The sequence below is a fragment of the Pseudonocardia sp. ICBG1293 genome (assembly GCF_020131355.1).
Lineage (GTDB): Bacteria > Actinomycetota > Actinomycetes > Mycobacteriales > Pseudonocardiaceae > Pseudonocardia.
In genome coordinates this window covers 111,234-224,926 of the sequence record NZ_JAHLEL010000009.1, presented here as the reverse complement: position 1 = coordinate 224,926, position 113,693 = coordinate 111,234, and the positions used below count along the sequence as shown (strand labels likewise).

Sequence of the window (113,693 nt, the reverse complement as noted above, 5' to 3'; positions counted from 1 at the left end):
ATGTGCTGCAGATGGGTGCGGACGGTGCCGGCGTCCCCGCGGGCGACCGGCCCGGTCAGCGCACGGTCACCGTGGCGCAGCGCGTTGTCCAGCGCGGCCGACAGCAGCGGCGCGATCAGCCGCTCCGCCGGCCGGATGCCTGCGGCCTCCAGCAGCTGCACGCAGTCCCCGACCAGGGTGGTCAGGTGGTTGGCGCCGTGGACGAGCGCGGCGTGGTAGAGCGGGCGGACCGCCTCCGGGACGCGGACGGGCTCGGCCGACATCTCCAGCACGAGTGCCTCGGCGACGCTCCAGCCGACGGCGTCGCGCGGGTCGCCGTGCTCCGGGTCGCCGGGGGCGGTGACCCCGATGCAGCAGGCGGTGAGCCGGTCGACGTCCTCGGGACGGCCGGTCACGGTCATCGCCGGGTGCAGCGCCAGCGGGAGCACCCCCTGCGCGGTCGCCGGGTCCAGCACCGCGACGCCGTGCGACCCCGCCGTGTGGACCGCGATCTGGCCGGGCCGGAAGCACCCGGCGGCGGCGAGACCGCGCACCAGGCCGGGCAGCACGTCGTCGGGGACGGCGAGCAGGACCAGGTCGGCGCGCGAGCAGACCTCGTCCGGCGGGAGCAGGGGGACGCCGGGGAGCAGGGTCTCCGCCCGGCGCACCGAGGCCTGCGACACCCCGGAGGCGGCGACGACGTGGTGGCCCGCACGGGCGAGCGCGGCGCCCAGCACCGCGCCGACCCGGCCGGCCGAGACCACCCCGACCGCGAGCCGCGCGGGGCGACCGGCGTCGACGGAAGAGTCCATGTCCAGAATCCGTTTCCTCCCGCTCCGGTCCTGGTGGGGTACCGGTCGGGCAATCCGCGGTCGGCGCGACCTCCGGTTGCCGCGCGCCGGACGCGAGGGTAGACGGGCTCCGGTGGCGGGGCGCGCTCCTGAGACCGGCCTCACCCCCGTCCTGGCGACGGCGGGACACCCCGCGGTGCGGGCCGCGCGCCGGAGCCGTCCCCGCCGGAGCCGTCCCCGCCGTGGCCGGTCGGTGGACCCGGCACGCCGGGACCGTGCGCACCCGATGGGCGCCGGGCGGCACCCGCCATCCCGAGGCCGCCGAGGCCGCCGGGGCCGCCGGGGCCGCCGGGGCCGCCGGGGCCATGATCACCGGTCGGTGGGGTGCTCCGGGTCGTCGTCCGGCCGGAGCATCGGGCGGGTGGGACCGGGGTCGGCGGGGTCGTCGCGGTGGCGGCCGCGGGTCTCCGCGGCGGGAGGCTCCGGACGGCGGACGGGCCGGGTGAGGTGCTCGTCACGTCCCCCCGGGGCCGGGGTGGCGGGGCCGGACACCGGGGAGTCGAACGGCAGATGCCGTAGCGACGGCGAGCCCGCCCCGCGGGTGCCGGAGACCGGGCCGGGCCCGACACCGGCATCGGGACCGGGACGTCGGGGCGGGTCCTGCGGACGTCCGGGCACGCCCGGACCACCGGAGAGGGCCTCCGCGTCGGCCGGACCCGGGCCTCCCGGACCGCGTGGCCCGACGGGCCGGGCGCCGCTGTCGGGCGCGGCGGGGGCGTGCGGGGCCGGGGCGTGCGGAGCGGGAGCCTGCGGAGCGGGGGTCCGCGGCGCGCCCGACCACCGGGCGGCCCGCGGCCCCTCGGGGCGACCCCAGGGCGCCGCGGTCATGAGCGTGTCCGGGCCGGGCGGGAGCGGCGGTACGGCCGGCCCCGCGGAGGCGGCCGAGCCACCGCCGTCGGGGAAGGTCGGGATGCGGAACTGGCCGGAGAAGCTGCCGTCCGGCGCCGCCGGGGGCGGCGGCTCCCAGTCCGACGGCCGCTTGCGCGCCCAGGCCGCGACCAGCGCCTCCGGCACCCCGACGGCGACGGCGCGGGCCCGCAGCAGCGCCGCCAGCTTCTCGTCGTGCAGCGCGTGGGCGCTCTCCCGCACCGCGCCGCGCGCGATCCGGTTCCGCATGAAGGCCAGCTCGGTCACCGCCGACTGGTACTCGGCGACGGCCTTCGCCGCGGCCGGGCCGGAGCGGCGCCGCACCAGCGTGCGCCAGCCCCTCCGCCGGGACAGCCGGGCCAGCAGGGTCACCTCGCTCGGCGCGATCCAGCCCGCGGCGGCGAACCCGGGCAGCTGCGCGGCGACGATCCGTGCCTCGCGGCGGCGGGCGAACACCACCAGCAGGATCAGCCCGACGAAGATCGGGACCATCACGAACAGGTAGATCTGGAAGAAGCCACCCGGCGTCGCGGCCAGCACCGACGCACCGTTCCACAACGCGTGCAGCACCACCGCGGCGACGTAGCCCGCGGTCATCGCCAGCACCCGCACCCCGATGCTGCGGCTGGTCACCGCGATGCCGACGGCGATACCGATCATGCAGGTGAACAGCGGGTGCGCGAACGGCGAGGCGACGCCACGGACGAACAGCGTCGCGAGCACCCCGGCCGACTCCGGCTCGGACACCGCCCGGCCCAGGTAGAGGATGTTCTCGCTGAAGGCGAACCCGGCGGCGACGATGCCCGCGTAGACGACGCCGTCGACGATCCCGTCGAACTCACGGCGCCGGAACAGCAGCAGCCCGACCAGGAACAGCCCCTTGGTGAGCTCCTCGACGACCGGGGCGACCACCACCGGGCCGAACAGGTCGCCCGCGCCGCGCCCCGCGGCCGCGTCGAGCACCGCCGAGGCGCTGGTGTTGATCAGGAGGGCGACCAGCGCGGCGAACCCGGCGCCCCACAGGAACGCGCCCATCAGCATGCGGGGCGGCTCGGGCTCCCAACGGTCCACCCACAGGAAGGCCGCCACCACCGGCACGACGGGCAGCAGCGCCGCCAGGGTGCCGACGACGACCCCCGGCGTCCCGATCGCCCGTTGCAGCACCCCGATCGTGATCACCGCGAGCAGGGCCAGCACGACCAGGCCCACGACCGGCAGCAGCACGCCCCGCCGCTTCGCGGACGGCGCCGGCACCGGGGCGTACGGGCGGCCGAGCGTCGGGGACGTCATGACGGTCCAGCGTAGAGAACCACCCCCGCCCGCGCGGGGGACGCGCCTCAGCCGGTGCGGATCCCACCGTCGGTGTCGTCCGGATCGTCGGGGGCCCGGCAGCAGTACTCCAGCCAGAACCCGGCACCGACCAGCAGCAACGCACTGACCACACCGATCCCGGCGACGACGCTGTCGCGGAACGCGGCCACCACGACCGGGGACAGCGGCAGGGTGTGCATCAGCACCCCCACCCACAGCCCGGTGACCACCGCGCCCCCGATCGCGGACGCCTTGGCGACCAGAACCGCCCGGGCCGCGACGAGCGGTGGCACCGGGGCGGCGCCGTTGCGGCGCTCGATCCGGCGGCGCAGCACCACCCCGCCCGCCACCTCGGCGACGGCGAGCACCACGACGACCACCGCGGCCGCGACCGGCAGCGTCGGCAGCATCCCGTAGGTCAGCTGGACCCCGATGTTCCCCAGCAGTGCTGCCACCACGGCGATCGCGGCGACGTCGCGGACCCGGGTCGGGCGCACCGTCGGGCGCGGGTCACCACCGGGGCCGCGACCGGCGTCCCGTCCGCCCGGCCCGCTCGCGGTCACGCCGGGGCCCGCAGCACGACGTCGTCGCGGCGGTGCACGCCCGCGGTCCCGTCCGGGCCGAGCCGGTCCAGCAGGTCGGCGACCGGGCCGTGCCCGTGCAGCACGGCGCCGGGCTCGGCGAGCAGCCACGGCAGCAGCACGGTGGCCCGCTCGGGGGTGCCCGGGTGCGGCAGGAGCAGCTCCGGGTCGTCGGAGACGACCGGGGCGCCGTCGTCGGTCACCTGCACGACGTCGACGTCGAGGGTGCGCGGTCCCCACCGCTGCTCGCGGACCCGCCCCGAGGCGTCCTCGAGGGCCCGTCCGCGGCGCAGCCAGCCCCGGGCGTCCAGCGCCGGGTCGTCGGCGACGAGCACCGCGTTCAGGAAGTCCGGTTGGTCGACGACGCCCCACGGCGCCGTCTCGAACACCGGCGACACCGCCACGACCGCCGTCCCCAGGTCGGCGACGACCGTGCGCAGGTGCGCGGCCCGGTCGCCCAGGTTGGAACCGAGGGACAGGACCGCGCGGGTCACGCCCGGCTCCGGGTCAGGACGACCGCGACGTCGTCGAAGGTCAGCGGGATCGGCGCCGACGGCTTGTGCAACGTCACCTCGACCGCGGCGATCCGCGCGTCGAAGTCCAGCACGGCCTGCGCGATCTCCCCGGCGACGGCCTCGATGAGGTCGCGGGCCGGGCCGCCGACGACGCCCGCGGCCAGCTCGGCGAGCTCGCCGTAGTGCAGGGTGTCGGCCAGGTCGTCCGAGGCGGCGGCGGGGGCGAGGTCGGCGTGCACCACCAGGTCGACGACGAACTCCTGGCCGTCGCGGCGCTCGTGGTCGAAGACGCCGTGGTTCCCGCGGACCCGCAGTCCGCGCAGCACGATCCGGTCGCTCACCGGCCGGTCTCCCGTGGGGTACGGGCGCGCGAGGCGCCGAGCCGGCAGGCGGCGGCGACCGCGATGGCGTCCATCGTGGCCTCGACGTCGTGCACCCGCACGCCCCAGGCGCCCGCGTTGGCGGCGAGCGCGCTGACCGCCGCGGTCGCGATGTCCCGGCCCGACGGTGGACGCGGCTGTCCCTCGGCCGAGGCCAGCAGCTCCCCGAGGAACCGCTTGCGCGACGCCCCCACCAGCACCGGGAACCCCAGGTCGACGAACACGTCGAGGCGGCGCAGCAGCGCCCAGTTGTGCGAGGCGTTCTTGGCGAACCCGAGGCCGGGGTCGAGCACGATCCGGCCGGGGTCCACCCCGGCCATCACGGCGTGGTCGACCCGGGCGACGAGCTCGGACCGGACCTCGCCGATCACGTCCTCGTACCCCGCGAGCTGCTGCATGCCCGCGCTGTGCCCACGCCAGTGCATGATCACCCACGGCGTCCGGGACTCGGCCACGACCGCGGCCATCCGCGGGTCGGCCAGGCCGCCGGAGACGTCGTTGACCATCGCCGCGCCGGCCTCGACGCAGGCCTGTGCGACCGCGGACCGGGTCGTGTCGACGCTGACCCGCACCCCTTCGGCGACCAGCTCACGCACCACCGGCAGGACACGGTCCCGCTCGGTGTCCGCATCGATCCGCTCCGCGCCGGGCCGGGTCGACTCGCCGCCGACGTCGACGAGGTCGGCACCGGCATCGCGCATGGCGACGCCGTGCGCGACCGCGTGCGAGCGGTCGACGTAGCGGCCGCCGTCGGAGAACGAGTCGGGGGTGACGTTCAGGATCCCCATGACCGCGCAGCGGCCGAGCTCGGGCAGCGCCCCGCCGGGGGCGACCACGTCAGCGCCCCCTGATCAGCGACAGCGCCTCCGCGCGGGAGGTCGCCGAGCTCTTGAACAGGCCGCGCACCGCCGAGGTCGTGGTGCGCGAGCCGGGCTTGCGGATCCCGCGCATGGCCATGCACAGGTGCTCGGCCTCCAGCACGACGATCACCGCGCGCGGGTTCAGCTTGCGCACCAGCGCGTCGGCGATCTGTGCGGTCAGCCGCTCCTGCACCTGCGGGCGCTTGGCGTACAGGTCGACCACCCGGGCCAGCTTGGACAGGCCGGTGACCTGGCCGTCGACGGCCGGGATGTAGCCGACGTGGGCCACCCCGTGGAACGGCACGAGGTGGTGCTCGCAGGTGGAGAACATCGGGATGTCCTTGACGAGCACCAGCTCGCCGTGACCCTCGTCGAAGGTCTTCTCCAGCACCGTGTCCGGGTCCACGAACAGCCCGGCGAAGATCTCGCCGTAGGCGCGCGCGACCCGGGCCGGTGTCTCCTTGAGGCCCTCGCGGTCCGGGTCCTCCCCGACCGCGATCAACAGCTCCCGGACCGCACGCTCCGCCCGGTCCAGGTCGATCCCACCGGGGACGGCCCGGGGAGCCCCGTCCGCCACCGCGGCGGACTCCACCGGTGCGGAGGGCCCGTCCGTCGTCGACGTGCTCAGTGTCCTGCCTCCGGGTCGTGTCCGCGCCGCTGCTCGCCGGCGCCGGGGTCCTCCGCACCGCCCGGCGTGCCGCCGCCGTGTGCACCGTTGCCGTTGCCCGGCGCCGGGCCGGACGAGGGCCCGCCCTGGTGCCGTGGCTGCGCCCAGTTCGGCGGCGGCCAGCTCTGCCCCTGGGGGGTCGTCGCGGGCCGCCAGTCCGGCGGTGCGCCGTAGTTCGGGGCGACGGCGGGCGGTGGGGGCCGGCCCGGGCCGCCGTAGGACCCGGCCTGGCCGTAGCCGTGCGCCGGGGCGCCGTACCCGTTGCCCGGGGCACCGTTGCCGGGAGCGCCGTGGCCGGGGGCACCGTTTCCGGGGGCGCCGTTGCCGGGCGCACCGTTTCCGGGGGCACCGTGCCCGTTCCCGCCGTTGCCCGAGCCGTTCCCGCCGCCGTGACCACCGTTGCCCGAGCCGTAGCCGCCGTCGTCCGGCGCGTCGGGCCGGCTCGGGACCGGGCCGCCCGCCGGGAACGGGGAGGCACCCGGCGTGCCGGGAGCGTCGCCGTAGCCGTTGGCCGAGCCGACCTCGACCGGGGTGCGCTCGTCCTGCTCGGGCGGCAGGACCTCGCCGCGCTCGTGCGCCAGCTCGCGCCGGGTCTTGATCGGCGGCTTCTCCGACGGCGTCCGCACACCGAAGTCGTCGAACGCGGTGATCCGCGGCCGCTTCTCCACCGACCCGAAGATCCGCTCGAGGTCCTTGCGGTTGAGGGTCTCCTTGTCCAGGAGCTCCAGCACGAGGTCGTCGAGGACGTCGCGGTAGGTGTTCAGGATCTCCCACGCCTCGGTGTGCGCGGCCTCGATGAGCTTGCGCACCTCCTCGTCGATCTCGTGGGCGATCTCCAGCGAGTAGTCGGCCTGGTTGCCCATCGAGCGGCCGAGGAACGGATCGCCCTGCTCGCGGCCGTAGCGGACGGCGCCGAGCTTGGCGCTCATGCCGTACTCCGTGACCATCGCGCGGGCGATCTTGGTCGCCTGGTCGATGTCGGAGGACGCCCCGGTGGTGGGCTCGTGGAACACGAGCTCCTCGGCCGAGCGCCCACCCATCGCGAACACCAGCCGCGCGATCATCTCGGCGCGGGTCATGAGGCCCTTGTCGTCCTCGGGGACGACGAGCGCGTGCCCGCCGGTGCGCCCGCGCGGCAGGATCGTGAGCTTGTAGACCGGCTCCAGGTCCGGCATCGCCCACGCGGCCAGCGCGTGCCCGCCCTCGTGGTAGGCGGTGATCTTCTTCTCGCGCTCGGAGACGATCTTCGACTTGCGCTTCGGGCCGCCGACGACGCGGTCCACCGACTCCTCCAGCGCGGCACCGTTGATCAGCGTCCCGTGCTCTCGGGCGGTCAGCAGTGCGGCCTCGTTGATCACGTTGGCCAGGTCGGCGCCGGACATCCCCACCGTGCGCTTGGCCAGCGACTCGAGGTCGACGTCGTCGGCGAAGGGCTTGCCCTTGGAGTGCACCGACAGGATCGCGCGGCGACCCGCCAGGTCGGGGGCACCGACCGGGATCTGCCGGTCGAACCGGCCCGGGCGCAGCAGCGCCGGGTCCAGGATGTCCGGCCGGTTCGTCGCGGCGATCAGGATGATGCCGCCGCGGGCGTCGAAGCCGTCCATCTCCACGAGCAGCTGGTTCAGGGTCTGCTCGCGCTCGTCGTGCCCGCCGCCGAGGCCGGCGCCGCGCTGGCGGCCGACCGCGTCGATCTCGTCGACGAAGATGATGCAGGGCGCGTTCTGCTTGGCCTGCTCGAACAGGTCGCGCACCCGGGAGGCGCCGACACCGACGAACATCTCGACGAAGTCCGAACCGGAGATCGTGTAGAACGGCACGCCCGCCTCACCGGCCACCGCGCGGGCCAGCAGCGTCTTGCCGGTGCCGGGCGGGCCGTAGAGCAGGACGCCCTTCGGGATCTTCGCGCCCAGGGCCTGGTAGCGGCCCGGGTTCTGCAGGAAGTCCTTGATCTCGTAGAGCTCCTCGACCGCCTCGTCGGCGCCCGCCACGTCCGCGAACGTGTTCTTCGGCATGTCCTTGTTCAGCTGCTTGGCCTTGGACTTGCCGAAGCTCATGACCCGGTTCCCGCCGCCCTGGGCGTTGTTCAGGAACCAGAACAGCAGGATCAGGACCAGCGCCAGCGGGATCATCGTGATCAGCAGCGTGGAGAGGAACGAGTCCTGGCGGACCACGGTGTCGTACTCGGCGATCCCGGGGACCTGGCGGACCTGGTCGAAGATCTGGCCGGAGATCTGCGCCGGGTACTGGGCGAGGATCTGGGTGGTCTCGGTGCCGTCGACCTCGATCGGGCGGTCGAGCGTGAGCCGGAGCTGCTGCTCACGGTCCTCGACGAGGGCGTCCTTGACGTTCCCCGACTGGACCTGGGAGAGCGCGACCGACGTCGCGACCTCGCTGTACCCGCGGGTGTCGTCGAAGAGCTGGCTGAACCCCAGATAGATCAGGAGTGCGACGAGGATCCAGATCAGCGGGTTGCGGAGCAGGCGCTTGCGGTCCATGCAACGTCGGCCTGGGTGGCCTTCACCTTCCCGGGAGTGGTTCTCGGCAGCGGCGGCGGACGGTGTACCGCCCCGCCGGAGGGCCCTGACCCGCCAGGATAGCCCCACGGTGGGTGGAGTGCTCCGGACGGACCTGGCCGGACCGCCCGGTGAGCGGGCGGCCGCTCGGTGAACGAACCGACGACCTGCCCGGTTCCCCCACAGGGGTGTCCCGGCGCACACGGCGACGCCGTGGTGTGGGACAACTGTGCAGCACGCTCGGTACCCGGACGGCGGCGGAGGGCAGCGGCGCCTGCTCCGTCCGGTCCAGCGGCGATGGTCTGCGGGTCGGGAGGGACGATCGGATGGCACGGGACACGGTGGCCGGACCCCGGCGGACGGTGTCGGTGCTCGCCACCGGTCTCGCCGCCGCGGCGGCACTGGCGGTGTTCACCATGCCGGCGGGGACGGCCGTCGCGGTGCCCGCGATCGCGCCGCCCGCGGTGTCCGCGCCGACCCCGCCGGTCGCGCCCGCCCCGCCGGCCACCACCGCACGGGCCGAGGCGGGCGACCCGGCGCCGTTCCCGGCCGTCGTGGCGGGTCCCGCGTCGATCGGACCGGGCACCGTGACCGAGACCACCGGGGCAGGCCTGTGCACGGCCGGGTTCGTGTTCACCGCGGGCGAGCGCACCTTCCTCGGCCAGGCCGCGCACTGCGGCGGCACCGGCGACGAGACAGAGACCGACGGCTGCACCTCCGACGCGGTGCCGCTGGGCACGCCGGTGCTCGTGCACGGCCGCGACGGCACGGTCACCGGGACCCTGGCCTGGAGCTCGTGGAACACCATGCAGGCCCGGGGGGAGCGCGACCCCGACGCCTGCGCCTACAACGACCTCGCACTCGTCGAACTCCCCACCGGCGCCCGCCCCTCGGTGGGGTCCGCGGTGCCGTTCTTCGGCGGTCCCGCCGGGGTCCGCACCGTGCCGCTGCCCGCGGGCACGCCGGTCTACGGCCTGACCAACCCGCCGGGTGCCGACGGCGGGCGGGCGGTCGGGGTGCGGTCCGGCGCGGCCGCCGCCGAGGTCGGCGGCGGCTGGGGCCACGCGGTCTTCGCCGTGCAGGACGGGGTGGCCGGGGAGTCGGGCAGCCCGCTGCTCGACGCCCAGGGCCGCGCGATCGGGGTGCTGTCCAGCCTCACCACCACCGACGACCTGCCCAGCGTCGAGTACACCGACCTGGGCAGGGCGCTGGACTACGCCACGCGCACCGACGGCCCCGCCGGCCTGGCGCTCGCGGGTGGACCCGCGTTCACCGCGGCCCCGCCCGGGGTGGACCCGCGGGCGCTGGCGACCCCGGCCGGGCCCGGTCTCGGCTGAGCCGCCGCGGCCGGGCCGGTCCTCAGGCGTAGACCGACGGGTCGAGCGTGCCGATGTAGGGCAGGTCGCGGTAGCGCTCGGCGTAGTCGAGGCCGTAGCCGACGACGAACTCGTTCGGGATGTCGAATCCGACGTAGCGGACCGGCACGTCCACCTTCACCGCGTCCGGCTTGCGCAGCAGCGTCACGACCTCCAGCGACGCCGGCGAGCGGGTCTGCAGGTTGCCCAGCAGCCAGTTCAGCGTCAGCCCGGAGTCGATGATGTCCTCGACGATCAGCACGTGCCGCCCCGCGATGTCGCGGTCGAGGTCCTTGAGGATCCGCACGACCCCCGACGACGAGGTCGACGAGCCGTAGGAGCTGACCGCCATGAACTCCAGCTGGGCCGGGATGGGCAGCGCGCGGGCGAAGTCGGTCATGAACATGACGGCGCCCTTGAGGACGCCGATCAGCACGAGGTCGGACTCGCGGCCGTCGCGCACGAGATCGGCGTAGTCCCCGGCGATCTGCTGCGCCAGCTCCGCGGTCTTCTCGCGCACCTGCTCCTCGGTGACCAGCACCGAGGAGATGTCCCCGTCGTACACCCGACCCCCTCGCACGGACCGTGTGACGGCCCGGTCGACGCCTTCACCGGGCCCGCGGTCACGCCCGGTCACGCGGCCGGCTGCGGCGGCGCAGCACGAGCCTGCCACGGGCGCGGGTCAGCTCCAAGCCGCCGCCCAGCGCGGGTCCGCCCTGCCCCCGCCAGGCCCCGACGAGATCGTCGGCGGCGCGCAGCTGCGCGTCGGTGAGCGCGCGCACGCCCGCCCCGGTGAGCCATTCCCGCAGGACCCGGCGTCGTACGGCGGGCTCGGCACCGGCCAGTACCGCCACGTCGAGCGCGCAGTCGACACCCCCACCGGCCCCCGCGACGGGGTCGGTGGGGTCCACCGGGACGGCACCCCGTGGTGGTCCGCTGTCACCGGGATCACCCGGCGCCGGCGTCCCCGCCGGCGCCGCCCGCTCACCGTCCGTGGCCACCCGGGCCGGGACCAGCAACCGGGCGGCAGCGGCGGAGAGGGCGGCGTCGTCGTCGTGGAGCTGGTCGGCGGTGCGGGCCAGCGCGGCCGCGACCCCACCGCCCAGGACCTCCTCCAGCAGCGGCAGCACCTCGTGGCGCAGCCGGGACCGGGCGAAGCGGGGGTCGCCGTTGTGCGGGTCGGCCCAGACCTCGACGCCCGCGGCGGCGCACACCGCGACGGTGTCGGCCCGGCGCACCCCCAGCAGCGGGCGCGACCACGGCTCGGACCACTCCCGCATCCCGGACAACGATCGGGCCCCGGAGCCCCGGCCGAGTCCCAGCAGGACGGTCTCGGCCTGGTCGTCGAGGGTGTGTCCGAGCAGCACCGGCGACGACGGCGACGGCCGCGCCGCCCGCAGCGCCGCGTACCGGGCGGCCCGGGCCGCGCCCTCCGGCCCGCCCGTGGCACCGACGACGACCGGGTGCACCTCCGCGGCCACCCCGAGTCCCCGCAGCCACGCGGCGAGCTCGGCCGACCGCTCCGCGGACCCGTCCTGCAGCCCGTGGTCGACGACGGCCGCGTGCACCGGCCCCTCGACCGCCTCCCGGACGGCGAGTAGCAGCGCGGTGGAGTCGGCGCCGCCCGAGCAGCCGACCAGCGGCGGAGCGGCCGCCGCGTCACCGGGCAGTCGCTGCAGCGCGGCCCGCACCGCACGCCGGACCCGGCCCGCCGCGGCCCCGGACGGATCCGGTCCGGTCAGCCGACGCGGCGCAGCCACGCGGCGGGGTCGTCCAGCTCGGCGCGGGTCGGCAGGGTCTGCGGCGACTCCCAGGCCCGGTTGATCCCGGCCATCCCGGCCTCGCGCTCGACCGCCCGGCAGAACGCGGCGCCGACGGCGTACTGGCGCATCTTCGCCTCGACCCCGAGCAGCGCGCGCAGGATCCGGTCGATCAGCCCGCCGCCGCGGCGGCGCTCGGTGAACCGGCGCCGGATGAGCGCGACGTCGGGGACCACGTCCGGCCCGACGGCGTCCATGACGTGGTCCGCGTGGCCCTCCAGCAGCGTGGACAGGGCCAGCAGCCGGTCGAGCACGGCCCGCTGCTCGGGGCCCTGCAGCAGCTCGACCAGGGCGAGCACGTCGGCCTTGCGGTCGTCCTCGCCGCGCAGCGCGCGGATCGCGTCGGGCAGCCGGGCGAGCCGCGCGGTGTCCGGCTCCTGCAGGGACAGCAGCTCGGTGACCAGCCCGGCGAAGTGGTCGCGCAGCCAGGGCACCGCGGTGAACTGGAGCCGGTGGGTGGCCTCGTGCAGGCAGACCCAGAGGCCGAACTGGTCGCCGTCGACGTCGAGCGAGCGCGAGGCGGCGTAGACGTTCGGGGCGACGACGATGAGCCGGCCCGCCCCGCCGGGGCCACCGAACGGGTCGTACTGGCCCAGTACCCGGGCGCCCATGTAGGCGAGCAGCGCGCCGAGCTGGACCCCGGAGCCGGCGGCGGTGACCGCACGCAGCGGCCACGGCGAGTCGGGCAGCCGGGCGCCGGAGGTCAGCGCCTCCATCCCCCCGACGGCGGCCCGCGCCCAGGCGGGCCGGTCCAGCACGTCGGCTGGAAGCAGCGGCAGGTCGGCCCCGAGCCCGGTGACCTCGCGGACGTGTCCCTCGGCGCGGGCGGAGTCGGTGCGCAGGCGGTCCACCAGCGCGCCCGCCACCGCCGGGGTGGTCCGGGGGCCCGCGGGCATCAGCGAGGCCGCCGTCGACGCGGCCAGGGACCAGTTCACCGGCAACCCGGCGCCGGGACGGGCGGGTCCGGCGCCGGTGACCGGGCCGGTCGTGTCGGTCTCCATGCGTCCCACGCTACCCGCGGGGGCGGGGGCGCGAGACCGGGTCAGCCGCGGCAGCCGCAGCGCGACAGGGTCGCCGCGATGCGGTCCAGCGCGGGCCGGGCGTCGGCGGGCGAGGTGCCGTTGGACAGCAGCGCGAAGACGAGCAGCCTGCCGTCGACGTCGGTGACGACACCGGCGAGGCTGGAGGCGCCGGACAGGGTGCCGGTCTTGGCGCGGACCACGCCGCGACCGGCCACCGACCGCGGGTCGCCGAACCGGTCGGCGAGCGTGCCACCGCCGCCCGCGACCGGCAGCCCGGTGAGGATCGGGCGCAGGAACTGCACGTCGGTGGGGCTGTCGGACTGGGCCGCGGCCGAGGACAGCACCGCGCCGAGCAGCCGGGCCGGGATCAGGTTGTCCCGGGACAGGCCGCTGCCGTCGGCGAGCTGGAGCCCGGACACGTCGTAGCCGGCCTGCACCAGGGCCTCCGTGACGGCCCTGGACGCGCCGTCGAACGAGGCCTCGCCGTCCTTGGACACCGCGACCTGGCGGGCCATCGCCTCGGCGGTGACGTTGTCCGAGGCGGTCAGCATGTACTCGACGAGGCTCGCGATCGGCGGGGAGGACACGCTGCCCAGCACGGGCGCGTTGGCCGCGGCGACGCCCTCGCGGACGTCGGAGGCGTCGAGCGCGCGGGCCAGCGCCCGGCCCGCCGCCGCGGCCGGGTCGGTGCTGCGCGGGCCGTCCTGCTGCTGCGGGTCGGTACGGCCGCCGTCGAGCATCAGCGCCGACATCGGCGCGACGTAGCCGTCGGCGACGTCGGTGGGGCCCCAGCCCGGGGACTCGGCCGGGCCCGTCCACAGGCTGGTGTCGGTGTAGACGGTCGTGATCGGGCGGCCGACCGCCTTGCGGACCTGGTCGGCGAGGTCGGCGATGCGGGCCGGCTCCGGGTAGAGCCCGTCCTGGCCGTCCGGGAGCGCGGTGAGCGACGGGTCGCCCGCCCCGACGAGGACGACCGAGTCCGGGGTCGGGCCCGGCACGACCCGGGTCGCGAGCCGGTCGGTCGGGTTCAGCGACAGCAGTGCGGCCGCCGCCGTGAGCAGCTTCGTCGTGGACCCGGGGACCATCGCGCGGTCGCCGTCGCGCTCCCAGATCGGCCGCACCCCGCGCGGCGCGGCCGAGTCCATGACCACCCCGGTGACCTCTCCGAGCTCGGGTGCGTCGAGCTGCGAGGACAGGGCCTCGGTGATGCCGGCGGCGCTGGGCACCGGCGCGGTCGGGGTGAGCGGACGCAGGGCGGGCATCGGGACCGGCGGGTACGGGGTGGCGGTGCTGCCGAGCCCGAACGAGCTGCGGGCGTCCGGCCCGGCCAGTGCGACGGCGCCGAACAGCGAGGCCAGTGCCATCACCGCGACCGCGACCACGGCGAACCGCCGGTAGCTGCGCTCCGGCCGGCGATGCCTGCGTCCCACGGACCCTCCCGTACCTGCTCGTCCGGCGGACGGCCTGCCCGCACGGCGGTGCGACGCGGGACACATCGGCCCGCTCCGCGCTCACCGGCGTGCACCCGTGCCCACCCGGTCCCTCACACTAGGGGGCAGCACCGGCACCGCCGGAGCGGGCGGGGCCGGCGGCCCCGCCCGCGATCCGGTGGAGCCGTGACACCAGACCGCTGACCCTCTTCAAGGAGCAACGAACCGTGGACTTCGACGTCACCATCGAAATCCCCAAGGGCGGCCGGAACAAGTACGAGGTCGATCACGAGACCGGACGTATCCGGCTCGACCGCACCCTGTTCACCGCCACCCAGTACCCCGCCGACTACGGGTTCATCGACGACACCCTGGGCGAGGACGGGGACCCGCTGGACGCCCTGGTCCTGGTGCAGGAGCCGACCTTCCCGGGGTGCGTCATCCGCTCCCGCGCGATCGGCATGTTCCGGATGAAGGACGAGAAGGGCGGCGACGACAAGGTCCTCTGCGTCCCGTCGGACGACCCCCGCCAGGAGCACCTGCGCGACATCCACCACCTGGCCGAGTTCGACCGGGCGGAGATCCAGCACTTCTTCGAGATCTACAAGACCCTCGAGCCGGGCAAGAGTGTCGAGGGCGCGTCCTGGGTCGGCCGGGCCGACGCCGAGCGCGAGATCAAGGCGTCCTACGACCGCGCGAAGGCCGCCGGGCACTAGACGACGGGCGGTCGCGCGGGTCCGCGCGACCGCTCCCCCGTCCCGGCCGGCCGGGACGGCCCGGTCAGGACGGCCCGGTCAGGACAGCCCGGTGACCGACCGGACCGCCATCTCCCGGGCGAGGTACGGGTCGTCCGCCCTGCGCGAGGTCAGCGTCCCCAGCACGCCGGCGAGGAAGGCCAGCGGCACCGACACGATCGCCGGGTTGGTGAGCGGGAACCACGCCAGGTCAACCCCCGGGAACAGCGACGACGGAGTGCCGCTGACCGTCGTCGAGAACACGATGAGCAGCACCGAGCCGGCCAGACCGGTGTAGATGCTCCACAGCGCGCCGCGGGTCGCGAAGCGGGGCCAGAACAACGCGAACACGATCGTCGGCAGGTTCGCCGACGCGGCGCCAGCGACACCAGGAACGCGACGTTGAGATCCCGGGCGACGACCCCGCCCACGATGGCCGCCGCACCGATGACGACCGCCGTGCGCCGGGCGACCCTGATCTCGTCGGCGGGCTCGGCCCGGCCACGGCGCAGGATCGAGGCGTACACGTCGTGCGCGAAGGACGCCGACGCGGTCAGCGTCAGGCCCGCGACCACCGCGAGGATCGTCGCGAACGCGACCGCCGCGACGAACCCCAGCACCGCGGTGCCGCCGATCTCGTAGGCCAGCAGCGGCGCGGCCGAGTTCGCCCCGCCCGGCGCGGCGAGGATCCGGTCCCGGCCGACGACGACGGCCGCGCCGAACCCGACCACGAGGATGCACAGGTAGAAGACCACCATCAGCCAGGAGCACCAGGTGACCGAGCGGCGCGCCTGGACCGCGTCCGGGACGGTGAAGAAGCGCATGAGCACGTGCGGGAGGCTGGAGATGCCGAGCACGAGCGCCAGCCCCAGGGACAGGAAGTCGATCCGCTGGGCGAGCCCGCCGCCGTACCAGCCCCCGGGCTCCAGCAGCGCACCGCCGAGCGGGCTCACCTCCGCGGCCTCCCCGAACAGCTCGGACAGGTTCAGCCCGAACCGTCCGAGCACGAACGCGGCCAGTGCGGCGACGCAGGTCAGCAGCAGCACCGCCTTGACGATCTGCACCCAGGTCGTGCCACGCATCCCGCCGAGCAGCACGTAGGCCAGCATCACGACACCGACGAGCACGATCATCGCCGACTGGCCGGCCACCGAGTGGATGTCCAGCAACAGCGCGATCAGGCTGCCCGCACCCGCCATCTGGGCGACCATGTACACGAGCGAGATGATCAGTGTCGAGGTCGCCGCCGCGGCCCGGACGGGGCTCTGCCGCAGCCGGTAGGCCATGACGTCGCCCATCGTGAACCGGCCGGTGTTGCGCAGCCCCTCCCCGACGACCAGCAGCGCGACGAGCCAGGCGACGACCCAGCTGACCGAGTAGACGAAGCCGTCGTAGCCGTAGATCGCGATGGCCCCGGAGATCCCGAGGAACGAGGCGGCGGACAGGAAGTCGCCGGACATCGCCACACCGTTCTGGGCGCCGCCGAAGCCGCCGCCCGCGGCGTAGTAGTCGTCCGGGGTGTCGGCGCGGTGGCTGACCCGGTAGACCAGCCCCAGGGTGGCCAGGACGAACACCCCGAACACGGCCATGTTCAGGATCGGGTCGCCGATCTGTTCGGGGCCGGTCACCGGCCCCGTAGCGGGCGCGCAGCTCGGCCACGGCCGGGTCCAGCCGGCGGGCGGCGAAGCGCCGGTAGGCGGCCACGATCAGCAGGGTGGTCGCGAACTGCGCCAGCCCGAGCACGAAACCGAGGTTGACCGAGCCGGCGACCGGCGTCGCCATCAGGCCGGGGGCGAACGCGGACAGCCCGACGAACAGCCCGTACCAGACCAGGAACAGCGCCGAGGCGACGGCGACGAACCGATTGCGCCGGGCGCGCAGCGCCTGGAAGCGCGGGTCGGCGTACACGGCGTCGGCCAACCGGACCGGCGGCGCGGGGGTCGCCGGCACCGGGCCGCCGGCGAGGGGGCGGGTCATCTCCTCGGTCCACCTGCCGGGCGGTGGGGTGGAGGCGTTCCACCCTCCCCGCACCCCGGGGGTCGGTACGTCCATCGGGCACCTGCTTCGTGCCGGCGGGGCGTGGCGCGGCCACCGGTCCTCGTCCGTCGAGCTGGGAAGGTGCACCGAGGGATCCGATGGCGGGTGTCGTCGCACCGATCGTCCGACCACCGAGTGGAGCACGCGACGGCGACGCTAGCAAGGTCATTTCGGGTCGGAACAGTAGGAAGCGATCGATTCACCGCCGAATGCGACCACCGGTCGGCTCCGTGCGACGGAACGCACTGAGCCGACCGGAGCACGCGGTCAGACGCGTTCGAACACCGCGGCGAGGCCCTGCCCGCCGCCGATGCACATCGTCTCCAGCCCGTAGCGGGCGTCGCGACGCACCATCTCCCGGGTGAGCGTGGCCAGGATCCGGCCGCCGGTCGCCCCGACCGGATGCCCCATCGAGATCCCCGAGCCGTGCACGTTGGTGCGCTCGAAGTCGGCGTCGGTGAACTTCCACTCCCGCGTACACGCCAGCACCTGCGCCGCGAACGCCTCGTTCAGCTCGATCAGGTCGATGTCGGCCAGGGTCAGCCCGGCCACGTCCAGGGCCTTGGCCGTCGCCGGGACCGGCCCGATGCCCATCGTCTTGGGCGGGACCCCACCCAGACCCCAGGACACGACCCGCACCAGCGGGCGCAGCCCCAGCTCGGCGGCCTTCTCCGGGCTGGTCACCACACAGATCGCGGCACCGTCGTTCTGCCCCGACGCGTTCCCCGCGGTCACCGTGGCGTCCGGGTCGTCCCTGCCCAGGATCGGGCGCAACGTCGCCAGCTTCTCCACCGTCGAGTCGGGGCGGACGTGCTCGTCGCGCTCCACGACGGTGTCGCCCTTGCGACCCGGAACGGTCACCGGGACGATCTCCTCGGCGAACACCCCCGACTCCTGCGCCGCCGCGGCCCGGTGGTGCGAGCGGACCGAGTACTCGTCCTGCTCGGCGCGCGGGATCGCGTACTCCCGACGCAGGTTCTCCGCGGTCTCCAGCATCCCGCCCGGCACCGGGAAGTTCTTCCCGCCCGCGGTGACGCGGCCACGGGCCAGCGAGTCGTTCAGCATCACCCCGGGGCCGCCCTTGACACCCCACCGCATCCCGGTCGAGTAGAACGACGCCCCGGACATCGACTCCGCACCACCGGCCAGCACCACCTCCGCCGCACCCGTCCGCACCTGCATCGCGGCGTAGAGCACCGCCTGCAGACCCGAACCACAACGACGGTCGATCTGGATGCCACCCGCCGTCACCGGCAGGCCCGCATCCAGCGCCGCGACCCGGCCGATCGCCGGGGCGTCCATCGTCGGATAGCAGTGCCCCAGCACCACGTCCTCGACCACCGCGCCGTCGAGCCCGGTGCGCTCCATCAGCGCACCGATCACCGTCGCGGCCAGGGTGTGGGCCGGGACCTCACGCAACGACCCCCCGAACCCACCGACCGGGGTCCGCAGCGGCTCACAGATCACCGCATCACGCATGGGTTCTCCCCTCCTAGACGAACTGCCGGGTCAGCCACTCGGCGACCAGGGCGGGCTTCTCCGAGCCCTCGATCTCGACGGTCACCCCGAGCGTGAGCTGGACGCCGCCGGAGACGTCGCTGACGTCGGTCAGCTCGACCCGGGCGCGGATCCGGCTGCCCACCGGCAGCGGGCTGGTGAACCGGACCTTGTTCAGGCCGTAGTTCACCCCCATCTTCACCCCGTCCACCTTGTAGACCGACTGCACCAGCGTGGGCAGCAGCGACAGCGACAGGAAGCCGTGGGCGATCGTGGTGCCGAACGGCCCGGTCGCGGCCCGCTCGGCGTCGACGTGGATCCACTGGTGGTCGTCGGTGGCGTCGGCGAAGCCGTCGATCCGCTCCTGCGTGACGGTCAGCCAGGGCGAGGTACCGATCTCGGTCCCCTTGGCCGCCCGCAGCTCGTCCACTCCGTCGAAGACGTGCATCTGTCACTCCGCTCGTGATGTGTGGGTGATCCGTTCCGCTCTCTTACCGCACCACGGGCCGCGCGGGCGCGCGAGGTCGGCGAACACACACGCCCCGCACCACGGGACCGGCGCGGTTTGGTTATGGTCACCCCCGTCAGGAGCCGCCTTGAGCAGATGGGCACAGCTTCGACGTGGAAGGCCTACGCCCCATGACCCCGACCGCCCGCGACCACCGATGACCGCCACCGCCACCCCGCGCCCCGTCCCGGACGGCCTCGTCCACCGGGCCGTGCCGTACCGGGATCCGGACCACCAGGCCGCCGCACTCACCGCACCGGTGACCGGCGCACTGGAGGCGGGCCGCCGTGCGCTGGTGGTCGTCGAACCCCGGTGTGCCGCCGTGCTGCGTCGTGCCCTCGGCCGTGACGCCGGGGTGGAGTTCCGCACGCCGGACCGGATGCACTCGGCCCCGCCGTTCACGGTCGCGGGGCGCTGGAGCCGCGCGGTCCGCGAGGCGCTGACCGACGGCGCGTCCGGGGTCTGCACGGTCGGCCAGCCGGTCGACCTGCCCGGGGTGGACGCGGCCTACTGGACCCGCCTGGACCTCGCGCTCTCGCACGCCCTGCGCGGTCTGCCGGTCGAGCTGCTGTGCTGTTTCCCCGACGCCGAGGACGACCGCGCGCACGCCGGGGCCCTGCACGACGAGTTCCTCGTCGACGGCGCACCGGTCCCGACCGGCGGCCGGCGCGACGACCACGAGCTGCTGGCCGAGAACCCGCAGCGACCACCGGCGGAGCTGGGTCCCGCGATCGTGACGCTGCCGGTGACCCTGGACGACCTCGGATCGATGCGGCGCGTGGTCGAGCGGCAGGCCGAGCTGTCCGGGCTGGGACCCAGCCGGGTCTCCGACCTGGTCCTGGCGGTCAACGAGCTGGTCAGCAACGGCGTCGAGCACGGGTCGGGCCACCCGGTCCTGCGGATGTGGCGCACCGAGTCCGGGCTGGTCTCGGAGATGCGCGACGCCGCGACGTTCCGGCTCGCGTTCCCCGGGCTTGCCGCGCCCCCGGTCGCCGGGAACCGCGGCCGGGGGATGTGGCTGGCCTCGGAGCTGTCCGACGTGCTGCAGGTGTGGACCGCGGAGGACGACCCGGGCCAGGTGACGGGCACGGTCGTGCGCGTCACCATGTCGCCCCCGTGAATCCCGGTACGGTCCCGGGGTGACCCGGCACGACCGCGCCGACCCGGTGACCCGCTTCCTGCGGATGGTGACCGGGCCCGAACCGCAGCTCGACGAGGGCGCCCTGGCGATCGCCGCGGGGGCCGCGCCGGACCCGGAGGTCGCCGCCGTCGCCGCCGCCCGGGCCCGCGTCACGCTCGACGAGCTCGCCGAGGGCGTCACCGGGTTCGAGTCGCTGCTGCACCGGCTGTTCACCGAGGCCGGGTTCCGGGGCAACTCCACCGACTACGCCGACCCGCGGAACTCGTTCCTGCCCGACGTCCTCGAACGCCGCACCGGCATCCCGATCACGCTGTCGGTCGTGGCCATCGAGGTCGGCCGCCGGGCCGGGGTGGCGCTGGAGGGCGTCGGCATGCCCGGGCACTTCCTGGTGCGGGTGCCCGGCACCCAGCGCCTCGTCGACCCCTTCGACGGCGGGAGGCGGCTCGATCCGGCCGGCTGCGAGCGGCTCTTCCGCGCCACGACGGGTGCCGGCCCGGAGGTGCCCTTCGACTCGGGCATGCTGCCGCGCACCTCGACCCGCCGGATCCTGGCCCGGATGCTGGAGAACCTCCGGACGTCCTACGGCCGCTCCCGGGACCACGACGGGCTGGAGTGGGTACTGCGGATGCGGCTGGGGCTGCGCCATCAGGGTCCGGAGCTCATCCGCGAGCTCGGCGAGGTGCTCGCCGCGCAGGCCCGCTGGGACGAGGCGGCCCGGCTGATGGAGTCCTGGGTGGACGGTCCGGGCCGCGGGTCGCGCTCGGGCCCGGAGCTGCTGGACGAGGTGCGCACCGAGGCGATGAAGCACCGGGCGCACCTGAACTAGGCGCCCACCCGCACCGGTCAGGTGTGCGGCGCCCGGGTGGGTGCGCCGGAGTCCTCCCCGAAGCGCCACGGCTGCCCGGTGGACTCCAGGACCGCCATCCACAGGTCGCCGTGCGGGTCGACCTGGTTGCGCCGGCTCACCGCCAGGCTCATCGGGATGTGCACGAACCGGCGTCGCACCCGTCCGACCACCATCGCGGTGCGGCCGGACATCGCGGCGTGCACCGCGGCCTGGGACAGCCGGACGGTGTAGACGCTGTCGTAGGGGTTGGCCGGGACGCTGCGGATGATGTAGCTCGGGTCGACGTAGCGGACGGTGGTCTCCATGCCGGCCTCGGCGAAGGAGTCGGCGATGCGCTCCTTGAGCCACGGGCCGACGTCGGACAGCTTGGCGTTGCCGGAGGCGTCGGTGCGCCCGACCGGCGGGAGCATATCCTGTCCGGCGCCCTCCGCGACGACGACCACCGCGTGCCCGCGCTGGGACACCCGCCGCCGCAGGTGGTGCAGCAGGCCGGTCTCGCCGTCGAGCTCGAAGGGGACCTCGGGGATCAGGACGGCGTCGGCGTCGGAGCGCACGAGCGAGGCGTAGCAGGCGATGAAGCCGGAGTGCCGGCCCATCAGCTTGACCAGCCCGACCCCGCCGGGGGTGGACTTGACCTCCACCGTGACCGACCGGATGGCCTCGCTGGCCTGGGAGAACGCCGTCTGGAAGCCGAAGGACTGGTCGATGAACGGGATGTCGTTGTCGATCGTCTTCGGGATGCCGACGACGGCGATGCGCAGCCCCCGCTCCGCCACCACCCGCGCGATCTCCATCGCCCCGCGCATGGTGCCGTCGCCACCGATCACGAACAGCACGTTGAGGTGCATCTGCTCGAGGCAGTCGACGATCTCCTCCGGGTCCTGCGGGCCGCGCGAGGTGCCGAGGAAGGTGCCGCCGTCGACGGGGATGTCGCGGACCGACTCCGGGGAGAGCTCGACGACGTCGTGGCCGTAGGAGGAGACGAAGCCGCGGTAGCCGTTGCGGAAGCCGACGACCCGGCGCACGCCGTAGTGGTAGGTCAGGGTGCGGACCAGGCCGGAGATGACGTCGTTGAGGCCCGGGCACAGTCCGCCGCAGGTGACGATCCCGGCGCGGGTCTTCGACGGGTCGAAGTAGATCTGCCGGCGCGGCCCGCACGGCTCCAGGCCCGGCAGCTCCTCCGGCTCGACGCCGCGGGCCCGGATCCCGGCGGCGGTGTCGTCGAGCAGGACCCGGTCTCCGGAGTCGACGTAGTGCTCGGTGGTGCGGCGGGCGTCGAGCAGCGGGGCCAGCGGGGAGGTGATGCGGGCCGGACCGAGCGTGGCGATGGCCAGGTCCCCGGGGGTGATGCTGCTGTACTCCGAGGTGGTCACGCGCACGCTCCGTCTTGATCGATCCGCCCGGGGGCCGGGCGATCATCGTGACGCACACCGGGCGAATCGTCGATCCGACCCCCGCGGGCGGCGACACCGGACCACCCGGGGGTGCGCGGGGTCCCGCCGGTCGGACCACCACCCCCGGTGCGTGACCGTGGACACGTTCTCCGTCCCGCGTCGTTGCACCGCGCATCCTCGGACGTCACCGAGGTCGCCCACGCTGTCGCACACGCACCTTGAACGAACTGCACACCCGGAGTGAACACCACCGGTCGCGTAGGGCAAGATTCCTCCATGCGGAGCAACGACCCCCGTCACATCTGGTCCACCGGATTCGCCCGCACGATCGCCGAGGAGCTGCGCCACGGCGTCGCGACCGGTGCGGTGACCTGGAGCGAGGCCGACGAGCTGCTCAACCGCCTGCGAACGGTCATCGACCAGGCGCTGGACGTGCATCCGCAGCCGCTGTGACCGTGGCCTCCCCGGACACCGCCCGGTAGGCCCGGCCCACCCACACCAGGGGCCCGCCGCGGCGGCGCAGTCCGAGCAGCTCGACGACCTCGGCCGCGACCAGCAGCGAGGCACCCACCCCGGTGACCGACAGCACCCGGCAGCGCAGCGCGGTGCCGACGTCGACCAGCCAGGGCTCCCCGGTCGGCAGGCTCACCCAGCGGACCCCGCGGCCGAAGCGCTCCGCGCCCGGGACCGCGAACGCCGCTGCGAGACCGGTGTCGGTGTCGTCGAGCAGGTGCACGACGACCGTCCCACCCCCGTTACCTTCTTGATCAAGCCCGCTGAGGGCTTGCAGGCCGCCGGCCGCGGTATGACTGACTGCCCCTGTCGCCCGATGATCTGGGGGGTGTTGTCGCCGTGGCCGGAGGGCGCCAACGACCGCTGATAGAGACCTGACCCGTGTGGTCTGCTCGTAACGTGGCTGCCGGCGCGGGTGCTCGTGGTCGGCCTGCCGCGACGAGAAGGGAGCGGCGGTTGCCCGATCCTGACCAGCACCCGACCGGGTTCGCGGTGTTCTGCGGCCTGGACGTGGGCAAGTCCGAACACCACGCCTGCGCGGTCGACACCAACGGGAAGCGGGTGCACGACAAGGCCCTGCCCAACGACGAATCGGCGCTGCGCACCGTGCTGTCCGGGCTGGCCGAGCACGGCGCGGTGCTGATGGTCATCGACCAGCCCGCCTCGATCGGAGCGCTGGCCATCGCCGTCGCTCGTGATCTGGGGATCACGGTGGCCTACCTGCCCGGGCTGGCGATGCGCCGCATCGCCGACCTGCATCCCGGGCAGGCCAAGACCGACGCCCGCGACGCCCACGTGATCGCCGAGGCCGCCCGGACGATGCCGCACACCCTGCGCCGGGTCGGCACCGACGACGAGACCCTCGCCGAACTCACTGTGCTCGCCGGTTACGACGATGACCTGGCTGGGCAGAGCACCCGGCTGACGAACCGGCTGCGCGACGCCCTGCTGCATGTTCATCCCGCCCTGGAACGCCTGCTCGGGCCACGCCTGGACCGCGGTGGCGTGCTCGACCTGCTCGCGGCCGCGCCCACCCCGCAAGCCCTGCGAGAGCTCGGCGCTGACGGGATCGCCGAGACGATGCGGGCCCGGTCGCCTCGACTGGCCCGCACCCTTCCCGCCCAGATCCTGACCTCGCTCGACGCCCAGAGCCTGACCGTTCCCGGCACGGCCGCGTTCGCCCGTGTCATCACCGGCGTCGCCGGGCAGCTGCGCCAGGTCCACGCCGAACGCGACCAGCTCGCCGACGAGCTCGAAGCCCGCCTGGAGGCCCACCCTCTTGGACCGGTCCTGACCTCGATGCCCGGACTCGGGGTCAGGACCGCCATCAAGATCCTCACCATCGTCGGCGACGGCTCCGGGTTCCCCACCGCCGGGCACCTCGCCGCTTACGCCGGCCTCGCCCCAGTCACCCGCCGCTCCGGCACCTCGATCAAAGGCGAAACCCGATCCCAGCGCGGCAACCACGCCCTGAAATCCGCGCTGTTCCTGTCCGCATTCGCCGCCCTGGCCGACCCCGCCAGCCGCGCCTACTACGACCGCAAACGAGCCGCCGGCAAACGACACAACGCCGCCCTGATCTGCCTCGCCCGACGCCGCACCGACGTCATCTACGCCATGCTCCGCGACCGCCGCCCCTACAACCCGCCCACGGTCAACAACCCCGATCCAGAACTCGCCGCCGCTTGACGAACCCATAGAGACACCCCCCCCCGAGCGCCCGGGCCAGCCGCGAGTCGCGGGCCGTCGAGAACGACACCGCAGGCGGGTCCAGCCCGACCGAGGCGACCGACGACGCCGTCATCCCGACCGGGCCGTCGGGCCCGGTCGCGGTCAGCACCGCCACCCCGGCCGGGTGCCCGCGGAACGCCGTCCGCAGGCCCCCGGCCGGATCGACGACCGTCACGCCCGCGCCGCGGCGAACCGCTCGGCGGCGGCGGCCCAGTCGACGACGTTCCACCAGGCCTTGACGTAGTCCGGCTTCACGTTCCTGTACTGCAGGTAGAAGGCGTGCTCCCACATGTCGAGCAGGACGATCGGGGTCTGGCCCGCGGGGAGCTGGGACTGCTGGTCGTAGAGCTGGTGGACCAGGAGCCGGTCCCCGAGGGCGTCGTGGCCCAGGATGGCCCAGCCGGAGCCCTGGATGGTGGTGGCGGCGGCGGTGATGTGGGCCTGGAACGCGTCGAAGGAGCCGAAGTCCTTCTCGATGGCGGTGGCGAGGTCGCCGGTGGGCTCGTCGCCGCCGTCGGGGGAGAGGTTGTTCCAGAAGGCGGAGTGGTTGACGTGGCCGCCGAGGTTGAACGCGAGGGTCTTCTCGAGTCCGACGATGGCGCCGAAGTCGTTCTTGTCCCGGGCCTCGGCGAGCTTGTCCAGGGTGGTGTTGAGGCCCTGGACGTAGGTGTTGTGGTGCTTGCTGTGGTGCAGCTCCATGATTTCGGGCGCGATGTGCGGCGCGAGCGCGGAGTAGTCGTAGGGCAGGTCCGGGAGCGTGTAGTCGGCCATGCACGCAGCCTGGGAGCTGAACCGGACTTCAGGTCAAGTGTGACGGCGGCCGCACGGCCGACCTCAGTGGTCGTCGCGCCCGGTGAGCGCGTGCTCCAGCTCGTCGGCGAGGTGGACGACCTGGCGGAACGGGAACTCGAAGCCGTCCAGGGCGGCCGGGCCGAGCGGGATCGAGTGCCGGAACACCACGACGCCCTCCTCCGCGGCCAGCCCGCCGACCACCGACGGCCCGGCCAGCTCCAGGGCACGGCCGAGGTCGACCTCGCCGAGCCGGGCGACCGGGGACTCGATCTGCACCCACTCCTGGTCCGGGTCCGCGACGGCGGCCGCCGCGTCGGTGACCTCGACGCCGGGCTGGCCCGCGCCCTCCCGCACCCGCTTCACGACGACGAGCTGGTCCCGGTCCTCGGTCGTCGGCAGCCGGAACCGCAGTTCGTCCGCGCCCTGCCGGACGATCTCGTACCGGACCACGACGTAGGCCTTCAGGTCCTCCCAGGTCGCCACGCCCGTCTCCCCCTCGATCGTCCGACGGAGCCCACCGGACCCCCGTCGCGACCCTAGCGTGATCCGGACCCCGCGCGGCCGGGCCTCGCCTCCCGGAGGAGCGCGTCTCCGATGGCCCCCACCTCCCGGTAGGCCCCCCGAGCTATATCTCGATGAGCGGAGCCGCCACGCCGCCGGATCGTCCGTGCTCGGATCACCTGCGCCGAGATGCAGCTGAGCGGGCGCCGGAGATCCACAATTCCCGCTGAGCTGCATCTCGGCACAGCGGGACGCCGGGCGGGGCGGGGCGGCGCCCTACCCCGCCAGGCCGGTGGTGATCAGCTGGTCCACCGGGGCGCGGTCGTCGGTCAGGACCGGCGCCCCCGCGGTGAACGCGGCGGTGCGGGCCGGGTCGAGGACCGTGCCGGCCGGTTCGGAGCGGGCGACGGCGGCGCCGAGGGCGGCCGGGTCGAGCGGCCGGTCCGAGGCGACGACCACCACGTTCCCGCCGCCGCCGGGGGCGAACTCGTCGGGGAGGGCGAGCAGCATCGTCGTCGGGAACCGGGACCCGACGGTCGCGGTGGCGGCCTTCACCAGGTCGAGCGGGTACCGGTCGATCACGTTGAGCACGTAGACCCCGCCCGGGCGCAGCACCCGCGCCACCTGGTCGAGGAACTCGGTGGTGGACAGGTGCCAGGGCACCGAGCGGGCCCCGAAGGCGTCGCCGACGACGAGGTCGGCGGAGTCGTCGGGCAGCGCGGCCAGGTTCACCCGGGCGTCGCCGGTCCGGACGGTGGTGCCGGGGATCGCACCCGCGTCGAGCGACCGCACCCCGAGGTCGATCACGCCGGGGTCCAGCTCCAGCACGGTCGAGGTGCTACCGGGGCGGGTCGCGGCGAGCCAGCGCGGCATGGTCAGCGCGCCGCCGCCGACGTGCACCGCGTCGAGTGGCCGCCGCTGCGGGAACGCGGTGTCGATCGCGGCGGCGAACCGCTTGGTGTAGGCGAACTCCAGGTGTGCGGGGGCGCCGAGGCGGACGTAGGAGTGGCGCAGGTCGTCGAGCACCAGGTAGCGACCGGCCGGGTCCGCGGGGTCGGTCCGGACGGCGGCGCAGTAGTAGGTGGTGTCGGCGTCGCAGCGCCCCGGCAGCGCGACGAGCGCGACGGCCAGCAGGAGCGCCGCGGCGCCGCCCTTCGCGATGTCCGAGCGCCGCCGGCGGGGTGCGAGGACCAGCCCGAGCACGAGGCAGGCGGCGGCGGTGACCAGCAGGATCGCACTCACCGGCAGCAGCGCGACCAGCACGAACCCGGTGAGGAAGGTCCCGGCGAGCGACCCGAGGGTGCCCGCGGCGGACAGCCCGCCGACGACCTCGCCGGAGCGGTCCAGCCCGGTCAGCCGGGCCTTGGTCACGGCCGGGGTGACCGCGGCCAGCGCCGTCACCGAGACCAGGGTGGACGCGGCGACGAGCACCACGGCGGCGTACGGCCCGGCGCCGAGCAGCGGACCCAGCAGCCGGACCACCGGCCGCACGGCCAGGGTGCCCAGGCCGCCGACGACCATCATCAGCGCGGCGACGGCGACCGGGTCGCGCTCGTCGGCCCACCGCCCACCGAGCGAGGCCCCCGCCGCGATCCCGGCGAGGGCCACCCCGATCACCGCGGTGGTCGACTCCAGGGTCAGTCCGACGTAGGGCGCGACGAGCCGGGTCGCGAGGGTCTCGACGACGAGGATCGCCGCCCCCGAGACGACGACGGCGGTCCGGGCCATGGCGAGGCGCACCCCGCCATGGTGCCGGTCGGGGTCAGCTCCGCTTCAGCCGGAGCACGAGCTTGCCCGTGTTCTCACCGCGGAACAGCTTTCCGAACACCTCCGGGAAGTCGTCGACGGTGCCGTCGACGACGTCCTCGCGGCTGTGCAGGCGGCCCTCGGCGAGCCAGCCGGCGAGCTCCGTGCCGGCCTCGCCCCAGCGGGGGAGGTAGTCCCCGACCAGGAAGCCCTCCATCCGGGCCCGGCTGACCAGCAGGTTCATGTAGTTCTTCGGGCCGGTCATGCCGCCCTCGGCGTTGTACTGGCTGATCGCGCCGCAGAGGACGACGCGGGCGCGCATCGCGAGCCTGCCGAGCACGGCGTCGAGGATCTCCCCGCCGACGTTGTCGAAGTAGACGTCCACGCCGTCGGGGGCGAGTTCCTTCAGCCGCTGCGACACGTTCTCCGAGCGGTAGTCGATCGCGGCGTCGAACCCGAGCTCGTCGGTGATCCACGCGCACTTCTCCGGACCGCCCGCGATGCCGACGACCCGGGCACCCTTGATCTTGGCGAGCTGACCGACGACGGAGCCGACCGCGCCGGCCGCACCGGAGACGACGACCGTCTCCCCCTCCGTGAGGGCACCGACGTCGAACAGCCCGAAGTAGGCGGTCATGCCGGTCATGCCGAGCAGCGCGAGGTAGCGCTCCGGCGGCACGTCCGCGGTCGGGGAGACCTTCTGGAGGCCGCGGCCGTCGCTCTCGACGTACTCCTGGACGCCGAGCACGCCGGTGACGGTGTCGCCGACGGCGAAGTCCGGGTTCTTCGAGGCGACGACCTCACCGAGGCCGAGCGCGCGCATCACCTCGCCGATCCCGACCGGGGGCGCGTACGAACGGCCCTCGTTCATCCAGCCGCGCATCGCCGGGTCCAGCGAGACGTGGCTGACCCGGACGACGATGCGGCCCTCGCCGGGCTCGGGCACCGGCTCGGTAGTGTGCTCCCACACCTCCGGGCCGGGGGTGCCCTGCGGGCGCGCGGCGAGCCGTACCTGGTGGTTGACCTCGTTGCTCATGACACCGGTCTACCCCGGTCACGCGCGCGGCACCGCATCACGGTCGTCACGCGCGTGACGGGAATGTCGTTCGGTGACCGAACGATCGTCCTCACAGGCCCAGGTGCCGCGCGATCAGCATCTTCTGCACCTCGGAGGTGCCCTCGCCGACCTCGAGGATCTTCGCGTCGCGGTAGAACCGCCCGACCGGGTACTCGTTCATGAAGCCGTAGCCGCCGAAGATCTGGGTGGCGTCGCGCGCGTTGTCCATCGCGGCGTTCGACGAGACGAGCTTGGCGATCGCCGCCTCCTTCTTGAACGGCTCCCCCGCGACGAGCAGCCGCGCGGCGTGCTGCCAGGCCAGCCGGGCGGTGTGCGCGCGGGCCTCCATCTCGGCGATCTTGAACTGGATCGCCTGGTAGGAGCCGATGGTGTTCCCGAACGCCTCACGCTCACCGGCGTAGCGCACGGACTCGTCGACGCAGCCCTGGGCCAGCCCGGTCGCCAGCGCCGCGATCGCGACCCGGCCCTCGTCGAGGATGGACAGGAACTGGGCGTAGCCGCGACCGCGCTCGCCGAGCAGGTTCGCCTCGGGGACGCGGACGTCGTCGAAGAACAGCTCGCGGGTGTCGGAGCAGTTCCAGCCGACCTTGGAGTACTTCTCGCTCACCGTGAACCCGGGCGTGCCCGCCGGGACGAGGATCGCCGAGATCTCCTTGCGGCCGTCCGGCTTCTCACCGGTGACGGCGGTGACGGTGACCACCGAGGTGATGTCGGTGCCGGAGTTGGTGATGAAGCACTTCGACCCGTTGATCACCCAGTCGCCGCCGTCGAGCCGGGCGGTGGTGCGGGTGGCGCCGGCGTCGGAGCCGCCACCGGGTTCGGTGAGCCCGAACGCGCCCAGCGCGCGGCCCGCGGCGAGGTCGGGCAGCCAGCGCGACTTCTGCTCGTCGGTGCCGAACCGCAGGATCGGCATGGCACCGAGCCCGACGCCGGCCTCGACGGTGATCGCGACCGAGGAGTCGACCCGGGCCAGCTCCTCCAGGGCCAGGCAGAGGGCGTGGTAGTCGCCGCCCTGCCCGCCGTACTCCTCCGGGACGGGCAGGCCGAACAGGCCCATCCCGCCCATCTTCGCGGTGATCGCGTAGGGGAACTCCTCGCGGATGTACAGGTCCCCGATGACCGGGGCGACCTCGGTGCGCGCGAACTCCTCGACCGCGGCACGCAGCGCCTCGTACTCCTCGGCGGTGGTGGTGTCCTGGGCGACGGTCATGGCTGCTCCTCCGATACGGGCTCGACCACGAGCAGCACCGCGTCCTTGGCGACGGTGGCTCCGGCCCGGGCCCTCAGCTCGCGCACCGTCCCGTCGACGGGGGCGGTGAGCACGTGTTCCATCTTCATGGCCTCGACGACGACCAGCTTCTGACCCGCGGCGACGGCGTCCCCGTCGGCGACCTCCACGACGGTCACCGTTCCCGGCATCGGCGAGACGACCGGTCCGCCCGCACCGCCGGCGGCCGCGGCGGCCTCCGTCGGTGCCTGCTCGCGCACGCCCCAGGCGTGCCCGTCACGGCCGATCCAGACGACCCCGTCGGCGCCCTCGGCGACGGCGCACCGGCGGGTGCGCCCGTCCTGGGTGTGCTCCACGACCCCCGGTGCGACGGCGGCGGTGCGGCACCGGGCGGCGGCCGCTGCGGGTGCCGCCGACGCCGGCACGGCGGTGTCCTCCGCGTCCGCCGCTCCAGCGGCGGCGGGCAGCGCGAGGTCGAACCCTGCCGCCCGGCCGCGGGCGCGCACCTCGACGACGCCCTCGGCGCCTCCGGTGACCAGGCGGGTCACCGTCCAGGCGGGCTCCCCGACCCGCCAGCCACCGGGGATGTCGAAGGGGTCCACCACGGGCCCGGCCGGCTCCCGGCGCAGCAGCCCGAGACCGGCGACGGCACCGAGGACGTCGGCGGGCACCGTGTCGTCGACCAGTGCGGCGCCGCGGCGGGCGATCAGCCCGGTGTCGAGGCGCCCGGCGCGGACGTCGTCGTCGGCGAGCAGGGCCCGCAGGAACCCGATGTTGGAGTCGAGCCCGAGCAGCACCGTGTCGCGCAGCGCGGCGTCGAGCCGGCGCAGCGCCTCGTCACGGGTGGCGCCGTGGGCGATGACCTTGGCCAGCATCGGGTCGTAGTCCGACCCGACCACGGTGCCGGTCTCGATCCCGGCGTCGACCCGCACGCCGGGCGGCGGGGTCCAGTCCAGCACCGGTCCGCCGGACGGGAGGAAGGTGAGCGCGTCACCGGAGACGGCGGCGGCCTCGGCGTACACCCGGGCCTCCACCGCGTGCCCGGTGAGCGCCACGTCGTCCTGGGTGATCGGCAGCGGCTCCCCCGCGGCGACGCGCAGCTGCAGCTCGACCAGGTCCAGGCCGGTGACCTCCTCGGTGACCGGGTGCTCGACCTGCAGCCGGGTGTTCATCTCCAGGAAGAAGAACTCGTCGGGACGGTCCGAGCTCACGATGAACTCGACGGTGCCGGCGCCGGTGTAGCCGACGCTGCGGGCGGCCTCGCAGGCGGCGCGGCCCATCTCGGTGCGCTGCGCGGGGGTGAGCAGAGCCGAGGGTGCCTCCTCGATGATCTTCTGGTGGCGGCGCTGCAGCGAGCACTCGCGCTCGCCGAGGTGCACGACGGTGCCGTGCGCGTCGGCCATCACCTGGATCTCGATGTGCCGCGGCGTGGTGACCAGCCGCTCGGCGAGCAGGGTGTCGTCGCCGAAGGAACCGCGGGCTTCGCGGCGCGCACCGGCGATCGCGTCGGCCAGCTGCTCCGGGGAGTGGACCTCGCGCATGCCCTTGCCGCCGCCGCCGGCCGACGGCTTGAGCAGCACCGGGTACCCGATGTCGGCGACGACGGCGGCCAGGTCGTCGTCGGTGAGGCCGGAGCCGTCGGACCCGGGCACGACCGGGACCCCGGCCTTCGCGACGGTCTGCTTGGCGCGGATCTTGTCGCCCATCGCCTCGATCGCCGACGACGGCGGCCCCACGAAGGCGATCCCCGCCTGTTCGCAGGCGGCGGCGAACGCGGTGTTCTCGGACAGGAAGCCGTAGCCGGGGTGGATCGCCTGCGCACCGGTCGCCCGGGCGGCGGCGATCACGTTCTCCACCGACAGGTAGGACTCGCCCGCGGCGGCCGGGCCGATCCGGACGGCCTCGTCGGCGGCGCGGACGTGCGGGGCCGCGGCGTCGGCGTCGGAGTACACGGCGACCGACCGGACGCCCAGCGAGCGCAGGGTGCGGATGACGCGGACCGCGATCTCGCCGCGGTTCGCGACCAGGACGGTGTCGAACAGTGCCGATCCCATGGGGGGCCTCACATCCGGAAGACGCCGAAGGCCGGGTCGGCCAGGGGCGCGTGGGCGGCGACGGACAGGGACAGCCCGAGCACGGTGCGGGTGTCGGCGGGGTCGATGACGCCGTCGTCCCACAGCCGGGCGGTGGAGTAGTAGGGGTGGCCCTGGGTCTCGTACTGGGCGCGGATCGCGTCCGGGTCGGCGTTGCCGACCGTGCCGAGCACGGTGGCGGCCTGCTCGCCGCCCATCACCGAGATGCGGGCGTTCGGCCACATGAACAGGAACCGGGGCGAGTACGCCCGCCCGCACATGGCGTAGTTCCCGGCGCCGAACGAGCCGCCGATGACGACGGTCAGCTTCGGCACCCGGGTGGAGGCCACCGCGGTGACCATCTTCGCGCCGTTGCGGGCGATGCCACCGGCCTCGTACTCGCGGCCGACCATGAACCCGGAGATGTTCTGCAGGAACACCAGCGGGATGCCGCGCTGGTCGCAGAGCTCGACGAAGTGCGCGCCCTTGGTCGCGGACTCGGAGAACAGGATCCCGTTGTTGGCGACGATCCCGACCGGGTGGCCGTGGATCCGGGCGAACCCGGTGACCAGGGTGGTGCCGTACTCGGACTTGAACTCGGCGAACCGGGAGCCGTCGACGACCCGGGCGACGACCTCGCGGACGTCGTAGGGGGTGCGGGTGTCGGTCGGCACCGCGCCGTAGAGCCCGGCGGGGTCGACGGCGGGCTCCTCGGTGGGGTGCACGTCCCACGGGCGGGGGGCGCGCGGGCCGAGCGTCGCGACGATCGCGCGGACCCGGGCGAGGGCGTCGGCGTCGTCGGCGGCGAGGTGGTCGGTGACGCCGGAGACCTTCGCGTGCAGGTCCCCGCCGCCCAGCTCCTCGGCGGTGACGACCTCGCCGGTCGCGGCCTTCACCAGCGGCGGGCCGCCCAGGAAGATCGTGCCCTGGTTGCGGACGATCACGGCCTCGTCGCTCATCGCCGGCACGTACGCCCCGCCCGCGGTGCACGAGCCGAGGACGGCGGCGATCTGCGGGATGCCCCGGCCGGACATCTGCGCCTGGTTGTAGAAGATCCGGCCGAAGTGCTCGCGGTCGGGGAACACGTCGTCCTGGGCGGGCAGGAACGCCCCGCCGGAGTCGACCAGGTACACGCAGGGCAGCCGGTTGTGCAGCGCCACCTCCTGCGCGCGCAGGTGCTTCTTGACCGTCATCGGGTAGTAGGTGCCGCCCTTGACCGTCGCGTCGTTCGCGACGACGACGACCTCGCGCCCGGCGACCCGGCCGACACCGGTGATCATCCCGGCGCCGGGGGCCTGGTCGTCGTACATCCCGTGGGCGGCCATCGGGGACAGCTCCAGGAACGGCGACGACGGGTCCACCAGTGCGTCCACCCGGTCCCGGGGCAGCAGCTTGCCCCGCTCGACGTGCCGGGCCCGCGACCTCTCCGGCCCGCCGAGGCGCGTGCGGCCGAGCTGCGCGTGCAGGTCGGCGACCAGTGCGCGGTGCGCGGCGTCGTTCTCCACGGCGCGCGGGTCGGCCGGGTCCACCGCCGTGCCGAGCCCCGGGGCCGGCGCGGGTGGGGCCTGCGGTGCCGTCATCGGGACCTCCGGGGGGTCAGGGTGTTAATGAGCATTAACAGGTTAGCGGTTGTTAACACGCGTCGTCCAGAGCGGGCGACGGCGACCACTACCCTGGGAGGCGTGCGCCTGCTGCTGGTCGAGGACGAGAAGCCGCTCGCCGAGCTGGTCCGCCGGGGCCTGACCGGGGAGGGGCACGAGGTCGAGGTCGCGCACGACGGCCCCACCGGGCTGCAGCTCGCGCTGTCCGGGCGGCACGACGTCGTCATCCTCGACATCATGCTGCCGGGACTGTCCGGCTACCGGATCCTGCAGCACCTGCGCGACCGCGGGGTCTGGACGCCGGTGCTCATGCTGACCGCCAAGGACGGCGAGTACGACGAGGCCGACGCCTTCGACCTCGGCGCCGACGACTACCTGACCAAGCCGTTCTCCTTCGTCGTGCTGCAGGCACGGCTGCGGGCGCTGCTGCGCCGGGCCGGGGAGGCCGCGCCCACCGTGTTGCGGGTCGGGGACCTCACGCTGGACCCGGGCACGCACCGGGTGCACCGCGGCGAGACCGAGATCCCGCTGACCCCGCGGGAGTTCGGCGTGCTCGAACACCTGATGCAGAACACCGGGCAGGTCGTGACCAAGACCGACATCCTGCGCTCGGTGTGGGACGCGCACTACGACGGCGAGGTCAACGTCGTCGAGGTCTACGTCGGCTACCTGCGCCGCAAGATCGACGCGCCGTTCGGCACCCACAGCATCGAGACGCTGCGCGGCGTGGGCTACCGGATGTCCGAGCCCGCGGCCGCGCCACCCCGCTGACCGGCGGGGGCCCGCTCAGCGACGACGGTCGAACGGGCGCCGCGGCGACGGCGTGCGGACCGGCTCACGCCCGGTCCCGGCGGGCTCGCGGCCGGTGTCCCGGGCACCACGGGCGGCCTCCCGCGGGGCGACGGCGGTGCCGGCGCGGCCCGGCTGCGTACGCGGCGCGACCACCGGCAGCGGCCGGGTGGCGTTCTCGTCGAACGGGCTGCCGACGGTGTTCGGCCGGATCGGCAGCGGCCCGGTCGGCGGGTCGGGACGAGCCGGGGCGGGCGGTGCGGACACATCGTCCTCCGGGGCGGGTGGGGTCGGCCCCGGTGCGCTGTCCGCGGTCCGACCATCCGTGCCCGAGCCGTGGGTGACGGCCGGGTCACCGGGCGTGCGCATCATGCCATCCGGGCCGGAGGCACCGCGCGACGACGCGCCCGCCGGCGCGGGGCGGGCCGGGACCGGGCGGGCCGGTTCCTCCGGAACCGCCCCGGCACCCATGACCGGGCGCCCCGCGCCGGTGCGCGCCTCGTCGCGCGCCGTCCCGTTCTGGGCCGTCCCGTTCTGGGCCGTCCCGTTCTGCGCCGCCCCGTTCTGCGCCGCCCCGTTCCGTGCCGCGCCGTTGCCGCCGCCGTTGCGCACCGCGCCGTTCTGCGTCACGGCGTACTCCGGCACCTCCGGGGCGGCCTCGTCGTCCACGCCCTGACCCAGCCAGGCGTCCGGGCCGACGTCACCGGGCTCCGCGTCCCGCGCCCACCGCGGCCGCGCGGCGACCCGGGGAAGGGGACCGGACGGGCGGTCGTCGTACAGCTCCGGCGCCGGCTCCTCGGTCGTCCCGGCGTCGGCCGGGGCGGCCTCGACCGGCTCGGAGGTCTCCTCCTCGGACAGCGGCGCCGTCGTCGCGGGAACGGTGACCCGGAACCGCGCCCCGCCCAGCTCCGGCGACGAGGTCGCCTCCACCGTGCCACCGTGCGCCGCGACCAGCTCGGCCACGATCGCGAGACCGAGCCCGGAGCCGCCGTCGCCGCGGGAGCGGGCCTCGTCGAGCCGCACGAAGCGCTCGAAGACGCGCGCGCGGTCGGCCTCCGGGACCCCGTTGCCGTCGTCGTCGACCTCGATCACCGCGACGCCGTCCTCCACCCGGACCGACACCGCGACCGTCGACGACGCGTGCCGCTTGGCGTTGTCGACCAGGTTGCGCAGCACCCGGACCAGCTGACCACGGTCGCCGACCACCCGGACGGGCTCGCTGTTGACGCGGACCACGACGGCGGCGTCGGCGGACGGGCGCTCCCGCTCGGCGTCGGCGATCTCGTCGAGGTCGACCTCCTCGCGGCGCGGCGCGATACCGCGCTCGTCGGCGCGGGCGAGGAACAGCAGGTTCTCGACCAGCCCGGTCAGCCGGGAGGCCTCCCCGCGCAGCACGTCGACCGTCGCCCGGTCCGCGGACGCCTCCGGCATGCCGGAGCCGAGCAGCTCCAGGCCGGTGGAGACCGTCGCGAGCGGGCTGCGCAGCTCGTGGCTGGCGTCGGCGACGAAGCGGCGCTGGGTGGTCTGGGACGACTCGATGCGCCCGAGCATCTGGTTCATGGTGCGGGCGAGGCGGCCGACCTCGTCCCGGGCGACGGGCTCGTCGACGCGCTGGGAGAGGTCCTTGTCGCCCATCCCGGCGACCCGGGACCGCATGTCCTCCACCGGGCGCAGCGCGCGGCCGGCGAACAGGTAGGTGAAGCCCCCCGCGACCAGCACCAGCAGCGGCACACCGCCCGCGACGAGCCAGGTGACCAGGTCCACGGCCCGGTGCATCTGGTCGGTCGACTGGGCCGAGTAGATCGTGATCGGCCGGTCGAAGGCGCGCACACCGAGACCGACGACCATCATGTTCTCGGTCTCCAGCGGACCGGGCCGGGACTCGGGATCGGGGCCACCCGCGTCGTGGTAGGTGACCGGCACGTCCATCTGGGACCGCGTCTCGTGCGGCGCGAGGACCCAGCCCACCAGCTGGGGGCGGCCGTCCAGCGGCTCGGAGGACGCGAACACCTCGATGTTGCGGCCGTCGCCGTGCGACCCGACGCGGTCGTCCGGGGCCCCGGTCCGGTCGCTCCAGGCCGTGACGACCTGGACCATGTCGGTCCGCCGGGCGGTGGTGACCACCGCGTTCTCCTTGGCGGGATCACCGGGGCGGCGCTCGGCGAAGTTGGCCTGGATCCGCTCGGCGACCTGCTGGGCGTTGGCCAGCAGCGCCTCCTCGGTGTTGCGCTTGAGCTGGTTCTCCAGGATCAGGACCAGCGACACACCGGCGACGACGAGCACCATCGCGACCGCCGTCGCCGCCGCGAGGGCGGAGGCGGCGCGCACGCCGAGACGCTCGCGCATCCGGCGCAGGGTCCTCATCACGCCCACGAGGGTATCGCCGCGGACCTGTGCGGATCCTGAGACGGACCGCACGGGCCTGTTAACAGTCGTTAACCGACGGCGCTACGATCGCCGGATGGTCGCAGCAGGCCCCTCCCCCGCGGACGGCGCGGGCACGCCGTCCGGGGCCCCGTCGCGGCGCGAGCAGATCCTCACCGAGGCGGCACGGCTGTTCGCCCGGCACGGCTTCCACGGGGTGAGCATCGCCGACCTGGGAGCCGCGGTCGGCGTCAGCGGTCCCGCGCTGTACCGGCACTTCCCCGGCAAGGAGGCCCTGCTGGCGGAGCTGCTCATCGACATCTCCGAGCGCCTGCTCGACGGCGGCCGCCGACGGGTGCACCACGACGACCCCGGTGTCGCGCTCGCCGACCTCGTCGACTTCCACGTCGCGTTCGCGACCCGCGAGCCGGAGCTGATCGTCGTGCAGGACCGCGACCTGGCGAACCTGCCCGAGGAGCCGCGCCGCACCGTCCGCCGACTGCAGCGCACCTACGTCGAGCTCTGGGTGGACACGCTGCGCCGGGCACACCCCGACGTCGCCCCGGCCGAGGCCCGCACCGTCGCCCACGGGGTGTTCGGACTGCTCAACTCCACGCCGTACGCACCACGGGCCGAGCAGCCGTCGCCGCGCGGGGCCGACGCCCGTACCGCGGTGCTGCGCCGGATGGCGCTGGCCGCGCTGGCCGCCGCCCCGGCCTGACCCCGCCCGGTCAGACGCCGACGCGCTCCCGCCCGGGGGCCGGGACACCCGGCACGGCGACACCGCGGGCCCGCCGGTCCTCGCGGCGCGCGACGACGAGCAGCCGCAGCCCGTTCAGGCACACCAGCACCGTGGACAGCTCGTGCCCGGCGACGCCGACCACCAGCGGCAGCGTCCCGAGCAGGTCCCACCCGACCAGGACGACGATCACCGTGGCGGCGAAGGCGAGGTTCGCCCTGGCGATCCGCCGCGCACGGCGGGCCAGCACGACCAGCGGAGCCAGCGAGCCGAGCGGGTCGCGGGTGAGCACGCCGTCGGCGGCCTCCAGGGACAGCGCCCCCGCACCCTCGGAGACGACGAGGCCGACGTCGGCCGAGGCGAGCAGCGGCGCGTCGTTGATGCCGTCGCCCGCGGCGAGGACCCGGCGCCCCCTGGCCTGCTCGGCACGGACGACCTCGACCTTGCCGTCGGGCAGCAGGCCGGCCCGCACCCGGGTCAGGCCGAGCCGGTCGGCCAGCACCCGGGCCGGACGCTCGGCGTCACCGGTGAGGACCTGCGGCTCGTCACCGACCTCGCGACGCAGGCCGGCCAGCGCGTCCGCGGCACCCGGCCGCGGCTCGTCGGACAGCCCGACGACCCCGGCCGGCTCGCCGTCGACCAGCACGACGACGGCGGTGCGGCCCGCCTCCTGCAGCGCGGCGACCCCGGCGACCTCGCGGTCGCCGGCGAGCTCCGGACGCCCGACGGCGACCTCCCGCCCGCCGACGACCGCTCGCACACCCTCGCCCGGGACGGCGGTGAACCCCTCGGCCTGCGGCAGGTGCAGGCCGCGCTCCAGCGCGTGCGCGCGGACCGCCCGGCCCAGCACGTGCTCGCTGCCCGCCTCGGCCGCGCCGGCCAGCGCGAGCAGCTCGTCGGCCGAGCGGGCCCCGAACGGGGTCACCGACACGACCTGCGGACGGCCGGAGGTCAGCGTGCCGGTCTTGTCCAGGACCACGGCGTCGACCTCGGCGAGCGCCTCCAGCACGGTGACGTCCTTGACCAGCGTCCCGCGCCGGCCGGACACCGCGACCGCGGCCAGCAGCGGCGGCATCGTCGCCAGCACGATCGCGCACGGCGACGCCACGATCATGAAGACGATCGCGCGCAGCAGCGTCTCCTGGAACGGTGCGCCGAGCAGCAGCGGCACGGCGAGCAGCAGCACGGTGCCCGCGACGACCAGCACCGAGTAGCGCTGCTCGACGCGCTCGATGAACAGCTGGCGGCCCGCCTTGGTCTCGGCGGCCCGCTCGACCTGCGCGGCGACCCCCGCGACGACGGTGTCCGCGGCGTCGCGCGAGACCCGGACCCGCAGCACCCCGGTGCCGTTGACGGTGCCCGCGAGCACCGTGTCACCCGGGCCGGTCCGGGCCGGGACCGGCTCCCCGGTCAACGCGGAGGTGTCGACCTCCGAGACCCCGTCGAGCACGGTGCCGTCGCCGGGGACCCGCTCGCCCGGCCGCACCAGGACCGCCTGCCCCGCGACGAGCCCGGCCGCGGGGACGACGCGCTCGGTGCCGTCGTCGTCGACGACGGTGGCGGTCTCCGGGGCGAGGTCCAGCAGCGCGTCGATGCTGGCCCGGGTGCGGGCGGTCATGACCGACTCCAGCGCCCCGGAGGTCGCGAAGATGACGATGAGCAGGCCGCCGTCGAACCACTGCCCGATCGCGGCCGCCGCGGCCGCCGCGACGATCATCAGCAGGTCCACGTCGAGCCGCTTCTCCCCGAGCGCGCGCAGCCCCTCCAGCGCGGGCTCCCAGCCTCCGAGGACGTAGCAGGCCAGGTACAGGCCGACGACGACCGCGGACGGCGCGCCGAGCAGGTCGGCGCCCAGCGCGGCCAGGAACGCCAGCAGGGAGGCCCCGGCCCAGCGGACCTCGGGGAGGGTCAGAGCGGATCGCATGCGTGAGACCGTACCTGCGCATGCACGAAGATACGCAGGCAGGCATCCAGATGCCAAGACGGTGGACCATCCGCGCAGTCACGCAGGTATCCTCGGCGGCGTGCACGAGTCCATCCACGGCTTCGCGATGCCGCCCGAGGACGAGGTCCGCCGGGTGGCGGACGCGATGCGCATGCTCTCCGACCCGACCCGGGTCAAGATCCTCTGGGCGTTGATGCAGGGCGAGTCGTCGGTGGCCTGCCTCGCCGACCTGGTCGGCTCCGCCCCGACCGCGGTGAGTCAGCACCTGTCGAAGCTGCGGCTCTCGGGCCTGGTGGAGAACCGGCGCGAGGGGACCTACGTGTACTACACGGTGGAGGACCCGACCGTCCGCGCCGTGCTGGAGCGGCTGCTCGGGCAGGGCACGGTCGTCGACGGGTAGGCCCGAGCCGGGTCGGGTACGGACATCGGGAGGACACAACCGATCGTCACGGAGGAGCCCACCATGCCCCAGCTCAGCATCGGAACCGAGAACGGCAGCCCGGTCGAGCTGCACTACACCGACCAGGGCTCCGGCGCCCCCGTCGTACTGATCCACGGCTGGCCGCTGTCGGGGAGGTCCTGGGAGAAGCAGGTCCCCGCGCTGGTCGACGCCGGCCACCGGGTCGTCACCTACGACCGGCGTGGCTTCGGCCAGTCCTCCCAGCCCTGGGAGGGCTACGACTACGACACCTTCGCCGACGACCTGCACGCCCTGCTCGTGCACCTCGACCTGCGCGAGGCCACCCTCGTCGGGTTCTCGATGGGCGGTGGCGAGGTCGTCCGCTACATCGCGAAGCACGGCACCGACCGGGTCGCCCGCGCCGTGCTGGCCGCGGCCGTCCCGCCGTACCTGTACAAGTCCGACGACAACCCCGACGGCGGCCTCGACGACGCCACCATCGAGCAGTTCCAGGGCGGCGTCACCGGTGACCGGATCGCCTTCCTCGACGAGTTCACGACGAACTTCTTCGCAGCGGGCGACCGCACCGACCTGATCAGCGAGCCGAACCGCGCCTACCACCGCGCGATCGCCGAGTTCGCGTCGCCCAAGGGCACCCTGGACTGCATCACCGCGTTCGGGCGCACCGACTTCCGCGGCGACGTGCAGAAGGTCTCCGACGCCGGCATCCCGACCCTGGTCGTCCACGGTGACGCCGACGCGATCGTCCCCTTCGAGGTGTCCGGCAAGCGCTCGCACGAGTCGATCGAGGGCGCGCAGCTCGTGCTGATCGAGGGCGGTCCGCACGGCCTCAACGCCACCCACCCCGACGAGTTCAACGCCGCGCTGCTCGACTTCCTGAAGGCCTGAGCGCCCGCCCCGGGTTCCGCCCTGGGCGGAACCCGGGGACCACGGCCCCCGCCGGGCCCTACCGTGCCCCCATGAGCGAACCCCTCTGGCGGCACGCACTCGGCCGTGAGCTCCGTCGACGACGGCACGACCGCGGCGAGACGCTGCATGCGACGGCCGGGCGCGCCGGGGTGTCACCGCAGTACCTCTCGGAGGTGGAGCGGGGGCGCAAGGAACCCTCCAGCGAGATGATCGCCGCCGTCGCCGGGGCGCTCGGGACCGACCTCGCCGGGCTGGCCCGCGGCGTCGCCGACGGTCTCGCGGCGGTGCCGCGGGCGGACGGGCCGCAGTGCGCGTACGCCCTGGCCGCCTGACCCGGCACGTTCAGCGACGCTCGCGGACACGTGGCGGCTGCGGCTCGAGCACGGTGTCGAGCAGGCCGTAGTCCCGGGCCGCGGACGCGGTGAACACGCGGTCGTGGTCGGTGTCGGCACGCAGCCGTTCCACGGTCTGCCCGGTGTGCCGGGCCAGGATCTCCTCGATGTCGGCGCGGATCCGGACCAGCTCGTCGGCCTGCAGGATCAGATCCGGGATGGACCCGCGGCCCTGCGCCGCCGGCTGATGCAGCACGACCCGGGCGTGCGGCAGCGCGCCGCGACGGCCCTCGGTCCCGGCGGCGAGCAGCACCGCGCCCACCGAGACTGCCTGCCCGACACACGTCGTCGCGACCGGGCAGCGGACGTGGCGCAGCGTGTCGTAGATGCCGAGCATCGCGCTGGGGTCGCCACCGCCGCAGTTGACGTAGAGCTGCACCTCACGGTCCGGGTCGTCGGCCTCCAGGAACAGCAGCTGGGCGATCAGGGCGTTCGCGACGCCCGCGTCGATCTCCGTGCCCAGGTAGACGACCCGCTCGGTGAGCAGGTGGGAGTACACGTCGAGCACCCGCTCACCGCTCGGGGTGCGGGCGATGACGTTCGGGATCGTGTAGGTGCTCACCGCCGTCACCGCCCCACGCCGAAGCCGGTCGGGACGGCGCCGCGGCGGGGCACGACCTGGTCGAAGGAGGTCACGACGGCGTCGACGAACCCGTAGTCGAGCGCCTCGGCGGCGGAGTACCAGCGGTCGTGCAGCGAGTCGGTGAAGATCCGCTCCGCCGGCTGCCCGGTGTCCTCGGCGATCAGGCCGAGCACGGTGTCGCGGGTGTGGCGCAGGTCGTCGGCCTGCAGCTCGATGTCGACGGCCGTCCCGCCGATCCCCGACGAGCCCTGGTGCATGAGCACCCGCGAGTGCGGCAGCGCACGCCGCTTGCCCGGGGTGCCCGCCGACAGCAGGAACTGCCCGGCGCTGTAGGCGATGCCGAGGACCAGCGTGGACACGTCGCAGGGGACCAGCCGGAACAGGTCGCGCAGCGCCAGCATGGCCGGCACCGACCCGCCGGGCGAGTGGATCCAGAACGCGATGTCGGCGTCCGGGTCGCGGGCGGCCAGCGCCACGACCTGGGTGGCGAGCAGGATGCCGTTGTCGTCGTCGAGGGGGCCGTCGAGCATCACGACGCGCTGGTCGTAGAGGTCGCGGCGGGCGCGGTCGTCGAAGCGCGGGGGGGCGCGGTGAGTCGCTCATGACCCCACCGTGGCCGGGGGACGGCCCGGTCCGCGCCCGGTTCTGCCCTGGGCAGCTCCGCCCAGGGCGAACGCGCCGGTCAGCCGGGGTGACCGCCGTTGTCGCGGTGCCGGTCGGCGAACACGTCGTAGCCGGCACCCCGGTCGCCCTGGACCAGGCGTCGCAGCGCCTCCTGCGCCGCGACGCGCGGGTCGACGGCCGCCTCGCCGGTGACCGGCTGCGGGCCGGTCGAGGACACGTCGAGGTAGGGCCGGGGCCGCGACGGCGGCGGGGCCGGTGCCGGCCGCGGCGGCGGGGCGTGCGCGTCGGGCGGGGGCGCGACCGGGTCGTCGATCCCGCCGCCGTTCCCGGCCGGGCGGGGGCGCGGTGCGACGTCGTCGGGACCGCGGTGCCGGGCCGCGGCCGACGGTTCCGGGGACGGCCGCGGCGGTGCACCGTCCCGCCCGGTCGCGGCGACGACGATCCGGTCCCCCGCCGGGTTCCGCCCGGCGTCGACCGGGTCCGTGTCTCCCGGCTCCTCGGGCAGGTGGGCCAGGGCCGCGCGCAGGTCGGCCAGCGGCAGCGGCCGGGTCGTCGTGACCGCGAACGCGACCCGCCCGGCCAGCGCGATGCCCGGCCAGCCCTGTGAGGCCAGCGCCAGGCGCTCCCCGACCCGGTCGCAGAGCCCGGCCAGGTGCCGGTCCGAGGCGCCCGGCACCACCAGCGCGAACTCCCGCTCGGACAGCCGCAGCGCCGCGTCCACCGGGCCCAGTGGCTGGGTCATCGCCGCCGCGACCTGGTGGGCGGCGAACCAGGCGGCGCGGTCGTCGTCGTGCACGACGGAGCCGTCGAGGCCGGGGAGGTCGAACAGTGCGAGGCCGAGGGGCAGCGCCTCCGGCCCGGCCGGACCGGCGAAGCGGTCCAGGGCCTCGGCGGTGGGCAGGCCGCTCGCCGGGTCGACCACGGCGGCGGCGCGGGCGGCCGCGGCGCGCTGGGCGTCGGCCAGCTGGGAGCGCAGTTCGCGGGTCCCGGCCCGGGCCGACAGCAGCCGGTCGATCATGTGGTTCAGCGACGTCGTCGCCCAGGCCTCGCCGGTGGTGCCCGCCGAGGCGGCCGGGTCGCCGCCGGTCGGCATCGAGGACCCGAGCAGCTCGTCGACCGTGCGCCGCACCGAGGCGGGCAGCCGGTCGCCCAGCGCGAACCGCAGCCGCGCGAGCTCGGTGCCGGCCTGGGCCCGCGCGTAGCCCCAGCGGCCGAGGAACACCCGTCCGGCCTCACCCTGCTCCCGCGGGTCACGGGTGTACTGGTCGGTCGCGACCAGGAACGCCCCGGCACCGGGCCCGAGCGCGACGACGCTCCACTCCCCCGCCAGCGGCTCGTCGGGATCCAGCACCACGAGGTGGACGCCGTCCGGTACGTCGTGCACGCCGCCGTCGGCGAACGCGACGACGACGTGCATCCCGGCCCGGGCCATCCGTGCGTAGACCTCGCGCTCGCGGTCGAAGAAGCGCAGCTGCTGGAACAGCGCGACCACGACCGTGGGGTCCTCCCGCGGGCCGGACATCACCGCGCGCTCGAGGGAGTGGGACAGGTGCACGAGCAGCCGCTTCGACGCCGGCTCCGGACGGGCACCGGAGGCGCGTTCCCAGGCCTCGCGCCGCCCTTCGGAGAGCCCGTCGACGTAGGCCTGCTCCGAGGCCACCCGGACGGCGTGGGCGAGCGGTCCCTCGGACATGGGTGACCTCCGGTCGTCGGACGGCGCGCGGTTCGCGACACGGGATCACGCCGTGTGTCGACCCAACAACCGCGGGTCGCCGGGGGGCAACCGGTGGCCGGGTACGTCCGGTGGGACCGCAGGTCACTGCGACCAGCGGTGTGACGACCACCGGTCCGCCCGTCGCACAGCCGAGCGGGAGGGCGGACGCGACGAACGGCGATCAGCCGTCGAGGGCGGCGACGGCCCGGCGGGCCGCGATCGGGTCGGCCGCGGCGCAGGCCGCCCGCGCCCGCTCCCGGCACTGCTCGACGGTCAGCCCGGCCAGGGTCGCCCCGACCGCGGCGAGCGCCCCCGACCCCATCGACAGGCTCGCGACCCCCAGGCCCACCAGCACCGCGGCCAGCCCCGGGTCGGCCGCGGCCTCGCCGCACACCCCGACCGGGGTGCCGGTGCGCGCCGACGCCTCGCCGAGGATCCCGATCAGCCGCAGCAGCGCGGGCTGCCACGGGTCGTTGAGCGCGGCCACCGGCCCGGACTGGCGGTCCGCGGCGAACAGGTACTGGGCCAGGTCGTTGGTGCCGACCGAGACGAAGTCGACCTCGGCCATGATCTCGTCCGCGGTGAGCACCGCCGCCGGGATCTCGATCATCACGCCGGCCTGGGAGATGCCGTGCGCCCGGCAGCGCTGCACGAACCAGCGCGCCTCCTCCGCGGTGGCGACCATCGGGGCCATCACCTTCAGCTCGACCCCGGTCTCCTTCGCCGCGGCGGCGAGCGCGGCGAGCTGACGGTCCAGTACGCCGTCGCCGTTGCCGGGGACGCGGGCGATGCGCAGGCCCCGCACGCCGAGCGCCGGGTTGGGCTCCCCGTCGAGGGACAGGAACGGCAGCGGCTTGTCGGCACCGGCGTCGAGGGTCCGGGCGGTGACCGGCCTGCCGGCGAACGCGGACAGCACCGCGGTGTAGACCTCGCGCTGCGCGGCCTCGGCGGGCTCCTCGGCCGCGGAGAGGAACGCGAGCTCGGTGCGGAACAGGCCGACGCCCTCGGCGCGGGCGTCCGCGGCCTTCGCCGCACCCGGACCGTCGCCGACGTTGGCCAGCACCGGCACGACCCGGCCGTCCGCGGTACGGCCCACGCCGTCCCACTCGGCGGTGACCGCGGCGGCCGCGGCGAAGGCGGTCGCCTCGTCCAGGGTGGCGACCTCACGGACCTCACCGGTGGCGCCGTCGACGGTGAGGGCGGCGCCCTCGGCCAGGGTGGTCGCACCCGCGCAGCCGACCACCGCGGGGATCCCGAGGGAGCGGGCCAGGATCGCGGTGTGGCTGGTCGGGCCGCCCTGCTCGGTGACCAGCGCGAGCGCGACGCCCGGCTTGAGCCCGGCGGTGTCGGCCGGGGCCAGGTCGGTCGCGACGAGGACCGCCGGAGCGTCCAGGTCGGCGACGCCCGGGGCGGGCAGGCCCAGGAGCTCGGCGACGATCCGGTCCCGCACGTCGTGGATGTCGCGGGCGCGCTCGGCCATGTAGCCGCCCATCGACGACAGCATCTCGGCGAAGGAGTTCGCGGCCTCCCACACCGCGCGCGCGGCGGGCCGCCCCTGGCCGGCGACGAGGGCCTGCGCGCTCTCCAGCAGCGCCGGGTCCCCGACCATCGTGGCGGTCGCCTCGAGCACCTCCCGCGCGTCGCCGGTGACGGTCGCGGCGCGCGCGGTCAGCCGCTGCGACACCAGCTCGACGGCCGGGCCGATCCGCGCAGCCTCGGCGACGGGGTCGGCCGGGGCGGGCCCGGCTGCCGGCTCGGCCGGCGGCTCGGCGACCCGGACGACGCGGCCGCCGGCGCGGCCGGGACTGGCGGGGATTCCGGTGAGGGCGGTCGTGCTCGGCATGAGTGGCTCCCGGGGGTTACTCCGACGTGACCCGTTGACAAACACAGTAAAACCCACATACTCAGACACAAGCAAGCATCGAAGCGGGAGCGAACAAAGATGTACGCAGCGGAGCGTCAGCAGTGGCTGCTCGACCGGACCCGGGACCGGGGCCGGGTCGACGTGGCCGCCGTCGCCGAGGAGCTCGATGTCACCCCCGAGACGATCCGCCGCGACCTCGGAGCCCTGGAGCGCCAGGGGCTCGTCCGCCGGGTGCACGGCGGGGCCATCCCGTCGGACCTGCTCAACTTCGAGCCCGGGGTCGGTCAGCGCGACAGCCAGTCCGGCGCGGAGAAGGAGCGGATCGCCAAGGCCGCCCTGACCGAGCTGGGCACCGCCGCGACCGTCCTGCTCGACGCCGGGACCACGACCTCCCGGCTCGCGAGCGCGCTGCCCCGCGAGCGCGACGTCACGGTCGTCACCAACTCCCTGCCGATCGCGTCCGCGCTGGCCGGGCGCCCGAACGTGGACCTGCGACTGCTCGGCGGACGGGTCCGCGGGACGACACTGGCCACCGTCGACGACTGGGGCACCGAGGTGCTGGCCGGTCTCACCATCGACGTCGCCTTCATCGGGACGAACGGGTTCTCCGTGGCCCGCGGTCTCACCACGCCCGACACGGGCGAGGGCGCGACCAAGCGGGCGATGCTGCGCGCCGCCCGGCGCAGCGTCGTCCTCGCCGACGCCGGCAAGTTCGGCTCCGACCAGTTCGTCCGCTTCGGCACGCTGGCCGAGGTCGACACGCTGATCACCGACACCGGCCTCGACCCGGCGGACGCCGCCGCGGTGGAGGCCGCAGGCCCGAAGGTGGTACGCGCATGACCCCCCGTTCCGTCCCCGCCCCGCGGATGTTCGTGACGGTCACCCCGAACCCGAGCCTGGACCGGACCGTCGCGCTGCCGCACCTGGTGCGCGGCGAGGTCCACCGGGCGCAGTCGGTCCGGATCGACCCCGGCGGCAAGGGCGTCAACGTCGCGCGCGCCCTGGCCTCGGCCGGGCACCGCACGGTGGCGCTGATGCCGTCGGGCGCCACGCCCGGCGAGCGGCTGGCCGCCCTGCTGGAGCCCACCGACGTCACGACCGTCGCGGTGCCGATCACCGAGGCCACCCGGGTCAACATCACCCTGGTCGAGCCGGACGGCGTCACCACCAAGATCAACGAGCCGGGGCCGCGCCTGTCCGCCGACGAGGTCGAGGCCCTGATGGACCGGGCCTGTGCGCTCGGCGCCGGCGCGACCTGGCTGGTGGGCTGCGGATCGCTGCCCCGGGCGTCGGCGACGACTTCTACGCCGAGCTGGTCCGGCGCTGCCGCCGGCCCGGCCTGCGGATCGCCGTCGACACCTCGGACGCGCCGCTGCACCACGCCGTCGCGGCGGCCCCCGACCTCGTGAAGCCCAACCACGCCGAGCTGGCCGAGCTCGTCGGGCGCCCCCTGGGCAGCCTCGGCGACGTGCTGCTGGCCGCCCGCGAGCTGCGTGCCCGCGGGATCGGCGCGGTCCTGGTCAGCCTGGGCGCCGGTGGCGCCCTGCTGGTCGACCGGTCCGGCGAGCACCACGCCCGGACCCCTCCGATCACCGTGCTCAGCACGGTGGGCGCCGGCGACTCCACCCTGGCCGGGTTCCTGGCCGCGGGCGGGGAGGGACCCGACGCCCTGCGCCACGCCGTGGCCTACGGCGCCGCCGCCTGCCGTCTGCCCGGCTCCGCCACGCCGGGTCCGGCCGACATCCGAACCGACGACGTCGAACTGGCACCCACGCCGGACGTCACCCTCGCCCTCACCGGAGATGCCGCATGACTGCCTTGATCACCGCTGATCTGGTCGACCTCGACGTGCCGTCGGCCGACCGGAGGACCGCCGTCACCGCCCTCGCCGAGCGCCTGGTGAAGGCCGGCCGGGTCACCGACCTGGACCGGTTCCTCGCCGACATCGAGGCCCGCGAGGCCCAGATGCCGACCGGCCTGGAGGGCGGCATCGGCATCCCGCACTGCCGGTCCGCGGCCGTCACCGAGCCGACGCTGGCCTTCGGCCGCTCGTCCTCGGGTGTCGACTTCGGCGCCGAGGACGGCCCCGCCGACCTCATCTTCCCGATCGCCGCCCCCGAGGGCGGCGACACCGACCACATGACGGTGCTCGCCGCGCTGGCCCGTCGCCTGGTCCGTGCCTCGTTCAAGAACGAGCTCCGCAACGCCACCGACCCGGCCGCCGTCGCGACCTTCATCCAGCAGGAGGTGGGAGCGTGAAGCTCCTCGCCGTCACCGCGTGCCCCACGGGCATCGCGCACACCTACATGGCCGCCGAGGCCCTCGAGGTCGCCGCCGAGGAGGCGGGCCACGAGATCGTCGTCGAGACCCAGGGCTCGGCCGGCTCCACGCCGTTCACCCCGGCCCAGCTCGACGAGGCCGAGGCGATCATCCTCGCCGCCGACGTCGAGGTGCGGGACAGGGAGCGCTTCCCGCACCTGCCGACCGTCACCTCCCCGGTCAAGAAAGCCATCGGCGGCGCGCCGGGCCTGATCGAGCAGGCCATCGCGAAGGCCACCGCGCAGCCGAAGGGCACGGCTGCCGCCGCGGTCCCGGCCCAGCGCGACGGCGCGCCGATGGACACCAAGAACTTCGGCTCCGGATTCGGATCGCGCCTGCGCGGCTGGCTGATGACCGGCGTCTCCTACGTCATCCCGTTCGTCGCCGCGGGCGGACTGCTGATCGCGCTCGGCTTCGCACTGGGCGGCTACCAGATCACCGAGGCGCCCGACGTCGTCTCCTTCGGTGACGACGGCGTCGCCTCGGTCGCGTTCGACCCGGGCGCGCTGCAGTCCTGGGCGGCGCTGTTCTTCCAGGTCGGCGGGCTCGCGTTCGGCTTCCTGGTCCCGGTCCTGGCCGGCTTCATCGCCTACGCGATGGCCGACCGCCCGGCCCTGGTGCCCGGCTTCGTCGGCGGCATGATCGCCGTCCAGACCCACGCCGGGTTCCTCGGCGGCCTCGTCGCCGGTCTGCTCGCCGGCGCGGTGATCATGGCCCTGAAGCTGTGGCAGCCGCCGAAGGCACTCGCCGGGATCATGCCGGTGCTGGTGCTGCCGCTGATCGGCACCGCGGTCGTCGGCGCGATCATGTTCCTGGTCGTCGGCACGCCGCTCGCGGCGGCCACGACCGGCCTGACCAACTGGCTCAACGGTCTGTCCGGCACCAACGCGATCCTGCTCGGCGCACTGCTCGGCCTGATGATGGCCTTCGACATGGGCGGCCCGGTCAACAAGGCCGCCTACGCCTTCGCCGTCGCCGGGCTGTCCACCGGTTCGGAGACCGCGCTGATGATCATGGCCGCAGTGATGGCCGCCGGCATGACGCCGCCGCTGGCGTTGGCACTGGCCACCGCCGTCCGCAAGAACCTGTTCACGAAGGCCGAGCAGGAGAACGGCCGGGCCGCCTGGTTGCTGGGTGCCTCCTTCATCACCGAGGGTGCGATCCCGTTCGCCGCGGGCGACCCGCTGCGGGTCATCCCGTCGCTGATGGCCGGCTCCGCGGTCGCCGGCTCGCTGTCGATGGCCTTCGGCGCGACCCTGCGGGCCCCGCACGGCGGCATCTTCGTGGTCCCGCTGATCGGCAACCCGTTCGCCTACCTGCTCGCGATCATCGCCGGCACCGTGGTCTCCGCGGTCCTGGTCGTCGGACTGAAGTCGGCGCGGCGCACGCCCGCCGCGACCCCCGCCACCACCACCGCCCCGGCCGCAGCGCCGGTCGCCGGCTGACCCCCACCCCGGAAGAGGAGCACCGTCATGGCCGAGCGCCGTGTGAAGGTCGGATCGTCGGTCGGGCTGCACGCCCGCCCCGCCAACCTGTTCGTCACCGCCGCCAAGGAGCAGGGGGTGAAGGTGCGGATCGGGACCGCCGACGGTGAGCGCGGCCCGGTCGACGCCGCCTCGATCCTGTCGGTGATGGGGCTGGGTGTGCGCTCCGGCGAGGAGGTCGTGCTGACCGCCTCCGACGACGCGCAGGGCGAGGCCGCCGTCGCGGCCCTGGCCGAACTGCTCGCGCAGGATCTCGACGCGAGCTGACCCCGCGTCACCCGGAACGCCCCGGACGCCCCGCCGCGCCTGCCGCGCGGCGGGGCGTCCGGCTGTCCGCGCCCCGCTCCTGCTGCCGCCGGGCTGCACGTTCCCGCCCTCCCCGGGGCAGGAACGTGCGATTCAGTCCCGGAGGACGGTAACCCCGCGCGGAGGGAGGGTCCCGGCCCGGCCGGCGAGCACCTCCGACACGCCCAGCGGCCCCAGGTCGACGGCGGTGTCGCCGCGGTTGACCAGGAACCGGAACCCCTCCCTGCGGACGAGCTCCACCCGTCCCCGCAGCTCGCCGGGCAACTCGGACCCGATCCCGGCGGCGGCCAGCAGGCGTCGCAGCAAGGGGGCGCGGTCGGCGAGCCGGGTCGGGACGTAGGTCGCCGACCCGCCCCCGACCGGACGACGGGTCACCGCGGGCAGCCCGGCCAGGTCACCCGCGGCCGGGTCGGTGCCACCGCCGGTCCAGCGGGCCAGCACCTGCACCGCCGGGTCCACCACCTGCACGGCCTCGCTCCAGAGGTCACCGGTCGAGCCGTCGTCGAGCTCGACGGTGGCGCCCGGGTCGAGCGGCGCGAACTCCTCGACCCGGATCCCCAGGAGCTCGCGCAGCGCACCCGGGTAGCCGCCGAGCAGGGCGTGCGCGTCGTCGTCGACGGTGCCGGAGAAGTAGGTGGTCACCAGGTGCCCGCCGGCCCCGACGAACGCGGTGAGCGCGGCCGCGCGGGCCGGCCCGACGACGTGCAGCACCGGCGCGACGACCAGCTCGTAACCGGACAGGTCGCGGTCGGCGGGCACGACGTCGGCGCGCACCCCGGCGTCGAGGAACGTCCGGTACCAGCCCAGCGCCTCGGCCTTGTAGCGCAGCTCGGTGGTGGGGGTGGAGGGCTGCTCGGCGGCCCACCACGACGGCCAGTCCCACAGCACCGCCGCACGCGCCGGGACCCGCCGCGACCCGGCCACCGGGGCCAGGTCGCGCAGGGTCGCGCCGAGCGCGGTGACGTCGCGGAACACCGCCGAGTCCGGGCCGGCGTGCGGGACCATCGCCGAGTGGAACTTCTCGGTGCCCGCCGCGGACTGGCGCCACTGGAAGAAGCAGAGCGCGTCGGCACCGTGCGCGAGGTGGGTGAGCGCGTCGCGGGCGAGCTCACCGGGGCGCTTCGCCCGGTTGACCGGCTGCCAGTTCACCGCCGAGGTCGAGTGCTCCATCAGCCACCACGGGTGCCCGCCCGCCAGGTTGCCGGTGAGGTTCGCCGAGAACGACAGCTCGTCGCGCGCGTCGGGGCCCGGGACGACGTAGTGGTCGTTGGCGACGACGTCGACCTCGCCCGCCCACGTCGCGTAGTCCATCCCGCTGGTCTCGCCCATCACCATGAAGTTCGTGGTCACCGGGACGTCCGGGGTGAGCGCACGCAGCAGGTCGCGTTCGGCGCGCAGGTGGTCGAGCAGCGCGTCGGAGCAGAAGCGGGCGAAGTCGAGCTGCTGGGACGGGTTGGGATGGGTGCCGGGACCGGTGCGGCGCGGGGTGCCGATCTCCTCCCAGTCGCCGTAGTGCTGGGACCAGAACGCGGTTCCCCAGGCCCGGTTCAGCGCGTCGAGGTCGCCGTGGCGGGCGCGCAGCCAGGCCCGGAACGCGACGGCGGCGTCCTCGGAGTGGTCGTGGACGTCGTGGCACCCCAGCTCGTTGGACACGTGCCAGGCGGCGAGCGCGGGGTGGTCGCCGAACCGGCGGGCCAGGCGCGCGACCAGGTCGAGGGCGTACCGACGGAACACCGGCGAGGTGGGCCGGTGGTGCTGGCGGCCGCCGGGGGCCAGGATCCGCCCGTCCGCGTCGACGGCGAGGATCTCCGGGTGCAGGCGGTGCATCCACAGCGGCGGTGACGCGGTGCCCGTGGCCAGGTCGACGGCGATGCCGCCCTCGTGCAGCAGGTCCAGCACGTCGCCGAGCCAGTCGAGGTCCCAGCGGTCCGGCGCGGGCTGCAGCAGCGCCCAGGAGAAGACCCCGACCGTCGCGACGGTCACGCCGGCCTCGCGCATGAGCGCGACGTCGCGCACCCGGACCGCGTGCGGCCACTGCTCGGGGTTGTAGTCGGCCCCGTACTCGATCCGGGGGCGGGAGACGCCGGGGGTGGGACGCAGCCAGCGGGTCATGGGGTCATTCTGGCGTCCCGCCGTGTGCGATGTCGTGCGGATGTGTCCGACTTCGTTCGGGTCGGTTTCCCCGGGGTTACGGGCGACGCCAGCGATGGCCCCGCCCCGCGACGGCGGGGGACGATGCCGGGGCCCCACCCCCGTTCCCGACGATGCGAGCGGCCCGTCCCGACCCGCGTCGCCACGCGGAGAACCGGAGAGCCTGCGTGACCCCCTCGGAGACCACCGCACTCGCCCCCGACTCGCTGACCGCGCACTCGGGTGTGGTCAGCGAGACCGAGCAGAAGGCTCTGCGGGCCGACATCCGGCGGCTGTCGACGATGCTCGGGCGCACGCTGTCCGACGAGTCCGGACCCGAGGTGCTGGAGCTGGTGGAGAAGGTGCGCCGGGCGGCGCGCGACTCGGCGCGCGGGGAAGCGGGCCCGGACGTCGTCGCGGCGCTGCTCGACGGCATCGACACCGGTACCGCGGTGCTGCTGGCCCGCGCGTTCTCCCAGTACTTCCAGCTGGCCAACGTCGCCGAGCAGCTGCACCGCTCGCGGGAGCTGCGGGCGCTGCGCCCGGCCGACGCCCGGCCGCTGCGCACGGTGCTGCGCCGGCTGGCGACCGAGGCCGACCCGGACGAGGTCGCCGACGTGCTGGCCCGCGCCGAGCTGCGCCCGGTGTTCACCGCGCACCCGACCGAGTCCACCCGTCAGTCGGTGCTGGGGATCCTGCGTCGCGTCGTCGACGCCCTGGACCGGGAGGCCCCCGACGACGAGCTCGCCGCGCTGGTCGACCTGCTGTGGCAGACCGACGACATCCGTCCCGGCAAGCCGATGGTGATCGACGAGGCCCGCAACGTCGCCTGGTTCGCCGCGCGACTCGGCGAGCGCACCGTCCCCGACCTGCTCGGCGAGTTCGCCCGCGAGGCCGCCGAGGCCGGCCTGACGATCCCCGACGACGCCCGTCCGCTGGTGCTGGGCTCCTGGGTCGGCGGCGACCGCGACGGCAACCCCAACGTCACCCCGGCGGTCACCCGCGAGGTGCTGCAGCTCAACGCCGACCGGGCGATCCGGATCCAGTCCGAGCTGGTCGAGAAGCTGATCTTCGAGCTGTCGGTGTCGACCCGGGTGATGGGGGTGTCGGAGGAGCTGCGCGGCTCGCTGGCCCGCGACCGGCGCGCCCTGCCCGCGGTGCACGACCGCTACATCCGGCTCAACGCGCACGAGCCCTACCGGCTGAAGCTGTCCTACGTCGCGGCCCGGCTGGAGAACACCCGGCGGCGGATCGCGACCGGGGCGGCGCACGAGCCGGGCGTCGACTATCTCGGGGCCGCCGGGTTCCTGGAGGACCTGCTCGTGGTCGACCGGTCGCTGCGCGGGCACCACGGCGCGCGGATCGCGGCGGGCACCCTGGCCCGGGCGGTCCGCTCGGCCCGCGCGCTCGGGCTGCACCTGGTGGAGCTGGACGTGCGCGAGCACTCCCAGAAGCACCACGACGCGCTCGGGGCGGTCTTCGACGCCCTCGGCGAGCTGGACCGCCCCTACGCCGAGCTCAGCCGCGAGGAGCGCCGGGAGCTGCTCTCGGGCGAGCTGCGGTCGCGGCGGCCGCTGTTCCGCCGCCACTACGGCGTGCCCGAGGCGGCCGCGCCGGTGCTGGACCTGTTCGACACGGTGCACGAGCTGCAGCACGAGTTCGGCGAGGAGGTCGTGCGCACCTACATCGTGTCGATGGCCCGCGACGTCGACGACCTGCTCGCCGTGGCGGTGCTCGCCCGCGAGGCGTACATGGTGGAGATCGGCGACGAGCCGCGCTCCTCGATCGACCTGGTCCCGCTGTTCGAGACGGTGGAGGAGCTGTCGCGCGCGGGCGAGCTGCTGGAGGGCCTGCTCGCCGACCCCGGCTATCGGCAGCAGGTCCGCAACCGCGGCGACCTGCAGGAGATCATGCTCGGCTACTCCGACTCCAACAAGGGAGCCGGGATCACCGCGTCGCAGTGGCAGATCCACCGGGCCCAGCGCCAGCTGCGCGACGTGGCCGCCGAGCACGGGGTACGGCTGCGGCTGTTCCACGGCCGCGGCGGGTCGGTCGGGCGCGGTGGCGGACCGGCGGGTGAGGCCATCGCGTCGGCGCCGTTCGGGTCGGTCGACGCGACCATGAAGCTCACCGAGCAGGGCGAGGTCATCTCCGACAAGTACTCGCTGCCCAGCCTGGCCCACGACAACCTGGAGATCCTGCTGGCCTCGATGCTGGACGCGTCGTTGCTGCACCAGGCGTCGCGCTGGCCCGCGGACACGCTGAAGCGGTGGGACGAGGTCATGGACTGCGTGTCCGAGGCGGCCACCGCGACCTACCGGACGCTCGTCGAGGACCCGGGACTGCCGCTGTTCTTCACCGCGGCGACGCCGGTCGAGGAGCTGGGCAGGCTCAACGTGGGGTCGCGGCCGTCGAAGCGGCCCGGGCAGGGCGAGCCGACGCTGGACGACCTGCGCGCGATCCCGTGGGTGTTCGGCTGGACGCAGACCCGCATGGTCGTGCCCGGCTGGTACGGCCTGGGCTCGGGCCTGCGCGCCGCCCGGGAGGCCGGTTACGGCGAGGAGCTCGCCGAGATGCGGGAGTGGGCGTTCTTCCGCAACCTGCTGGGCAACGTCGAGATGACGCTGGCCAAGACCGACCTGCGGATCGCGTCGAACTACGTCGCGACGCTCGTCGACCCCGAGCAGCAGGGCCTGTTCGCCCAGGTCCGGACCGAGCACGAGCTGACCCGCCGTGAGCTGCTCGCGGTGACCGGGGAGGAGCGGCTGCTCGCCCGGCACCCGGTGCTGCGCGGGACGCTGTCGGTGCGCGACGCCTACCTGGAGCCGCTGCACCACCTGCAGGTCGAGCTGCTCGCGCAGCGCCGGGCCGCCGGCGAGGAGCCGGACCCGGACCTGGAGCGGGCCCTGTTGCTGACGATCAACGGGATCGCGGCGGGGATGAAGAACACCGGCTGAGCACGCCGGTCGCGGCGGGGCGCCACCCGGACCGGTACGTTCCGGACATGGAGCACGATCGGAACACACCCGGCCCGGAGGGCCCCGCGACCCGCCGGGTGGTCGCCTGGGTGCTGATCATCGCGCTGGCCGGGCTCCCGCTGAGCTACCTGGCCGGGACCGCGGGGTCGCAGGTCGTCCTCGCGCTGGTGGTGGTGGTGGCGCTGCTGGTCGGCGGGGTGGCGTTCTGGCTGCACCGCCGCACCCGCTGACCGTCCGTCGTCCGCCCCGCCGGCCCGCGGCCCGGCCCCGGCTGCTGGACTGGTCCGGTGCAGTACCGCCACGCCCCCGCCGCGAACCATGCGGCCCTCGACGCGGTGCTGGCCTCGGCACCGGGCCGTCCGACCCTGCCGGTCCGGCTGACCGTCGAGCTCGCCGGGCGCGCCCGTGAGCACCTGCCCGGCGACGGCCCGGTCACCGTGTGGGACCCGTGCTGCGGAGCGGGGGCGACCCTGGCCGTGCTCGGGCTGCTGGTCCCGGGCATCACCCGACTGATCGGCACCGACGCCGATCCGGATCCGCTCGACCTGGCGCGGCGCAACCTGGCGCTGCTCGGCCCGGGCGGCCTCGCGGCCCGCGCCGAGGAGCTCGACGCGCTCGCCGAGCGGTACGACAAGCCCGGCTACGCCGACGCCGCGGCCGCCGCCCGCACCCTGGTCCCGGCGGGCACGCCGACCTGGTCGGTCGCCGTCGCCGACGCCCGGGACACCGTCGCCGTCCGCACCGCACTCGCCGCCCCGCCCGACGCCGTCCCCTGGCCGGACACCGTCCCGGGAGCGGGCAGCGCCCCGGGACCGGACGGGGCCTCGGGGCCGAGCACGGTCTCGGGGCCGGACGGGGCCGGCGGACCGGACCTCGTCCTGGCCGATCTGCCGCACGGGCGCCGGACGACCTGGGCGGGCCTCTCCCCGGGCGCCGACGCCCCGGACCCGACCCACCCGTGCGCCGCGTACGCCGGGCATCCCGAGGTCGGGTTCCTGCGTGCGGTCGCGTCCGTCCTGCGCCCGGACGCCGTGGTCGTCGCCGTCGGGCGGGGCCGCACGGTACCGCTGCCGCCCGGGGTACGACCGCGGGAGCGGGTCCGCGCGGGGCACCGGGCCGCCGTGCTCGTGCGGGCGGAGGACCTGCGGAGCGCCTGATGCGGGTCCCCGGGCCGGCCAGGCGGACCGGGACGCCGGCCCGGCCGAGGAGCGGGATCGGGTGGGCGGGATGCCGGAGGGCCGATGCCGGAGGGCAGGACAGTCCCTCCGGCGAACTCGCTCACCCGGTAAGCGAGTTCGCCGGTCTCCCTGCCCGTGCACCGGGCGGTGGCGCCGACCGGGCGGGCGCCCGCCGGCCGCCCCCGGGGTGGCCCCCGACCGAACCCGCTTACCGGGTAAGCGATTCCGGTGACCTCCCCACCCGGCCGGGCAGCGGCGGCAGCACGGACCGGCGGCGGGCACGGGCCGGTCACACTGGACCGGACCTCCGCCGCCGACCTCGAGGACCACGCCGTGCGCACGATCGATCTGAACGCCGACCTCGGCGAGTCCTGGGGGCGCTGGACCCTCGGCGACGACGAGGCGATGCTCGGCCTCGTCACCTCGGCCAACGTCGCCTGCGGGTTCCACGCCGGGGACCCCTCGACGCTGCGGGCGGCCACCACCGGGGCGGCCGCGGCGGGGGTCGTCGTCGGCGCCCAGGTGTCCTACCCGGACCTGCGCGGCTTCGGGCGCCGCTTCCTCGACATCGAGCCGGCCGCGCTGACCGACGACGTGCTCTACCAGATCGGCGGGCTGGAGGCGCTGTGCCGGGTGGCGGGCACCCGGGTCCGCTACGTCAAGCCGCACGGCGCCCTCTACAACGCCACCCGCACGCACACCGCGCAGGCCCGCGCCGTCGTCGACGCGGTGCGGGCCTACGACCCGTCGCTGCCGGTGCTCGGCCTGCCCGGGTCGGCGCTGCTCGCCGAGGCCGACGCGGCCGGGCTGCGTGCCGTCGGCGAATTCTTCGTCGACCGCGGCTACACCCCCGAGGGTAGCCTCGTGCCGCGGGGCGAGCCGGACGCGCTGCTCGACGACGCCGGCACCGCCGCGCAACGCCTCGTCCGGATGGTCACCGACGGCGTCGTGACCGCGGTGGACGGCACGGAGGTGGACGTCCGGGCGGAGTCGGCCTGCCTGCACGGCGACTCCCCCGGCGCGGTCGGCACGGCCCGCCGGGTCCGCGACGCGCTCGACCGGGCCGGGATCGCCGTCGCACCGTTCGTGTGAGCGATGATCGGGGCATGACGAACGACCCGCACGCCTGGCTCGAGGACGTCACCGGCACCGAGGCGCTGGAGTGGGTGGCGCAGCGCAACGCCCGCACCGGGACGCGGCTGGCCGGCAGCCCGCTGTTCGCGGAGCTGGAGGCCGGTGTCCGCGAGGTGCTCGACTCCCGGGACAGGATCCCGTTCGTCACCGCCCGCGGCGGGCACTACTACAACTTCTGGACCGACGAGGAGCACCCGCGCGGCCTGTGGCGGCGCACCACCCCGGAGTCCTACCGCAGCGCCGACACCGAGTGGGAGGTGCTGCTCGACGTCGACGCGCTCAACGCCGCCGAGGGCGAGAACTGGGTGTGGCACGGGGCCCGCTTCCTGCGCCCGGACCTCGACCGCGCCCTGGTCGACCTGTCCCGTGGCGGCGCCGACGCCGACGTCACCCGCGAGTTCGACATCCCCACCCGCAGCTTCGTCGAGGGCGGGTTCTCCCGGCCCGAGGCCAAGGGCGGGATGAGCTGGATCGACCGCGACACCGTCTACCTGTCCACCGACCTCGGCCCGGGAACCATGACGACCTCGGGCTACCCGCGTACGGTGCGCCGGCTGCGCCGCGGCGAGGCCCTGGAGGCCGCCGAGCTCGTCTTCGCCGGGGAGGAGACCGACCTCAGTGTCTCGGCCTTCCGCGACCACACCCCCGGTTTCGAGCGGGACTTCCTGCGCCGGGCGCTGGCCTTCTACGCCGACGAGCTCCACCTGATCGGCCCGGACGGGAGCCTCACCAGGATCGACGTCCCGGACTCCGCGATGACCGACGTGCACCGCGAGTGGTGCACCGTCGAGCTGCGCGAGGACTGGGGGGCGTTCACCGCGGGCTCGCTGCTCGCCGCCCGCCTCGACGACGTCCTGGCCGGCACCCCGGGCTGGGAGGTGCTGTTCGAGCCCACCGACTCCTCCTCGCTGGCCGGGTACGCCTGGACCCGCCACCACCTCGTGCTCGACGTGCTGGAGGACGTCGTCGACCGGCTGGTCGTGCTCACCCCCGGCGCGCAGGGCTGGGAGCGGGCGCCGTTCGTCGGGGCGCCGGAGTTCGGCAGCGTCACCGTGGCCGCGGTCGACGCCGACGAGAGCGACGACGTCTGGCTGATCGTCACCGACTACCTGACCCCCTCGACGCTGTCGATCGCCACGGTCGGCGAGGCGCCCCGCCCGCTGCGCCGCGCGCCCGCCTTCTTCGACGCGTCCGGCCACGTCATCGAGCAGCACTTCGTGACCAGCGACGACGGCACCCGCGTCCCGTACTTCCTGGTCCGGCGGGCCGACCTGCCCTTCGACGGCTCCGCCCCCACCCTGCTCTACGGCTACGGCGGCTTCGAGATCCCGATGACGCCCGGCTACTCCGGCGGCATCGGCCGGTCCTGGCTGGAGCGCGGCGGCGTGTACGCCGTCGCGAACCTGCGCGGCGGCGGCGAGTACGGCCCCCGCTGGCACCGGGCGGCACTGCGCGAGAAGCGCCCGCGCGCCTACGAGGACATGGCCGCCGTCGCCCGGGACCTGATCGACCGCGGTGTCACCTCGCGCGCGCACCTCGCGGTGCAGGGCGGCAGCAACGGCGGGCTGATGGCCGGGAACATGCTGGTCCGCAACCCGGAGCTGTTCGGCGCGGTCGTCATCCAGGTGCCGCTGCTGGACATGAAGCGCTACAGCCACCTGCTCGCCGGCGCCTCCTGGATGGCCGAGTACGGCGACCCGGACACCGACGACTGGGAGTTCATCCGGACGTTCTCGCCGTACCACCTGATCGACCCGGACGCCGACTACCCACCGACGATCCTGCTGACCTCCACCCGCGACGACCGGGTGCACCCCGGCCACGCCCGCAAGTTCACCGCCGCGCTGGAGGCCGCCGGCCACGACGTCACCTACTACGAGAACATCGAGGGCGGGCACGGCGGCGCCGCGGACAACGCGCAGGCCGCCCACATGGCCGCCCTGGCCTACGGATTCCTGTGGGAGAAGCTGGCATGAGCGACGTGGTGATCCGGGTGCGGGGCGAGCACGAGCGGCAGGTCCCCGCCGAGCGCGGTACCGCGCAGGTCGTGGTGGAGGCGCAGGGCCCCGAGGCGGGCCCGGTGCGGGCGGAGGTCGAGGCCGGGACCGCGGCGCTCGTCGCCGACGTGCGTGCCCTGCACGACCCCGACGCCGGCCCGGGCCGGCGCCACGTCGTCGACCAGGCCCGCAGCTGGGTCGAACAGCCGTCGTTCGAGGGCCGGCCGCAGCCCCCGGTGCACCACGCCTCGGTGTCGGTGTCGGTGGAGTTCGACGACGTCGCCCGGCTCGGTGCCTGGCTGACCGGGGTGGGCCGGTTCGCCGGCGCGCAGGTCCGGGGGATCACCTGGGACCTGGCCCGCGAGCACCGCCGCGAGGTCGAACGCTCGGCCCGCCAGGACGCGCTGCGCCAGGCCGTCGAACGGGCCCAGGACTACGCCGACGCCCTCGACCTCGGTCCCGTCGCGCCGCGCTCGGTCGCCGACTCCGGTCTGCTCGGGCACCGTGCGGTGCCGATGAGCGCCCGCGCGATGGCCGCGCCGGGCGGGTTCTCCGAGGCCGACGGCGGTCTCGGGGCGCTGCTCGCCCCGGACGACATCACCGTCCGGGCCGAGGTCGAGGCCGAGTTCGTCGTGCGCCGGGAGAGCTGAGCCGCGCTCAGCCCTCCCGGGCGGCGATGTCGCCGTGCTCGGTGCGCAGCTCGCGCTTGAGGATCTTGCCGCTGGGGTTCTTCGGCAGCGCGTCGGCGAACACCACGTACTTGGGCCGCTTGTAGCCGGCGAGCTTCTCGCGGGCGTGCGCGTCGACCTGCTCGCGGGTCAGTGCCACGCCCTGCTTCGGCACCACCACCGCGGTGACGGCCTCGATCCAGTGCGGGTGGTCGACCCCGAACACGGCGACCTCGGCGACACCCTCGAGCAGGTAGAGCGCCTCCTCCACCTCGCGGGAGGCGACGTTCTCCCCGCCGGTCTTGATCATGTCCTTCTTGCGGTCGACGACCGAGAGGTAGCCATCGGCCGTCATCACGCCCAGGTCCCCGGAGTGGAACCAGCCGCCGGCGAAGGCCTCGGCGGTCTTCTCCTCGTTCTCGTAGTACCCCAGCGTCACGTGCGGGCTGCGGTGCACGATCTCGCCGACCTCCCCGGGCGGGACCTCGTTCCCGGCGTCGTCGACGACCCGGGTCTCGACGTTCAGCGACGCCCGCCCGGCCGACCCGGCGTGGCTGAGCTGCTCGTCGGGGCCGAGCAGGGTCGCCAACGGGGAGGTCTCGGTCTGACCGTAGAAGTTCCACAGCCGCACCTCGGGCAGCCGCCGGGACAGCTCGTGCAGCACCTCGACGGGCATGGCGGCGGCACCGCAGTAGCCCTTGCGCAGGCTCGACAGGTCCCGGGTGTCGAAGTCCGGGTGGCGCAGCGGGGAGATCCACACCGTCGGCGGGCAGAAGAGCTTGGTGACCCTCTCCCGCTCGATGGTCTCCAGCAGCCGGGCCGGGTCCGGTGAGGGCAGGATGATGCTGGTCGCCCCGAGGTAGACGTCGACGGACAGGAAGCAGTCCAGCTGCGCGCAGTGGTAGAGCGGCAACGAGTGCAGCTCGACGTCGTCGTGCTCCATCCCGCCGTCGACGACGCACGAGACGTACTGGCTGATCAGTGACCGGCTCGGCAGCAGCACGCCCTTGGGCCGGGACTCGGTACCCGAGGTGTACATCAGACGCAGCGGGTCGTCGTCGGCGACGTGCACGTCGGGCTCACCGGGGTCGCCCTCGCCGTCGATCCAGGCGTCCAGGTCGGCCCAGTCACCGGACGGTGCCTGCCCCGACAGCCCGATCCGGGCGCGCACCGTCGCCGGCCGCGCGGTCTGGACGAGCGCCTTCTCCCCGGTCGTGACCAGCGCGTCCTCGACGACGAAGGCCCTCGCCCCGGAGTGGTCGAGGATGAACGCGATCTCCTCGGCGTTCAGCATGAAGTTGATCGGCACGAGCACGACCCCGAGCCGCGCGGTGGCGTAGACGAGCACCGCGAACTGGTGGCAGTTGTGCGACAGCAGGGCGAGCCGGTCGCCCGCGGTCAGGCCCTGGCCGGCGAGCGCGGCGGCGCAGCGGCTCACCGCCGCGTCGAACTCGGCGAAGCTCCAGCGGACCCGGTCGTCGACGATCGCGGTCCTGTCCGGGTACCGGACGGCCGTCCGGTGCAGCAGGTCCCCGAGCGTGTGCCGGCGCACCCGCCGGATCGACGCCGCGGTCTGCTCGCTGAACTCGGTAGCGCCGTTGCCCATGGGCGCATCCTGCCCGAGGACACCCCCGTCGTCACCTACGACCGTTCTCCCCGGATCCGACGACGTCCGCGGGGTCCGTGGGCTCGGTGGCGTCCGTGGCGTCCGTGGCGTCCCGGTCGTGCCCGGCCGGGACGTGGATCCCGGTCGGCTCGTCCCGTCCGCGCAGCGTCACCGACTCCGACGCCCGCCACCGCGCGGCCTCGCTCCCGGCGGCGTCGACGGCCCGGGCGGCCGCGACGACCCGCCCCGGCACCGTCTTCGCCAGCTCGGTGAGCCGGGCGGCCTCGTTCACCGGGTCCCCGATGACGGTGTACTCGAAGCGGCGCGGGTCGCCGATGTTGCCGGCCACCGCGTCGCCGGCGGATACCCCGATGCCGGCCTCGACCTCCGGCATCTCCGCCGCGAGGCGGGCACCCAGGCAGCGGGCGGCGCTCAGCGCGGCGCCGGGGGCGTCGTCGAGGTCGAGCGGGGCACCGAAGACGGCGAGCGCGGCGTCGCCCTCGAACTTGTTGATCCACCCACCGGCCTGCTCGACGCACTCGACGACCACGCCGAAGAAGCGGTTCAGCACCGCCACGACCTCCTCGGGCGGGCGGCGGGCGGCCATCGCCGTCGAGCCGACGAGGTCGACGAACAGCACCGCGACCGGGCGCACCTCACCACCGAGCCGGATGCCGTCGCCGCGGGCGGATGCGGCCTCGGCGACGTCGCGCCCGACGTGGCGGCCGAACAGGTCACGGATCCGCTCCCGCTCGCGCAGCCCCTCGACCATGCTGTTCGTCCCGGCCTGGAGCTGGCCGAGCTCGGTGTTGTCGTAGACGGGCAGGCTCACGTCGAGATCACCGTCCTGCACCCGGGCCAGCGCACGGCGCACGGCCAGCACGGGGTCGGCGATCGCGCGGGCGGCCCCGAGCGTCGTGATCAGCCCGACCCCGATCGCCGTGCCCCCCAGCGCGAGCATGGTGACCGCGAGCTGGGTGGCCGAGGAGTCGCCGTACACCAGCGCGACGAGCCCGGCCAGCATGATCCCCGAGATCGGGACCGCGGTGCCGAGCGCCCAGAACCCCACCGAGCGCAGCATCACCCCGGTGACCAGGCGACGCCGCTTCGGCGGTCGCCCGGACAGCACCCGGGCCGCGGCCCGGCGCAGCATCCGCTCGACGAGCAGGTAGGACAGCGACGAGGTCGTCACGCCACCGATCAGCACCGTGGCGGTGACCGAGAAGCTCAGCCGTCCGGAGTAGCGCAGGTTCAGGAAGCAGAACAGGACCGCCGCCACCGCCCACAGCAGCGCGACCATCGACGAGATGCGGGCCGGTGCCCGCAGCACCAGCCGTCGCTCGTCCGCCTGCGGGTCCCGCGAGGAGCGGCGCACGGTCAGCTTCCGGCGCCCGAACCAGATCCCGACCGGGACCGCGACGAGCAGGTAGATCCCGAACACGACGAGGTTGACCAGCCGGATCTCGACCGCGTCGAGCAGCCGGTCGCGGGGCAGCACGAAGGCCGCGATGACCAGCACCACGCCCCCGCCGATGACGTTCGCCGAGGCGACGACCAGGGCCAGCAGGGCCCGCACCGGCAGGCCCACGACCTGGCGGCCCGGCCGCGTCGCCGGTCGCTGCGCATCCATGGGCCGGAGTCTAGGCCGATCGAGTGAGCCGGGCCGCCGGAGATCGGGACCTGCCCGCCGGACCCCGCCCGCACCGGTACGGGCGGGTGGAGGTCGATCTCCACCCGGGCTCGGTCCCGGGGTGGATCCGGAGGGGGGTGTCACCGCGGGACCGTCGTCGGGTCCGACCCACCGCACCGGAGGAGCCACCGATGACCACGACCACCACCCCGACGGACGGCCCGCCGGCCGCCGCCACGGGCCGCGGTGCCGTGCTGCGGCAGACCGTGGGATCGCTGCTGGTGGACGCGGCGCTGCCGTACCTGGTCTACGTCGTGCTGACCGGGCAGGGCATGTCCGACGTCGCCGCCCTGGCCTGGTCGGCGCTGCCGCCCGCACTGAGCGTGGCGCTGCAGGCGGCGCGCCACCGCAGGCTGAACCCGGTGGGCGCGATCGTGCTGGTCACGATCGCGGCCGGGCTGGCCACCTCGCTGCTCAGCGGCGACGCCCGGTTCGCCGTGGCCCGCGACGCGATCCAGAGCATCGCGTTCGCGCTGCTGCTCACCGGGCCGCTGGTGGTCGGGCGCCGGCCGCTGGTGTTCGGGGTGTGCCGGTTCTTCGGCAGCGCACAGCGCCCCGATCTACCGGAGATCATGGAGCGTCAGTGGGCGGCCAACCCGGTGTTCCGGCGGACGATGCGCCGCGCGACGGGCATCGCAGCGCTGGTGATGGTGCTGGAGGCGGCACTGCGGATCACGCTGGCCTACAGCCTGGCGCCGGTGGTGGCGCTGCCGATCCTGTCGGTGCAGTCCATCGTGGTGTGGACGGCGATGTCGGCGCTGCTGGTGGTGAGCGTCAGGCGGGCGGCCCGGGCGGGTCGCTGACCTCGAGCAGGTCACGCAGCCGCTCCAGGTCCGCGAGGACGGCGGCGACGTCCGCCGCGTGGTCGGCGTCCGGCGCCCCGGGGGTGCGCCGGACGCCGAACACGACCTCGGCGCCGTCCGGGTGCTCCACGACCCGCACCGGGTTGTGGAAGCGCCGTCCGTCGGCGGTCAGCACCTCGTGGTCGAGGACGCCCCAGGCCTCGTCCGCGGCGAACCGGATCTCGATCTCGCCGAGCGGGCCGCCGGGCACGATCCAGCGGCCGTCGCGCTCCTCGATCCGGGCCCCGACGCCGGCCGCCCACCGGGGCAGGTTCCGTGGGTCGCGGGCGAACGCGTGGACCCGCTCCGGGGCGGCGCCGACGACCACCGACACCCAGCTCGACGCGGCGCTCACGCCCGCAGCCCCGCCAGCCGTCCGGCTGCCTGCTCCAGCACGTCGTCGCGCTTGCAGAAGGCGAACCGCACGTAGGGCCGGTACACCGCCGCGGCCTCCGGCGACGGGCAGAACACCGACACCGGGACGGCCGCGACCCCGCAGAGCCCCGGGAGCTTCGCGGCGAGGTCGACGCCGTCGTCGTGGCCGAGCGGGCGCGGGTCCGCGGTCACGAAGTAGGTGCCGCGCGGGGTGAGCACGTCGAACCCGGCCGCCCGCAGCCCCTCGCTCAACAGGTCGCGCTTGCGGGTGAGGTCCGCGGCGAGGCCGGCGTAGAAGTCGTCGCCGAGGCCGAGGGCGTGCGCGACGGCCGGCTGGAACGGCGCCCCGCCGTGGAAGGTGAGGAACTGCTTGACCGCGCGCGGGGCGGCGACCAGCTCCGGCAGGCCGTGCACCCAGCCGACCTTCCACCCGGTGACCGAGAAGGTCTTCCCGGCCGAGGAGATCGTGAGGGTGCGGTCGGCGAGGCCGGGCAGCGACGCCATCGGGACGTGCTCGGCGCCGTCGAACACCATGTGCTCGTAGACCTCGTCGGTGACGACGACGGCATCGTGGGCGACGGCGAGCTCCCCGACCCGGACGAGCTGGTCGCGGGTGAGCACCGCGCCGGTCGGGTTGTGCGGGGTGTTGACCAGCACCACCCGGGTGCGGTCGGAGAACGCGGCGGCCAGCGCGTCGTCGTCGACGCCGAAGTCGGGCGGGAGCAGCGGCACGGTGCGCAGGGTCGCTCCGGCGAGCGCGACGGCGGCGGCGTAGGAGTCGTAGGCGGGCTCGAACGCGACGACCTCGTCACCGGGCCCGCACAGACCCAGCAGGGTGGCGGCGATCGCCTCGGTGGCCCCCGTGGTGACGACCACGTCGGCCGGGTCGACCGCGAGGCCGTGGAAGCGCTGCTGGTGGGCGGCGACGGCCTCGCGCAGGGCGGGCACGCCCGGGCCGGGCGGGTACTGGTTGAGGCCGCGCCCGGTGATGTTGGCGGCGGCGTCGGCGAGCAGGGAGGCCGGTCCGTCGGTGTCCGGGAACCCCTGCCCGAGGTTGATCGCACCGGTCTCGACCGCGAGGCGGGAGATCTCGGTGAAGATCGTCGAGGTGAACGGGCGCATGCGCTCGACCAGCATGGCCCGACACTATCCGGGTGTGCGGGTGGCGCAGCTCCTGATCGAGGGTCTGCGCGGCCCGTGCCGGTCCTCGTGCGGTGGTGGGTTCCACCCCGCCGGGACGAGCTCCTGCCGGTCGGTCAGTCGAGTCCGCGGACGATGTGCGACTCGTCGTCGTGCTGGTCGTCGATCTCGATCGAGGTGTCGTCGTTCATCGGGTGGCCTCCTCACGGCGCTCGGGTGACGAATGATGGACACAGGAGAAGACGTCCGTCATCGGGACGATGTTGCTGAACCGGCCTGTGGACCGATCCAGAATCACCCGACCGGGTGAGCGCACCTGCCCACCCGGTCGGGTCGTCCTCGTCCATGCCTCCGGTCTACCCGCTGATGCGGCCGACCAGGTGCAGCTTTTGCGCGTCCTTGGCGCTGCGCAGCGCCAGTCCCCACGCCCCGTCGACGGCCTGCTCGGTCACGAGCTCGGCCCGCGCCGGGAGGAGCACGGGCTTGCGGAACACCACGTCGTAGGTGCAGGCGTCGGGGACCCGGCCCTCCAGGGCGGCGGCGGCGTGCGCGGCGGTCCACATGCCGTGCGCGATGGCACGCTGGAAGCCCATCGCCTTCGCGGTGAGCGGGTGCAGGTGGATCGGGTTCACGTCGCCGGAGACGGCGGCGTAGCGACGCCCGATGTCACCCGGGACCCGCCACACCGCGCTCGCCGGACCGGTCGGGACGGGCGGCTCGGCGATGTCGGTCGAGCCGTCACCGCCCGCGGCGACCTCGGGGGTCTTCGCCCCGCGGGCCAGGTAGGTGCTGCGCCCGGACCAGACGGTGTCCCCACCGGCCGAGACCTCGCCGATCAGGTCGACCTGCGCGCCCTTGGGATGGCGGGTGAACCGCTCGGCCCACACCCGCACGTCGAGCGTCTCGGTCGGGGCGATCGCCCGGTGCACGGTGATCCGGTTGGCGACGTGCACCAGCCCGGACAGCGGCAGCGGGAACGACCGGCCTGCCATCAGCACGACCTGCAGCCCGAAGGTGAGCATGTGCGGGTAGGTCACCGGCAGCGCGTTGCCGACCCGGAGCCCGCAGACGCGGGCGTAGTCGGCGAGGTGCCCCGGATCGACCTGCACACCACGGCGGACCAGCTCGGTCGCGGGCAGCGACCGGCCGGTGCCGCCGGGCAGCACGGCCCGGGCGGCCGCCGAGGCGTAGTACGACCCCAGCGACGGCGGCCCGGACAGCTCGGTGACCGTCCGCTGTTCGGCGACGGTCATCAGGCCCCCAGCATCGACTGGCCGCAGACCCGCACGACCTGCCCGTTGAGCCCGCCGGACTCGGCGCGGCCGAACCAGCCGATGGCCTCGGCGACGTCCACCGGCAGCCCGCCCTGCTTGAGCGAGTTGATCCGGCGGCCGCCCTCGCGGGTGGCGAGCGGCATCGTCGCGGTCATGTCGGTCTCGATGAAGCCGGGCGCGACGGCGTTGATCGTCGCGCCGCGCTCGGCGAACCGCGGGGCGAGCGCCCGGACCATCCCGATCACGCCGGCCTTGGACGCGGCGTAGTTGGTCTGGCCGCGGTTGCCCGCGATGCCCGACTGCGACGACACGCAGACCACGCGGCCCGCCTCGTGCAGCGGGGAGCCCGTCGCCAGCAGCGCCTCGTTGATCGTCAGCTGGGCGCCCAGGTTGACCCCGAGCACCGAGTTCCAGCGGTCCTCGGTCATGTTCGCGAGCAGCTTGTCGCGGGTGATGCCTGCGTTGTGCACCACGATGTCCACGCCGTCGTGCCGGTCGGCCAGGTGCGAGAGCAGCCGGTCCGCCGCGTCGGACGCGGTGATGTCCAGCTGCAGCGCGGTGCCGCCGGCGCGGTTCGCGGTGCGGGCCAGGCCCTCACCGGCCGCCGGGATGTCCACGGCGACGATGCTCGCCCCGTCGCGGGCGAGGGTGTCGGCGATGGCCGCACCGATGCCCCGGGCCGCCCCGGTGACCACCGCGACGCGCCCGGCCAGCGGCTGCTCCTCGGCGCGCGGGTCGTCGATGTCGGCCGGGTCGTGCGGGGTCCCGACCGGGGCGGCCACGTGCGCGACCTGCCCGTCGACGTAGGCCGAGCGGGCCGAGAGGAAGAACCGGACCGAGGAGTCGATCGCGGCCGGGGTGACGTCGGCCGCGACGACGAGCACGTTCGCCGTCGCACCGGAGCGCAGCTCCTTGCCGATCGAGCGGACCAGGCCGTCGAGGGACTGGGCGACCGCGGCCGCCTCCGCGCCGGACGCCTCGCCCGGCTCGGCACCGATCAGCAGCACCCGGCCCGACGGGCCGAGCTTCCTCACCGCCGGGGTGAGGATCTGCTGGGCGGCGGCGAGGTCGGCGAGCGTCGTGGCCCCGGACAGGTCGAGGACGACGCCGTGCAGCTTGTCCTCGCCGGGCGCGGTGGGCGCGGGCACACCGTGGCTCTCGACGAACGCGGTGACGGCCTTGGCGAAGCGCGGCTCACCGGCCGACGCGACGAGCACCGGGCCGGCCAGCAGCGGGTCCCCGGGGCGGTGCCGGCGCAGCGTCGGCACCGTGGGCAGCCCCAGCTGCTTGGCGATGGACGTGTGGGACAGGGTCGCGAGCAGGTCGCTCATGCCTTCGCCTCCAGGATCGCGACGACGCCCTGGCCGCCCGCGGCGCAGATCGAGATCAGGCCGCGCTGGTCGGCCTTCTCCGTGTCCGCCTTCTCCCACAGGAGCGTGGCGAGGGTGGCGACGATCCGCCCGCCGGTCGCAGCGAACGGGTGCCCCGCGGCGAGCGAGGAGCCCGCGACGTTGAGCTTGTCGTCGTCGATCGCGCCCAGCGGCGCGTCGAGACCCAGGCGCTCCTTGCAGAAGCGCGGGTCCTCCCAGGCTTTGCGCTGCACGAGGACGACCGAGGCGAAGGCCTCGTGGATCTCGTACAGGTCGAAGTCCTGCAGGGACAGCCCGTTGCGCTCCAGCAGCCGCGGCACGGCGAACACCGGGGCGGTGAGCAGACCGTCCGGGCCGTGCACGTAGTCGACGCCCGCGGTCTCGGCGTCCACGACGTGCGCCAGCACCGGCAACTTGTGCTCGGCGGCCCACTCGTCGGAGCCGAGCAGGACCAGGGCGGCGCCGTCGGTCAGCGGGGTCGAGTTGCCCGCGGTCATCGTGGCGTCGGGTCCCTTGCCGAAGACCGGCTTGAGCTTCGCGAGCTTCTCCACCGACGAGTCGGCGCGCAGGTTGTTGTCCCGGGTCAGCTTCAGGTACGGCGTGACCAGGTCGTCGAAGAAGCCGCGGTCGTAGGCGGCGGCCAGGTTGTGGTGGCTGCGCGCGGTGAGCTCGTCCTGCTCGGTGCGGCCGATGCCCCACTCCAGCGCGGTACGGGCGGCGTGCTCGCCCATCGACAGCCCGGTGCGCGGCTCGGAGTTCTCCGGGATGTCCGGCACGATCTGCCCCGGACGCAGCTGCCCCACCAGCTTGAGCCGGTCCACCGCGGTCTTCGCGGCGTTGAGCCGGACCAGCACGCGGCGCAGGTCGTCGTTCAGCGCGATCGGGGCGTCCGACGCGGTGTCCACACCCCCGGCGACGCCGGACTCGATCTGGCCGAGCGCGATCTTGTTGGCGACCGCGATGGTCGCCTCCAGGCCCGTGCCGCAGGCCTGCTGCACGTCGTAGGCCGCGGTGGCCGGGTTCAGCCGGGAGCCGAGGACCGCCTCGCGGGTCAGGTTGAAGTCACGGGAGTGCTTGAGCACGGCGCCGGCCACGACCTCACCCAGGCGCTCGCCGGCCAGCCCGAAGCGGGCCACCAGACCGTCGAGCGTCGTGGTGAGCATGTCGAGGTTCGAGGCGCCGGCGTAGGCACCGTTGGCCCGCGCGAACGGGATGCGGTTGCCGCCGATGACGGCGGCGCGCCGGGTGCTGGCTGGCATGGGGGTCGTCCCTCCTGGGTTCGGGTCCCGCCCCACCCGATCGGGGTGACCACGCTGCACGCGGGTCCCGGTGGGCGGAGCATCAGCTCGTGGTTCGTCGTTACCACGGGGTAGCCGGTACTCAAGGTACACGGTACTATGGGTTTCGTGAAGGCCGGACGGGACAAGCGCGACAGCCGATGGGACGCCCACCGCGAGCAGCGGCGGGCCGCACTCGTGGGCTCCGCGATCGGTGCCATCCGCCGGCACGGGGCCGGCATCGGCATGGACGAGATCGCCGCGTCCGCCGCCACCAGCAAGACCGTGGTCTACCGGCACTTCGGCGACCGGACGGGCCTCTACACCGCGATCTGCGAGTCGGTGGCCGGGGTCCTGCTCGCCGAGGTCCGCCGGGCCACCGCCGCGGCCCTGGCCGACTCCGGTCGCGGGCCGCGCGCCGCCGTCGCCGCCGGCATCGACGCCTACCTGAGGCTCATCGAGATCGACCCGGAGCTGTACCGGTTCGTGGTGCAGCGCCCGCTCCTCACCCAGGGCACCGCGCGCCGCACGCCCGCCACCGACGGCGGACACGACCCGGTCAACGACCTCGTGACCGTGATCGGGGACGAGGTGGCCGCGGTCATCGCCGGCAACCTCGGCGAGCCGGCCCACGGGGACGCCGACCCGCGGGCCGCGGCCCGCATCTGGGGCCACGCGATCGTCGGCCTCGTCCGGGGCGCGGCCGACGACTGGCTCGCCCGGCCCGACGGCACCACCCGCGAGCGGCTCGCCACCCATCTCACCGACCTGGCCTGGTCCGGACTGTCCGGCCTGGCATCGCACGTGCAGCAGGAGGTTCAGTCATGACCCGCAGCACCCTTCCGAGCCCCGACGCCGTCTCCGCCGAGGCGCTCCGCACCGTCGTCGACGGGCGCTGGGCCCGGGCCCGGCAGGAGACCCGCGAGCAGCTGGCGGCCAACGCCGAGATGCGCGCGGACCCCGACCTGACCTCGGAGCAGCACCGCGAGTGGATCACCGACTCGCTGAAGTTCCTGACGTCCTCGGGCCGTCCGCACACCGGGTTCGACCCGTCGGTCGGCGGGCAGGGCGACGTCGGCGGCGTCGTCGCCGCGTTCGCGATGCTCGCCTACGGCGACCTGTCGCTGCTGGTCAAGGCCGGTGTGCAGTGGGGCCTGTTCGGCGGTGCCGTGCAGGTGCTCGGTACCGAGCGCCACCACGAGCGGTACCTCCGCGCGATCATCGACGGCGAGCTGCTCGGCTGCTTCGCCATGACCGAGACCGGGCACGGCTCCGACGTCCAGCACCTGCACACCACCGCGACCTACGACCGCGAGGCGGGCGAGTTCGTCGTCCACACGCCCTACCCGCAGGCCCGCAAGGAGTACATCGGCAACGCCGCGCGGGACGGCCGGATGGCGGTCGTGTTCGCCCAGCTGATCACCGGGGACGAGCGGCCCGGCGTGCACGCCTTCCTCGTGCCGCTGCGCGACAACGACGGCAAGGCCCTGCCCGGCGTACGGATCGGCGACGACGGGCGCAAGGCCGGGCTCAACGGCGTCGACAACGGCCGGCTGTCGTTCGACCACGTCCGCATCCCCCGGGAGAACCTGCTCAACCGCTTCGCCGACGTCGCCCCGGACGGGACGTACTCGTCGTCGATCGAGAACGAGACGGCGCGCTTCTTCTCCATGCTCGGCACCCTGGTCCGCGGCCGGATCTCGGTGGCGGGCGGCGCCGGCGCGGCGACCGAGAAGGCCCTCGCCCTGGCCGTGCGCTTCGGCGAGCGCCGCCGCCAGTTCGCCAACCCCGCGAACGGCGAGGAGATCGCCGTCCTCGACTACCTGGCCCACCAGCAGAAGCTGCTCCCGGCACTGGCGACCACGTTCGCCCTGCACTTCACCCAGGACGACCTGGTGCAGCGGATGCACGACATCCAGGCCCCGGGCGCCGGGCCGGTCGGTGCGCGCGCACAGCGCACGCTGGAGCAGTCCGCCGCCGGGATCAAGGCCGTGGCGACCTGGCACGCCACGCACACCATCCAGACCTGCCGGGAGGCCTGCGGCGGCGCCGGCTACCTGGAGGAGAACCTGCTGCCCGCGCTCAAGGCCGACACCGACGTGTTCACCACCTTCGAGGGTGACAACACGGTGCTGCTGCAGCTGCTGGCCAAGGAGCTGTTGTCGGACTACGGCCGCACGATCAAGAAGGGCAACCCGCTCGAGATCGCGCCGCTGCTCGGCCGCCAGCTCGCCGGGGTGCTCGCCGAGCGGACCGGCGCCGCGTCGCTCGCCCGGCGGATCCCGTTCCGCGGGATCGACCTGACCGACCGGGCCCGCCGTCGCGAGCTGCTCGCCGTCCGTCGGGAGGACACCCTCGCCGCCGCGATCCGCCACCTCGCGCCGGCGATGCGCCGCGGCAACGACGAGTTCGCCGTCTTCAACTCCGCCCAGGACCTGCTGCTCACCGCGGCGAGGGCACACGTGGACACGCTGGTGGAGGCGTCGTTCGCGGACAAGCTCGTGACCGTGGGCGACCCGGCCGTGCGCGCACTGCTCGAGCGGGTCTACGACCTGCACGTGCTCAGCGTGATCGACCGCGAGCGGGCCTGGTACCTGGAGACCGGTCGGCTCACCGCCGCCGAGTCACGCTCGATCCGGCCGCTGGTCAACGCGCTGTGCGCCGAGCTGCGGCCCTACGCCCGCACCCTGGTCGACGGCTTCGGCGTCCCGGAGGAGTGGCTGGCCTGCCCGATGCTCGACGACGAGGCGTGGGCCCCGGCCCCCGGCCGTCCGGCCGAGCCGCTGACCGAGCAGGTCGAGGCGGGCTGACCCGCACCTCCACCCGGACGACGGACGGCCGGCCCCGGTGCCCGGGGCCGGCCGTCCGTCGTCGGGGATCAGGCTGCGACGCCCAGGGCGTCGAGCACCGCGCCGAGGGTCGACGACAGGTCGGCGACGGTGCTGTCGACGACCTCGGCGATCGGGGTGATCTCGGCCGCGCTGGCGGTGCCGGTGAGGCCCAGCATCAGCAGCGGGGCGGCGACGGCAGCAGCGGCCAGACCGGCGATACGACGCTTGTCCATGGTGGTTCCTTCCTTCGGGGGACCTGTGTGCGTCCTGAGGGTGGAAGGTCGATGCGTCGCTTTTCCAGGTCCCGCCGGTACCTGTAACCGAGCGCTTACATCGAAGCGTTTGCCGTCATCTGTCGGACATCCTTCCGGAGACCGGGATCACCCCGAAATCTGGACATCAAATATCCTGGATATGTAATATCCGGATCATGCGGATGGGACAGGGCGTCGAGTGGGCGCTGCACTGCTGCCTGAACCTGGACTGGGTCGGCGGCGCGGTACCCGGCGCCCGGCTCGCCGGGTTCTACGACCTGCCGGCCGCATACCTGAACAAGCAGCTGCAGACACTGGTCCGCGCCGGGATCTGCGAGTCCGTCCCGGGCCCGCGCGGCGGGTTCCGGCTCGCCCGGCCCGCGGACCAGGTGTCGCTGCTCGACGTCGTCGTCGCCGTCGAGGGCCCGGAGGAGGCGTTCCGCTGCACCTCGCTGCTCGGGGCCGCACCCGGCGGCGACCCCTCGCTCGACTACTCCGGCCACTGCGCGATCGCGCTGTCGATGCGTTCGGCCGAGCTCGCCTGGCGGCGCGAGCTGGCCGGCCGGTCGCTCGCCGACGTCGCCGCGGACGTCGTCCGCACCGCCCCGGACGCGCCGCAGCGCGTCCGGGCCGCACTCGCCCCGTGACCGCACCACCCACGCACGCCACCCCACGCACGCCACCCCACGCACGCCACCCCACGCACGACGCCCACGCACGACGCCCACGCACGACGCCCACGCACGACGCCCACGCACGACACCGACCCGAAGGGACCGTCATGGAACCGCGCATCGCCCGGCCCTACCGCCACGTCCAGGACAGCTACCGCGCCCTGACCGCGCTGGAGGCCTCCACCCGCGACGACTCCGTCCTCCCGCACGCCGTCCAGGAGCTGGTGCGCCTGCGGGCGTCGCAGATCAACGGCTGTGGCTTCTGCGTGGACATGCACTCGCACGACGCGCTGGACTCCGGCGAGTCCGCCGAGCGCCTGTTCTCCGTCGCCGCGTGGCGGGAGGCGCCGTGGTTCACCCCCCCCAGGAGCGGGCCGCACTGGCCCTGACCGAGGAGGTGACCCGGCTGGCCGACCGTCCCGACGCCGTCCCGGACGCGGTGTGGGACGCCGCTGCCGCGGTGTTCGACGAGAAGGCCCTGACCCTGCTGGTCACCACGATCGCGACGATCAACGCCTGGAACCGGATCAGCGTCGCCACCCGGCAGGTCGCCGGGAGTCACCGACGTGCCGCGGCACGCCCGTGACTTTCCCCGCGCATCCGCGGATCGGTTGGGCGTCACGTCCCACGCTGGGGCAACATCGTTTCCGTGCCCCGTACGCGTGGGTAATCTGACCCGTTCCGCCGTCCGTCGTGTTCCAGATGAGGTGTCCGTGCCCCCCACCCCGGTCAACAGCGCCCCGATCCACCCCCCGGTCGACACCGAGGAGTCCGATCTGCGCGTCTCGGAGCGGAAGACCTCCGCCGCCGGGGCGACGGCCGTCGCGATCTCGATGAAGCGCTCCCTCGCCGAGCAGGGTGTCGTGAAGACCGCGAAGAACCTGCTCACGATGAACCAGGTCGACGGCTTCGACTGCATGAGCTGCGCCTGGCCGGACCCGGCCCCCGGCGAGCGGCACACGGCCGAGTTCTGCGAGAACGGCGCGAAGGCCGTCTCCTGGGAGGGCGACCGCCGCCGCGTCACCCCGGAGTTCTTCGCCGAGCACTCCATCGACGACCTGCGGGGCCGCAGCGCGCACTGGTTGGAGAGCCGGGGCAGGCTGACCCACCCGATGGTCCGCCGGGCCGGGGGCACGCACTACGAACCCATCTCCTGGGACGACGCGTTCGACCTCGTCGGGACGCACCTGCGCGCCCTGGACAGCCCGGACGAGGCGCTGTTCTACACCTCCGGCCGCGCCTCGAACGAGGCCGCGTTCGTCTACCAGCTGTTCGCCCGCGCCTACGGCACGAACAACCTGCCCGACTGCTCGAACATGTGCCACGAGTCGACGTCGGTCGGCCTGGCCGAGGCGATCGGCGTCGGCAAGGGCTCGGTCTCGCTGCAGGACCTGCACGAGGCCGACCTGATCATCATCTCCGGGCAGAACCCGGGCACCAACCACCCGCGGATGCTGTCCGCGCTGGAGATCGCGAAGAAGAACGGCGCGCGGATCCTCGCGGTCAACCCGCTCCCCGAGGCCGGGCTGTTCAAGTTCGACAACCCGCAGACCCCGCGCGGCATGACCGGCTTCGGCACCCACCTGGCCGACGAGTTCCTGCAGATCCGCAGCAACGGCGACCTGGCGCTGTGGCAGGCGTTCGGGCACCTGCTGCTCGCCGCCGAGGACCGCGACCCGGGCAGCGTGCTGGACCGGGACTTCATCGAGCGGCACACGAACGGCTTCGAGGCCTACGCCGCGCACGTGAAGGACCTCGACCGCGACGCCGTCGTCGCCGCGACCGGGCTCGCCTGGGGCGAGATCGAGAAGGCCGCGCAGATGCTCGCGACCTCGCAGCGCATCGTGAACTGCTGGGCGATGGGCATCACCCAGCACCGCAACGCCGTCGCCACCATCAAGGAGATGGTGAACGTCGCCCTGCTCCAGGGGATGATCGGCAAGCCCGGTGCGGGTCTGTGCCCGGTCCGGGGCCACTCCAACGTGCAGGGCGACCGCACGATGGGCATCTGGGAGCGGGTCGCGGACAGCTTCCTCGACGCACTGCGCGACGAGTTCGGGTTCGAGCCGCCCCGCGAGCACGGCCACGACTCGGTGGCCGCGGTGCAGGCGATGGCGGACGGCAGGGCGAGCGTGTTCGTCGGGCTGGGTGGCAACTTCTCCCAGGCGATGTCGGACACCGGCGTCACCGAGCCCGCGCTGGAGCGCTGTGCGCTGACCGTGCAGATCTCGACCAAGCTGAACCGGTCGCACGTGGTCGCCGGGACCGACGCGCTGATCCTGCCCGCCCTCGGCCGCACCGAGAAGGACCTGACCGGCGGCCGGGCGCAGCGGGTCACCGTCGAGGACTCGATGTCGGCGGTGCACGCCTCGCACGGCCGGTCGGAGCCCGCCGGCGAGCTGCTGCGCTCGGAGGTCGACATCCTCTGCGGGATCGCCCGGGCCACCCTGGGGGCCGACCACCTCGTCCCGTGGGCCGACTTCGCCGCCGACTACGACCGGATCCGCGACCGGATCGGCCGGGTCGTCCCGGGCTGCGAGGCCTACACCGAGAAGATCGCCCGCTCCGGCGGGTTCACCCTCGCGCACCCGCCGCGGGACAGCCGTACCTTCCCGACGGCGTCGGGGAAGGCGGAGTTCACCGTCAGCCCGCTGGAGGTGCTGACGCTGCCCGAGGGGCGTCTGGTCCTGCAGAGCCTGCGCAGCCACGACCAGTTCAACACCACGATCTACGGCCTGGACGACCGCTACCGCGGCATCCACTCCGGCCGCCGGGTCGTGTTCATCTCCGACGCCGACCTGCGCGAGCTGGGCCTCGCCGACGGCGACCGGGTGAACCTGGTCAGCGAGTGGACCGACGGCAGCGAGCGGCGCGCGGACGACTTCCGCCTGGTGTCGTACTCGACCCCCAAGGGCTGCATCGCCGCGTACTACCCGGAGACGAACCCACTGATCCCGCTGGACTCCTACGCGGAGTCCTCGCGCTGCCCGACCTCGAAGTGGGTCCAGGTCCGGCTGGAGCCCGCCACCCGGTGATCGCGATGTGAGTGCACTCACCCGCCCGACGGATCTCGGGCGGAATCGGCGTCACCCCTCGTGAGGTTGCACGTGTCGGCCACACGAGGGGGGACGTCCGAGTGACCACCACTGCAGTCACCGCGCCGAGCCGGTTACGGATCGCGCTGGTGCTGGGCGCGTTGATCGCGCTCGGCCCGCTGACGATCGACACCTACCTGCCGGCGCTCCCGGACGTCGGGCGCGACCTCGCCGCGTCCGAGCCGGTCGTCCAGCTGACGCTGACCGGGACGCTCGCCGGGCTGGCACTGGGCCAGCTCGTGATCGGCCCGCTGTCCGACGCCTTCGGCCGGCGCAGGCTCCTGCTCGCGGGCACCGCCGTGCACGTGCTGGCCTCGGCGCTGGTCGCCCTCGCCCCGAGCATCGAGGTGCTGGCGGTCCTGCGGGTGCTGCAGGGCGTCGGGGCCTCGGCCGGCACGGTGATCGGTCTCGCCGTGGTACGCGACCTGTTCACCGGACGGGCCGCGGCGACCATGCTGTCGCGGCTGATCCTGGTGATGGGGGCCGCTCCGGTGCTCGCCCCGACCCTCGGGGCCGTCCTGCTGAACTGGGTCTCCTGGCGCGGGGTCTTCCTGTTCCTAGCCGGCTACGGCCTGGTCATGCTGGCCGTGGTGACCTCGGGGCTGCCCGAGACCCTCCCCGTCTCCCGACGCCGGTCGGCCCGGTTCGGGCCCACCGTGGCGACCTACGGCGGACTGCTGCGCGACCGGACCTTCGTCGGGCTGGTGCTGGTCGCCGGGCTCGCGATGGGCGCGTTGTTCAGCTACGTCTCCGGCGCCGCCTACGTCTACCAGCAGCAGTTCGGCATGGACCCGCAGGCGTTCGGCATCGCGTTCGGCGCGGGGGCGATCTGGCTGGTCGTCGGCACCCAGCTGAACCCGGTGGTGCTGCGCCGCTTCGAGCCGCGCCAGGTGATGTCGACCGCCGTCGCCGCCGCGGTTCTCGTCGGGCTCGTGCTCGCCGTGCTCACCGCGACCGGCACCGGTGGGCTGCCCGCCGTCCTCGCCGGGGTGTGGGCGCTGCTGCTCGCCTGCGGTTTCGTCCTGCCGAACGCGCCGGCGCTGGCGCTGGCCCGGCACGGCGAGTCCGCCGGGACGGCGTCGGCGCTGCTGGGGTCGCTGCAGTTCGGGATCGGCGCCGCGACGTCCCCGGTCGTGGGGCTGCTCGGCAACGACGCGGCCGCGATGGGGGCCACCATGTTCGGCGCCGTCGCGCTCGCCGGGATCGCGCTGGTCGCCGTGGTCCGGCCGTGGACGCTGCCGGACCTGAACGAGGAGCCCGAGCGCGCGACGGCCTGACCGTCCGGCCCGGGACCCGTCGCCCTTGACCTGAAGTCAGCTCCAGCTCGTAGCGTCCGCGTCATGGACGTGAGCACCTGGACCGCCCTGCGCAACGCGAGCTCCGAACCCGCGCGGCGGACCCGCCCGGCCGGGGAGACGGCACGCCGGGTCCTGGCCTTCGCCCGGCCGCACCGGCGCCGGATCGGGGCGTTCCTGGTCGCGAGCACCGCCGCGGCCGTGCTCACGGTGGCGGTGCCGCTGCTGGCCGGGCGGGCCACCGACGCGGTGACCCGCGGCGAGCCGCTGTCGGTCATCGTGCTGCTGGCCGGGCTGATGGCGGCGGTCGCGCTGGTCGAGGCGGCACTGTCGATGCTGACCCGCTGGTACTCGGCGAACCTCGGCGAGAGCCTGATCCACCAGCTGCGGACCACCGTGTTCGACCACGTGCAGCGGATGCCGGTGGCCTTCTTCACCCGCACCCGGACCGGAGCGCTGGTCTCCCGGCTGAACTCCGACGTGCTCGGCGCACAGCGGGCGTTCTCCGACACCCTGGCCGGCGTGGTGTCCAACGTCGTCGTGCTGGCGCTGACGCTGGCCGCGATGCTGGTGATCTCCTGGCCGGTGACCCTGCTGGTGACGCTGCTGCTGCCCGCGTTCCTGGTCCCGGCCCGTCTGATGGGCCGGCGCCTGGCCGCCCTGGAGCGGGCGGCCGCGGACCACAACGCGGCGATGAGCACCCGGATGACCGAGCGGTTCTCCGCACCCGGCGCCACCCTGATCACGTTGTTCGGCCGCCCGGAGCGCGAGTCCGCCGAGTTCGCCGAGCGGGCCGACCGGGTCCGGGCGATCGGGGTGCGCTCGGCGATGCTGCAGTGGACGTTCGTGACGGCCCTGACGCTGGCGTCGTCGCTGGCCGTCGCCGTCGTCTACGGCGTCGGGGGCGGGTTCGCGCTGGCCGGGGCGCTGTCGGCGGGCGACGTCGTCGCGCTCGCGCTGCTGCTGACCCGGCTCTACCAGCCGTTGACGGCACTGGCCGGGGCCCGGATGGAGATCATGACGGTGCTGGTCAGCTTCGAGCGGGTGCTCGAGGTCCTGGACCTGGAGCCGATGATCACCGACGCACCGGACGCGCGCCCGGTGCCCGACGGGCCGGTCGGCGTCGAGTTCGACCGGGTGTCGTTCGCCTACCCCACCGCCGACCAGGTGTCGCTGGCCTCGCTGGAGGAGGTGGCCACACTCGACACCCGCGGCGGCGAGCCGGTGCTGCACGACGTGTCGTTCACCGCGGCTCCCGGCGCGGTGGTGGCGGTCGTCGGATCGTCGGGGGCCGGGAAGTCCACGGTCGCCCAGCTGCTCGCCCGGCTCTACGACGTGGGCGCGGGAGCCGTCCGGATCGGCGGCGTGGACGTCCGCGAGCTCACGACCGCCTCGGTGCACCGCACGGTCGGGTTCGTGACCCAGGACGGGCACCTGCTGCACGACACCGTCGCGGCGAACCTGCGGATCGGGGCGCCGGAGGCGACCGACGCGAAGCTGTGGGCCGCACTGCGCCGCGCCCGGCTCGACGGCCTGGTGGCGGCGCTGCCGGACGGGCTGGCCACCGTGGTCGGGGAGCGGGGGTACCGGCTGTCCGGTGGGGAGCGCCAGCGGATGACGATCGCCCGGGTGCTGCTGGCCCGGCCGCGGATCGTGGTGCTGGACGAGGCGACCGCCAGCCTGGACACGACGTCGGAGGCGGCGGTCCGGGCGGCGCTGGCCGAGGCGCTGCACGGGCGGACCGCGCTGGTCATCGCGCACCGGCTGTCCACCGTCCGCGACGCCGACGAGATCCTCGTGCTCGAACACGGCCGGATCGTCGAGCGCGGCGACCACGCCGCCCTGCTGGACCGGGGCGGGCGCTACGCCGAGCTGTGGGCCGGGACGGCGCCGGCCCCTGCCTAGCGGAAGTCCTCGGGTGAGACCTCGTCGATGAACTCGCGGAACTCCTGGAGCTGCTGCTCCGGCGGGGCGTCGGCCGGGACCGCGGTGGCCGCGCGGGCCTGGGCGGCGGCGCCGGTGGTGTCGTCCCCGTCGGGGGGCAGGACGTCGTCGACGGCCTGGCCGACCTCGTCGAGCACGTGCTCGGCCATCCCGATCGGCACGCTCTCGCGCACGGCCAGCGACAGTGCGTCCGACGGGCGCACGGCCAGCCGGGTGCCGCCGTCGAAGACCAGCTCGGCGGTGTAGACGCCGTCGACGAGGTCGGAGATCTCGACCCGTTCCAGGACCCGGCCCAACGCCTCCACCACCGGGAGCAGCACGTCCTGGGTGAGCGGGGTGCTCTCGTCGTCGCGCGGGCCCACGGCGATGACCTCGGCCTGCGGGGGGCGCAGGAACACCGGTACGCAGCGGTCACCGTCGGCCTCGCCGAGCAGCAGCACCGGCTGGCGCGACCGGGCGTGCACGATCAGGCGCAGGACGTGCATCGTCCGAGTCATGCGCCCAGTGTCCTCCCCGGCGGGGGGTGGCGGAAGTCTCAGAACGAGACGGCGGTCAGCCCCGCGCGAGCCACGGCATCGTCGTCGCGGCGAGGGTCAGGAACTGCACGTTCGCCTCCGGCGGCAGCCCGGCCATGTGGACGACGGCGTCGGCGACGTACCGGACGTCGAAGGTCGCCTCCGGCCGCACCGACCCGTCGGCCTGCGTCGCGCCGGTCGCGATGCCCGCGGTCATCTCGGTCGCGGCGTTGCCGATGTCGATCTGCCCGCAGGCGATGCCGAACCCGCGACCGTCGAGCGAGAGCGACTTCGTCAGGCCGGTGATCGCGTGCTTGGTGGCGGTGTAGGGCGCGCTGCCCGGCCGGGGGACGTGCGCGGAGATCGAGCCGTTGTTGATGATCCGCCCGCCCTGCGGGTCCTGGCCGCGCATCGCCGCGAACGCCGCACGGGCACAGAGGAACGAGCCGGTGAGGTTGACCGCGACGGCCGCGTTCCAGTCCTCGACGGAGATCTCGTCGACGGTGCCGCCCACGCCGAACGTGCCGGCGTTGTTCACCAGCAGGTCGACCCGGCCCCAACGCTCGCGCACCGCGGCGAACAGCGCCTCGACCGAGTCCGGGGCGGTGACGTCGGTGGGGACGACCAGGGTGTCGGCACGACCCGCCGCGGCACCGTCCAGCGGCTCACGACGGCGCCCGGCCAGCGCGACCCGCCAGCCGGCGTCGAGCAGGCCACGGGTCACCACCTCGCCGATGCCCGACCCGGCCCCGGTCACCACCGCCACACCGCTCATGGGCCCAGCCTGCCACGTGCCGTCCGGTGCCCCCGGGCACGACCGGCGCGGGGCGGGCGGTCCCGCGGTCCGTGGCGGGGACGCCGGTCAGAACATGCCGTTGTCGTTGGCGGAGGTGGCGGGGACGACCTGCAGGACGTCCCAGTGCTCGACGACCCGGCCGTCCTCGTCGACCCGGAAGATGTCGATACCGGCGTAGTCGTCGCCGCCCGGCCAGGTCTGGTGGCAGTGCAGGACGACCAGGTCGCCCTCGGCGACGGTCCGGACGAACCGCACGTGCTTGCCCGGGTACTCGGCGGCCATCCGCTCGAAGTAGTCGACGAACGCCTCCTTGCCGTCGGCGACGTGCACGTTGTGCTGGGTGTAGGTGTCCCCCGCGTAGCGCTCGAGGGCCTCGGCCGGGCGGCACCGGTTGAACATGAGGTCGTAGAACGCGCGGACGGTGTCCTTGTTGCGCTGCAGGTCGGCGGCCTGCGGTGCCCCACCGTGGCGGCCGGTCACGACGGGACCCGCATCAGGGCAGCACCGCCACGGCGTCGACCTCGACGAGGTAGCCGGGCGCGGCGAGCGCGGTGACCCCGATCCAGGTGCTCGGCTGCTGGAGCTCCACCCCCAGCGCCGCCGCCGCACGCTCGCGCCCGACGACGAACTGCTCGGCCCTGGTCTCGTCGAGGTCGACGACGTAGACGACCACCTTGGCCAGGTCGGCCACCGTCGCCCCGACCGCGTCGAGCGCGGCAGCGATGTTGAGGTAGCACCGCTCGGCCTGCGCGGCGACGTCGTCGTGGCCGACCAGGTCGCCCCGGACGTCCCACGACACCTGTCCCGCCAGGTACACGGTGCGCGTCCCCCGGGTGTCGGCCACCTGGTGGTGGACCTCGACCCGATGGACCCCCTCGGGGTGCACCAGCTCCACGCTCATCGCTGCTCCTTCTCCGTCGGCCGGGCTCGGTTCGACCCTCCGACGCCGCAGGCCCCACCGTCCATCGCATCTTCGTCCCGCTCCGTGAACCATATGGTTGTCACCGCAGGTCGGAAGGCAGGATGGGGCCGTGGCCCCGACGTTGAACCTGCACCTCACGCAGTACCTGGCCGCCGTCGTGGACGAAGGCCACTTCGGTCGGGCCGCGCAGCGGCTGCACGTCTCGGGGTCCGCGCTGAGCAAGCAGATCCGCACGCTCGAGGACAAGCTCGGGGTGGAGCTCGTCGACCGCCGCACGCATCCCGTCGGCCCCACCGAGGCGGGCCGGCTCTTCCTGACCGAGGCCCGGGAGGCGCTGGCGGCGGCCGACCGCGCCCTCGCCGCGGTCGCGGCCCACCGCCGCGCCGAGGCGGGGGTGCTGCGCCTGGGGTTCATGACGGCGACGACCGGCGCGCACACCCGCAGGATCCTGGAACGGATGCGGCGCGAGGTCCCCGACGTCGCGGTCCAGCTGATCCACCTGCCCTGGTCGGCCCAGGCCGACGCGGTCCACGACCGGACGGTGGACGCCTGTCTCGTGGGCCCCCCGATCCTGGACACCGCAGGCGTACGGCTCGATCTGGTGCGGAACGAGACGCTGGTGGTGGCGCTGCCGGCCGGCCATCACCTCGCCGACCGCTCCTCGGTCGTCCTCGCCGACCTCGACGAGGAGGTCCACATCACCGACGACCGGGCCGACCCGCAGTGGGTGCGGTGGTGGGCGCACGACCCGAGGCCCAGCGGACGCCCCGTCCGCTACGGCGCCTCCGCCCACACGGTGGACGAGATGCTCGAGGTCGTCGCCTCGGGCGTGGCGGTCGCCGTCACCGGTGCCTACGTGGGCGGCAGCCACCGGCATCCGGGGATCGTGTTCCTGCCGGTGGTGGACGCACATCCGTGCCCCATCTCCCTGTGCACCCGGGCCGACGCCACCGCACCGGCGGTCGAGGCACTGCGGCGGGCCGTGGACGCCGACCGCGCGACGTCGCACCCGTGGGCCACGGACCCCGACGGAACGACACGCCTCGGGACCTCTCCGGCCGTCTCGCGGATGCGCTAGAGAGCCGCAGACGACGCGAGCGTGACCCGCACGTAGCACTCTCTAGCACTGTCTCGGACCGTGCCGAGACATGCGCAGACGACCGCATCGACCGTCGATCCGACTCTGTACGGCATTCTCGCCCAGGCACTAGACAGCGCCATACGGCGACATCGAGCCGCGCACATAGTGGCGATCAGGCTCGTCTAGCGCGCGTACAAGAGATCCGGATACGGGCCGATCGACCCGACGCGAGCCCCCTCTCCTGGTGGCGTCGTCGCAGCGTAGCAGCACTCTGTCGAACGTGTGTGCGAGGGTCGGGTCAGTCGACGAACGGACCCGCGGCGACCGGGGCGAGGCCCCGGCCCTGCCTGCGGACCCGGCCGGCGGGTTCCCCGACGACGCGCACGAAGGCCCGAGCGAACGCGGCCTCGGAGCGGTAGCCGAACCGGTGGGCCGCCTCCGCCACCGTGCCACCGCCCTCCGACAGGAACTGCGCCGCGGCATGCATCCGCCACCGCGTCACGTAGCCCATCGCGGGCTCTCCGACGAGCTCGGTGAAGCGCGCGGAGAACGCCGAGCGCGACATGGCCGCCGTCGCGGCGAGCGCGGCCACCGTCCAGTCCCGCTCCGGCTCGCGGTGCACCGCCGCGAGCGCGCGGCCGATCCGGTCGTCGGCGAGCGCCCCCAGCCAGCCGGTGCGGGTCGCCGCGTCGACCCGCAACCGCCCGCGCACCGCCTGCAGGACCAGCACGTCGGCCAGACGGGTGATCACCGCGTCGCTGCCGGGACCGCCGTGTTCGACCTCCGCGGCCAGCAGCCGCAGTGTGTCCTGCACCCGGTCGCCGAGCGGCGACGGCTCGATCCGGACGAGGTCGGGCAGGCTCGCGACGAGGTCGCCCGCGGCGGGGTGGGAGAACCGGACCGCGCCACACACCATCCGGGTCACCGGACCGTCGCCGCCGTGCCGGAGCAGGGCGTAGCGCCCGTCGAGCATCGGGTGCGGGATCGACCGGATGTCCGGGGCGAACACACCGGGCGCGCTGCGCAGCACGTGCCCGGATCCCCGCGGCACGACGACCAGCTCCCCGGGCCGTAGCTCGCGGTCGACCCCCTCGACCGGGCCGTCGGTCCCGCCCGTGACGCCGTCGACGGTGAGCCGGCACCCGCCCGAGGTGACGACGTGGAACCACAGGCAGCCCGGCGTCGCGGGCAGCGTCATCCCCCACGGCTCGGCCAGCTCGGACCGGCAGTAGAAGACGCCGTCCATGCGCAGCACGTGCAGCGCCTCCCCGAGCGGGTCGGCGGCCGGGAACGGCGGCGCGGCGGACACGGTGCACAGCATGACAGCTCGTCCACAGACCATCCCCAGATGTGGACGGATGAGCATCGGTTGTGGACGGAAGTGGATTCTGCGTCCGATCAGATCGAGCGACGGTGGACGCACACCGATCGAAGGAGTTCGACATGATCACCGTGCTGGGCGCGACCGGGAACGTGGGTACGCAGGTCGTCCGGGAGCTGACGGCGGCCGGGACGGAGATGCGGGCCGTCGCCCGACGGCCGGGCGCAGCCGCCCCGGGCGTGCGGCCGTGGGCCGGCGACCTGGGCGACACGGCGTTCCTGCGGCGCGCGTTCGACGGCGCGGACGCCGCGTTCGTCCTGCTGCCGTTCGACGTCACCGCGGCCGGGCACGCCACCCACCAGACCCGGCTCGGGGAGTCGGTCGCCGCCGCGCTGGGCGACGCGGGCGTGCCGCGGGTCGTCGCGCTGAGCTCGCTCGGGGCGGAGGTCCCGGGCGGACCGGACCTCGCCGACACCGGGTACCTGGGCAGCCTGCACGAACAGGAGAGCCGGCTCGCGACGCTCGACGCGCACGTCACCCGGCTCCGGCCGGGCCTGTTCCTGGAGTCGTTCCTGTGGTCGGCCGACGCGATGCGGGCACACGGGGTGCACGCCGACTCGGTCGACCCGGACGTCGCGCTGCCGATGGTCGCCACCCGCGACGTCGGCCGGGCCGCCGCCGCGGCGCTGCTCGCCCCCGACGCACCGGCGGTCGTCGAGGTGCAGGGGGCGGCCGACCGGACGGTGCCCGACGTCGTCGCCGCACTCGGGCCCGCCCTGGGCGTGCCGGGCCTGACCTACGTGCGCGTCCCGGACGAGGAGATGGAGCAGCTGCTGCGCGGGGCCGGACTGCCCGCGGACGGTGCGCGGCTGCACGTCGCGATGAACCGGGCGTTCAACGAGGGCCGGGTCCGGGCGCACGGCCCGCGGGGCGCCGCCGACGGGGCGCTGACCGTCGAGGAGTGGGCGGCGGGGGTGGCGGGATGACCGGCATCCTCGACGGCGCCGCCGTCACCGGGGCGGGCCTGCTCGGCGGGGTCTACCTGGCGTTCTCGGTCGCGGTGCTCCCCGCCCTGCGTCGTCGCCCCGCCGCGGAGGCGGTCGCGGTGATGCGCGCGGTGAACCGGGTGATCGTGAACCCGGTGTTCGGGACACTGTTCGCCGGCACCGCACTGCTCGCCGGCGCGGTGACGGTGGCCGGGGCGCTCGGCGACCGGCCGCTGCGGATCGCGGGCGGGGTCGCGGTGCTGGCCGGCTTCGCCGTGACCGCCGCGGTGAACATCCCGCTCAACAACGCCCTGGAGCGCGACGGCGACTGGGCCGCGTTCGCCCCGCGGTGGAGCGTCGCGAACCACCTCCGGGGGGCGTTCTCGGCACTCGGCGTGGTCCTGCTGCTGCTCTGAGTCGAACGTGTGTGCGACATCTCGGGGACCCGTCTGGCGCCTGCCGGGGCGGGCGGGGCACGCTGGCCGCCGCGCCCGCTCCCCCGGGTGCGGACCGGCCGTCGCCCGCGACGGCTCCGCAGCGACGACCGGGGGAGCATGAACACCCACGAACGACGGCGGCTGGCCGCCCTGCGCACCGACCGCGAGACGGTGCTCGCGGCCGCGGCCGCGCTGCGGCACGAGGCCGTGCAGGCGCGCTACGCCGGGCTCGCCCGCCCCGAGATCGCGTTCGGGCTGGCCTCGGTGCTGGAGATGCTGGCGATGCGGATCGCCGACCAGCCCCCGGACGTCCGCGCGCACGTCGTGCGGATCGCCCGGGAGATGGCCGGCGACACGATGGACTCACCGACGATCCGGCGCACCCGCCGTCGGTGATCCACCGGAGTTGTCCACAGGTGTGTGCACAGCTGGGGACGGATCGAACCGGTGTTCGAGTCGCTCTAGCGCACGCCCTCCATCAGCACCTTCAGCTTCGGCACCAGCGCGACGACGACCAGGCCGACCACGATCGCGGTCACCCCGGTGATGCCGAAGTACGCCACCTCGGCGCCCTCGCTGTAGAGCTCCGCGAGCAGCCCGGAGAGCACCGTGCCCATCGAGACCGACAGGAAGAACAGCGCCACCATCTGGGTCTGGAACGCCTGCGGCGCCAGCTTGGTCGACAGCGACTGCCCGACCGGCGAGGTGAACAGCTCGGCCAGGCAGAACACCAGCAGGATCCCGACGACCGCGAGCAGCGGCGTCCCGTTGGCGCCGGTGCCGGCGAACGGCACGAACAGCAGGAACGCGCAGCCGACGACCACGGTGCCGATCGCCATCTTCATCGGCGACGACGGCTGGCGCGGCCCGAGCGTGGTCCACACCGTGGCGTAGACACCGGCGAGCAGGATGACGAAGACCGGCTCGATCGACTGGGTCCAGGTCACCGGCATCTCCCAGCCGAGGATCGTCCGGTCCAGGCGCTGGTCGGCGTAGATGGTGAGCACGGTGAAGATCTGCTGGAAGATCGCCCAGAACATCACCGAGGCGAGCCACATCGGCAGGAACGCCAGCACCCGGCGGCGCTCGACGCGGTCCACCTTCGGACTGGTCAGCATGAGCGTGAAGTAGGAGACGGTCGCGACCAGGACGATCCCGAACACGATCCACTTCAACCGGTCGGCGGTGATCACGTCGGTGGCGATCAGGACGCCGACGACGACCAGCAGCGCGACCGCTCCGATCCCGGCCCGGGTCCGGGTGGCGGCCGGGAGCGGGTTCGGGACGACGAAGCCGGACGTGGGCAGCTTCCGCCGGTTGACCGCGTACTGGGCCAGGCCGATCGCCATGCCGACCGCCGCGGCGCCGAATCCGACGTGGAAGCCCCACGTCGACTGCAGCACCCCGGTGAGCAGCGGACCGCTGAAGGCTCCGATGTTCACGCCCAGGTAGAAGATCGAGAACCCGGCGTCGCGACGGTCGTCGCCCGGGCCGTAGAGCGAGGCCAGGATCGTCGAGGCGTTCGCCTTGATCCCGCCGCTGCCGAACGCGACCAGCACCAGGCCGATCGCGAGCCCGGGCGTACCGGGCAACAGCGCCAGCGCGATGTGGCCCGCCATCACCGAGATCCCGCTGCCGAACAGCACCCGCTCGGGACCGAACAGCCGGTCCGCGGACCAGGCCGCGAGGATCGTCGAGAGGTAGACGGTGCCGCCGTAGGCACCGACGATGCCCGCCGCCACCCCCTCGTCCAGACCCAGGCCGCCCTGGGTGGCCGAGTAGTACATGTAGATGAGCAGGATCCCCTGCATGCCGTAGAAGGAGAACCGCTCGAACATCTCGACGCCGAAGAGCGTCGCGAGCTGGACGGGGTGGCCGAGAAAGGTCCTCTCCCGGCGCCGGGACGTGGTCGTGGTGTCGGACACGCCGTTCGGTCTACTCCGCCACGCAACGGTCGTAAAGCGCTTGACGAGTGACCGTCACCGCATCGCGACCCGTCAGAGGGACGCCGATCCCTCTTCCGGGACCATCCCGAGCCGGTCGGCGACGGCGGCCATGACGTCCTGGACGGCGACGGCGTCGGCCAGCGGCATGACCGGGCTCTCGGTCTCCCCCGCCGCGACCCGGCGGGTCACCTCCTCGATCTCGTGGGTGTAGCCGCGCCCGGTGGCCGGCAGCACGATCTCCTCGGGGTCGGCGCCGTGCCGGTGCACCACGATCCGGTCCGGGTGGTGGAACCGCGGCGGCACCTCGATCCAGCCCTCGGTGCCGATCACCCGGGCCGAGCCGGGCATCGCGCACTGCAGGCTGGTCTGCAGGGCCGCGCTGCGGCCGTCGGGCCAGCCGAGCAGGATCGACTCCTCCAGGTCCACGCCGGACGGCGTCAGCGCACCGCTCGCCGCGACCGTGCTCGGGCTGCCGAGCAGCATCTGGGCGAACGAGATCACGTAGACACCGAGGTCGAACAGGGCGCCGCCGCCGAGCTCCGGGGAGAAGAACCGGTCGTCGTCCCCGCTGCGGTTGCGCACGCCGAGGTCGGCCTGCACGGATCGGACCTCGCCGATCGCGCCCTCGGCGACGAGCTCCCGCAGCCGGACGACGGCCGGGAAGAACCGCGTCCACATCGCCTCCATGACGAACACCCCCCGGTGCCGGGCGGCCGCGGCGATCTCACGGGTCGCGACGGAGCTGACGGTGAAGGCCTTCTCCACCATGAGTGCCTTGCCCGCCTCGATCGCGGCCAGGGCGATCGCCCGGTGCTGCGGGTGCGGGGTCGCGACGTAGAGGACGTCGACGTCCGGGTCGTCGAGGATCGCGCGGTAGCCGGTGTGCACCCGCGCGATCCCGTGCCGGCGGGCGAACTCCTCGCCGCGTTCCGCGGAACGCGACGCGACCGCGACGAGCTCGGCGCCGGGCACGTGTGCGAAGTCCGGCGCGACGGCGTCGGCGATGCGGCCCGGACCGATGATTCCCCACTTCACGCTCATGCCGTCGATCCTGCCCGGCGACCGCGGGAACTTCCCGGCGGCCGACCGATGAGTCCGGTCACCGCGCCCGGTCCACCACTTCGAACGGCACCGGAACCCCCGGCGCCACGTCCACACAGGAGCCCCCGATGCCGAACATGATCTTCGTGAACCTGCCGGTCGCCGACCTCGCCGCGGCGAAGTCCTTCTACTCCGCGCTCGGCTTCGGGCTGAACGAGCAGTTCTCCGACGAGCGCACCGCCTCGTTCGTCGTCAGCGACGCCATCGTGGTCATGGTGATGACGCAGGACCGGTTCCGGGAGTTCACCGAGCAGCCCGGCGTCGCCGACCCGCGGTCGGCCCGCGAGGTCATCAACGCCTTCGGCGTGGACAGCCGCGACGAGGTCGACCGGCTGATCGAGGCCGGTCTGGCCGCCGGCGGCACCCTGTCCGGCAAGACCGAGGACCACGGCTTCATGTACGGCCGCGGCATCGACGACCCGGACGGCCACCACCTCGAGTTCGTCTGGATGGACGCCGCGGCCGTCGCCGGGGAGTGATCCCCGCCCGGTCCGTCGCCGCCGTCCGAGGGGTGCGGCGACGGACCGGGCCGATCGGTGCCCGCCCGGTCGGCGTCCGGTCGGACGGCGCAGGATCCGGCGGCGCACCGGCCGGGCAGCGCAGCGGCGACGGGCGGCGCGGGTTCAGACGGCGCGCAGCGGGCGCACCTTGCGGACCAGCCCGTCGATGGCGAGTGCGTAGCCGTCGACGCCGAACCCGACGACGATGCCCGCCGCCACCGGCGAGACGAACGAGTGGTGCCGGAAGGTCTCGCGGCCGTGCACGTTGGAGATGTGCACCTCGACCGTGGGGAGCTCGGCCCCCTCGATCGCGTCGTGCAGCGCGACCGAGGTGTGGGTGTAGGCGGCGGCGTTGAGGACCAGGCCGACCGCGTCGCCGCGCTTCACCGCGGCACCGGCCTCGTGGATCCAGTCGACGAGGACGCCCTCGTGGTTGGTCTGGCGGAAGTCCAGCTCGAGGTGGTGCGCGGCGGCCGACTCCCGGCACAGCGCCTCGACGTCGGTGAGCACGGTGGTCCCGTACACCTCCGGCTTGCGGGTCCCGAGCAGGTTGAGGTTCGGGCCGTTGAACACGAAGACGGTGGTCACGCCCGCGATCCTCTCAGCCGCGCCAGCCGGGGCGGACCAGGCCCGACTCGTAGGCCAGCACGACCAGCTGCGCGCGGTCGCGCGCGCCGAGCTTGGTCATCGTGCGGCTGACGTGGGTCTTCGCCGTCGTCGGGCTCATGTGCAGACGGACGGCGATCTCGTCGTTGGACAGCCCGGCGGCAACCTCGGCGAGGACCTCCCGCTCGCGGTCGGTGAGCTCGCCGAGCCGCAGGGCCCCGTCGGGCCCGCCGCGCGAGCGCGCCGCGAACTCGCCGATCAGGGTGCGGGTGACGGCCGGGGCGAGCAGTGCCTCCCCACCGTGGACGACCTGGATGGCGTGGATGAGGTCGGCCGGTTCGGAGTCCTTCACGAGGAAGCCGCTGGCCCCGCCGCGGATCGCCTCGAAGACGTAGGAGTCGTCGGTGAAGGTGGTCAGCACGACCACCCGGGTGCCGGCGAGCTCCGGGTCGGTGGTGATCTCCCGGGTCGCGGTGAGGCCGTCGGTGCCGGGCATGCGGATGTCCATGAGCACGACGTCCGGGCGGTGCTCGCGGGCGGCGACGGCGGCCTGCGCACCGTCGGCCGCCTCGGCCACGACGTCCAGGTCGGGCTGGGAACCGAGCAGGGCGCGGAAGCCGGACCGGACGAGTGCCTGGTCGTCGGCGAGCAGGACGCGGATCACCTGTCGGCTCCCGGGGTCGTGGGGTGGTCGGGGACGCGGGCCTGCGTGACGGTCCCGGACGAGCCGGGACCGGCGGCCGGATCGGTGGCGGGATCGGCAGCGAGCGGGCCGGGGGCGACCAGGTCGGCGGGTCCGTGGTCGGCGGGTCCGGGGTCGGTGGTGGGGTCGGCCGGGGGCGCGGGCAGGTGGGCGCGCACCCGGAAACCCCGCTCCGGGCCCGGCCCCGCCGTCAGCGTCCCGCCGATCGAGCGAGCACGCTCGCGCATCCCGGTCAGCCCGGTGCCGTCGACCGCGCCGGGGGCCGGGCCGGCACCGTCGTCGTCGACGGTCAGGTCCAGCGCGTCCGCGCCGAACCGCAGGGTGACCACGGCGGTGCCCGCACGGGCGTGCCGGCGCGTGTTGGTCAGCGACTCCTGCACGATCCGGTACGCCGCCAGGTCCACCCCGGTCGGCAGCGGTCGCGGGCCCCCCTCGGTGTCGCGGCGCACCGGCAGCCCCGCGGCGCGCACCTCGTCGAGCAGCGCGTCGAGCCGGTCGAGGCCGGGGGTGGGCGCCCGCGGGGCCTGCTCGTCGACCCCGCGCAGCACCCCGAGGGTGGAGCGCATCTCGCGCAGCAGGTCACGGCTGGCGCGCTTGATCTCGGTGAGGGCGGTGCGGGCCTGCTCGGGATCGTCGTCCATCAGGTAGAGCGCGACCCCGGCCTGCACGTTGATCAGTGACACGTGGTGGCCGAGCACGTCGTGCAGCTCCTGGGCGATGCGCAGCCGCTCGGCGTCGGCGCTGCGCCGCCGCTCGGCCTCCGCGGCCCGCCGGGCCTGCGCCGTGCGCTCGCGGCGGACCCGCCACAGGGCACCCCCCGCGACGAGTGCCGCCAGCCAGGCCAGCACCGGGCCGGCCGCCGGCCACGGGACCGGCCGACCGGCCACCAGCAGCCACCCGAGCAGCACGCCGAGCGCGACGACGACCACCGCGAGCGCCCGGTGGTGGCGCCCCGCGGCGACCGCCGACACCAGCGCGACGGCGAACGCGAACCCCAGCGGCCCCACCAGCGGGTAGCCCAGCCCGAGGTAGACGACGACCGCGGCCGCGCACACCGTGAGCGCGACGACCCGATTCAGGTGCCGGAACAGCAGCGCGACCGGCCCCACCGCGAGCAGCACGGCGGCGAGCCCGTCGAGCGGGAGCGCCGTCGTGTCCGGGGTCGGGTACTGCGCGGTGCGGACGGCGTAGAACGCCGAGCCGCCCAGCGTGAACAGGCCGACGACCAGTGCGGGGACGAGTGTCCGGGCGATCCCGCCCCACCTCGGACGTCGGTCGGCGGTCACGCGGGACATGGTAGACCGGGTCACCGACGGCGGGCGTCGTCCGGACGGCGACGGCCCGCGTACTCCCGCGGGAGTACCCGGGCGGACGCTCCTCCCCCGCCGGCGGCAGCCCGACCGGCGACCACCGGCGGACGCGCCCGACCCCGGTCCGCGGCGACGCTGGCCGTCATGACAGCGACTCCGGACACCCGCACCGCACCCACCGTCGAGCCACCCACCACGCCACCCGCCGAGCCGGCACCCGCGCCGGCACCCGCCACGCCCGCGGACCGGCCGGTCGCGTCGGCGGACCGGGTGGTCCCACCGCCCGACGCCGTGCTGGCCTCCGACGCCGAGCGCGAGCACGTCACCGCCCGGCTGCGGACGGCCGCCGCCGAGGGACGCCTGACCCTCGCCGAGTCCGACGAGCGCCAGACCGCCGCCTATGCCGCCCGCACCCGCGACGAGCTCGTCCCGCTGCTCGCCGGGCTGCCCCGCACGCCCCGGCCGCGTCGTCCCCGGCGCGGCCCCCTCACCCCCCGCGCGCAGCGCAACCTGCGGATCCACACCGGGGTGACCGGCGCCGTGCTCCTGCTGCTGGTGCTGGGCGCGGTGCTCGGACCGGCCCCGCTGTTCGCGCCGATCGGACCGGCGTTCTGGCTGGGCCTGATCCTGTTCGTGCACTCCCGGCGGGCCGAGCGCGAGCCGTCGCCGGACGAGGAGCTGCCCGAGGAACTGCGGTGACCGCCGTCGCCGAGCGGACCGGACGGACGGCGCCGAGACGGCTCGCCCGCCGTCCGCGGGCCGCGGTGCGCACCGCGCACGTGCTGCTCGCGGCGGCCTGGACCGGCGCGTCGCTGGTGATGCTGGTGCTGCCCGCGGCGGTGCTGCTGCAGGGCGCCGACGCCGGGTTCGCCGTCGCGGTGATGGCCACCGTCGGGAACGGGGTGATCCCGTTCCTCGCCGTCGGCACCGTGCTCAGCGGGGCGGTCCTCGGGCTCGGAACGGCGTGGGGGCTGTTCCGGCACCGCTGGGTCGTCGCGAAGACCGCGCTGGCCCTGGCGGTGATCGTGTCCTCGGTCGCGCTGAGCACCGGCTGGATCGACGCCGCCGGGGCGGGGGACCGGTCGGTGCTGCCGCTGCTGGTCGCGGCCGCGGTGCTGCACCAGGTGATGCTGCTCGGCGCGACGGTGCTGTCGGTCGAGAAGCCCGGCGGACGACTGCGCCGGCGACGATTGACAGGCAACCAAAAGGTTGCATAATTGGCCGCGTGACCGACGTGGATGCCGTCTTCCGCGCCCTCGCCGACCCGACGCGGCGGCGCATCCTCGACCGGTTGCACGAGCAGGGCGAGTCGACGCTCGGTGCGCTGTGCGAGGGCCTGGACATGAGCCGCCAGGCCGTGTCCAAGCATCTCGCCCAGTTGGAGTCCGCCGGGCTGGTGACCACCCTGCGACGCGGCCGGGAGAAGCTCCACCACCTCGACCCGGTCCCCATCCAGGAGATCCACGACCGGTGGATCGGGAAGTTCGAGCGCAGCCGTGTGCAGGCGGTCACCGCCCTGCGCGCGGCGCTGGAGGAGCACGATGAGTGAGCGTCGCTACGTCTACACGACCTACATCCGCAGCACCGCCGACCAGGTGTTCCGGGCGCTGACCACGCCGGAGTTCACCATGCAGTACTGGGGCGGGGCGGAGCTGACCTCGGACTGGCGGGTGGGGAGCCCGCTGGAGGCGCTCCACCCCGACCGCGACGACTTCATCGGCGAGGTCCTCGCCGTCGAGCCGCCGCACCGGCTGTCCTACACCTTCACCGGCCGGGCGGAGCAGGCCGCGGGGCGGCCGCCGACCGTCGTCGAGTTCGCGATCTCCCCGTTCGGCGAGGAGGCGGTGAAGCTGCAGGTCGTCCACACCGGGTTCACCGACGACGAGCAGGGCGCCCGGGACGCCCGCGACGTCGGTGAGGGCTGGCCCGCGATCCTGGCAGCGCTCAAGACGCTGCTCGAGACCGGCCGGCCGCTGGGCTCCCCCGGTCACTTCGCACCGCGGACACCGGCGGCGCCCGCCCGGTGAGGCCACGCCCGGCGCCCGCCGCCGGGACCGGCGGTCTCAGCGGCCGAGCAGGCGGGCCCACCAGTCACGGCGGGACCGTCGCCCGTGCCCGGTCCCGCCGGTGGGCCGGGCCGCGGCGGGACCGGTGGCGGCACCGGCGGCGGCGCGGCGGCGTTCCCGGGCCGCGTGCCAGCGCGCGACGACCTCCTCGACGTCGAGCCTGCGGATCGGGACCCGCGGGCCCATCGGGTGTCGCATGTGATCGACGACCCGGGAGTTGACCTCCTCGACGTGCTCGCGCACGCGGCGCTCGTCGACGAAGCGGGTGACGGTCTCGTCGATCCGGTCCAGCTCCTTGCGCAGCTGGATCGACGGCGGGAGCATCGCGTCCCCCGGGACGCCCTCGCGTTCCAGGTAGCCGCGGATCCACCAGTTCTCGTCGACCGGGCCGATCCGGCCCGCGCCCGGCAGCGGCTTCCCCTTGCCGGGCAGGTCGTCGAAGTCGCCCCGCTCGACGGCCTCCCGGATCGTCCGGTCGACCGGGGACTCGAACCGCGGGTCCACACCGTTCATGGCTGCACCACCCCCTCACGAGGTTACCGGCGACGGCCGTTCCCTGTCGGTGCTCGGGTGCACACTCCGCGCCATGACGACGACACCGACCACGACACCCGCGACGACACCCACGACCGACCGCTCCCGCGCACTCGACCTGGCGCGCCACTACCCCGGCCGACGGGCCGGGCACGTCGCGGCGCAGCAGCGTGGGGCGGGGTTCCCCGACCGCAACTGACGCCTCGGTGCCGACGGTGAGCACCGCACCGCCCACCTGCTGACCGCGCTGACCGGCCGTACCCGCCGGGACCGGCTGCTCGGCAGGCCCGCCGCCTGGCGGGTGCTGCACTCGGTCCCGCTCGACGGCGGTGCCGCGGACCTCGACCACGTCCTGATCGGACCGCCCGGCATCTGCGTGGTCGGCACCCGGCACCACCGCGGCCGCTCCCTGCTCCTCGCCGGCGAGCGGCTGGTGGTGGCGGGGACGGCCACCGACGCCGTGCCCCGGGCCCGGGCCGAGGCGCAGCGGGTGCGCGAGCTGCTGCTGCCCCGCCTCGGGACGGCCGCCGCCTCGACACCCGTCCGTCCGGTGGTCGCGCTGGTAGGGGCCCCGATCCGGGTGCGCCGCTGGCCCGACGACGTCGTGGTCGCCACCGAGGGCGCGCTGGTGTACGCCCTGCGCGGGCTGACCCCGGTGCTCGGGCCGCGGGAGGTGGAGCGGATCCACGCCGTCGCCCGGCGCCCGGAGAGCTGGGGGTGAGGCGTGCGCCGGGTCACGGCGCCTTCCCCGTGCCGGGCCCGGTCCGCATGCTCTCCGGGTGACCTCGACCGCGCCGGCCCGGACCGGGCTGCACCGTGTCCCGATCCCGGCGGACGTCGCTCCGTCCGGGATCGCGGCGGCGGTGCGCCGGCTCGCCCACCGCCCCCGGCTGGTCGCCTTCGGCGGGAGCTGGTCGTGGGGGTCGCTCGTCGCCACCGACCCGGTGTTCACCGCCCCGGACGGCGCCGACCCGTTCACGGTGCTGGACGCACCGCCGCGACCGGTACGTCCGGGGGCGCCCCCGGACGCGGGGGCGACCGGAGCCGTCGGGGGCGGCTGGTTCGGGCTCCTGGACCACGCGCCACCCGGGGAACGGCCGACCGCGTCGCTGTCCTGGTACCGCGACGTGCTGCGGCACGACGGTGGGCGCTGGTGGTTCGAGGCGCTGGTCGTCGGCCGGTCCCCGCTGCCGGGCCTGCCGGACCGTCCCGGCGCGGCGCACCCGGACACCCGCTCGGCCGAGGACCGGTGCGCGGAGCTGTGCGCCGACCTCGCCCGCCCGGCACCGCAGCGGTCGGCCCGGATCGCGGTCACCCGGTGGCCCGACCGCGACGCCCACCTGGCCGCGGTCGAGCGGTGCGTCACCGAGATCCGCCGCGGCGAGATCTTCCAGGCCAACGTCGCGACCCGGCTCGAGGTGCGGCTGGACGGCGACCCGCACGAGGCGTGGGCCCGGCTCGTCGAGCCGGTCGCCCCCGCCCGCGCGGCACTCGTCGTGACACCGGGACGGGCGGCGGTGGGGGCGAGCCCGGAGCTGTTCCTGCACCGCGACGGCGACCGGGTCACCACCGCCCCGATCAAGGGCACCCGGCCGCGCACCGGCGGGTCCGGCGACGAGGCCGAACGTGCCCGGCTGGGCGCCTCGGTGAAGGACGCCGCGGAGAACGTGATGATCGTCGACCTGATGCGCAACGACCTGGCCCGGGTGGCGCGTCCCGGCGGGGTGCGGCCGGGGCAGCTGCTCACCGTCGAACCGCACCCCGGGGTGTGGCACCTGGTGTCGCGGGTGCACGCGACCCTGCGCGACGACGTCACCGACGCCGGTCTGCTCGCCGCCACGTTCCCGCCCGGCTCGGTCACCGGCGCGCCGAAGATCCGTGCCTGCGAGGTGATCGCCGACTGCGAGGACGGCGGGCGCGGACTGTTCACCGGCGCGGTCGGCGGGGTGAGCCCGCTCGCCGGGCTGGAGCTGAACGTCGCGATCCGCACCCTCGACCTCGGCCCCGCCGGGCCCGACGGCAGCCGCGCCGGACGGCTCGGCGTGGGCGGCGGCATCACCGTCGACTCCGACCCGGCGGAGGAGTTCGGCGAGGTCCTCACCAAGGCCGCCCCGGTACTGGCCGCGCTCGACGGCCCACCCCGCCCGCTCCGGCCGCAGGTCGGCAGGCCCGCCGACCGGTCCGCGGGCCTGTTCGAGACGCTGTCCTGCGTCGACGGCCGGGCCCGCCGGGTCGGGGAGCACGCCGCCCGGCTGCGCCGCTCCTACCTGGCGGTCACCGGCCGCCCGCTCGGGGCGCGGGTCGAGGCCGAGGTCGCCGCGGCCGTCGCCGGGCTGTCCGGGCAGCACCGGGTGCGGGTCGAGGCGTCACCGCGGGACCCGTCGCGGGTCACCGTGCGCGCGATCCCCTGGGCGGGTCCGGTCCCGCTCGTCGAGCAGGACGGTGTGGTCGCCGTCGTCCGCCGCGGTACCGACGGCGAGTCCCACAAGTTCGCCGACCGTCGCTGGCTCGACGCCCACGAGGCGGCCTCCGCACGGAGCACGCCGCTGCTCTGCGACCCGACGGGCCGGGTGCTGGAGACGACCCACTCCGCCGTCGCCGCCGTGCACCGCGGGCGGCTGTGGGTCCCCCCGCTCGACGGCCGCATCCTGCCCGGCACCGGGCGGCGCGCGCTGCTCGACCTGGTGGGCCCCGGTGCCGTGCGCATCGCGCCGCTGCCGCTGGCCGCGCTCACCGAGGCCGACGGGTTCCTGCTGGTCAACGCCCTGCGCGGGGTGCAGTGGGTGCGCCGGGTCGACGACGCGGACCACACCGTCGCGGCCTGGGACGGCCCGGATCCGCTGACCCGCCACCTCGCCGAGGTCCTGTCCCGCTGACCCCTCGCCCCGCGTCGGCGCCATCCGGTCGGCTCGCACCGCGCGCCCGCCCCGGCCGTGGTTGCGCCCGCCCGACCTCGCACGCCCGTCCCCCACCTCGCGCACCCTGCAGACCGTGCGAGGTCCTCGGAAGGTGTGCGAGGTCGGCCCCACCGGCAGGATCGGGTCGTGAGCACCGACCGGATCGCCGCCGAGCTGCGTCGCCCCCTGCGGTGGGTCCCCGCCCTCCCGCTGCACCGCCCCCGGCTGCTGCGCCTGCTGCAGCGGCTGTCCCGACGCGGCAGGCCCGCCGCCGTCGACGGGGTCCGGTCGACCACGCACCCGGGTCCGCCGATGCTGCGCGTGCACGTCCCCGACCACCGCACGACCCCCGCGGCGCTGCTGTGGTTCCACGGCGGCGGCCTCGTGCTCGGATCCCCGTTCATCGACGACGTCCGGTGCGGCGAGCTGGCCGCCGAGCTGGGCATCGTCGTCGTCGCGGTGGACTACCGGCTCGCGCCCGGCGACCCGTTCCCGGCCGGCCTGGACGACTGCCACACCGGGTGGACCTGGCTGCACGACGCCGCCGGCCGGCTGGGGATCGACCCGGCGCGGATCGCCGTCGGCGGGGCGAGCGCCGGGGGCTGCCTGGCCGCCGCGCTCGTCCAGCGCCTGCACGACGAGGGCGGACCGCAGCCGGTCGCGCAGTGACTGGTCTACCCGATGCTCGACGACCGCACCGCCGCCCGCCGCGAGCTCGACCGGCCGCCGCACCGGGTGTGGAACAACCGCAACAACGAGGTGGGCTGGCACGCCTACCTGGGGCGCGCGCCGGGGACCGGTGAGCCCGGACCGTACGCGGTGCCCGCCCGCCGGGCCGACCTGTCCGGGCTGCCGCCCGCATGGATCGGGGTCGGCGACGTCGACCTGTTCCACGACGAGGACGTCACCTACGCGCGGCGGCTGCGGGAGGCCGGGGTGCCGGTCGAGCTCGACGTCGTCGCCGGCGCACCGCACGGTTTCGACGGCTGGGGCAAGGGCGTCGCGATCGCCGACGACTTCACCGGGCGCTCGGTCGCCTGGCTGCGGGACGCGCTCGCCGGCTGATCATCCGGCCAGGTCCAGCAGCAGCGCGGCCAGCTCACGCGGCCGGTTCTGCGGTACCAGGTGGTGGGTGTCGAGCTCGGCGTACCGCCAGGCGTCGGAGGCCCGGGCGCGGTCGGCGGCCGCGGTGAACGCCCCGCCCGCGACGTCCTCGCGGGTGGCCCGCACGAAGGTCCGCCCGCACGGCCACTGCTCCAGCGGCCGGGTCAGCCGGACCGGCTCGGTGAGCGTCCGGGCCGGCTGCGGGGAGCGACGCGGCGCCGACCACGCGGCCTCGGCCGGATCGTCGTAGTGCCGCTCCGGCCCCGGGACCAGCCACGACGCCCCCAGGCCCGGCGCGCCCGGCGCGGGCACCGCGGCGGCGAGCGCGGGCGCCAGGTCCAGGACGGACTCGCCGTCGCCGGGGACGAACGCGTCGAGGTAGACCAGCTCCCGGACCCGGTCACCGATCTCCTCGAGCGCCCCGGTCACGACCATCCCGCCGTAGGAGAAGCCAAGCAGCACGATGTCGTGCAGGTCCTCGTAGAGCACCGCGTTCACCACGTCGCGCACGTGCACCGACAGGTCGATCCAGGGCCCGGCCAGATGCGAGCGCTCGCCGATGCCGGTGAGCGCGGGCGTCACCACCTCGTGCCCGGCCGCGCGCAGCAGCGGGCGCACCAGGTGGAAGGCGTGGGCGCCGCCCCAGGCGCCGTGGACCAGCACGAACGTCGTCATGGCAGCAGACTTCCACGACGATGAGCGAATTTCCCGACGGCTTCTTCGACCGCGCCGACCCCGCCGACGACCGGGAGTTCTACCTGCCGCCCCGGTTCGTCCAGCACATCGACGAGGGTGCGATCGCGGCCGCGACGGCGTTCTACGACGAGATCGGCACCACCGGCCGGGTGCTGGACCTGATGTCGTCGTGGGTGTCGCACCTGTCGCGCCGCCCGGAGCACCTGACCGTGCTGGGCATGAACCGGGCCGAGCTCGCGGCCAACCCGATGGCCCACGAGGCGGTCCGGCACGACCTCAACGCCGACCCGGTGCTCCCGTTCGCCGACGCCGCGTTCGACGCCTGCGTCTGCACCGTCTCGGTCGACTACCTGACCGACCCGGTCGCGGTGTTCGCCGAGGTGGGACGGGTGCTGGCCCCCGGCGGGGTGTTCGCCGCCACGTTCTCGGACCGCTGCTTCCCGACCAAGGCGGTCCGCGGCTGGCTCGCCTCCGACGACGCGGCGCGGGTCGCGATCGTGGGCGAGTACTTCCGGCGCAGCGGCGCGTTCGACACCCCGGCCGCCCGCGACTGCGGTGCCCCCGGGGACCCGCTGTACGCGGTGTGGGCGCGCACCCCTACCGGCTGAGGAACCCGGCCAGCAGCCGCTCGAACTCCGCCGGGCGTTCCATGTTCGGGTAGTGCGCGGTACCCGGCACGGTCGCGAGCCGGCCGTCCGGGACCCGCTCCACGGTCCCGGTGACGATCCGCCGGTGGTCGTCGGAGTCGAGATCGCCGACGACGCCGAGCAGTGGCACCGCCAGGCCCGGGGCCCGGTCGAGGGCGTCGTCGAGGAAGCCGATCGGCGCCGGCGGCGCGGCCGGGTCCGCGGGCAGGTGGTGGGCCAGCATGTCGACGGCCATCAGCCGGACCTCGGCGAGCACGGCCGGGTCGACCTCGGCCGCCATCCGGTGCGGGCCGGGCACGAACTCCAGGAACACCGAGATCCAGCGCTCGGCGTCGAGGTCGAGGCGGGCCTGCTCCCAGCGGGCCATCCTGTCGAGCATCCAGGGGTCGGTCCAGGTGGGCGCGCCGGCACCGGCGCCGCTGAGCACGACCCGGTCGACGAGGTCGGGCCGCTCCAGCGCGGTGTCGAACGCGATCCGCGCGCCCATCGAGAGCCCCACCAGCACCACCGGACCGGTGCCCAGCTGCTCCAGCAGCACGGCGACGTCGTCGTGCGGGCGGTACCCGTCGGGCCCCGGGTCCGACGAGGCGCCGTGCCCGCGTGCGTCCGGGACGATCACCCGGTGCCGGGCCGACAGCGGTCCGACCTGCCGGGCCCACATGCGGCCGTCGAGCGCCCCGCCGTGCAGCAGGACCAGCGGAGGCCGCCCGTCGGGGTGCGGACCGGTGTCGCGAAAGGCGACGCGACCGCCCGGTACGGGCAGGAACGCCGGGACGGTGCTCCGGGCCAGGGGGAGAGTCATGACACCCAAGGTGTCATGACTCGGTCCGCATGACAACTGAGGTGTCACAATTGCCGGGTGACCGACATCGACCGGACCGCCGAGAAGCTCGCCGAGGTGTACCTCCTGGTGGGCCCGCTCTACCGACGGGTGCTGCGCGAGGTGGAGGAGACGGCGCCGGAGAACCGGGTGTCCGCCGGAGTGCGCGCGGTGCTCGACCAGCTCCGGCGGCACGGCCCGATGACCGTGCCCGAGATCGGTCGTTCGCAGTCGCTGAGCCGTCAGTTCGTGCAGCGCATGGTGGACGAGGCCCTCGCCGCCGGACTGGTCGAGCGGACCGACAACCCGCGGCACCGGCGTTCCAAGCTCGTCGCCGCGACCGCGGCGGGCCTGGCGGTGATCGAGGACGTCGTCGGGCGCGAGCACACCCGGCTGCGGACGGTCGCCGCGCACCTCCCGGCCACCGACGTCGACGCCACGCTGCGCGTCCTCGCGGCGCTGGTCGCCGACCTCGCCGAGATCGAACCCGCAGGCGAGCATTGACCCCCTTCGGTCCCGTGCCGCACGATCCGACCGAGATCGACCCCTCACCGCTGGTGGTGCCCACGCATGTCCGACACGTTCACCTTCTCCGGCCGCGACGGCACCGCCGTCACCGCCTACCGCTGGCTCCCGGGGGCCGCCGGTGACCCGGTGCGCGGGATCGTCCAGATCACCCACGGCATGGGCGAGCACGCCCTGCGCTACGTCCCCCTGGCCGAGACCCTCACCGCGCGCGGCTTCGCGGTGTATGCCCAGGACCACCGTGGGCACGGCGCCACCGCGGGCGGACCCGAGCACTACGGCGTCCTCGGCGACGACGGCTGGGACCAGCTCGTCACCGACATCGGCCTGCTGTCCGCGCACGCCCGGGCCGAGCACCCGGGCGTCGGGCTGGTGCTGCTCGGCCACAGCATGGGCTCCTTCGCCGTGCAGCAGGCGCTCGTGGCCGACGGCACCCCGCCGGACGCGGTCGTCCTGTCCGGCACCGCGCTGCTCGACCTGATAGAGCAGGGGCTGGACCTGTCCGGCCCGCTGGACCTGTCGTCGTTCAACGCACCGTTCGAGCAGCGCACCGGCTTCGAGTGGCTCTCCCGCGACGCCGCACAGGTCGACGCCTACGTCGCCGACGCCCGCTGCGGCTTCGGCCTGGACGCCCCCGGGACCCGGGCGATGTTCGCCGGTGGGCGTCCGCTCGCCGAGGCCGCGACGCTGAAGCGGATCGCGGGCGGGCTGCCGGTCTACGTCGTGGTCGGCGACCAGGACCCGGTCAACGCCGGGCTGGCCCTGGTGCGGCCGCTCACCGAGCGCTACGCCGAGGCAGGCCTGCAGGACGTCACCCTGAAGGTCTGGCCGGGCGCCCGGCACGAGGTGTTCAACGAGACCAACCGCGAGGAGATCGTCGCGGACCTGCTGTCCTGGCTGGACCGCGTGGTGCCCGCCCGCGGGGACGGCGCCACGTCCGGCCGGCAGGACGCCTGAGATGCGCGTCGACACCACCGGCGGGTTCTCCGCCACCCCGGACGCGACCGAGGCGGCCGCCGTCGCCGCCGAGGCCGACGGCTACGACACCCTGTCCGTGCCGGAGACCGCGCACGACGCGTTCGTCTCGCTGGCGCTCGCGGCCAGGGCCACCCGCCGGATCCGGCTGCAGTCCGCCATCGCGGTGGCCTTCGCCCGCAACCCGATGACGCTCGCCTACCAGGCCAACGACGTGCAGCTGGTCTCCGGCGGCCGGTTCGACCTCGGGCTGGGATCGCAGGTCCGCCCGCACATCGAGCGCCGGTTCGGCATGCCGTGGAGCCGCCCGGCGGCCCGCATGGAGGACTTCGTCTCGGCGTTGCGGGCGATCTTCCACGCCTGGGCCACCGGGGACCGGCTGCACCACCGCGGCGAGTTCTACTCCCACACCCTGATGACCGAGTTCTTCTCGCCGGGGCCCAACCCGCACGGGATACCGCCGGTGATGCTGGCCGCGGTCGGCGAGCGGATGACCGAGGTCGCGGGCCGGGTCACCGACGGCCTGCTGGCCCACTCGCTGACCTCGCCGTCCTACCTCGCCGAGGTCACCCTGCCCGCACTGCGCCGCGGGCGCGGCCGCGACGACCTCACCGGTTTCGACGTCTGCCTGCCGGTCTTCGCCGTCCTGGGCGCCGACGCCGACGCCCGGGCCGCCGCCGAGGCGGGGGTGCGCCGCCAGATCGCGTTCTACGCCTCCACCCCGCCGTACCGCCCGGTGCTGGAGCACCACGGCCGCGGCGCGCTGGCCGACGAGCTCAACGGGCTGTCGCGGCAGCAGGCCTGGGACGAGATGGCCGGCCTCGTCGACGACGACCTGCTCGACCTGTTCGCCGTCGCGGGCGACCCGGCCGCGGTCGCCTCCGGGATCGCGGACCGCTACCGGGACCTCGTCGACCGGGTGTCGCTCTACACCCCCTACGACGCCGACCCCGCCCTGGTGCTGGACGTGGTCACCCGCCTGCGGGCGGCGTGAGCACGCACCCGGAGGTCCGGGAGGGCGTGCGCGCGGTCTGCTCCCGGTTCGGTCCGGAGTACTGGCGCGCCTGCGACCGCGAGCACCGCTTCCCGCAGGAGTTCCACGACGCGATGGCCGCCGGCGGCTGGATCGGCGTCGCGATCCCCGAGGCCTACGGCGGCGGGGGCGCCGGGATCTCCGAGGCCGCCGCGGTGATGGAGGAGGTCGCCGCGTCCGGGGCCGCGATGAACGGTGCCTCGGCGATCCACCTGTCGGTGTTCGGGATGAACCCCGTCGTGAAGCACGGGTCGGAGGAGACGCGGCGTCGCTACCTGCTCCGGGTCGCCGACGGGTCGCTGCAGGTCGCGTTCGGGGTCACCGAGCCCGACGCGGGCCTGGACACCACCGCCATCACCACGACCGCCCGGTGGGACGGCGAGCGGTACCTGGTCCGCGGGCGCAAGGTGTGGACGTCGAAGGCGCCCTACTGCGACAAGGTCCTGCTGCTGGTGCGCACCACCCCGCGCGAGCAGGTCACGACCCGCACCGGTGGGCTGTCGCTGCTGCTCGCGGACCTGCAGCGCCCGGAGGTGACGATCACCCCGATCGACAAGCTGGGCCGCAACGCGGTGGTGTCCTGCGAGGTCGTCTACGACGACCTCCCCGTCGACGCCGCGGACCTGGTCGGCGACCGGGACCACGGCTTCCGGCTGATCCTCGACGGGCTCAACCCGGAGCGGATCCTCATCGCCGCCGAGGCGCTGGGCACCGGCCGGGCCGCGCTGGCCGCCGCCGTGTCCTACGCGAAGGAGCGCACGGTGTTCGGGCGCCCCATCGGCCGGAACCAGGGCATCGCGTTCCCACTGGCCGAGGCGCACATGCGGCTGCACGCCGCCGCCCTGGTGGTCGCGGACGCCGCCGCCCGCTACGACGCGGGCGAGCCGTGCGGCGAGCAGGCCAACACCGCGAAGTTCCTGGCCGCCGAGGCCGCGTTCTTCGCCGCGGACCGGGCGGTGCAGACCCTCGGCGGGTTCGGCTACGCCACCGAGTACGACGTGAGCCGCTACTTCACCGAGGCCCGCCTGATGCGCCTGGCACCGCTCCCGCAGGAGATGGTGCTCAACCACGTCGCCGAGCACGTGCTGGGCCTGCCGCGCTCGTACTGAGCCCGCGCACGACGGCGGCCGGCGCCCCGCGCAGGGGACACCGGCCGCCGGTCGTCGTGGCTCAGCGCAGGCCGAGCTTTTTTCTGAACTTGCTCACGGTGGTTGTCCTCCAGCTGGTTCGTGGGGTCGGGGTTTTGAGTGAGGTCACCTGGGTCTGTCCCGGATGACGGGCAGGCCGAGGTCGGTGATCTTCGGTGCGGGGGTCGGGGCGGTGCGGGAGAGGCCGGCGAGCTTGGTGCGGGCGGCGTTGAGGCTGGTCTGGAGGCCCTCGACTTCGCCGTGCCAGCCGTTCGCTCGGGCTTCGGTGATCCGGTCACTCAGGTTGCGGGCGATCTCGGCCAGGCGGGTGTGTTGGCGGGGGTCGATCTGCAGCATTGGGCAGCGGATGCAGGCGTGTTCGTGCTGGCAGGGGCTGTCGTAGGGGCGTCCGCAGTTGCCGAGTTCGAGCTTGCGGCGTTCGAAGTGCTGCTCGAACTCACGCCACTCGGTGTTGGTGGGCTGGCGGTATTCGGCCTGGGGGCGTTCGGCTCGGCGCCGGTCGAGGAAGCCGCGGTAGGAACGGATCAGGTCGTCGGTGAAGACGGCGTGGTAGGCCTGGGTGGTTGTCACTGAGTGGTGGCCGAGCAGGCGGGCTGCGATGTGGATCGGGAGTCCGTTGTTGACCACGTCGGTGACGAACATGCGGCGGAAGTCGTGGGCGGTGAACAGCAATGGCTGCCCGGTGGGGTTGGTGATCCCGGCGCGCTGGGCGGTCGTGACGAGCAGCTTGCGGACGGAGTGGTAGCTGAACACGTTCTGGACGGCGCTGTTGCGTCGTGTCTGGAACAGGTGCGGCAGCGGTGGTCCGGTGACGCGTTCGAAGCTGTCGTAGCGGGCGACCAGCGGGATCGTCGAAGTTCCGGTCAGGCGCCGTAGCCGGGTGATGATTGCGGCGAGGACGTCGGTGAGTTCCGGGCTGATCAGCAGCAGCCGTTCCTCGTTGCTCTTCGACGGGACGATCTGGAGCAGAGGGACCAGCTCGCCGGTGGAAGGCAGCCGGTAGGAGATCACCGCGAGCTGGGTTAACTCGAGTAGTTCCTCGACGCGGATCCCGGTGTGACGCAGGGTTTCGATGACCGCCCAGGCCCAGAACGCGTCGTCCTCGGCTTGGCTCTGGTTGATCCGGGTGTTGGTGTCGAGGCGCTGCAGGATCACGGTGTGGTCGCGCCCGGCGAACGCTCCGGCCTCGGCAGGGCTGCGCAGTCGCCGCCGGTAGGTGCGGCCGTCGTGGGTGAGCTCCTCGTCGATCCCAACGGCCAGGGCTGCGTCGAGCAGCGCTCGCTCGGCGCGTAGCCGGTCCTCGGCCGCAGCGACCAGGCGGGGCAGCTTCGGCATCCGTTCGCGGATGCGCTGATGGATCCGCGCGGTGACCTCGGCGCGGGCCTTGTCGAACCCGGCGACGTCGGCGCGCCGGACCGGTGACGGTGCGACCGCGCCGGCCCAGCTGGGATCGGTCTGGGCCCAGTCGGCCAGGTCGAGATAGAACGCCCGAACCGTCATCAGGGTCGAGTAGCGGCTGGTGGCGCTGAGTGTGGCGCCGTTGCGGCCTGGCTGGGTCGCCAGGCGCTGCTTCCAGGCGCGGGCGGCATGCTCGGGCAACGCGAGTCCCTGGCCGGGGTCGCCCAGCTCCGGGTGGTGGACCTCGATGTCTGACCAGAACCGGCCGGCCAGCTCGGCGGCCAGATTGCGTAGCGAGGCGAAGTCCAGCGCCGGTGCGCGCTCGGTGAGGTAGCGGGTGAGGATCTCGGCGACGACCGGGTTGGCGACGCCGTAGTAGGCGACCAGCTGCGCAGGGCTGGGGCGCCCGAGCCGAGTCGCCGAGGCCAGGCTCGATCCGTCGTCGAGGACGCCCATGCGCATCAGCAGATCCCAGGCCGTCGACAGCCCTCGGACCGGATGCCCGGCCGCCAGGCCCCAGGCGCGGGCCTCGAGAAGATCGTCGACGGTGAGATCGGCCAGAGCGGGCTTGCCGGTGTGGAGCAGGATCTTGATCAGAGTGGTGCGGGCCCGCAGCAGCGTGGCCGGGACCGCGGTGACCCCCTCGACCTGGCAGGGTGCGCCATCGAGGCCACCGATGCGCGCAAAGCTCACCTGCCCGGCGCCGCTGCCGCTCCGGTCAGTCTGGTCATCGCCGGTGTCGTGCAGGAGCCCGAACATCGTGAACAACGCCGGGTGCTTGTGTCCGGCGAACAGGACGTAGTCGGGGCGGACCACTCGGGCCGCGAGCAGCCAGGTCAGCCCGGAGTTCAGCTCGGCGCGGGCTCGTCCCAGGCTCTTGGCTCTCCGCGGTGCACCGAGGAGCTGGTCGACCACGTGGTCGTGATCGCCGCGCGCGGCGAGCCACCGGTCCTGCCAGCCCCGCCCCGGGAAGGTCGCCAGCCAGGACAGCAGCTTCTCGACCCCGCGACCGACGCCCTGGCCCCGCCGTTGGTCGGGGGCGGTCACCGGCCAGCTCCCGGCCTGCTGAGAGCGCTGGACCAGTGGTGCGGCGGCGGTGGTGTCCCAGGGGCCGTTCGGGTGCCCGGGGCAGCAGCGCGCCAGCTCCGGGACCGGGATCCGGTTCGTCCAGTCCCGCCGCCATGACCGGGCGAGAGTCGGTTCCGCCGCTTCGGCATTCGGCGGCGTCGACAGAGCCGGCGAGGGAGTCGTGGTGGTGCTCATCGACGATCACCACCGAGCAGGATCGCCAGCGCGCCGGCGTCGTAGCCCTGCGCCGGGACCGGCTCGGGCGCGTGCGTGCGGGAGTCACGGGAGGCCAGGTGCTGGGCGACCCGGGCGATCACCCGGTCGTCGTCCTCGACGAGATAGACGCCGGCGGTCGTGGTGATGTGAGCGTGCCCGAGCACGGTCTGAACATCACGGATCGACAGGTCCTCGTCGCGACTCATCCGCAGCGCCGCGGTGTGGCGCAGATCGTGCCAACAGTGGTTCGTGCCCAACACGCGGTTCGCCCGCAGCAGGACTGCCCGCATCGCCGGATAGGTCAGCGGCCGCAGCCCGGCCCCGGCCGGACCAGGGATCCGGCGGTCCATTCCCGGGCCGCCGCGACGCCGGTAAGGACGCAGCGTCCACCACAGCGGCCCGTCCGCCGCGGGCGTGCCGAGGCCGGACATGTAGAGACGCAGCCAGACGAAGGACTCGCTGCTGGCCGGAAGCCACTGCTCAGCACGCGAACCCTTGCGGACCACCCGGATCCGCTGATCGCCCCAGTCCAGATCGATCGGGCGCATCCCCAACAGCTCACCGGCGCGAGCGGCCGAGGACACCGCGAGCGAGGTGATCGCCCGGTCCCGGTCACTGCGCAGCTCGGTGAACAGCGCATCCCAGTGCTCATCGGCCAACGCCCGCGGGCGCTGACGGGGAACCTTCGGATTGTGGCGCAACGCGCCGTCACCACGGAACGGGCGCAGCGGGTTGTGATGGGCGTTCGTACGACCGGACTCCCGCGAGCGGGCCAGCACGACCGGGTTAACCAGCGGCCCCTCGCCCTGCTCGATCCAGAACTCGTAGAACGCGCGGATCACCGCGTTGCTGTGGCGCACCGTGCGCGGTGCGTAGGAGTCCGACAAATACGGCTTGCCCGTGACCGTGTTCGTCCGCCCCACCGTGGACGCCGACCTGGTCCGCGGGGTCCGGCGGGGCTTGTCGGCCTGCGACAACCACAGCACCAGGTCCCGAACCTCGGCGACCGTCGCGCGGTCCCAGGCGACATCGACACGGTGTAGCCAGCGCCACCACCGCAACAGGGCGTAGGCGTAGCTGCGGACACTGCCCGGGCTACTACACCGAGCGGCGAGATCCCGCAGGAACTCCGCGATCGGTTCGACCGCAACACCATCCGGATCGACGACCAACCAGCCCGGCAGATCATCCGCCGCTACGACCCGTCCCCACCGACCCAGACCGTCCCCGCCGGTCCGATCGGGACTACTCCTGTGTGCAGGCACCTCAAGGACTCCTTCCCTCGCTGAGGGAAGGAGTCCTATCGGCTGTCGGCTCAGGAGCATTCGCCCTACTCGCCCGCGGCCAGCTCTTGTGCGGTCAATACCTTCTTGGAGCAGGCAGGCCAGGCCTTCCAGCCCTGGGCGTCGAGGACGTTCTCGGCGACCCGGATCTGCTCGGACTTGCTGGCCTGGTGCGCCCGGCCGGAGCCACCGAAGGCCTTCCAGGTCGACGGCGTGAACTGCAGGCCGCCGGAGAAGCCGTTGCCGGTGTTGGTGTTCCAGTTCCCGCTGGACTCGCACTCGGCGAGCTTCTCCCAGGTCGAGGACGACACGGACTGGGTGGGTGCCACCGCGGCGGCGGGCGCGACCGGGGCGGAGGTCTCGGGGGCGGCGGTCGCGGGTCCGGCCAGGGCGAGCGGAGCGCCGAACGCCAGGACACCGGCGACGAGAGTTCCGACGAAACGCCCACGGACGGACATACGGGTGCTGCTCATTGTGTGATCACCTGAGGTCCGGACCCACGGCTTTCCGGGCGGGCCGGTCGCGCGGGGAGCGCTGTGCCGGTGTCGTCGCGAGGGATCCCGCGGCCCGCGGCCCCGTCTCGGTCCGTGCAGATCGGCTGGCCGGGGACCGCGGGACGGGGCCGTGGTGGCGTGGCGGTTCCGGCGCTTCGGTGCGTGCCCGGCCCGTGCGGACCGGAGCGACCACGAAGGTCGCCGACGGGCCGAGATCAGGTCAAGCGGGTGCCCCGTGACGTATCACACGCGTATCACGACGACTATCGTCGTCGCAGCTCAGAGCCGCATTTTCCCGATCACGGAATCGACAGGGCGGCGGCCGGTACTTTCGATCCGGAGATGTTCCACCGGCGTCAGCGGCGCGGGGCGCCCTCGACCCGGCGCAGGGTGAACACCGCGATCCGCACGACCATCGCGTCGACGAGCAGGGTGCCGAAGGCCCAGCCGTCCAGCCAGGAGGCACCGTCCCCGCCGCCGGCGACCGCTACCAGGCCCGGCACGAGGAACAGGGCGACGCCCGCCCCGCCCGCGACGGCACAGCCGAGCAGCGCGGTCCCGTCCGGGCGGCGGAGCAGCAGCGCCAGCCCGGCGACCGCGGCCGCGGCGACGAGCCCCTCCAGCCCGGCCAAGACCGGCCCCGTGGCGACGACCGCGAGCCGGACGTGCAGTGCGGCGGACAGCACCAGCAGCACGGTCAGGATCCGGCGCCCGGTCACCGGGCCGCGGTCGTCGCTCATGGCGCCATCCTGGCCTACCGGACCCGTAGCACCAGGAGGCGGCAGTCGACCTGCTGCGCGGACCGGTAGGGCGCGATCTCGATCGAGACGGCCTCGAAGACGTCGGCGGCGGCGAGCCGGTCGACCTCGGCGCGGTAGCCGCCGGACTCCCAGACGTCGTCCAGCACGGTCGCCACGAGGTACCCGCCCGGCCGTACGACCCGGGTGAACTCCGCGAGCACCGAGGGCCCGACGTGGGCGTGGGTGAGCGTGCCGACGCAGACGACGACGTCGTAGGAGTCGTCGGGCAGCGCCAGCGCGGTGGTGAGGTCGGCCTCGCGCAGGTCCCGGTAGGCACCGGTGGCGCGGGCCCGCTCCAGCATCCCGGTCGACAGGTCGATGCCGTCGACCGTGGTGGCGCCGCGTTCGCGGAGCGCGACGCCGACCAGGCCGGTGCCGCAGCCGGCGTCGAGGATCTCCCCGCCGGCACCCGCGGCCGCGACGACGGCGTCCGCGGTGACGGCGGGCGCGACGTAGCCCTGGGTCTCGCCGGCGAGGTCGGCGTCGTAGGTGGGCGCCCACTCGTCGTAGAGGGCCCGGGCGTCGGCCGGACCCCTCAGCGAGTAGGCACGTTCCAGATGGGGGTCGCCCCCGGTGCTCGTGGCCATCGCCCGATCATGGTGGACGGCCCCGAGGGCTGTCATGCGCGCCCGAGCAACCCCCGGCGCGGCGGGTCGGCGGCGAGCAGCGAGAGGGCGCACAGCGCGCCCCAGCCGGCGGCCACCATGGTCGCCTTCTCCCGGGCGTCACGGTCGGGCAGCTGCGAGCCCAGCACCACGAGGTCGACGACGTCGGCGCCGACCCGCACCGCGATCGCGGCCTTGAGCGGGGCACCGGCCGGGGCCAGGGCCATGGCCAGGCCGGAGGCGAGGTCGCGGCCGCCGACAGCCCGGGCGAGCAGCGTGGTGCCCGCGGACGGGGTCCGGCCGTCCCCGGACAGCTTCGTCGGCGACAGCAGCACGTCCGGCTTCGCGGCGACGGCCGCGCCGTAGGCGGCGGTGGCGGCGCCCAGCAGGCGGGGGATCCAGGTCAGGTCACGACGGGGCATGCACCCGGTGTACCCGTTCCGTGCCGGTTATCGCCCGCCCGCACGGACCGGCGACCGACCGGCCGGTGAGCGTGCCGAGCGCGAGCAGGGCACCCCACGGACCGATCACCCAGATCGGCCAGAAGTAGGTGCCGCCCCCACCCAGCGCGACGGCGACCCACACCGTCAGCACGACGACCGCGGTCACCACCCACGGCCCCCAGGTCGCGGCCAGGACGGCGCGGCGGGCCCGGCGCGCGCGCTCCGGGTCGACGGGGCGCGGCAGCCGGGGCAGGTCCGCCTCGACGGCGGCGAGCTCCGACGTCGTGCGCGCCGCGGTCACCTGCTCGCTGCGCGCGGTGAACTCGGCGAGGTCGAGCCGCCCGTCCCCCACGTGCCGGCCGAGCCGCTCGAGCGCTCGCTCCCGCTCCGCGTCACCGATGCGGACGTCCACCATGACCACCCCTCCCAGTTGGATACCGACACTATCCGCTATCCGTTTCGGGAGGGCAAGTCAGAGCTCGTCGAGGAACACCAGCGCCGCTTCGGCCGAGGTGCGCCGCCAGGCGGCGAGCATCCGGTCGAACTCGTCGACCCCGCCGTCCCGCGCGCCCGTCGCCCGGTCCTGCTCCGTCCGCAGCGCCGCGACGATCGGGGCCAGCTCACGGCGCTGGGCGTCGACCAGCCCGGTCGCGTCCCGGCCGTGCCGGTGCAGCACCGCCAGCTTGAGCAGGAACTCCGAGCGCAGATCCCGCACGTGCGGGACCGGGGTGCCCAGCCAGACCTCGACGTGCCCGCGGCCGGCCGGGGTGGCGGCGTAGAGAGTGCGGGGCGGGCCGCCCCGCGTCTCGACCGCCTCCGCGGTGATCAGGCCGGCGTCCACCAGCCGCCCGATCGCCCGGTAGACGACCGGGCGGGGGATCTGCCAGACCCGCCCCAGCTCGCCGTCGGCGGCGGTGAGCGCAGCGACGGCGAAACCGTGCACCGGGCGCTCACCGGCCACGGCCAGCACGACCCACTCGGCGAGCCCGAGCCGCGGAAGCATCGGGCCAGCGTAGGGCCTCGGCGGGGGACGGCCCGCCCGGTCGCCCCCGCCCCCGGAGCGAGGGCGGTCGTGGCACGGGAGCGCGGCCGGGCACCCCTCCCGAGCCGGAGACGCGCGCCACAGCCCGCCGATGCATTGTGCACAACCATCAACGGGTAGCCATGCGGTGATGCGGCGGCCGGACGGCCGCCCGTCCCCGCCGTGGCCCCGGTGCCCGGCCGTCCGAGACACGGCGTCCCCACGACGCCGACCAGGAGGAAACGTGCCCACGACCGTGCCCGCCATGACCACCGCCGGCCCGAACAAGCCGTTCGAGCGCGGCACCGTCACCCGCCGCGACCCGAAGCCGCACGACGTCGTCATCGACATCCGGTACGCCGGGATCTGCCACTCCGACATCCACCAGGCTCGCGACGAGTGGGGCGAGGGCATCTACCCGATGGTCCCCGGCCACGAGATCGCCGGCGTCGTGTCGGCGGTCGGCACCGAGGTCACCCGCCACGCCGTGGGCGACCGCGTCGGCGTCGGCTGCTTCGTCGACTCCTGCCGCGAGTGCGAGAACTGCCGGGCGGGCGAGGGGCAGTACTGCCTGAAGGGCGAGGTGCAGACCTACAACGCCACGGACTACGACGGCGAGCCCACCTACGGCGGCTACTCCACGCAGGTGGTCGTCGACGAGAACTACGTGCTGCGGATCCCGGAGGGCGTCGAGCTCGACGTCGCCGCGCCGCTGCTGTGCGCCGGCATCACGCTCTACTCGCCCCTGAACCACTGGAACGCCGGGCCCGGCAGCCGGGTCGCCATCGTCGGCATGGGCGGCCTCGGCCACATGGGCGTCAAGATCGCCAAGGCGATGGGTGCCGAGGTGACGGTCCTGTCCCGCACGCTGTCCAAGGAGGAGGACGGAAGGCGGCTCGGGGCCGACCACTACTACGCGACCGAGGACGAGACGACCTTCACCGAGCTGGCCGGGCGCTTCGACCTCGTCGTCAACACCGTCGCCGCGGTCATCCCGGTCGACGACTACCTGGGCCTGCTGAAGCTGGACGGGTCGATGGTGAACGTCGGCGTGCCGGAGGAGAAGCTCTCGTACCACGGCTTCTCCCTGGTCGCGGGCCGCAAGAGCCTGTCCGGCTCGAAGATCGGCGGTATCCGCGAGACGCAGGAGATGCTGGACTTCTGCGCCCAGCACGGTCTCGGCGCCGACATCGAGACGATCTCCTGCGACCAGGTCGACGAGGCGTGGGAGCGGGTCGTGAAGGGCGACGTGCGCTACCGCTTCGTGATCGACACCGCGACCTTCGGCTGAGCCCGTCCGTCAACCCCGCGGCGTCCCACTTCGAGACGCCCGCGCCACCACGATCCGTGGAACGATCCCCCGCGACGTTCCCGACGACAGTGAACCGGAGGCTCACGTGATCCTCATCGTGCTCAAGGCCCAGATCCGCCCGGACAAGCGCGAGGAGTGGCTGTCCGGCATCTCGCAGTACACGAAGGACGTGAGCTCCGAGCCGGGCAACATCTCCTTCGACTACTACGAGAACGCCGAGAAGCAGAACGAGTTCGTCATCGTCGAGGTCTTCCGGGACAGCGCGGCCGGCGACGCCCACGTCAAGACCGAGCACGCGCAGAAGTTCTTCGACTTCATGGGCTCGGTCGTGCCGGAGAAGCCGCTCATCAACTTCCAGAGCGAGGACGGCAAGGACGCCTGGGTCGAGATGGGCGAGGTCACCCCGCACTGACCCCGCCCGACCCCGACGATGCCGGCGACCCCACGGGTCGCCGGCATCGTCGTGTGCGGGCCGGGCCGGACGCAGCAGGGCGGACCGGACATCGGTACCGAGACGGTCCTTCCGGGTGATCGGGACGGGAGCGCACCGCGTCCGGCCCGGCCGGGGCCGGGGTGCAGACTGGCCGCGCACGGTCGAACTTTTCGTC

105 protein-coding genes and 7 pseudogenes (1 of these 112 only partly in view) are annotated in these 113,693 nt (G+C 74.5%); 50 read left to right on the top strand and 62 right to left on the bottom strand.

Annotation, left to right across the window (positions count from 1 at the left end; all coding sequences use genetic code 11):
* The 8 genes from KPF47_RS07575 to ftsH form a co-directional block, all read right to left on the bottom strand.
* Positions 1-791: the 5' portion of a Rossmann-like and DUF2520 domain-containing protein gene (locus tag KPF47_RS07575; protein WP_224387802.1), read on the bottom strand. It extends 133 nt beyond the left edge of the window; 791 of the gene's 924 nt are visible here — the first part of the coding sequence; its start codon is at positions 789-791; its stop codon lies off the left edge, out of view.
* A 348-nt stretch (positions 792-1,139) separates the two neighbouring features.
* Positions 1,140-2,987, bottom strand: coding sequence for a PrsW family intramembrane metalloprotease (locus KPF47_RS39680; RefSeq protein WP_305080415.1), 1,848 nt, complete (start codon positions 2,985-2,987; stop codon positions 1,140-1,142).
* Between the two features lie 47 nt (positions 2,988-3,034).
* Positions 3,035-3,571, bottom strand: coding sequence for a DUF3180 domain-containing protein (locus tag KPF47_RS07565; protein ID WP_224387801.1), 537 nt, complete (start codon positions 3,569-3,571; stop codon positions 3,035-3,037).
* On the bottom strand, positions 3,568-4,083 hold the full coding sequence (gene folK / locus KPF47_RS07560; RefSeq protein ID WP_224387800.1) for a 2-amino-4-hydroxy-6-hydroxymethyldihydropteridine diphosphokinase: 516 nt from the start codon (positions 4,081-4,083) through the stop codon (positions 3,568-3,570). The genes KPF47_RS07565 and folK overlap by 4 nt, the downstream gene beginning before the upstream one ends.
* Positions 4,080-4,445, bottom strand: coding sequence for a dihydroneopterin aldolase (gene folB, locus KPF47_RS07555; protein ID WP_224387799.1), 366 nt, complete (start codon positions 4,443-4,445; stop codon positions 4,080-4,082). The genes folK and folB overlap by 4 nt, the downstream gene beginning before the upstream one ends.
* Positions 4,442-5,272, bottom strand: coding sequence for a dihydropteroate synthase (gene folP / locus KPF47_RS07550; RefSeq protein WP_224387855.1), 831 nt, complete (start codon positions 5,270-5,272; stop codon positions 4,442-4,444). The genes folB and folP overlap by 4 nt, the downstream gene beginning before the upstream one ends.
* Before the next feature lie 49 nt (positions 5,273-5,321).
* Positions 5,322-5,936 carry a GTP cyclohydrolase I FolE gene (folE, locus tag KPF47_RS07545; RefSeq protein ID WP_374108806.1) on the bottom strand — a complete coding sequence of 205 codons (615 nt, stop codon included), beginning with the start codon at positions 5,934-5,936 and terminating at the stop codon, positions 5,322-5,324.
* Positions 5,937-5,968: 32 nt separating this feature from the next.
* Positions 5,969-8,506 carry an ATP-dependent zinc metalloprotease FtsH gene (gene ftsH, locus KPF47_RS07540; protein ID WP_224387798.1) on the bottom strand — a complete coding sequence of 846 codons (2,538 nt, stop codon included), beginning with the start codon at positions 8,504-8,506 and terminating at the stop codon, positions 5,969-5,971.
* A gap of 344 nt (positions 8,507-8,850) precedes the next feature.
* Between ftsH and KPF47_RS07535 the strand changes: the two genes are divergently transcribed.
* Positions 8,851-9,861: a serine protease gene (locus KPF47_RS07535; protein WP_224387797.1), complete on the top strand. Its 1,011-nt coding sequence runs from the start codon at positions 8,851-8,853 to the stop codon at positions 9,859-9,861.
* Positions 9,862-9,883: 22 nt separating this feature from the next.
* Here the strand turns inward: KPF47_RS07535 and hpt are convergent, their stop codons facing one another.
* The 4 genes from hpt to dacB form a co-directional block, all read right to left on the bottom strand.
* Positions 9,884-10,444, bottom strand: coding sequence for a hypoxanthine phosphoribosyltransferase (hpt, locus tag KPF47_RS07530; RefSeq protein ID WP_020623080.1), 561 nt, complete (start codon positions 10,442-10,444; stop codon positions 9,884-9,886).
* Between the two features lie 58 nt (positions 10,445-10,502).
* Positions 10,503-11,621: a tRNA lysidine(34) synthetase TilS gene (gene tilS / locus KPF47_RS07525; RefSeq protein ID WP_224387853.1), complete on the bottom strand. Its 1,119-nt coding sequence runs from the start codon at positions 11,619-11,621 to the stop codon at positions 10,503-10,505.
* Positions 11,618-12,595: a zinc-dependent metalloprotease gene (locus KPF47_RS07520; protein ID WP_255659308.1), complete on the bottom strand. Its 978-nt coding sequence runs from the start codon at positions 12,593-12,595 to the stop codon at positions 11,618-11,620. The genes tilS and KPF47_RS07520 overlap by 4 nt, the downstream gene beginning before the upstream one ends.
* Positions 12,596-12,741: 146 nt before the next feature.
* A complete protein-coding gene (gene dacB, locus KPF47_RS07515) occupies positions 12,742-14,151 on the bottom strand; it encodes a D-alanyl-D-alanine carboxypeptidase/D-alanyl-D-alanine-endopeptidase (RefSeq protein WP_224387795.1) in 1,410 nt (469 codons plus the stop codon).
* 227 nt (positions 14,152-14,378) lie between these two features.
* Here dacB and KPF47_RS07510 point away from each other — a divergent pair, with 227 nt between their 5' ends.
* Entirely contained in the window at positions 14,379-14,867 is a 489-nt protein-coding gene (locus KPF47_RS07510; protein WP_224387794.1) for an inorganic diphosphatase, read from the top strand.
* A gap of 78 nt (positions 14,868-14,945) precedes the next feature.
* On the opposite strand, the pseudogene KPF47_RS07505 reads toward KPF47_RS07510, so the two are convergent.
* The 4 genes and pseudogenes from KPF47_RS07505 to KPF47_RS07490 form a co-directional block, all read right to left on the bottom strand.
* A pseudogene (locus KPF47_RS07505) lies at positions 14,946-16,474 on the bottom strand (cation acetate symporter).
* A gap of 67 nt (positions 16,475-16,541) precedes the next feature.
* Positions 16,542-16,862, bottom strand: a pseudogene (locus tag KPF47_RS07500) (DUF485 domain-containing protein); the annotation flags it as partial.
* A gap of 327 nt (positions 16,863-17,189) precedes the next feature.
* A complete protein-coding gene (locus KPF47_RS07495) occupies positions 17,190-18,401 on the bottom strand; it encodes an acetyl-CoA C-acetyltransferase (RefSeq protein ID WP_224387793.1) in 1,212 nt (403 codons plus the stop codon).
* Positions 18,402-18,414: 13 nt separating this feature from the next.
* A complete protein-coding gene (locus tag KPF47_RS07490) occupies positions 18,415-18,867 on the bottom strand; it encodes a MaoC family dehydratase (RefSeq protein WP_224387792.1) in 453 nt (150 codons plus the stop codon).
* Positions 18,868-19,084: 217 nt separating this feature from the next.
* On the opposite strand from KPF47_RS07490, the gene KPF47_RS07485 reads away from it, so the two are divergent.
* Together KPF47_RS07485 and KPF47_RS07480 are read left to right on the top strand one after the other, a co-directional pair.
* Positions 19,085-20,047, top strand: a complete 963-nt coding sequence (locus KPF47_RS07485; RefSeq protein ID WP_224387791.1) for an ATP-binding protein — start codon at positions 19,085-19,087, stop codon at positions 20,045-20,047.
* A 19-nt stretch (positions 20,048-20,066) separates the two neighbouring features.
* On the top strand, positions 20,067-20,894 hold the full coding sequence (locus KPF47_RS07480; protein ID WP_224387790.1) for a SirB1 family protein: 828 nt from the start codon (positions 20,067-20,069) through the stop codon (positions 20,892-20,894).
* Positions 20,895-20,911: 17 nt separating this feature from the next.
* Here the strand turns inward: KPF47_RS07480 and KPF47_RS07475 are convergent, their stop codons facing one another.
* Positions 20,912-22,288, bottom strand: coding sequence for an ATP-dependent 6-phosphofructokinase (locus tag KPF47_RS07475; protein ID WP_224387789.1), 1,377 nt, complete (start codon positions 22,286-22,288; stop codon positions 20,912-20,914).
* 297 nt (positions 22,289-22,585) lie between these two features.
* Here KPF47_RS07475 and KPF47_RS07470 point away from each other — a divergent pair, with 297 nt between their 5' ends.
* Positions 22,586-22,762, top strand: coding sequence for a hypothetical protein (locus KPF47_RS07470; protein ID WP_224387788.1), 177 nt, complete (start codon positions 22,586-22,588; stop codon positions 22,760-22,762).
* Here KPF47_RS07470 and KPF47_RS07465 read toward each other — a convergent pair.
* Entirely contained in the window at positions 22,722-23,045 is a 324-nt protein-coding gene (locus tag KPF47_RS07465) for a flavin reductase (RefSeq protein ID WP_224387787.1), read from the bottom strand. The genes KPF47_RS07470 and KPF47_RS07465 overlap by 41 nt on opposite strands.
* Before the next feature lie 233 nt (positions 23,046-23,278).
* Between KPF47_RS07465 and KPF47_RS07460 the strand changes: the two genes are divergently transcribed.
* Positions 23,279-24,511 (top strand): IS110 family transposase, encoded by a 1,233-nt coding sequence (locus tag KPF47_RS07460; RefSeq protein WP_224387786.1) that lies wholly within the window; start codon positions 23,279-23,281, stop codon positions 24,509-24,511.
* On the opposite strand, the gene KPF47_RS07455 is transcribed toward KPF47_RS07460, so the two are convergent.
* The 8 genes from KPF47_RS07455 to KPF47_RS07420 form a co-directional block, all read right to left on the bottom strand.
* Positions 24,477-24,728 (bottom strand): flavin reductase, encoded by a 252-nt coding sequence (locus KPF47_RS07455; protein WP_224387785.1) that lies wholly within the window; start codon positions 24,726-24,728, stop codon positions 24,477-24,479. The genes KPF47_RS07460 and KPF47_RS07455 overlap by 35 nt on opposite strands.
* Entirely contained in the window at positions 24,725-25,324 is a 600-nt protein-coding gene (locus tag KPF47_RS07450; protein ID WP_224387784.1) for a superoxide dismutase, read from the bottom strand. The genes KPF47_RS07455 and KPF47_RS07450 overlap by 4 nt, the downstream gene beginning before the upstream one ends.
* Before the next feature lie 63 nt (positions 25,325-25,387).
* Positions 25,388-25,828, bottom strand: coding sequence for a hypothetical protein (locus KPF47_RS07445; protein WP_224387783.1), 441 nt, complete (start codon positions 25,826-25,828; stop codon positions 25,388-25,390).
* A gap of 294 nt (positions 25,829-26,122) precedes the next feature.
* The gene (locus KPF47_RS07440) at positions 26,123-27,586 is read right to left on the bottom strand and encodes a fused MFS/spermidine synthase (protein ID WP_224387782.1); all 1,464 of its coding nucleotides are present in this window, start codon (positions 27,584-27,586) and stop codon (positions 26,123-26,125) included.
* Positions 27,587-27,608: 22 nt separating this feature from the next.
* Positions 27,609-28,628 (bottom strand): NADP-dependent oxidoreductase, encoded by a 1,020-nt coding sequence (locus KPF47_RS07435; protein WP_224387781.1) that lies wholly within the window; start codon positions 28,626-28,628, stop codon positions 27,609-27,611.
* A gap of 91 nt (positions 28,629-28,719) precedes the next feature.
* The gene (locus KPF47_RS07430) at positions 28,720-29,880 is read right to left on the bottom strand and encodes an acyl-CoA dehydrogenase family protein (protein ID WP_224387780.1); all 1,161 of its coding nucleotides are present in this window, start codon (positions 29,878-29,880) and stop codon (positions 28,720-28,722) included.
* Positions 29,877-31,952, bottom strand: a complete 2,076-nt coding sequence (locus tag KPF47_RS07425; protein ID WP_224387779.1) for a biotin carboxylase N-terminal domain-containing protein — start codon at positions 31,950-31,952, stop codon at positions 29,877-29,879. Before KPF47_RS07425 ends, KPF47_RS07430 begins: the two co-directional genes overlap by 4 nt.
* A gap of 8 nt (positions 31,953-31,960) precedes the next feature.
* Positions 31,961-33,550, bottom strand: coding sequence for a carboxyl transferase domain-containing protein (locus KPF47_RS07420; RefSeq protein WP_308015351.1), 1,590 nt, complete (start codon positions 33,548-33,550; stop codon positions 31,961-31,963).
* Positions 33,551-33,652: 102 nt separating this feature from the next.
* On the opposite strand from KPF47_RS07420, the gene KPF47_RS07415 reads away from it, so the two are divergent.
* Positions 33,653-34,342 (top strand): response regulator transcription factor, encoded by a 690-nt coding sequence (locus KPF47_RS07415; RefSeq protein WP_224387778.1) that lies wholly within the window; start codon positions 33,653-33,655, stop codon positions 34,340-34,342.
* Positions 34,343-34,357: 15 nt separating this feature from the next.
* On the opposite strand, the gene KPF47_RS07410 is transcribed toward KPF47_RS07415, so the two are convergent.
* Positions 34,358-36,724: an ATP-binding protein gene (locus KPF47_RS07410; RefSeq protein ID WP_224387777.1), complete on the bottom strand. Its 2,367-nt coding sequence runs from the start codon at positions 36,722-36,724 to the stop codon at positions 34,358-34,360.
* Between the two features lie 97 nt (positions 36,725-36,821).
* Here KPF47_RS07410 and KPF47_RS07405 point away from each other — a divergent pair, with 97 nt between their 5' ends.
* The gene (locus KPF47_RS07405; RefSeq protein ID WP_224387776.1) at positions 36,822-37,445 is read left to right on the top strand and encodes a TetR/AcrR family transcriptional regulator; all 624 of its coding nucleotides are present in this window, start codon (positions 36,822-36,824) and stop codon (positions 37,443-37,445) included.
* A 10-nt stretch (positions 37,446-37,455) separates the two neighbouring features.
* Here KPF47_RS07405 and KPF47_RS07400 read toward each other — a convergent pair whose 3' ends face one another.
* A complete protein-coding gene (locus tag KPF47_RS07400) occupies positions 37,456-39,387 on the bottom strand; it encodes a heavy metal translocating P-type ATPase (protein ID WP_224387775.1) in 1,932 nt (643 codons plus the stop codon).
* Between the two features lie 100 nt (positions 39,388-39,487).
* Here KPF47_RS07400 and KPF47_RS07395 point away from each other — a divergent pair, with 100 nt between their 5' ends.
* From KPF47_RS07395 to KPF47_RS38460, 3 genes are all read left to right on the top strand, one after another.
* A complete protein-coding gene (locus KPF47_RS07395; protein WP_224387774.1) occupies positions 39,488-39,808 on the top strand; it encodes a metalloregulator ArsR/SmtB family transcription factor in 321 nt (106 codons plus the stop codon).
* Between the two features lie 63 nt (positions 39,809-39,871).
* The gene (locus KPF47_RS07390) at positions 39,872-40,717 is read left to right on the top strand and encodes an alpha/beta fold hydrolase (protein ID WP_224387773.1); all 846 of its coding nucleotides are present in this window, start codon (positions 39,872-39,874) and stop codon (positions 40,715-40,717) included.
* A gap of 71 nt (positions 40,718-40,788) precedes the next feature.
* Entirely contained in the window at positions 40,789-41,070 is a 282-nt protein-coding gene (locus KPF47_RS38460) for a helix-turn-helix domain-containing protein (RefSeq protein ID WP_255659243.1), read from the top strand.
* A 10-nt stretch (positions 41,071-41,080) separates the two neighbouring features.
* Here KPF47_RS38460 and KPF47_RS07380 read toward each other — a convergent pair whose 3' ends face one another.
* The 4 genes and pseudogenes from KPF47_RS07380 to KPF47_RS07365 form a co-directional block, all read right to left on the bottom strand.
* Positions 41,081-41,692 carry an ATP-dependent Clp protease proteolytic subunit gene (locus KPF47_RS07380; protein WP_224387772.1) on the bottom strand — a complete coding sequence of 204 codons (612 nt, stop codon included), beginning with the start codon at positions 41,690-41,692 and terminating at the stop codon, positions 41,081-41,083.
* A 5-nt stretch (positions 41,693-41,697) separates the two neighbouring features.
* A pseudogene (locus tag KPF47_RS07375) lies at positions 41,698-42,294 on the bottom strand (ClpP family protease); the annotation flags it as partial.
* Between the two features lie 101 nt (positions 42,295-42,395).
* Positions 42,396-44,030, bottom strand: coding sequence for a DICT sensory domain-containing protein (locus KPF47_RS07370; protein WP_224387770.1), 1,635 nt, complete (start codon positions 44,028-44,030; stop codon positions 42,396-42,398).
* A gap of 202 nt (positions 44,031-44,232) precedes the next feature.
* Positions 44,233-45,894, bottom strand: a complete 1,662-nt coding sequence (locus KPF47_RS07365) for a putative PEP-binding protein (protein ID WP_224387769.1) — start codon at positions 45,892-45,894, stop codon at positions 44,233-44,235.
* Positions 45,895-45,993: 99 nt separating this feature from the next.
* Here KPF47_RS07365 and KPF47_RS07360 point away from each other — a divergent pair, with 99 nt between their 5' ends.
* The 5 genes and pseudogenes from KPF47_RS07360 to KPF47_RS07340 all read left to right on the top strand — a co-directional run bounded on the left by KPF47_RS07360 (position 45,994) and on the right by KPF47_RS07340 (position 49,985).
* Entirely contained in the window at positions 45,994-46,755 is a 762-nt protein-coding gene (locus KPF47_RS07360) for a DeoR/GlpR family DNA-binding transcription regulator (protein WP_224387768.1), read from the top strand.
* A gap of 26 nt (positions 46,756-46,781) precedes the next feature.
* A pseudogene (gene pfkB, locus KPF47_RS07355) lies at positions 46,782-47,728 on the top strand (1-phosphofructokinase).
* Complete coding sequence (locus KPF47_RS07350; RefSeq protein WP_224387767.1) at positions 47,725-48,174, top strand: PTS sugar transporter subunit IIA; 450 nt, start codon at positions 47,725-47,727, stop codon at positions 48,172-48,174. Before pfkB ends, KPF47_RS07350 begins: the two are co-directional and overlap by 4 nt.
* A complete protein-coding gene (locus KPF47_RS07345) occupies positions 48,171-49,679 on the top strand; it encodes a PTS fructose transporter subunit IIC (protein WP_224387766.1) in 1,509 nt (502 codons plus the stop codon). The genes KPF47_RS07350 and KPF47_RS07345 overlap by 4 nt, the downstream gene beginning before the upstream one ends.
* Before the next feature lie 27 nt (positions 49,680-49,706).
* The gene (locus tag KPF47_RS07340) at positions 49,707-49,985 is read left to right on the top strand and encodes an HPr family phosphocarrier protein (protein ID WP_224387765.1); all 279 of its coding nucleotides are present in this window, start codon (positions 49,707-49,709) and stop codon (positions 49,983-49,985) included.
* Between the two features lie 132 nt (positions 49,986-50,117).
* On the opposite strand, the gene KPF47_RS07335 is transcribed toward KPF47_RS07340, so the two are convergent.
* Positions 50,118-52,136, bottom strand: coding sequence for a beta-galactosidase (locus tag KPF47_RS07335; RefSeq protein ID WP_224387764.1), 2,019 nt, complete (start codon positions 52,134-52,136; stop codon positions 50,118-50,120).
* Positions 52,137-52,342: 206 nt separating this feature from the next.
* Between KPF47_RS07335 and ppc the strand changes: the two genes are divergently transcribed.
* From ppc to KPF47_RS07305, 6 genes are all read left to right on the top strand, one after another.
* Complete coding sequence (gene ppc, locus KPF47_RS07330) at positions 52,343-55,111, top strand: phosphoenolpyruvate carboxylase (RefSeq protein ID WP_224387763.1); 2,769 nt, start codon at positions 52,343-52,345, stop codon at positions 55,109-55,111.
* A 47-nt stretch (positions 55,112-55,158) separates the two neighbouring features.
* Complete coding sequence (locus KPF47_RS07325; protein ID WP_224387762.1) at positions 55,159-55,362, top strand: hypothetical protein; 204 nt, start codon at positions 55,159-55,161, stop codon at positions 55,360-55,362.
* Between the two features lie 57 nt (positions 55,363-55,419).
* Positions 55,420-56,289: a hypothetical protein gene (locus KPF47_RS07320; protein WP_224387761.1), complete on the top strand. Its 870-nt coding sequence runs from the start codon at positions 55,420-55,422 to the stop codon at positions 56,287-56,289.
* A 354-nt stretch (positions 56,290-56,643) separates the two neighbouring features.
* Positions 56,644-57,402 carry a LamB/YcsF family protein gene (locus KPF47_RS07315; protein WP_224387851.1) on the top strand — a complete coding sequence of 253 codons (759 nt, stop codon included), beginning with the start codon at positions 56,644-56,646 and terminating at the stop codon, positions 57,400-57,402.
* Positions 57,403-57,416: 14 nt separating this feature from the next.
* The gene (locus tag KPF47_RS07310; RefSeq protein ID WP_224387760.1) at positions 57,417-59,420 is read left to right on the top strand and encodes a prolyl oligopeptidase family protein; all 2,004 of its coding nucleotides are present in this window, start codon (positions 57,417-57,419) and stop codon (positions 59,418-59,420) included.
* Complete coding sequence (locus KPF47_RS07305) at positions 59,417-60,091, top strand: SIMPL domain-containing protein (RefSeq protein WP_224387759.1); 675 nt, start codon at positions 59,417-59,419, stop codon at positions 60,089-60,091. Before KPF47_RS07310 ends, KPF47_RS07305 begins: the two co-directional genes overlap by 4 nt.
* A gap of 7 nt (positions 60,092-60,098) precedes the next feature.
* On the opposite strand, the gene KPF47_RS07300 is transcribed toward KPF47_RS07305, so the two are convergent.
* Both KPF47_RS07300 and KPF47_RS07295 read right to left on the bottom strand, forming a co-directional pair.
* A complete protein-coding gene (locus KPF47_RS07300) occupies positions 60,099-61,715 on the bottom strand; it encodes an acyl-CoA synthetase (RefSeq protein ID WP_224387758.1) in 1,617 nt (538 codons plus the stop codon).
* Between the two features lie 31 nt (positions 61,716-61,746).
* Positions 61,747-63,345 carry an adenylate/guanylate cyclase domain-containing protein gene (locus KPF47_RS07295; RefSeq protein WP_224387757.1) on the bottom strand — a complete coding sequence of 533 codons (1,599 nt, stop codon included), beginning with the start codon at positions 63,343-63,345 and terminating at the stop codon, positions 61,747-61,749.
* A gap of 191 nt (positions 63,346-63,536) precedes the next feature.
* Between KPF47_RS07295 and KPF47_RS39675 the strand changes: the two genes are divergently transcribed.
* On the top strand, positions 63,537-64,208 hold the full coding sequence (locus tag KPF47_RS39675; RefSeq protein WP_305080414.1) for a VC0807 family protein: 672 nt from the start codon (positions 63,537-63,539) through the stop codon (positions 64,206-64,208).
* Here KPF47_RS39675 and KPF47_RS07285 read toward each other — a convergent pair.
* From KPF47_RS07285 to KPF47_RS07265, 5 genes are all read right to left on the bottom strand, one after another.
* Positions 64,180-64,602, bottom strand: coding sequence for an SRPBCC family protein (locus tag KPF47_RS07285; RefSeq protein ID WP_224387756.1), 423 nt, complete (start codon positions 64,600-64,602; stop codon positions 64,180-64,182). The genes KPF47_RS39675 and KPF47_RS07285 overlap by 29 nt on opposite strands.
* Positions 64,599-65,759 carry a pyridoxal phosphate-dependent aminotransferase gene (locus KPF47_RS07280; protein ID WP_224387755.1) on the bottom strand — a complete coding sequence of 387 codons (1,161 nt, stop codon included), beginning with the start codon at positions 65,757-65,759 and terminating at the stop codon, positions 64,599-64,601. Before KPF47_RS07280 ends, KPF47_RS07285 begins: the two co-directional genes overlap by 4 nt.
* A 359-nt stretch (positions 65,760-66,118) precedes the next feature.
* Positions 66,119-67,015 (bottom strand): MaoC/PaaZ C-terminal domain-containing protein, encoded by an 897-nt coding sequence (locus tag KPF47_RS07275; protein ID WP_224387754.1) that lies wholly within the window; start codon positions 67,013-67,015, stop codon positions 66,119-66,121.
* On the bottom strand, positions 67,015-68,367 hold the full coding sequence (locus KPF47_RS07270) for a 3-oxoacyl-ACP reductase (protein ID WP_224387753.1): 1,353 nt from the start codon (positions 68,365-68,367) through the stop codon (positions 67,015-67,017). Before KPF47_RS07270 ends, KPF47_RS07275 begins: the two co-directional genes overlap by 1 nt.
* Complete coding sequence (locus tag KPF47_RS07265) at positions 68,364-69,665, bottom strand: acetyl-CoA C-acetyltransferase (RefSeq protein WP_224387752.1); 1,302 nt, start codon at positions 69,663-69,665, stop codon at positions 68,364-68,366. The genes KPF47_RS07270 and KPF47_RS07265 overlap by 4 nt, the downstream gene beginning before the upstream one ends.
* A gap of 138 nt (positions 69,666-69,803) precedes the next feature.
* Here KPF47_RS07265 and KPF47_RS07260 point away from each other — a divergent pair, with 138 nt between their 5' ends.
* The gene (locus KPF47_RS07260) at positions 69,804-70,511 is read left to right on the top strand and encodes a TetR family transcriptional regulator (RefSeq protein ID WP_224387751.1); all 708 of its coding nucleotides are present in this window, start codon (positions 69,804-69,806) and stop codon (positions 70,509-70,511) included.
* A complete protein-coding gene (locus tag KPF47_RS07255) occupies positions 70,508-72,493 on the top strand; it encodes an acyl-CoA dehydrogenase (RefSeq protein ID WP_224387750.1) in 1,986 nt (661 codons plus the stop codon). The genes KPF47_RS07260 and KPF47_RS07255 overlap by 4 nt, the downstream gene beginning before the upstream one ends.
* A 68-nt stretch (positions 72,494-72,561) precedes the next feature.
* On the opposite strand, the gene KPF47_RS07250 is transcribed toward KPF47_RS07255, so the two are convergent.
* Entirely contained in the window at positions 72,562-72,747 is a 186-nt protein-coding gene (locus KPF47_RS07250; RefSeq protein WP_224387749.1) for a hypothetical protein, read from the bottom strand.
* 203 nt (positions 72,748-72,950) lie between these two features.
* Here KPF47_RS07250 and KPF47_RS07245 point away from each other — a divergent pair, with 203 nt between their 5' ends.
* The 5 genes and pseudogenes from KPF47_RS07245 to KPF47_RS07225 all read left to right on the top strand — a co-directional run bounded on the left by KPF47_RS07245 (position 72,951) and on the right by KPF47_RS07225 (position 79,737).
* Positions 72,951-73,415 carry an Rrf2 family transcriptional regulator gene (locus KPF47_RS07245; RefSeq protein ID WP_374108805.1) on the top strand — a complete coding sequence of 155 codons (465 nt, stop codon included), beginning with the start codon at positions 72,951-72,953 and terminating at the stop codon, positions 73,413-73,415.
* Positions 73,416-73,549: 134 nt separating this feature from the next.
* Positions 73,550-74,028: pseudogene (locus KPF47_RS07240) on the top strand (carboxymuconolactone decarboxylase family protein).
* Positions 74,029-74,155: 127 nt separating this feature from the next.
* Positions 74,156-76,477 (top strand): FdhF/YdeP family oxidoreductase, encoded by a 2,322-nt coding sequence (locus KPF47_RS07235; RefSeq protein WP_224387747.1) that lies wholly within the window; start codon positions 74,156-74,158, stop codon positions 76,475-76,477.
* Between the two features lie 101 nt (positions 76,478-76,578).
* Complete coding sequence (locus KPF47_RS07230; RefSeq protein WP_224387746.1) at positions 76,579-77,814, top strand: multidrug effflux MFS transporter; 1,236 nt, start codon at positions 76,579-76,581, stop codon at positions 77,812-77,814.
* Between the two features lie 63 nt (positions 77,815-77,877).
* Positions 77,878-79,737 (top strand): ABC transporter ATP-binding protein, encoded by a 1,860-nt coding sequence (locus KPF47_RS07225; RefSeq protein WP_224387745.1) that lies wholly within the window; start codon positions 77,878-77,880, stop codon positions 79,735-79,737.
* Here the strand turns inward: KPF47_RS07225 and KPF47_RS07220 are convergent.
* The 4 genes from KPF47_RS07220 to KPF47_RS07205 form a co-directional block, all read right to left on the bottom strand.
* Positions 79,734-80,261 carry a bifunctional nuclease family protein gene (locus KPF47_RS07220; protein ID WP_224387744.1) on the bottom strand — a complete coding sequence of 176 codons (528 nt, stop codon included), beginning with the start codon at positions 80,259-80,261 and terminating at the stop codon, positions 79,734-79,736. The two genes, KPF47_RS07225 and KPF47_RS07220, sit on opposite strands and share 4 nt — an antisense overlap.
* A gap of 67 nt (positions 80,262-80,328) precedes the next feature.
* Positions 80,329-81,066 carry an SDR family oxidoreductase gene (locus KPF47_RS07215; protein WP_224387743.1) on the bottom strand — a complete coding sequence of 246 codons (738 nt, stop codon included), beginning with the start codon at positions 81,064-81,066 and terminating at the stop codon, positions 80,329-80,331.
* Between the two features lie 87 nt (positions 81,067-81,153).
* Positions 81,154-81,567, bottom strand: a complete 414-nt coding sequence (locus tag KPF47_RS07210) for a nuclear transport factor 2 family protein (protein WP_224387742.1) — start codon at positions 81,565-81,567, stop codon at positions 81,154-81,156.
* 13 nt (positions 81,568-81,580) lie between these two features.
* Positions 81,581-81,988 (bottom strand): RidA family protein, encoded by a 408-nt coding sequence (locus tag KPF47_RS07205; RefSeq protein WP_305080413.1) that lies wholly within the window; start codon positions 81,986-81,988, stop codon positions 81,581-81,583.
* A 130-nt stretch (positions 81,989-82,118) separates the two neighbouring features.
* Here KPF47_RS07205 and KPF47_RS07200 point away from each other — a divergent pair, with 130 nt between their 5' ends.
* The gene (locus tag KPF47_RS07200; RefSeq protein ID WP_224387741.1) at positions 82,119-83,087 is read left to right on the top strand and encodes a LysR substrate-binding domain-containing protein; all 969 of its coding nucleotides are present in this window, start codon (positions 82,119-82,121) and stop codon (positions 83,085-83,087) included.
* A 301-nt stretch (positions 83,088-83,388) separates the two neighbouring features.
* On the opposite strand, the gene KPF47_RS07195 is transcribed toward KPF47_RS07200, so the two are convergent.
* Positions 83,389-84,411, bottom strand: a complete 1,023-nt coding sequence (locus tag KPF47_RS07195; RefSeq protein ID WP_224387740.1) for an AraC family transcriptional regulator — start codon at positions 84,409-84,411, stop codon at positions 83,389-83,391.
* Positions 84,412-84,503: 92 nt separating this feature from the next.
* On the opposite strand from KPF47_RS07195, the gene KPF47_RS07190 reads away from it, so the two are divergent.
* From KPF47_RS07190 to KPF47_RS07180, 3 genes are all read left to right on the top strand, one after another.
* A complete protein-coding gene (locus KPF47_RS07190) occupies positions 84,504-85,397 on the top strand; it encodes an NAD(P)H-binding protein (protein ID WP_224387739.1) in 894 nt (297 codons plus the stop codon).
* On the top strand, positions 85,394-85,813 hold the full coding sequence (locus KPF47_RS07185) for a DUF1772 domain-containing protein (protein ID WP_224387738.1): 420 nt from the start codon (positions 85,394-85,396) through the stop codon (positions 85,811-85,813). Before KPF47_RS07190 ends, KPF47_RS07185 begins: the two co-directional genes overlap by 4 nt.
* A gap of 138 nt (positions 85,814-85,951) precedes the next feature.
* Positions 85,952-86,230 carry a hypothetical protein gene (locus tag KPF47_RS07180; RefSeq protein ID WP_224387737.1) on the top strand — a complete coding sequence of 93 codons (279 nt, stop codon included), beginning with the start codon at positions 85,952-85,954 and terminating at the stop codon, positions 86,228-86,230.
* 65 nt (positions 86,231-86,295) lie between these two features.
* On the opposite strand, the gene KPF47_RS07175 is transcribed toward KPF47_RS07180, so the two are convergent.
* Together KPF47_RS07175 and KPF47_RS07170 are read right to left on the bottom strand one after the other, a co-directional pair.
* Positions 86,296-87,759: a peptide MFS transporter gene (locus tag KPF47_RS07175; RefSeq protein ID WP_224387736.1), complete on the bottom strand. Its 1,464-nt coding sequence runs from the start codon at positions 87,757-87,759 to the stop codon at positions 86,296-86,298.
* A 72-nt stretch (positions 87,760-87,831) separates the two neighbouring features.
* Positions 87,832-88,821, bottom strand: a complete 990-nt coding sequence (locus KPF47_RS07170; RefSeq protein WP_224387735.1) for a Gfo/Idh/MocA family protein — start codon at positions 88,819-88,821, stop codon at positions 87,832-87,834.
* Between the two features lie 128 nt (positions 88,822-88,949).
* Here KPF47_RS07170 and KPF47_RS07165 point away from each other — a divergent pair, with 128 nt between their 5' ends.
* Positions 88,950-89,360, top strand: a complete 411-nt coding sequence (locus KPF47_RS07165; RefSeq protein ID WP_224387734.1) for a VOC family protein — start codon at positions 88,950-88,952, stop codon at positions 89,358-89,360.
* Positions 89,361-89,504: 144 nt separating this feature from the next.
* Here KPF47_RS07165 and aroQ read toward each other — a convergent pair whose 3' ends face one another.
* The 3 genes from aroQ to KPF47_RS07150 are packed head-to-tail and all read right to left on the bottom strand — an operon-like array spanning position 89,505 to position 91,976.
* Positions 89,505-89,978, bottom strand: a complete 474-nt coding sequence (aroQ, locus tag KPF47_RS07160) for a type II 3-dehydroquinate dehydratase (RefSeq protein ID WP_202968295.1) — start codon at positions 89,976-89,978, stop codon at positions 89,505-89,507.
* 4 nt (positions 89,979-89,982) lie between these two features.
* A complete protein-coding gene (locus tag KPF47_RS07155) occupies positions 89,983-90,651 on the bottom strand; it encodes a response regulator transcription factor (RefSeq protein ID WP_224387733.1) in 669 nt (222 codons plus the stop codon).
* Positions 90,648-91,976, bottom strand: coding sequence for a sensor histidine kinase (locus KPF47_RS07150; protein WP_224387732.1), 1,329 nt, complete (start codon positions 91,974-91,976; stop codon positions 90,648-90,650). Before KPF47_RS07150 ends, KPF47_RS07155 begins: the two co-directional genes overlap by 4 nt.
* Positions 91,977-92,144: 168 nt before the next feature.
* On the opposite strand from KPF47_RS07150, the gene KPF47_RS07145 reads away from it, so the two are divergent.
* Genes KPF47_RS07145 through KPF47_RS07135 form a run of 4 tightly spaced genes read left to right on the top strand, consistent with a single transcriptional unit; the run spans position 92,145 to position 94,027 of the window.
* Entirely contained in the window at positions 92,145-92,699 is a 555-nt protein-coding gene (locus tag KPF47_RS07145) for a DUF1707 domain-containing protein (RefSeq protein WP_224387731.1), read from the top strand.
* Positions 92,696-93,217 (top strand): hypothetical protein, encoded by a 522-nt coding sequence (locus tag KPF47_RS07140; RefSeq protein WP_224387730.1) that lies wholly within the window; start codon positions 92,696-92,698, stop codon positions 93,215-93,217. Before KPF47_RS07145 ends, KPF47_RS07140 begins: the two co-directional genes overlap by 4 nt.
* Positions 93,218-93,225: 8 nt before the next feature.
* On the top strand, positions 93,226-93,549 hold the full coding sequence (locus KPF47_RS39935; RefSeq protein WP_308015348.1) for a metalloregulator ArsR/SmtB family transcription factor: 324 nt from the start codon (positions 93,226-93,228) through the stop codon (positions 93,547-93,549).
* On the top strand, positions 93,542-94,027 hold the full coding sequence (locus KPF47_RS07135) for an SRPBCC family protein (protein WP_308015347.1): 486 nt from the start codon (positions 93,542-93,544) through the stop codon (positions 94,025-94,027). The genes KPF47_RS39935 and KPF47_RS07135 overlap by 8 nt, the downstream gene beginning before the upstream one ends.
* A gap of 36 nt (positions 94,028-94,063) precedes the next feature.
* Here the strand turns inward: KPF47_RS07135 and KPF47_RS07130 are convergent, their stop codons facing one another.
* Positions 94,064-94,579 (bottom strand): DUF1992 domain-containing protein, encoded by a 516-nt coding sequence (locus KPF47_RS07130; protein WP_224387729.1) that lies wholly within the window; start codon positions 94,577-94,579, stop codon positions 94,064-94,066.
* 73 nt (positions 94,580-94,652) lie between these two features.
* On the opposite strand from KPF47_RS07130, the gene KPF47_RS07125 reads away from it, so the two are divergent.
* From KPF47_RS07125 to KPF47_RS07110, 4 genes and pseudogenes are all read left to right on the top strand, one after another.
* Positions 94,653-94,799 (top strand): hypothetical protein, encoded by a 147-nt coding sequence (locus KPF47_RS07125; protein WP_224387728.1) that lies wholly within the window; start codon positions 94,653-94,655, stop codon positions 94,797-94,799.
* An 18-nt stretch (positions 94,800-94,817) separates the two neighbouring features.
* A pseudogene (locus KPF47_RS07120) lies at positions 94,818-95,321 on the top strand (nuclease-related domain-containing protein); the annotation flags it as partial.
* 58 nt (positions 95,322-95,379) lie between these two features.
* On the top strand, positions 95,380-97,476 hold the full coding sequence (locus tag KPF47_RS07115) for a chorismate-binding protein (RefSeq protein ID WP_224387727.1): 2,097 nt from the start codon (positions 95,380-95,382) through the stop codon (positions 97,474-97,476).
* A 333-nt stretch (positions 97,477-97,809) separates the two neighbouring features.
* Positions 97,810-98,562 (top strand): annotated as a pseudogene (locus tag KPF47_RS07110) (alpha/beta hydrolase).
* On the opposite strand, the gene KPF47_RS07105 reads toward KPF47_RS07110, so the two are convergent.
* Positions 98,563-99,276, bottom strand: coding sequence for an alpha/beta fold hydrolase (locus KPF47_RS07105; protein WP_224387726.1), 714 nt, complete (start codon positions 99,274-99,276; stop codon positions 98,563-98,565).
* Positions 99,277-99,296: 20 nt separating this feature from the next.
* Between KPF47_RS07105 and KPF47_RS07100 the strand changes: the two genes are divergently transcribed.
* Positions 99,297-99,905: a class I SAM-dependent methyltransferase gene (locus tag KPF47_RS07100; protein ID WP_224387725.1), complete on the top strand. Its 609-nt coding sequence runs from the start codon at positions 99,297-99,299 to the stop codon at positions 99,903-99,905.
* On the opposite strand, the gene KPF47_RS07095 is transcribed toward KPF47_RS07100, so the two are convergent.
* Positions 99,895-100,746, bottom strand: a complete 852-nt coding sequence (locus tag KPF47_RS07095) for an alpha/beta fold hydrolase (RefSeq protein WP_224387724.1) — start codon at positions 100,744-100,746, stop codon at positions 99,895-99,897. The genes KPF47_RS07100 and KPF47_RS07095 overlap by 11 nt on opposite strands.
* 57 nt (positions 100,747-100,803) lie before the next feature.
* On the opposite strand from KPF47_RS07095, the gene KPF47_RS07090 reads away from it, so the two are divergent.
* The 4 genes from KPF47_RS07090 (at position 100,804) to KPF47_RS07075 (ending at position 104,406) form a co-directional block, all read left to right on the top strand.
* Positions 100,804-101,268 (top strand): MarR family winged helix-turn-helix transcriptional regulator, encoded by a 465-nt coding sequence (locus KPF47_RS07090; protein WP_224387723.1) that lies wholly within the window; start codon positions 100,804-100,806, stop codon positions 101,266-101,268.
* Between the two features lie 66 nt (positions 101,269-101,334).
* Entirely contained in the window at positions 101,335-102,246 is a 912-nt protein-coding gene (locus tag KPF47_RS07085; RefSeq protein ID WP_224387722.1) for an alpha/beta fold hydrolase, read from the top strand.
* Between the two features lies 1 nt (position 102,247).
* Positions 102,248-103,258 carry a TIGR03617 family F420-dependent LLM class oxidoreductase gene (locus KPF47_RS07080; RefSeq protein ID WP_224387721.1) on the top strand — a complete coding sequence of 337 codons (1,011 nt, stop codon included), beginning with the start codon at positions 102,248-102,250 and terminating at the stop codon, positions 103,256-103,258.
* Entirely contained in the window at positions 103,255-104,406 is a 1,152-nt protein-coding gene (locus KPF47_RS07075) for an acyl-CoA dehydrogenase family protein (RefSeq protein ID WP_224387720.1), read from the top strand. Before KPF47_RS07080 ends, KPF47_RS07075 begins: the two co-directional genes overlap by 4 nt.
* Positions 104,407-104,550: 144 nt before the next feature.
* Here the strand turns inward: KPF47_RS07075 and KPF47_RS07070 are convergent, their stop codons facing one another.
* From KPF47_RS07070 to KPF47_RS07035, 8 genes are all read right to left on the bottom strand, one after another.
* Positions 104,551-107,106, bottom strand: coding sequence for a site-specific integrase (locus tag KPF47_RS07070; RefSeq protein ID WP_224387719.1), 2,556 nt, complete (start codon positions 107,104-107,106; stop codon positions 104,551-104,553).
* A complete protein-coding gene (locus KPF47_RS07065) occupies positions 107,103-108,299 on the bottom strand; it encodes a site-specific integrase (protein WP_224387718.1) in 1,197 nt (398 codons plus the stop codon). The genes KPF47_RS07070 and KPF47_RS07065 overlap by 4 nt, the downstream gene beginning before the upstream one ends.
* A 158-nt stretch (positions 108,300-108,457) precedes the next feature.
* Positions 108,458-108,883 (bottom strand): transglycosylase family protein, encoded by a 426-nt coding sequence (locus KPF47_RS07060; protein ID WP_308015345.1) that lies wholly within the window; start codon positions 108,881-108,883, stop codon positions 108,458-108,460.
* Between the two features lie 377 nt (positions 108,884-109,260).
* Positions 109,261-109,644 (bottom strand): hypothetical protein, encoded by a 384-nt coding sequence (locus KPF47_RS07055; protein WP_224387717.1) that lies wholly within the window; start codon positions 109,642-109,644, stop codon positions 109,261-109,263.
* 14 nt (positions 109,645-109,658) lie between these two features.
* Positions 109,659-110,291, bottom strand: a complete 633-nt coding sequence (locus tag KPF47_RS07050) for a class I SAM-dependent methyltransferase (RefSeq protein ID WP_224387716.1) — start codon at positions 110,289-110,291, stop codon at positions 109,659-109,661.
* Between the two features lie 32 nt (positions 110,292-110,323).
* Positions 110,324-110,731: a hypothetical protein gene (locus KPF47_RS07045; RefSeq protein ID WP_224387715.1), complete on the bottom strand. Its 408-nt coding sequence runs from the start codon at positions 110,729-110,731 to the stop codon at positions 110,324-110,326.
* Positions 110,718-111,164 (bottom strand): DUF1707 domain-containing protein, encoded by a 447-nt coding sequence (locus KPF47_RS07040; protein WP_224387714.1) that lies wholly within the window; start codon positions 111,162-111,164, stop codon positions 110,718-110,720. Before KPF47_RS07040 ends, KPF47_RS07045 begins: the two co-directional genes overlap by 14 nt.
* A gap of 60 nt (positions 111,165-111,224) precedes the next feature.
* On the bottom strand, positions 111,225-111,755 hold the full coding sequence (locus tag KPF47_RS07035; protein WP_224387713.1) for a PadR family transcriptional regulator: 531 nt from the start codon (positions 111,753-111,755) through the stop codon (positions 111,225-111,227).
* Between the two features lie 262 nt (positions 111,756-112,017).
* Between KPF47_RS07035 and KPF47_RS07030 the strand changes: the two genes are divergently transcribed.
* Together KPF47_RS07030 and KPF47_RS07025 are read left to right on the top strand one after the other, a co-directional pair.
* The gene (locus KPF47_RS07030; protein WP_374108804.1) at positions 112,018-113,064 is read left to right on the top strand and encodes an NAD(P)-dependent alcohol dehydrogenase; all 1,047 of its coding nucleotides are present in this window, start codon (positions 112,018-112,020) and stop codon (positions 113,062-113,064) included.
* Positions 113,065-113,170: 106 nt separating this feature from the next.
* Positions 113,171-113,497, top strand: coding sequence for a putative quinol monooxygenase (locus KPF47_RS07025; RefSeq protein ID WP_224387712.1), 327 nt, complete (start codon positions 113,171-113,173; stop codon positions 113,495-113,497).
* Positions 113,498-113,693: the final 196 nt, after the last annotated feature.

Coding starts and splice junctions, on each gene's coding strand:
- KPF47_RS38460 (WP_255659243.1), top strand. CDS start 40,789: ATGAGCGAACCCCTCTGGCGGCACGCACTCGGCCGTGAGCTCCGTCGA.
- KPF47_RS07215 (WP_224387743.1), bottom strand. CDS start 81,066: ATGAGCGGTGTGGCGGTGGTGACCGGGGCCGGGTCGGGCATCGGCGAG.
- KPF47_RS07420 (WP_308015351.1), bottom strand. CDS start 33,550: ATGACGGCACCGCAGGCCCCACCCGCGCCGGCCCCGGGGCTCGGCACG.
- KPF47_RS07450 (WP_224387784.1), bottom strand. CDS start 25,324: ATGGCCGACTACACGCTCCCGGACCTGCCCTACGACTACTCCGCGCTC.
- KPF47_RS07325 (WP_224387762.1), top strand. CDS start 55,159: ATGGAGCACGATCGGAACACACCCGGCCCGGAGGGCCCCGCGACCCGC.
- KPF47_RS07225 (WP_224387745.1), top strand. CDS start 77,878: ATGGACGTGAGCACCTGGACCGCCCTGCGCAACGCGAGCTCCGAACCC.
- folP (WP_224387855.1), bottom strand. CDS start 5,272: ATGGGGATCCTGAACGTCACCCCCGACTCGTTCTCCGACGGCGGCCGC.
- KPF47_RS07195 (WP_224387740.1), bottom strand. CDS start 84,411: ATGCTGTGCACCGTGTCCGCCGCGCCGCCGTTCCCGGCCGCCGACCCG.
- KPF47_RS07265 (WP_224387752.1), bottom strand. CDS start 69,665: ATGCCAGCCAGCACCCGGCGCGCCGCCGTCATCGGCGGCAACCGCATC.
- KPF47_RS07365 (WP_224387769.1), bottom strand. CDS start 45,894: ATGCCGAGCACGACCGCCCTCACCGGAATCCCCGCCAGTCCCGGCCGC.
- KPF47_RS07220 (WP_224387744.1), bottom strand. CDS start 80,261: ATGCACGTCCTGCGCCTGATCGTGCACGCCCGGTCGCGCCAGCCGGTG.
- KPF47_RS07070 (WP_224387719.1), bottom strand. CDS start 107,106: ATGAGCACCACCACGACTCCCTCGCCGGCTCTGTCGACGCCGCCGAAT.
- KPF47_RS39680 (WP_305080415.1), bottom strand. CDS start 2,987: ATGACGTCCCCGACGCTCGGCCGCCCGTACGCCCCGGTGCCGGCGCCG.
- KPF47_RS07205 (WP_305080413.1), bottom strand. CDS start 81,988: ATGAGCGTGGAGCTGGTGCACCCCGAGGGGGTCCATCGGGTCGAGGTC.
- KPF47_RS07370 (WP_224387770.1), bottom strand. CDS start 44,030: ATGTCCGAGGGACCGCTCGCCCACGCCGTCCGGGTGGCCTCGGAGCAG.
- KPF47_RS07435 (WP_224387781.1), bottom strand. CDS start 28,628: ATGAGCAACGAGGTCAACCACCAGGTACGGCTCGCCGCGCGCCCGCAG.
- KPF47_RS07535 (WP_224387797.1), top strand. CDS start 8,851: ATGGCACGGGACACGGTGGCCGGACCCCGGCGGACGGTGTCGGTGCTC.
- KPF47_RS07300 (WP_224387758.1), bottom strand. CDS start 61,715: ATGGGCAACGGCGCTACCGAGTTCAGCGAGCAGACCGCGGCGTCGATC.
- KPF47_RS07470 (WP_224387788.1), top strand. CDS start 22,586: ATGCGGAGCAACGACCCCCGTCACATCTGGTCCACCGGATTCGCCCGC.
- KPF47_RS07335 (WP_224387764.1), bottom strand. CDS start 52,136: ATGACCCGCTGGCTGCGTCCCACCCCCGGCGTCTCCCGCCCCCGGATC.
- KPF47_RS07520 (WP_255659308.1), bottom strand. CDS start 12,595: ATGCCCGCGGGCCCCCGGACCACCCCGGCGGTGGCGGGCGCGCTGGTG.
- KPF47_RS07255 (WP_224387750.1), top strand. CDS start 70,508: ATGACCCGCAGCACCCTTCCGAGCCCCGACGCCGTCTCCGCCGAGGCG.
- KPF47_RS07485 (WP_224387791.1), top strand. CDS start 19,085: ATGACCGCCACCGCCACCCCGCGCCCCGTCCCGGACGGCCTCGTCCAC.
- KPF47_RS07035 (WP_224387713.1), bottom strand. CDS start 111,755: ATGCTTCCGCGGCTCGGGCTCGCCGAGTGGGTCGTGCTGGCCGTGGCC.
- KPF47_RS07130 (WP_224387729.1), bottom strand. CDS start 94,579: ATGAACGGTGTGGACCCGCGGTTCGAGTCCCCGGTCGACCGGACGATC.
- KPF47_RS07280 (WP_224387755.1), bottom strand. CDS start 65,759: ATGCTGGTCGAGCGCATGCGCCCGTTCACCTCGACGATCTTCACCGAG.
- KPF47_RS07100 (WP_224387725.1), top strand. CDS start 99,297: ATGAGCGAATTTCCCGACGGCTTCTTCGACCGCGCCGACCCCGCCGAC.
- KPF47_RS07410 (WP_224387777.1), bottom strand. CDS start 36,724: ATGAGGACCCTGCGCCGGATGCGCGAGCGTCTCGGCGTGCGCGCCGCC.
- KPF47_RS07250 (WP_224387749.1), bottom strand. CDS start 72,747: ATGGACAAGCGTCGTATCGCCGGTCTGGCCGCTGCTGCCGTCGCCGCC.
- KPF47_RS07305 (WP_224387759.1), top strand. CDS start 59,417: ATGAGCGACGTGGTGATCCGGGTGCGGGGCGAGCACGAGCGGCAGGTC.
- KPF47_RS07050 (WP_224387716.1), bottom strand. CDS start 110,291: ATGGCCACGAGCACCGGGGGCGACCCCCATCTGGAACGTGCCTACTCG.
- KPF47_RS07490 (WP_224387792.1), bottom strand. CDS start 18,867: ATGCACGTCTTCGACGGAGTGGACGAGCTGCGGGCGGCCAAGGGGACC.
- KPF47_RS07060 (WP_308015345.1), bottom strand. CDS start 108,883: ATGAGCAGCACCCGTATGTCCGTCCGTGGGCGTTTCGTCGGAACTCTC.
- KPF47_RS07055 (WP_224387717.1), bottom strand. CDS start 109,644: ATGAGCGACGACCGCGGCCCGGTGACCGGGCGCCGGATCCTGACCGTG.
- KPF47_RS39675 (WP_305080414.1), top strand. CDS start 63,537: ATGACCACGACCACCACCCCGACGGACGGCCCGCCGGCCGCCGCCACG.
- KPF47_RS07180 (WP_224387737.1), top strand. CDS start 85,952: ATGAACACCCACGAACGACGGCGGCTGGCCGCCCTGCGCACCGACCGC.
- KPF47_RS07260 (WP_224387751.1), top strand. CDS start 69,804: ATGGGTTTCGTGAAGGCCGGACGGGACAAGCGCGACAGCCGATGGGAC.
- KPF47_RS07245 (WP_374108805.1), top strand. CDS start 72,951: ATGGGACAGGGCGTCGAGTGGGCGCTGCACTGCTGCCTGAACCTGGAC.
- ftsH (WP_224387798.1), bottom strand. CDS start 8,506: ATGGACCGCAAGCGCCTGCTCCGCAACCCGCTGATCTGGATCCTCGTC.
- KPF47_RS07390 (WP_224387773.1), top strand. CDS start 39,872: ATGCCCCAGCTCAGCATCGGAACCGAGAACGGCAGCCCGGTCGAGCTG.
- KPF47_RS07145 (WP_224387731.1), top strand. CDS start 92,145: ATGACAGCGACTCCGGACACCCGCACCGCACCCACCGTCGAGCCACCC.
- KPF47_RS07275 (WP_224387754.1), bottom strand. CDS start 67,015: ATGACCGTCGCCGAACAGCGGACGGTCACCGAGCTGTCCGGGCCGCCG.
- KPF47_RS07405 (WP_224387776.1), top strand. CDS start 36,822: ATGGTCGCAGCAGGCCCCTCCCCCGCGGACGGCGCGGGCACGCCGTCC.
- KPF47_RS07095 (WP_224387724.1), bottom strand. CDS start 100,746: ATGACTCTCCCCCTGGCCCGGAGCACCGTCCCGGCGTTCCTGCCCGTA.
- KPF47_RS07495 (WP_224387793.1), bottom strand. CDS start 18,401: ATGCGTGATGCGGTGATCTGTGAGCCGCTGCGGACCCCGGTCGGTGGG.
- KPF47_RS07310 (WP_224387760.1), top strand. CDS start 57,417: ATGACGAACGACCCGCACGCCTGGCTCGAGGACGTCACCGGCACCGAG.
- KPF47_RS07135 (WP_308015347.1), top strand. CDS start 93,542: ATGAGTGAGCGTCGCTACGTCTACACGACCTACATCCGCAGCACCGCC.
- KPF47_RS07340 (WP_224387765.1), top strand. CDS start 49,707: ATGGCCGAGCGCCGTGTGAAGGTCGGATCGTCGGTCGGGCTGCACGCC.
- KPF47_RS07080 (WP_224387721.1), top strand. CDS start 102,248: ATGCGCGTCGACACCACCGGCGGGTTCTCCGCCACCCCGGACGCGACC.
- KPF47_RS07085 (WP_224387722.1), top strand. CDS start 101,335: ATGTCCGACACGTTCACCTTCTCCGGCCGCGACGGCACCGCCGTCACC.
- KPF47_RS07165 (WP_224387734.1), top strand. CDS start 88,950: ATGCCGAACATGATCTTCGTGAACCTGCCGGTCGCCGACCTCGCCGCG.
- KPF47_RS07425 (WP_224387779.1), bottom strand. CDS start 31,952: ATGGGATCGGCACTGTTCGACACCGTCCTGGTCGCGAACCGCGGCGAG.
- KPF47_RS07295 (WP_224387757.1), bottom strand. CDS start 63,345: ATGGATGCGCAGCGACCGGCGACGCGGCCGGGCCGCCAGGTCGTGGGC.
- KPF47_RS07430 (WP_224387780.1), bottom strand. CDS start 29,880: ATGACCGTCGCCCAGGACACCACCACCGCCGAGGAGTACGAGGCGCTG.
- KPF47_RS07125 (WP_224387728.1), top strand. CDS start 94,653: ATGACGACGACACCGACCACGACACCCGCGACGACACCCACGACCGAC.
- KPF47_RS07185 (WP_224387738.1), top strand. CDS start 85,394: ATGACCGGCATCCTCGACGGCGCCGCCGTCACCGGGGCGGGCCTGCTC.
- KPF47_RS07045 (WP_224387715.1), bottom strand. CDS start 110,731: ATGCCCCGTCGTGACCTGACCTGGATCCCCCGCCTGCTGGGCGCCGCC.
- KPF47_RS07270 (WP_224387753.1), bottom strand. CDS start 68,367: ATGAGCGACCTGCTCGCGACCCTGTCCCACACGTCCATCGCCAAGCAG.
- KPF47_RS07350 (WP_224387767.1), top strand. CDS start 47,725: ATGACTGCCTTGATCACCGCTGATCTGGTCGACCTCGACGTGCCGTCG.
- KPF47_RS07400 (WP_224387775.1), bottom strand. CDS start 39,387: ATGCGATCCGCTCTGACCCTCCCCGAGGTCCGCTGGGCCGGGGCCTCC.
- KPF47_RS07105 (WP_224387726.1), bottom strand. CDS start 99,276: ATGACGACGTTCGTGCTGGTCCACGGCGCCTGGGGCGGCGCCCACGCC.
- KPF47_RS07170 (WP_224387735.1), bottom strand. CDS start 88,821: ATGAGCGTGAAGTGGGGAATCATCGGTCCGGGCCGCATCGCCGACGCC.
- KPF47_RS07360 (WP_224387768.1), top strand. CDS start 45,994: ATGTACGCAGCGGAGCGTCAGCAGTGGCTGCTCGACCGGACCCGGGAC.